Source organism: Desulfocicer niacini (assembly GCF_054657595.1).
Map to the genome: position 1 here is coordinate 1 of NZ_BAAHYK010000012.1, position 115,343 is coordinate 115,343.

Here is a 115,343-nt window from a genome sequence, read left to right on the forward strand (position 1 = left end):
CAATATCTACATGAAATCCAAACCCGTGTCAAACACTTTTTTAACATAAAAAAACTTTTTTTTACATCCTATTGAAATCAGAGCTTATTTTCATATTGTCTTTTATTATGAAAAGCTAGCCTTCAAGTTTTCCTCAACAGAGCCGCCCCCCCTGATGGGCAATAGGAACCGGACAATTGAGCTGTCTACAGTTCCGGTCCGGGCCCATTGCCCGTCGGGGGGGGGGGGGGGGGCGGTATAATGCCATTTGGCTCCGCGTCTACGACCCATTATTCGTTGTGTCCGCCAGGACATGCCCGTTATATAAAAATGCGAGACCAGAGCCCCCGGCGGGCCATGGGACCGGCCCATTCGGAGGCAAAGGCGATCAGCCCATTTGCCCTGCCGAGCGTTAAGAAGCACAGGCTGTTTGAGGACAAACTTGCCCGCAGTTCCTGCGCTTTAGATCGGCGCCGGCCCGTTTGGCCTGCTAAGGAGTGTGAAGAACAGGCGACTTGATTCCACCACTAACCGGGAAAAATTTATATGCCTTATTATTTTTATCTCACGCATTTCTGGCGCAGCAAATGATCGGCAAGCACCAGGGCCAGCATGGCCCGGCACACCGGGTTAATTCTGGGAATAGCAGAGATATCATGCCTGCCGGTGGTGGAAAGACTGACTTCGTTTCCCTGTTCATCCACGGTGTGCTGGGATTTGCCAATGGATGGAATGGGTTTTACATGAACCCTTGCCACGATATCCTCTCCATTGGAGATGCCAGCAAGAATGCCGCCACTGTTGTTGGACTCAAACCCTTCCAACGTAATGGGATCATTGTTCTCATAGCCCGTCATGGCGGCGGCACGGCATCCAGCCCCGATCTCCACGGCCTTTACCGCACCAATGCTCATCAAGGCCTTGGCAATATCGGCATCCAGTTTGTCAAATACCGGGTCCCCCAGCCCGGGGGGAACCTGGCGGGCAATGACTTCAACCACCCCCCCCAGGGAATCTCCCTGTTTTTTTATTTCTCCAATCCTGGCTTCCATTTTTTCAAAGGCCGCACTGTCCGGGCATTGCAGGCGATTGGCCACAGGATCCATGTCCATTTTTTCAATGCAGATGCCGCCCAGGGCCAGGGTGGTGGTGTCAATTTTTATCCCATGGGTATCCAGGAACGCCTGGGCCACGGCACCGGCTGCTACCCTGGCAGCTGTCTCCCTGGCTGAGGCCCTTCCCCCTCCCCGCCAGTCCCGAATGCCGTACTTTGCCTGGTAGGTGATATCCCCATGCCCCGGGCGAAAGGCCGCCGCATTTTTCTGGTAATCCCGAGATCTGGCATCCTGGTTTCGAATCATAATGCTGATGGGAGTTCCGGTGGTAACCCCCTCAAATGTACCGGAAAGAATCTCGGCAAGATCCGGCTCTTTTCGCTTGGTACTTGTGCTTCCCTGCCCCGGCTTTCTCTTATCCAGGGCCTTCTGGAGAATTGCCTCATTTAAGGCAATGCCCGGTGGACACCCCTGCACCACCACCCCCAGGCCCGGCCCGTGGGATTCCCCCCAGGTGGACACCTGAAATACTTTTCCAAAACTGCTTCCTGCCATGTTCCCCTCCTTATTTTATAACTGATCAAGAATATCCCAGAAGCCGGGAAAAGACTTGGCAACACAGCCCTGGTTTTCAATGGTAATTCCTTCCACCATCAAACCGATGATGGAAAAGGCCATGGCAATGCGATGATCATTAAAGGTTTCAATGATGGTCCCTTCCATGGTGGTATTCCCGGTCACAGACAACCAGTCGTCCCCCTGACGGGCGTCCACCCCCAGTTTTTTCAACTGAGAGACCACCGCAGAAATGCGATCACATTCCTTCTGACGCAGATGGGCAATATTATTGATTTTTGTGGTCCCACGGGCAAAACAGGCCACAACCGCAAGTGTGGGCACCACATCGGGAATGTCGGACATATCCACCGTCACCGCCGAAAGATCTTTACCAGAAACGGTGATGCCGTCGGCCTCGCAGAAGACAGTACACCCCATTTGTTTAAAAATATCCAAAAGCCGGATATCCCCCTGGAGGGAGGATTGATTGATGTGGGCCACCTTGATCTGTTGACCGGACACCGCCCCCATGGCCCAGAAATAACTGGCATTGGAAAGGTCCGGCTCCACTGAAAAATTTCCGGGAATATAGGTTTGGTTTCCGGGAACCTCATAGTGGGTATCATCCACCCGCTTTGCCTTCACATTAAATTTTGCCATGATATCCATGGTCAGATCAATGTAAGGAGCAGATACGGCCGGGGCCGGAAGGGTGATTAAAAGGCCTTGATCAAGCATCGCACCCATCATTAAAAGCGATGACAGATACTGACTGCTCTGGGAACAATCCAGGGTCACCCCCCCTCCTTTTCTGATGCCGCCCTGGATGCACACCGGAGGGGTGCCATCTCCTTTCCGGGAGCTGGCCTTCACACCTATCATCTGCAATGCAGTCAGCAGATCCCCCATGGGACGTTCCTGCATACGTTGATCTCCGGTGAGCACATAGGGAGTGCTGCCCAAGGCCGCCACACCGGCCAGAAGGCGCATGGAGGTGCCTGAATTCCCCAGATAGATGTCAGGCCCATGGGGGGTTGGCCTGCCCTTCACCCCCTGCACCGTTATGGTACCGTCATCGCCCACCGTCATGGCTGCCCCCATGTCAGAAAGGGCGCACCGGGTATGGGCCAGATCTTCACTTTCCAGTACATTTTTAACAATGGAGGTGCCATGGGCCAGGGCCGCACAGATCAACATGCGGTGGGAAATACTTTTTGAGCCCGGAATGGTCACGGTTCCAGGGGATATTTCTCTTTTCTTTATGGATTTCATTGGAGTTTCATCGCTTTTATTAGGGTGTTTTTCATTAAATTCAGGGGAGGTTCCTGTCCGGTGAACAGACGAAACTGATGGGCCCCCTGATGTATGAACATGGAAAAACCGTCAATGGTGGTGCAGCCCGCAGCCCTTGCGTCGGAAAGCAGACGGGTGTCAAGGGGATTATACACAATGTCCATCACCACCATGCCGTCATGGAGGACATTGGTTTTTACCGGGCTTGAATGGATATCCGGCACCATGCCACAGGGGGTGGTATTAATAATAATATCGGCATCTACTCCCGTAAAATTTTCCCAGGGCACAAAGGTGCCCTTTACATGATCACAAAGGCGTTGCCCCCGGTCTCTATTGCGGTTCACAATAAAGACACGCCCCTTTTCCCGGGCAATGCCAAAGGCCACGGCCCGGGCAGCCCCACCTGCACCCAATATGTAAACATTTTTGTTTCCGAGGGGGCATACCTGTTTTAAAGGGTCCACGGCACCGGCACAATCGGTGTTGTATCCCCAGAGCTGGCCGTTGCGATTTATAACGGTGTTCACCGCCCCGATCTCTGCTGCCATGTCATCCACCCCGTCAAGGCATTCAAGGATCTTTTCTTTAAAAGGAATGGTCACCGAAGCCCCCTTGATATTCAAGGCTCTCATGGCATCCATTCCCTGGCGGATATCCCCTAAGGCAAAAGCCATGTAAACTGCGTTGACCTTGCAATGGGCAAACCAGGTATTGTGCATAAGCGGTCCCATGGAATGGGACACGGGATTACCGAACACGGCATAAAGATCGGTGACGGTATTGGCGATCATCGCTGAATATCCTCCACAGCAGGCTTTCCTGCCGGATAAGAACCCAGTTCCTTTAAGTACAGACAATGGGGTTTCATCCGGGACAGGGTGTCCGCCACCCTTTTCTCCTGAATATGACCTTCAACGTCCATGAAAAAGTAATAACTCCAGTTCTGGTGCCGGGTGGGACGGGATTCCAATTTCACCATGTTCAGCCCGGCCAGTTTCACCGGCTCCAAGGCCATGAAAAGGGCCCCGGGCACATGGGAGGTGGCAAACATGATGGAGGTTTTATCTTTGCCCGTGGGTGCTTTTTTCTCTCGCCCGATGGACAAAAACCTCGTAATATTGCTGACATGGTCTTCAATGCGGGATGCCACCACTTTCAGGCCGTAAATATGGGCGGCCCTTCTGCTGGAAATGGCTGCTGCCAGGGGATTTTCCGCCACCAGTGCGGCAGCCCGGGAGGTACTGCTCACTTCCACGGTTTCAATATCCGGCATTTTTTTTCGAAGCCATCCCCGACACTGGGCCAGGGCCTGGGGGTGGGAATAGATGGTCTTGATGGCAGACATCTCCCCGGAAAGGGATAATAGATCATGGGAGATCCGTTCATAGTGCTCTGCCGTGATATACACATCGAACTCGGAAAAAAGATCCAGGGTGTGATTTACGGCTCCCTCAATGGAGTTCTCCACCGGCACCACCCCGTAATGACTGTTTTTCTTCTCAATTTCCAGAAAGATAGCCCGTATACTGCCCTGCTCAATGAATTTACCCGAATGGCTGAACAGATTCAGAGCCGCAATGTGGGTATAACTACCCACGGGTCCCAGAAAAGAGATCCGATTGGACTTCTGGATTTCCCGGGTGGCCGTCATGATCACATTGAACAGATAGCGCACCAGATCTTCGGTGGCAGGGCCGTCATTGATCCTGGCCAGACGTTGCAGAAGACGCTTTTCCCGTCCCTGGTCCAGCACCCCGGCCCCCTGCTGATCCTTGATCCTGCCAATTTCCTTTCCAATGCCCAGGCGCTGGTTTATCAGGCCCAGGATGTCAGCATCAATGACATCAATGCGGGCTCTCAACTCAGCCAGTTGCCGTTCAATCTCTTGTTTTTTGTCTTCCATGGGACCACTCCTTTCCAGAATAAAAAAGGGCTGCAGGAAACCTTTGTCCCTGAACCCTTTTCCATAAAAAAAGCCGCAGAGACCATCTGTTTAAGGTCTGCTGCGGCTCATTCTTGCTATTTTTATCTAACTCAATTTTCTTTTAAGCGCACCGCCTGCAGACCGGTTTTAAAATAAAACCAGAAATAAAAAAAATACCGACCTGCAAAAAAGTGAGTCATCATGGGTTATGATATTTATATGCTGGGCTTTTCTCTGTCAAGTTATTTTTTGGGGGCCTGATCCCATCGCCGTGGATTTGTTTCAGCATCAAGCGTCCCTCACAACTGGGGGACCAATGGGACAGAGCCAGTTTTTTTACAGGGCCTTAAAAACAAACTTGCGGATACGATTGCCTTCCCGTTCTTTTACGGTGGCGGTGTATTTCCCGATTTTAATACTTTCACCCACCTTGGGAATTCGGCCAAGTTTATCCAGAATAAATCCTGAAAAGGTGTCGTAGTCGCTGGATTCAGGGATGGACAGTTCCAGAGCCTTATTGATCTCATCTATTTCAGTTTTACCAAGAACAATCCACTTCTGACCGTTTAAAGTAACAATGTGGGGGTCCACACGATCGGTTTCATCACTAATCTCCCCCACAATTTCCTCCAGCACATCTTCCATGGTTACAATACCCGAAACACCGCCATGCTCATCCACCACAATGCCAATGTGAATCTTGATGCGCTTGAAAACATGCAAAAGGGAGTCAAGTTTTTTTGATGCCGGAATGAAATAGGCATCCCGGATGATCTCATGGATATCCAGGGTTCCCATGGGATTTTCACAGGTATCATGATAACTTGCAAAAAGATCCTTAACGTTCAACACACCAATGATGTTATCTATGTGCCCATCCATTACAGGAATACGGGTAAATCCGGATTTTAAAATGGTTTTAATGTCCAGGGGATCATTAATATCAATGACGTACATGTCTGCCCTGGGTGTCATGATCTCCGATGCACTGGTGTCATCAAATTCAAATATATTGGAAATAAATTCCTTTTCTTCCTCTTTTATCTCCCCTTCTTCTTCCACCACTTCCACCATGGTCATCAATTCATCTTCGGTGACGGCAGGGGCCCCATCAACACTTCGAAGCAGTTTGGGGATAAAATTTAGAACCAAAATCAGGGGATAAAAGGCCTTTGACATCCAGAACAAGGGAATAATAACCGCCCTTGACACAAAAATATTGTTCCGGGCCGCAAAGGATTTGGGAAAAATTTCTCCCACCACAAGGATAATCAAGGTCATGATTCCTGTGGATATACCAACTGCATTGGATTGAAAAGTATCCATGGCAAGGGCTGTAGCCAGGGAAGACGCGCCGATATTTACAAGATTATTACCAATGAGAATGGTGGATAAAAGCTTGTGGGAATCCTGTTTCATCCTGTAAATAATTTCATCAACCCGCTTGCCCTCTTTGGCAAGATGAAGTGCACGGATTTTACTTATGGAAAACAGGGCCGTTTCGGCGGATGAAAAAAAAGCTGAAAAAATGATGCACATCAACAAAAGTGTCAACTGGCTGGTCATACCATCCTGATTTATAATCGTTTTTTACCAGAAGCATCAAACTTTTAAGGTATGACGCCGCGCTTACCATCCACCGGGATGCTGGGCCTGTTAAGCTTTGCATTGTGCAATATCAACGGATACGTTCTTCCCGTCATAACACGAAATTAATCACTTAAGAATAAAGCAATATGCCATTTAATCAAGTATCTGACTTAAAAAAAGTTTAGTTCGATCATGCTGTGGATTATCAAAAAAGGCCTGGGGCGTATTACCTTCTACAATTTCACCATAATCCATGAACAGGACTCGATGGGCCACACTTCGGGCAAAACCCATTTCATGACTCACCACAATCATGGTCATGCCGTCATTGGCAAGACTGATCATGACATCCAGCACCTCTTTAACCATCTCTGGATCAAGGGCAGAGGTGGGTTCATCAAATAGCATGACATTGGGCTTCATGCAAAGGCTTCTGGCAATGGCCACCCGCTGCTGCTGCCCCCCGGAAAGCTGGCCTGGATATTTTTTTGCCTGCTCAGCAATGCGCACCTTTTCAAGATAATACATGGCTATATCTTCGGCTTCTTTTTTGGGGGTCTTTCTCACCCAGATGGGACCCAGGGTCAAATTATCCAGAATGGTCAAATGGGGAAAAAGATTAAAATGCTGGAAAACCATCCCCACTTCCGCCCGGATTTTTTCAATATTTTTCAGATCATTGGTCAGCTCAATGCCGTCCACCACAATTTTACCCTTCTGATGCTCTTCCAGGCGGTTGATGCACCGGATCAATGTGGATTTTCCGGAGCCAGAGGGGCCGCAGATGACAATACGCTCCTGTTTTTTTACCCGGAGCGAAATATTTTTAAGGACATGAAAATCCCCATACCACTTGTGCATATCGGTAATCTGTATGATATCGGAATTTTGATCAATTTCAGGCGTTTTTGTCTGGGTATCGTTCATGGGTTTTATCCAAATGTCTATGGTTATTATTTTCCAGAGCCAGTTCCTGGTTTGTTCTGGCCTTGCCCAGCGACGGTTCGGGGTCGGTTCAATGGTCCCTTCGAAGACGGTATCTTGCCATTTTCATTCTTCGCTGTGACAGGATGTTGTGCCATGTGAGCTGTATGCAGTTACAACTCTCGGTTGAGCTCCTGCTCCAGCCTGCGGCTGTAATTGGACATAAAAAAACAGCAGACAAAATAAATCAGGGCCACAAAAATATAGGCTTCGGCAGAAAACCCCATCCACTTTGGGTCAGACAGGGTGGACTGGGTGGTTTTCAAAAGATCATACAATGCAATGATCACCACAAGGGAGGTATCCTTGAAGGCCGAAATAAGAATACTCACAGAAGGTGGAATAACAATTTTCAGGGCCTGGGGCAAAATAATCAGACGCATGGTCTGAAAATAATTAAGTCCCAGGGCATCGGCGGCTTCGTACTGCCCCTTGTTCATCCCCTGGAGTCCGCCGCGCACCACCTCGGCAATGTAGGCAGCGGTGAACATGATAATGGCCACCTGGGCACGAAAAATGGCGTTGATGCTCACCCCTTCGGGTAAAAACAGGGGAAACACCACCGAAGACATGAACAAAAGGCTGATCAGAGGCACCCCGCGGATCAGCTCAATATAAACCACGCAAAGGGATTTGATCACCGGCATTCTGGACTGCCGTCCCAGGGCCAGTACAATGCCCACGGGATAGGCTAAAGCAAGACCAAACACCGACAACAGAAGGGTTAAGGGCAATCCGCCCCATTGGGAACTTTCCACGGATTTAAGCCCCGGCACCCCGCCTTTCATCAGTAACCCCATGATGACAAGGCCACAGATCCACAGATACATCAATGATTTCTTCCAACGCCTGCGATCCTGGCTGTAAAAAAGCAAAACCACCAGAATCACCATGGCCAGAAGGGGCCGCCACTGAAGATCATGGGGATAAAAACCGAAGATAATAAATCGCAGGTTGGCGGGAATCACCGACCAGCAGGCACCGTCAATGTTGCGACAGCCCTCGCTTGCCGTCATCCATACGCTGTCTAAAAAGGCCCACCTCACAAAGGGAGGAACACTGATCCACAGCAGGTAAAGTACCACAAGGGTCAGCAAAGAATTAAAGGGGCCGTTGAAAAGATTGCTTCGAACCCATCCGATGACGCCCACACTGGTGGCAGGGGGTCTCACCATGGGAATGTCCGGTTGCTGAGATTTGGATTCCATGATTTCTTTATCTTTCCACAAGTTTGATTTTCTTATTATACCAGTTCATGAACGCGGAGGTGGATAAACTGAAAATGAGGTACACCACCATGATCATGGCAACCCCTTCAATGGCCTGCCCCGTCTGATTAATGGTAGTACCGGCCACGGAAACAAAATCAGGATACCCGATGGCCACGGCCAGGGAACTGTTTTTGGTAAGATTAAGCATCTGGCTTGTCAAGGGCGGGATAATCACCCGCAGGGACTGGGGAAGAATCACCAGATTAAGGACCTGGCCGGGCTTGAGCCCAATGGACAAAGCCGCTTCGGTCTGCCCCTTGCTCACGGACTGAATACCGGCCCGGACCACCTCGGCCACAAAGGCCGCCGTGTAAAGCACAAGCCCCAGTAACAGGGCACTGAATTCCGGACTGACGCTGACCCCGCCCTTGAAGTTAAACCCAGAAAGCCGGGGAATATTCATTTCCATGGGGGTCCCGCCAAGAAACCAGACAAAAGCCGGCAACCCCAGAAGCACAAGAATGGAAACCTTGAACACAGGAAAAATTTGCCCCGTGGCTTCCTGTCTCTTTGTGGCCCATCTTTTAAGGAAAAAAACAATAATACCCGCCATGACAAATGCTGCGGCCATATAGCCAAGGGCAGGATGCCACTGGGGAATACCAAAAATCATGCCACGATTACACAGGAAAAAACCGGAAAAAGGATTGAAGGCCTGGCGGGGGGATGGCAGGATTTCATAGAAAAAAGCGTACCAGAAAAAAAGCTGCAACAGCACCGGTATATCTTGGAACACTTCAATATAAATGGCAGACAACCGGGAAACCAGCCAATTGGACGAAAGACGGGCCACTCCCAGAATCGTACCCAGTATCACGGTGAGCACAATACCGAAAAAAGACACAATAAGGGTGTTTAACACCCCCACAAGAAGAGCCTTGGCATAGGAGTCCGCTGCAGAATATGAGATCAGGGATTCGCCGATCTCAAAGGAGGCTTCCTTGTCAAAAAAGGCAAAACCGGTGGCAATTGATTGCCTCTCAAGATTGGCCAAGGTGTTACTGACAAGATAAAATGCCAGCAGAGCCACCCCCGCCATGACCACAAACTGATATAAAAGAGCCAGCTTTTCGGGATCACGAAAAAAGGATGTTTTTTCAGAAGAAACGTTGTCCATAGTGACCTTTTGTAAAAAACAATGTCTGGAAAAATAGCGACCAGGCGTATTCCATATCCCCGGCATATATATCATACAATTCCATGAGCTTATTTCAGGAGCAACCTGGGTATCAGGCCTTAGTTATTCGCGTTATGAGCCACAGCCTGTACAAAAGCCGCACCCACGGATAATGCCAATAACGCAGGCTTGGCACCATAGTTGATTAAGCCTGAAACCTGGAAAATGGGAATACCTCCATATCGATCTGTATTCCGGGCATGGGATCAGGTGTGAATACCTGACCCCATTGAATCCCATTTATTTAAACGGAGGAGAATACATCAACCCCCCATTGGTCCACAGGGCATTGAGGCCTCGTTCAATCATCAGTGGGGTATCTGTTCCCACATTTCTTTCAAATACTTCGCCGTAATTTCCCACTTGCTTTATGATATTATAGGCAAATTTTTCGTCCAGACCCAGGGATTTTCCATTACCCGGGGACACGCCCAGGAAACGTTTCACTTTGGGATCGGTACTCTTCAGGCTTTCATCCACATTCTTGGATGTAATACCAAGCTCTTCTGCGTTGATCATGGCTAGTACGGAGTAATTGACAATATCCTTCCACTGGTTGTCACCATGGCGAACAGCAGGGGCAAGGGGTTCTTTGGAAATGACTTCTGGCAGGATCATGTAATCACCGGGATTGGGAGCAACAGCCCGGGTGCCTGCAAGCTGGGAGGCATCAGAGGTGAGGCAGTCACATCTGCCGGCAAAAAAAGCCTTGGCAAGTTCTGCTGTGTTTTCAATAACCACAGGATTCATCTTCATGCCGTTGGCACGAAAAAAATCCGCCACATTCTGTTCAGTGGTAGTTCCAGGAAGGACACACACAGAGGCACCATCAAGTTCTTTGGCACTCTTTACTCCCAGTTTTTTATGAATAAGAAAGCCTTGGCCATCATAGAAATTGACCTGGCAGAAATCAAGCCCCAGGGCTGTATCCCTGCTAAGGGTCTGGGTACAGTTACGGGTAAGTACATCAATTTCGCCGGACTGAAGGGCAGTAAACCTTGTCTTGGCTGTGAGTGGGGTAAATTTCACCTTGGTGGCATCGCCGAATACAGCGGCGGCAACGGCCCTTGCCGTATCCACATCCAATCCCTTCCATTCGCCTTTTTCATCGGGCTTGCCGAATCCGAACAGATCTCCATTAACCCCTGCCTGGATATATCCCTTTGCCTTTACATCATCAAGGGTCCCTGCCAGAACCGCAGTGGATGATAAAAGGGCAAGGGCGAGCATGACGGTCAAACCGGTTTTCAAACATTTCATGGATGGTTCCTCCCTATGGGTTTTAAAGGCTTGGTCACAACATGGGCTACATAAGTGTGGATTCAGACTTGCAATATTGACGCTTTTGTTGAAATCTACCTTAAAACACAGATAGTTGTCAAAGCCACAATAACACAAGCCTGACCCCGTCGGCCCGTCAACGATGACGAGCAAGCCAAGTTATGACCAAACCCGGTTTTAAATTACGCCAATAATATATATTCAACAGCTATAAGTTCTCCAATCAACCCCATACAGGCTGTATTAAATATAAGTTCAAAGCAGCAAAGGCAGTATAAAAAATAAGAAGTTATAACTCACGAGCAACTTAACTTTCGGTTTGGATTAGTTCGTGAGGGAGGCTGACGTGTTTCATTGGGCTTTTTAGGAATAAGCAATTTTCCATAAACCCACATGGCTGTGAGCACCACCCACAACGAAAAATAAAACGCTTATTATGCCAACCTCTTAGATTAAGTTTCATATAAAAAGACATAAAGCCTGCTAAAAGCCTCAGCCTTCCATCAAAAAGCCAGTCCTCGTTCGCCAACATTTAAGTCCAGCAATTGAGCGAATGATATAGCAGACCCGCGATATCACAGACCTTATTTAAGCGAAATTCAAGGATGCTTGAAACAAAAAATGATGTTTTTATTTATGACAATTATCGGTGACCCTGTCAAGAGATTTGAATGAACAATCCGGGTCCTTATGTGGGTTCCATCAACTCAAAGGCAAGGGCTGCCACCCGCCGGGAAGCCCCTTTGCCTCCCAACAGAATGGGAATCATTTGAAGTTGCCTGTGCATGGACAACAGCAGGTTCCCCTCCAGCAGATGAAGTGCCATATCACTTATTTTCTCCGGGCTGGTATTGTCCTGGAGCAGTTCAGGCATGATTTCCTTGCCTGCAATTATATTGGCAAGCCCCGCATGACGAATCCGAACAAACAGACGGGCAAGGGCGTAGCTGATCCGGGACATTTTATAGACAATAATGGTGGGAACTGCGAAAAGCGCCGCCTCCAGTGTTACAGTTCCCGATGCAGCGATGATGAGATCTGCCTGGGTCAGTACCTGGGTGACATCTCCCGGGATTACCTGTAAATGATGGTGAGCACTGTGGCGCGTCAAAATCAGATCAAAATGCTTTTTATCCACAGCATCTGCCCGGGAAAGAAGAAATCGGACCCGGGGATTTCGGTGGATTATCTTCAATGAGGCCTTTAAAAGTGGCTCCAGTAGCATGTCAATCTCGCTGTTTCTGGAACCCGGTAAAAGACCAATGACAAAGTCCCCGTCCTTGGCACCGGGCACATTGGAGACCGCATAATCACGGCAGTCCAAAAGGGGGTGCCCCACAAAGGTATGGGGAATTTTCCACCTCCGGTATAGGGGAACCTCAAAGGGAAAAATCAGGGCCACATGATCCACATTTTTTTTTATTTTTTTCAGCCGGGACTGCTTCCAGGCCCATACCTTGGGAGATATATAATAAAGGACCATAATCCCCATGGCCTTTGCTACACCAGCCATTTTAAGATTAAAGCCGGGATAATCAATGAGGATAAGCAAATCCGGTGCCCATTGTTCCAAATGACGCTCCATGCCACGAAACACCCCGGCAATACTTCGCATCTTTAAAAGCACCTCGGTGACCCCCATGACTGAAAGATCACGGATGTGAAATCGCAGATCCATCCCTGCCCGGGCCATGGCATCCCCGCCGATGCCGGAAATACGAATATCCGGATGTTTTTTTTTCAAGGCCCCGACCACATTGGCCCCGTGCAGGTCCCCCGAGGGTTCTCCGGCAATGATCATTATTTTTCTGGCATTTTTCATGTGGCCTGAAATACAATTAATATTTTTTGGGAAAAATTTCCCGGTAACAAGGCGGTAAACTGCCCTGGATTTTCCTCATGATATCCCATCTATTTCGTCCATGGCCACAATGGAAATTCCCTTTTCATCGGCCAGACGAATCATCTCGGTGCGGTCAAAGGAAAGACTTTTCTGTGCCTCCAGCACCAGTACGTCCACGCCGGATTCCGCCATGGCCCGGATGGTTTCCACCCCCGATGCCGGCAGATCAAAGCGAAGATCCTGATGGGGCTTGGCAAGTTTTACAAGCACTGCCCCCCCGGAGCTTAAACTGCCCCCCCTCCTTATGGTGGCATCAGTGCCATCTGCTGCCTCCACGGCCAGAACGGTGCCATTGGACACCACCACACACTGACCTATGTCCATCTGCCCGATGCCCCTTGCCATTCGCCAACCGGTAACAATGTCTTTTCTGGCTGCCCGGCTCGGTTTTTTCCGGGTCCAGCAACCTTTGGGGGAAAGCAGATCCGGCAACAGAAAGGTAGAGGGACAAATGGTAATCCCTTCTTTTTCCAGAAGATCTGCAAATGTACTCAGTATACCGTCATCATGGGTATGTCCCATGGCTGCAATAAAGGCAAGGGCCTTGAAGTCGGGCCGGATATCGGTGAATATCCGTGTCTTTTTAATGGTACCCAGCATCACGGCCCGGGTCACCCCCTGTTTTCGAAAATATTTAAGAAGTTTTGTCACCTGCCCGAGGTGCAGCCATTGAATGGAAACCACCTCATCTGCAAGCTTGGCACAGGCTTCATTGACATAGGCTGCAGCGTGGACGTTTATTCCACTCTGCCTGGCCTTACGGGCAAACAGCAAAGGAAACTGCCCTCCCCCTGCAATGAGACCAATGGATTCCATTTATCGGGTAACGCCTCGGCTGGAACGTTCAATGAACTGAATAAAATTAACCACTTCCGGAATCTGTTCCACCTCGGCCCGGACCCGCTCCGAAGCCTGTTTCACCGTAAGACCAATGCGAAATACAATTCGATAGGCCTTTTTAAGGCTGAGCAGGGTCGATTTAGAAAAATCCTTGCGCTTGAGGCCCACATTGTTCAGGCCATGGAGGCTTGCCCGGTCCCCAGCGGCTATCACATAGGGGGGGATATCCTTTACCACCGCGGATTTCCCCCCAATATAGGCATGCTCACCAATTTTGACAAACTGATGAATGGCCACAAGCCCCCCCACGGTGACGTTATCCCCAAGTTCAATGTGCCCGGCCAGGGTTGCATTGTTGGCCAGAATCACCTGCTTTCCTGTTTTGCAGTCATGGGCAATGTGGGTATAGGCCATGAGATAATTTTCTTCACCCACCTCGGTGTAGCCTCCGCCAAAGGCCGTGCCCCGGTTGATGGTGACGAACTCTCTTATAATGGTACCTCTGCCTATTTTAAGATAGGTCTTTTCTCCATGATATTTAAGATCCTGGGGGGCTGCCCCGATGGAGGCATATTGAAAAATACGACAATTTGGCCCTACACTGACATACTCGTCAATGGTGGTGTATGGGCCAATTTCAGTGCCTGCACCAATGGTGACATTACCCTTGACAATGGCATAGGGACCAATGGTCACATTGGGACCGATTTCTGCTTCGGCATCAATGATGGCCGTGGGATGAATCATGGGATAACTCCGTTTCAATGCTGTTCTCAATGACTTTTATCTTTCGCTCCAGGGAGAGCAGCAGTTTTCTCATTTCAGGCAGTCGCGGCAGGATGCGTCCCACCTTTAACCACAGTTTATGGGGCATGTCCGGAACCCCGGAGACAACCTCCCCGGGGGGCACATCTTTAGTCACACCGGCACCCGGTCCCACAATGGCACCGTCACCGACCTTAAGATGCCCGGAAATACCGGCTTTACCAGCAATTATGACATTGGCTCCAATGGTGGTACTGCCGGCAATGCCCGCCTGGGCCACCATCAGGGTGTTGGGACCGATGGTGACATTGTGAGCAATGTGCACCTGGTTATCTGTTTTCACGCCGGAGCCAAGCCAGGTGCGCCCCATGGTGCCCCTGTCAATGGTATTACAGGCACCGATTTCCACATGGTCGTCAATCTGAACAAACCCGGCATGGACAATTTTTTCATGGGCATCGCCACTGGGGGTGAATCCGAACCCATCACTTCCGATGACGGTACCGGAATGCACAAGGACTCCGGAACCAATACGGGTTCGCTCCATGATGGTTACATTGGGTTTAATAACGGTGTCATCACCAATTACCACATGATCCCCAATGAAAACCCCCGGCATGATCCATACCCGATGGCCCAGGGTGACATGGTCCCCGATGAACACATGGGGGGAAACGATATTATCCTGTCCACAGGTAAAATCCATGCCCGTCACGGCCAGGGAGGAACAGCCGGGAGAGGGTCTTTTTTCCGGATGAAACCAGGACAGCACCTTGAAAAAAAACAATTTAGGGTGTTCACACACAAGAAAGGTGCCACCGGCATCTTCCAATACGGGCAGAGAAAGGCTTTCAGGAACCATAACTGCACCGGCACCGGAGGTTTTAAGCTGTTTCAGGCACCCGGCATCCACGGCAAAGGTTAAGTCCTTGGGGCCTGCCTGATCAAAGGGAGCCACCCCATGGATTTTCCGGCTGGCATCCCCTACAACAACTGCATTAAATTTTTGTGCGATGTCCGCAACTGATAACACCATCAGTTTGCCGCTGCCGCCGTTTTGTTATAGGCTTCTATCAGCTGGTCGGTGATGTCAATGGTATCTTTATAGTACATTACGCCCCCTTCATTGATTTCCAGGACAAGATCAAATCCTTCCTTTTTCCCAAGGGTTTGTGCCAGGGCCAGCACCTCGGTTTTGATTTTATTAAAATACCGGGCCTGCATCTGCTTGAACTCTTTAAGATAACCAGCCTTCATGGTCTTGTAATCATTGGCCTTGATGCGGAATTCCCGCTGTTTTTGTTCACTTTTCTCTTTGCCCATGACCAGTGCTTCCCGCTCCAGGGTTTTTTGCAGCTCCATGAGCTCCTCTTCCTGTTTTTTTACGGTTTCCTCCATTTCCTTGCCCTTCTGATTCATCTCCGCGCTTGCCATCTTTCCTTGACTTGAACTGGAAAGCACCTTCTGAAAATTAACCACTCCGAGCTTGAATCCTCCGGCGGCCAAGGTAACTCCCACGGTACACAGAAGAAAAACCACTGTCAGCAACATTGCCATACCTGTCTTTTTCATAACGTCCTCCACAGTTTATTCTATTAAATAGTCAAATCTAAAAATCAGGGTTGCACATCCCGCACTGGAATACAGCACAACCTCTTTTAAAAAGTGCCACCCATGGAAAATTCCCATCTTCCCCCGCTGTACTCCTTGCCATTTAAAATACTGCCGTATTCAATGCGGATGGGCCCCATGGGAGAATACCAGCGGATCCCCCCACCAAAACTGGTATAAAGATCATCCCACACGATATTCTCGCTCTTTTCATAGGCATCCCCGGCATCATAAAACACCACACCCACAAGCTTCATTTCTTCAATGATGGGGAAACTGACTTCGGCATTGAACTGGACAAATTTTTCACCACCCCGCTCTTCTGTCTGTCCTTCGGGAGTGGCGTTAATATCCTGCCAGTCATATCCCCGGACGGAATTGATGCCTCCCAGATAAAACCGCTCATAGTCAATTTCAATGTCATCACTGGAACGGTCATCCAGAAATCCGGCCCGTCCATGAAGAAAGCCTGTAAACTTCCAGAACAGAGGATAATACCAGCCGGTTTCCACAATGTATTTTGTAAAATCAATCTCGCCACCCAGCCAGTCCCCGGCATACTCCACCGAAGCGCTGTGCTCGGATCCCCGGGTGGGATTAAAGGCGCTGTTTCTGGAATCATAGCGAAGAGACGTGGTGATACTGCTGGTTACGTAGTTGCCAGCATCCACATCAGTGTAATCTTCTTCCACATTTTCAATGGTGAAATCCTCATATCCGTATTTAAATCCCAGCGAGGTGTAGTCAAAAATTTTATACCCGAAGCGCAAGGCTCCCCCCAGGCTGTCCTTGTCATAATAATCGTACTCTTTATCCCAGTTGTAGAGATCAATACCGGCGGACAGAGGAATATCAAACAGCCAGGGCTCTGTGAAACTGAAGGTATATTTGGTGGAGGAACCGGATACCTCCGCCTTCAATGAAGCAATCTGTCCCTTGCCCAGAAAATTTCGCTCGGACACGGAGATCATCCCGAACAGATTGTCCTCACTGCTGTATCCACCGCCAAAACTGAAGGCCCCGGTGGCTTTTTCCGTGATGTTCACATTTAGATCCATTTTGTCTTCGCTACTTCCCCGGGTGGGCTTGACTTCCACATTTTCAAAATAATCAATGCGCCTCAGGTTGGCAGTGGTTCTTTGAATCTTGGACAGGGAATAAAGTTCCTGCTCTTGGGCGGTGATCTGTCTGCGGATAACCTTGTCCCGGGTTTTGGTATTTCCGGTAATAAGAATCCGTTCAAAATAGACGGGCTTACCCTTCTGGATGCTAAACAAAATGTTAACCTTCTTTTTTTCAACATCCCTTGCCACCGACGGGGCCACATCGGCATTGGCAAACCCCTTATCAGCATAGCGGTCGGTGAGGGACAACATGTTACTTCTGAGAAGGTCCCTGGAATAAAGATCCCCTGTTTTAAAGGTCAGAGCCGCAAGCAAAGCCGATTCCGAGTCAATGAGATCACCTTTAAAGGCAATGTCGCCAATGTGGAACTGGTCTCCTTCCTGGATTTTAAATTTCACGGAAATACCCTTTTCATGAAATTCAACCTCCGGATCAGACACCCTGGCATCAATGAATCCGTTGTTTTTATAAAAGGCCTCAAGACGATATACATCCTGGGCCAGTTCATTGCGATCCAGATCTCCAGATGAGGTAATCCAGGACCAGAAGCCTTGCTCACTGGTTTTCATCTGTTTGAGAAGTTTTTTCCTGTCAAAAAAGGTATTTCCCTCCAGCACAAGGGTTTCAATGCGCAGCTTTTTGCCCTCTTTAATTGTGAAAACAATATCTGTCTGATTATTTTCAAGGCCTTTCATCTCATAGCTGATATCACAGTTGTGATAATTTTTATCCGTGTACAGGGTCTGAATGGCTGCCACATCGGCATTCAATTTGTAAATATTCAAGATAGAACCCGTGCTGGTGGATATCACATCAAACAGCTCCTGTTCTTCATATATGCGGTTGCCCTGAAACCTCACCTTTCGGACACTTGGTTTTTCAACAACAGAATAAATAATTTCAAGGCCGTTATCGTAATCCTGACGTTCAATGCGGACATCATCAAAATAGCCCATGCCGTAAATGGCCTTAAGATCCGTATTAAGACGCTCCGGGCTGTAAATATCCCCGACGGCGGTGTGCACCATTTTTATGATGGCATCTGCCTCAATACGGATATTGCCTTTGACACTTATTTTTTCAATGAGCTTTCGGTTAAAAACCTCACCTGATATTTGGGTACTCAACAAATTCACGGCGGAAAAGAGATTTTCCAGCCCTTGGGCCTCGGAAAAAAAAGACACCGGGGCGGTGCCGGCAATAACATCTTTAACCTTCACGTCCATGCTGATCTTCTGGCCGGCTATAAACACCGTTCCCCACAGCAGATAATCCACCCCCTGACGAAGCCCCATGGTCTGAAGGGTTGAATCGTCAACCATGGTTATATCTTCATGGGATTCCATGGATGTTACAAGGGCACCCTCAACCACGATATTTTCTGAAATCATTGATTCAATGCGGGAACCAAGCTGTCCGCTATCTTGTTCGGACAGCACCTTCAGGGGAAACATGCCAACGCTTTTTTTATCTGCGCCCATAGCATTTGCAGGCAACACAGCCACCACAGCAATCAATATTAACCCAACCACCGCTTTTTGTATCCATGTCTTCATGATATCACATCCATTTTTTAGGATTGGTTTCAACTTCCACCACCCCAGTCATCCGGTGGCGCCACAGGTTAAGACTTGTGTCATTTCTTTTTCAAATAAAAAAAACTACATGGCAGCAACCACCTGACACTTTTTAAGGGTCACCCGAGTGTCCATGATGGCCGCAAGTTCCGGGTTATGGGTCACCACCACAAGGGTCATGCCAAGTTCCCGATTCAGCTGCAAAAGCAACTCATGCACAGCCCTGCCGTTCTCCTTATCCAGATTTCCTGTGGGTTCATCTGCCAGAAGAAGGGGCGGGTTTAATACAAGTGCCCGGGCAATGGCCACCCTCTGCTGTTCCCCACCGGACAGATCCTCCACCCTGTGGGCCAGACGGTGGTCCAAACCCACCCGTGTGAGTATTTCCGCGGCACGGATGCCTGCCTTGTCAGGCGGCTGATGGTCTATAAGACAGGGAAGCATAACATTTTCCAGGGCAGTAAACCCCTGGAGCAGATGATGAAACTGAAAGACAAACCCGATGCTGCGGTTTCGAAACTGGGCAAGGGCCGTCTCTCCCAGTTTAAGGACCTCACTGCCGTTAAAACAGATACTGCCGCGATCCGGTCGATCCAGGGTGCCCAGAATATGAAGCAGGGTGGATTTTCCGATACCAGATGGCCCCACAACCGCCATGGTCTGCCCCCGGCCGATGGAAAAATCCACTTCCTCCAGGATATTAATGGTGGCATCTGCTGTCTTAAATCCCTTGCATATACCCTTTAAGGATACCAGTAGATTTCCTTCTTGTTCATCAGCCATATCTAAGGGCCTCCACCGGGTCCATAACCCCGGCTCTTCGGCAGGGATACAAGGTGGAAAGAAAACAAAGGGCCATGGATGCCGCGGCAATCATGAACACATCAAGATATTCCAGCTGTATTGGCAGGGTGGAAAAAGGATAGGCCGCCGGCAGGGTAATAAAATGATATTTTTTCAGAACCACGCAGATAACCACCCCGGAAAGGGTGCCAAGAAAAGTGCCGGTCATGCCCACAATCATTCCTTGAAAAATAAATATTTTTCGAATCATGGCAGGGGTGGCTCCCATGGCCTTTAAGATGGCAATATCCCTGGTCTTTTCCATGACCATCATGATCAAAGCACTGGTGATATTAAATGCCGCCACCAGGATAATAAGGGTCAGAATGATAAACATGGCGGTTTTTTCAAGCTTCAGGGCAGAAAAAAGGCTCTGGTTCATTTCCATCCAATCTTTGGCATAATAGGGGTAGCCAAGATCTTTCACAAGGACATCCTTGACATGGGACGCGGAGAAAATATCCTTCACCCACACCCCCATGGCTGAAATTCGGGATTTTGTTCCCAGAAGTTTGCGGGCTTCATCAATGTGAACCCAGGCAAGGGAACTGTCATACTCGTACATGCCGGAATCAAATACCCCGGTCACACTGAAGCGTTTCAGGGAGGGCATGTACCCCATGGGAGAAATCATCCCCCCCGGGGACATCAACACCAGGGTGTCCCCGGGGGACACGCCAACATTTTTTGCCAGTTCCCGGCCAAGCACAATGCCGGGCAACGCACCGCCCGGGGCACCGGCAACAAGTCGTTCCTCCATCTGTTCCCGGGTATAGCCCTTTATCAGACTGACCTGACCATGGGGATCAATGCCCCGGATCACAGCCCCGGAAAGGCCCACAGCGGTTTTAATCATGGCCTGGGTAAACACCATGGCCGATACCGCCGTCACGCCGTCAATATTCCTGATACGCTTTTCAAGGCCATCCATATCCTGGTAATTTCCCGAGGCATCCATCAGGAGAATGTGAGGCTCCACCCCCAGAATCCGATTGCGAAACTCCGTTTCCGCGCCACTCATGACGGCAATGACAATCACCAGGGCCATGACCCCAAGGGTAACTCCGGCAATGGACAGCAGGGTGATAAGAGAGATAAATCCCTCTTTTCTTTTTGCCTTCAGGTATCTGCCGGCTATGAAGGTTTCAAATGACATTATGGATCAGATGATCTTTTTCATGTGGGGAAACAAAATGACCTCACGGATGGATGGAGAATCGGTCAACAGCATCACCAACCGGTCAATGCCGATGCCCTGGCCCGCCGTGGGGGGCATACCGTACTCCAGGGCCTCAACGTAATCTGCGTCCATTATGTGGGCCTCACTGTCTCCGTCTTCTCTCTGGGCGACCTGGCCCAGGAAGCGTTCATACTGATCCACCGGATCATTGATCTCGGAAAAGCCGTTGGCAATTTCCCTGCCGGCAATGAACAGCTCAAATCGATCGGTGAGTTCGGGGTTGATCTCACTTTTCCGGGACAGGGGTGACACCTCCACCGGGTATCCAGTAATAAAGGTGGGTTGGATAAGTTTGGGTTCCACCAGGGTATCAAACAGCTTGGTCAGGATCTTGCCCGGACGTTCTTTCTTGGTGATCTTGATATTATTTTTTTCGGCATGGTCCAGCATGCCCTGGGGATCTTCCAAATTTAAAACGGCGGGATCAAGCCCCCCGATTTCCACCAGGGAATCCATCATGGAAATCCGTCTCCATTTTCCGCCAAAGCAAATGGTTTCTCCTTGGTAGGTTATGGTATCGGAACCGGTAACCTGTCTTGCAATGTGGCTGAACATCTCTTCGGTGAGATCCATCAGATCTTCATAATTGGCATAGGCCTGGTAGAATTCCACCATGGTGAACTCGGGATTGTGCCGGGTAGAAACCCCTTCATTGCGAAAATTTCTATTAATTTCAAATACTTTTTCAAACCCACCCACCACCAGGCGTTTCAGATACAGCTCCGGTGCGATGCGAAGGTAAAGCTCCATACCAAGGGCATTGTGCCATGTTTTAAAGGGGGTGGCTTCGGCACCACCGGGAAGGGGCTGCATCATGGGGGTTTCCACCTCCATGAAATCCCTGTCTTCAAAGAAACGACGCATGGTGCTCACGGTTTTACTTCTCTTTGTAAAAATTTCCCGGGCTTGGCTGTTCATGATCAGGTCGAGATACCGCTGGCGATATCGCTTTTCCGGATCTTTAATGCCATGAAATTTTTCGGGCAGGGGTCGCACGGATTTGGACAGCAGACGAAGGGTCTTGACAAGCAGGGTCCATTCCCCGGTGCGGGTCTGGAAAAGAACACCCGTCAGGCCCAAAAAATCACCGATATCGAGTTTTTTAAACAATGCATAGGTGTCATTACCCACCTTGTTTTTCTGCACATAGGCCTGGAGCTGTCCGGTTCGATCTTTAAACCGGATAAAGGCCGATTTCCCAAAACTGTTCACAGCCATCATCCGACCGGCCACGGCAAATTCCCGCCCGTCTTCCCCGAGGGTGTCCGGCGCGGTTTCGGCGATACCCTGAAGCACATTAATGGTGTCAGAGACCCTGAAATCATTGGGATATAAGTGTACACCGGCATCCGCCAGTTCCTGATTCTTGTCTTTTCTTGCCTTAAGCAGCGCGCTTGAGTCTTCCATGATTTATTATATTTCCCGCATTACATGCATAAATGGGTTAAGTGTCACTCAAGGGTCAAATTTTTCATATCCGCACAATCCAGAAAGGGGGGAGCAACATAAATCCACTTGACCATCAAGTGTGAAAAATCTTCATTAACTACTCCATTTTAAGGCACAGTGTCAAGATTTTGTTTATTGTCCGTCAGTTTGAAAATCAGGCTGAAACGGGTTCCCTCCCCGGGCACACTTGTCACATCCACCCTCCCCCCATGGGTTTCCATGATGCGGTGGGTGATGGCAAGCCCCAGACCGTTACCATGGCTTTTGGTGGTATAAAAAGGATCAAATACCATGGCCAGCACACGGGGTTCCATGCCGCACCCGGTATCGGTGATGTGAAGCTTCACCATCTTCTGAGCCGGTGCAGCCAGATGGATAGAAATGGTACCTGCCCCCTGAATGGCCTCTGCAGCATTTTTTAACAGGTTAAACAGCACCTGGCGAAGATGTCCGGCATCCATGTATATATGAACGGCACCGGTCACCTGCACATCAATAAGAATACGCCCCCGGCACAGTTCATCCTGTTCAAACAGGGCAACGGTGTCACGCACCGCAGTGTCCAGGCGGATCTGTTTTGAATCCATGCGATGGGGAGTGGCAAAGAGCAAAAAATCCGTCACCAATTTACTCAACCGGTCTGTCTCACGAAGCACGATCTGCATGAGCCGGTAATTGGGACTCCCCGGCGAAAGATCCTCTTTCAGCAGCTGAATGGAACCGGAAAGGGATGCCAGAGGATTTTTAATTTCATGGGCAATCCCGGCTGCCAGCTCACCGATGGCCGCCACCTTTTCCACCCGCTTTAAATGGCTTTCCATGAGGGCCAGTTCATGCCTGGCCCGCCGGGTCTGCACTGCCAGCATACCTGCCAGGAACGCCACGGCAAAACAGGCGGCCATGATAATCACCATGCGATAGATGATATGAGTCCAGGCATAGGCCGAGGCTAGATCTCCACTGGTACCCAGGGGAACCAGAACCCCATAATATTCCAGATCAATCATCAACCCGTACTGAACGCTGCTCAGTGCCGCCATCACCAGACTGCCCGTTCGGTGCAGGATCATGCTCACCCCGATGATCACCAGAAGATAAAGAAAGGTAAACACGCTGGAAAAACCACCAGTTAAAAACAAAATAATGGTCACCGTCACCGTGTCCAGAAACACCTGGCCATATACAAACCACTGGCTTGCCCCCCAGAAATTCAACAAAAGGGCGTAAATGGCGGAAAGCAGGAAAAGAACAAGGGCAATCCCCACCAGAAAAATAAAAGGGCGGGAGGTGAAGGGAATGGATTCACCGGCGCAGAAAAGCAGTGTGGCCCCGAAAAGCACCCCGGCAAAAACCATGCGAAAGGCAATGAGCCACCGGATACGTCCCTTCATCTCCCCGGGATCTGTGCGATGCATTTTCATGGATGCACTATCCGATGGCAGCGGCCATCTTAAAGATGGGAAGATACATGGCAATGACCAGTCCACCGATGACCACCCCAAGAAAAACCAACAGAAAAGGCTCTATCATATCCGTTAAATTACTCACCGCCTGGTCCACTTCCTCATCATAGAAATCAGCAATTTTCTCCAGCATGATATCAAGGGCCCCGGTGGATTCCCCCACGGAAATCATGGAGCAGACCATGGAGGGAAACACCCCGCTTTCCAGCAGAGGATCAGCCATGGAACGCCCCTCTGAGATGGCGGACCGGACATCAAGAACGGCAAACTCAACCGTTTTGTTACCCGCTGTCCGGGCCACAATTTCCAAGGCCTCCAGAATGGACACTCCGCTTGACATCATGGTTCCCATGGTCCGGGTAAATTTGGCCACCGCCACCTTGCGGATCAAAAGGCCGAAAACCGGCAATCTTAAAAACAGATCATCCATGATGATCCGCCCTTTTTTGGTGTTATAAATTTTTTTTATGCTAAACATGATTGCAAATCCCCCTCCCAAAATGTACCATATTTTCCCGATGACAAACTCACTTAAATTCACCACCATCATTGTGGGGGCCGGGAGAGAAGAACCAAAGCCTTCAAACATCTGGGCAAAAACAGGAATAACAAACACAAGAATAATACCCACCACCACAATGGCCACTGCCATGGTGATGGCCGGATAGGTCATGGCACCCTTTACCTGTTTTTTCAGTTTGGCCATTTTTTCCATGTAGGCCGATAATCTTCTCAGAATAATATCAAGAATACCACCGGCTTCACCGGCGGCAACCATATTTACATACAAATCATTAAACACATGGGAAAATTTACCAAGGGAATCGGCAAAAGTGTCCCCGCTTTCAACTGAGGTTTTAATCTCTTTCAATATTTTTTTAAAGGTGGGATTTTCCTGCTGGGTCTGAAGAATGTCAAGGCATTGAAGTAACGGAAGACCCGCATCAATCATGGTGGAAAATTGTCTTGAAAAAATAATGACGTCTTTTTCCGTAACAGTTGGCTGTAAGAAGGAAATATTTTCAAACAGGTCCTTGGGTTTTTTCTTGATGGATGTGGCGGTAATTTTTCTGCGCAGCAGATTTGCACGAACCTGTTCAACGGTTTCTGCCTCCATTTCACCCTTAACGGTCTTTTTTTTGGGATTCTTACCCTTCCAGAGATACAGCGTCATGCCTTATCATCCTCCTTATAAAATCCGTTGACTTCCAGACAGTCCAATGCAAGGTTCTCCTTGGTTTTCCCGACCACAAATGTTAATAAGCACCCAGCCGTGGAAATGAGCAATACATCCGAACCCGCATCAAAAGGAGCCGCCATCGCTTGAAAAAAGAAAAAAAAATTCAGCCGAAAACCATTATCACAAGTCACGTTAATGCGGATTTTGATGCCATTGCCAGCATGCTGGCCGCCCAAAAATTATATCCCGAGTCTGTGGTCATTTTTCCCGGCTCCCAGGAAAAAAGCCTCAGGGACTTTTTCATCAGCTCTGTGAGCTACCTTTTTAACATGGAAAGCCCGAAAAACATAGACTTTTCCAAGACCCGCACACTGGTGGTCGTGGATACGAGACAGCCCCATCGTATCCCCGCCGTGGCCGAACTTTTAAAAAGAAAAAACGTGGAAATTCACATCTATGACCATCATCCAGACAAAAAAGGAGATATCACGGGAAAGGTTACCCACGTACAGGCCACCGGCGCCACCGCCACCATTCTTGCACGGCTGATCCGGAAAAAAGCCATTGACATCTCCCCGGAGGAGGCCACGGTGATGGCCCTTGGAATATATGAGGACACCGGGTCTTTCACCTTTTCTGTCACCACCGAAGCAGATCTGCTGGCAGCTGCTTTTTTTCTCTCCTGCGGTGCCAATCTCAACACCATTGCCGATTTAACGGCCAAGGAAATCCGCACCGATCAGGTGGCCTGGCTCAACGAACTGCTCAATGAAAAAATTTCCCACACCATCAACGGGGTGGAAATTCATATCTCCACCATCTCTTCCCCTGGATATATTTCAGATATTGCCACCATTGTCCAGATGGTTATGAAAATTGACAATCTGGATGTCTTTTTTGCCATTGTACTCATGGAAACCAAGGTAAACATCATTGCCAGAAGCCGTATTCCGGAGGTGGATGTGGGGACAATCTTGTCCGCCATGGGCGGGGGAGGCCATGCCAGCGCAGCATCCGCCGCCATCACCGACAAAACCCTAGCCCAGGTGGAGCAGGAACTCATTGGAATTTTAAAAACCCATGTAACCCCCATCAGCATTGCCAGAGAACTGATGTCCACTCCGGCGCTCATCATCCGGGACACTATGTCCTGCCATGATGCCGGCATCATGATGACTCGATGCAATGTCAATGCCCTTCTGGTGTCATCGGATGATCCCCATCACATCACCGGATACATCACCCGGCAGATCATTGAGAAAACCGGTTACCATCAGCTGGGACACCTGCCCGCCAGCGAATACATGTCAACGGAAATTTCCACCATATCCCCCCGGGCAGGTCTCATGGAGATTGAAGCCCGCATCATGGATGGAAAACAGCGTCTTCTGCCCGTCGTGGAGAATGACAGGGTCATCGGGGTAATCACCCGCACCGATCTTTTAAACCATCTGGTTCGCCGCAGCAAGGATGAAAAAGCCTCCCGACATGGTCTTATCACCACCCAGCAGAATGCCAAACAGCGCAATGTATCCCATTTGATCAAAGAACGATTGACCCCTGCCATAGGCGATCTGCTCATGGAAATCGGCGCTGCCGGTGATGCCCTGGGTCTGAATCTTTTTGTGGTGGGGGGCTTTGTAAGGGATCTGCTGCTTTACCGCAAAAGTGAAGACATTGATGTGGTGGTGGAAGGAGACGGAATTGATTTTGCCCAAAAATTTATTGATAAAAAAGGCGGTCGATGCAATATCCACCGGGAGTTTGGAACGGCGGTGATGGTACTGCCCGACGGATTTAAAATCGATGTGGCATCGGCCCGCACGGAGTATTACAATGCCCCGGCGGCGCTGCCCACGGTGGAAATGAGTTCCATCAAACGGGATATGTTCAGAAGGGATTTCACCATCAATACCCTTGCCATACGGCTCAACAAGAACGCCTTTGGCACCCTCATTGATTTTTTCGGGGCCCAACGGGACCTTAAAGATAAAACCATCCGCACCATCCATAACATAAGCTTTGTCGAGGATCCCACCCGGGTATTCAGGGCCATCAAATTTGCCAACCGGTTTGACTTCACCATCGGAAAAATGACCCAAAACCTCATCCGCAACGCCGTGAAATTTGATTTCTTCAGAAAACTCAGCGGCCGACGGGTATTTTCCGAACTCCAGCAGATCCTTGAAGAAGACAACCCCATCCCGGCCATTGAAAGCCTTCGAGAGTATCATCTGGAAAAGGTAATTCACCCCTCCCTGATCCTTGATAATGCCGTCATTGAAAACCTGGGGGCCGTACAAAAGGTTATTGCCTGGCATGATCTTCTCTACCTTGATACCCCGTGCATGGGATGGGCCATTTATTTCATGGTGATGATCCGCAAGTGCCCCTATAAGGTGGTCCAGGACATCTGTTTACGGCTCAGGCTGTCGCCCTCCCAGATAAAACTGATTTTAAAGGATCGCCTCAAGGCCGAAGAACGGCTTTACATCCTGGAACATCGATTCCCCCCCAACCACAGTGGCCTGTATGCCATGGTACATATTTTCAGAGCCGAGCATCTGCTTTACATCATGGCCTGCACCCGCAGTGAACGGGTTAAAAAAGGGATCTCTCTTTACTATACCCAGCTTAAAGATATAAAACCTGAAATCCAGGGCCGGGATCTCATTGCCATGGGACTGAAACCAGGCCCGACATTTAATACCATCATCCAGTCGGTGCTGGATGAAAAACTCGATGGACGTCTGCCGGACAAGGAAGCAGAACTGGCATTTGTGAAAAAACACCACCTGCCCCCTCCCTTTGTCTCGGGACAAATCAGTTGATAAACGCCAGGGTTTCTGATAATCCGAATTAGATAACCGAAACACCACACAAAGTACATTATTTCCAAAGGAACGCTTATAAAATGCACACCATGAAAAATGCAGACCACCTCACAGGCATTACCACAACAGGCACCCCCCATCTGGGCAACTATGTAGGGGCCATTCGCCCCGCCATCGCGTCCAGCCGGGAAGAAAACAGGCAATGTTATTATTTTCTTGCCGATTATCATGCCATCATCAAATGTCAGGACCCGGAACGTATCCGCAAATCCGCCCTGGAAGTGGCCGCCACCTGGATCGCCCTGGGTCTGGACACCAAAACCTCCATTTTTTACCGCCAGACCGACATCCCGGAAATCCCGGAGCTGAGCTGGATCCTCACCTGCATGACCGCCAAGGGTCTTATGAACCGGGCCCATGCCTACAAGGCTGCTGTGGCAGACAACGAGACGGCTGGCAGAAAGGACCTGGACAAAGAGATCACCATGGGACTTTTCTGCTATCCCATTCTCATGGCCGCGGACATTCTCATGTTCAATGCCAGAAAGGTACCCGTGGGACGGGATCAGATCCAGCACCTGGAGATGACAAGGGACATTGCCGGCAGGTTCAATCATCAGTTTGGAGAGCACTTTATTCTGCCCGAAGCCGTGGTGGACGAAACCACAGCGGTGCTGGCTGGCCTTGATGGCCGCAAGATGAGCAAAAGCTACAACAACACCATCCCGCTTTTTGAATCGGAAAAAAAGCTAAGGAAGCTGGTCATGAAGATCAAGACCAACTCCCTTGCCCCGGAAGAGCCCAAAGATCCTGACACCTGCACACTGTTTGCCATTTACAAGGCCTTTGCCACCAAAGAGGAGACCGCTGCCATGGCCCAAAGATACCGCAACGGCATTGGCTGGGGCACCATGAAGCAGGAATTGTTTGAACATTTAAACGAAGTGCTCAAAACCCCCCGGGAGACCTATAGCGAACTTATAAAATCCCCCGGCGACATTGATGCCATATTAAAACAGGGTGCTCTCCGGGCCCGGGAATATGCCGCCCCCATGCTGGAACGGGTGAAAAAAGCCATCGGCATCCAGGCCCTGTAAGAGAAAGAATTCTTTTTTTAATATCTGACTCAACACTCTGTACGTCTCACTTCCCCGGGGAGGCCTGAAGCGCCCGTACCTCCTCCGGGGTAAGATGTCGCCAGGCCCCTTCGGTCAGGGAGCCCAGGGTCACAGTGCCCATCCTCAAACGCTTGAGGTGAGCCACCTCATTTCCGGTTTTACTCACCATGCGACGGATCTGCCGGTTAATCCCCTGTTTGAGCACAATCTTGAATCCATGGGAACCGGTTCGCCACACCCTTGCACTGCGGGTTTTTTTACCGTCCAACACAATGCCCCTGGCCATTTTTTCCAGGGCACCCCGGCTCACCGGCTGAACCGTTGTAACACTGTACTCTTTTTCATGGTTGTAAGACGGATGGGAAAGACGATTGTGAAGATCGCCATCATCGGTGAGCAGGATCAACCCGCAGGAGTCCTTGTCCAGTCGTCCCACGGGATAAATCCGCCGGGAAACATCCACCAGATCCACCACAACGGGTTCCCTTCCCTGGCGTACACAGGAAGAAATCACCCCCACGGGTTTATTCAGAGCGATGTAACACCATTTTTTTTCCGGGCTGAGCCCCACTTTTTTTCCGTCAACGGTGACCGCATCCATGGCTGGGTCCACCTGGGTTCCCGGCTGGGTAACCACCGATCCATTCACCCTCACCCGGCCCTGAGAAATGAATACCTCCCCCTGACGTCGGGAGCACACCCCTGCCCGGGATAAAAATTTCTGCAGTCTCATCATGAGCGATAATCGGCGTTGATCTTGACATAATCTTCGGAAAAATCACAGAACAGAAAAAAATCACTGAACTGCCCGAGATTCAGGTCCAGCACCATCTCAAGTTCATCATTTTTCATGACCTGGGCCGCCTGTTTCTCTGCCTCCACCCCCTGCCACACCCCTTTTTTAACCAAGGCCACATCTCCGAAGAAAAGGTCCATTTTATCGGGGTCCACCATGGCACCGGATCGGCCCGCTGCCGCGGTAATCCGTCCCCAATTGGGATCTTCGCCATAAAGGGCGGTTTTCACCAGGTTGGAATGGGCTATGGCTTCGGCGACCATAAAAGCATCCTCCAGAGATAAGGCCCCCCGTACATCAATACGGGCAAGTTTAGTGGCACCCTCACCATCCCGGACGATCATTTTAGAAAGAACCAGCATGACCTCATCCATGATTTTCTGAAACTCCAGGGCATCGTCGCTGTCTTCCAGGACCGCCCCGGACATGCCGTTGGCCATGGCAATGACCATGTCATTGGTGCTGGTGTCCCCATCCACGGAAATACGGTTAAAGGATTTTTCACATCCCTTTTGAAGGGTCGTCTTTAAAAGGGAGGAGGAAATATCCAGATCCGTGCACACAAAAGCCAGCATGGTGGCCATGTTGGGACGGATCATGCCGGAACCCTTGGCAAATCCGCACACGGTGAAGGTGCGCCCTTTGATGGAGCAGGTTTTATAGACCATCTTTCTGGCAAGGTCCGTGGTGAGAATTGCCTCGGCAAAATCATCGACTCCGTCCTTTTTCATGTCTTCAATGACAAGGGGAATGCCCGCCTTCATTTTTTCCATGGGCAGGGGAGCACCGATGACCCCGGTGGAAGCAACCATAACCAGGGTTTCCGGAATTTCCAGGGCTTTTGCAGCCAGGCGGGCGGTTTCCAGGGCATCTTTATATCCCTGTTCTCCGGTGAAACAATTGGCATTGCCCGAATTGACCACCACTGCCTGGCAAAGTCCTGCGGCCATGCGCTCCCGTCCCAGTATCACCGGTGCCGCCACCACCTTGTTGGTGGTAAAAAGGGCCGCTGCGGATGCGGGCCGTTCCGAATAAATAATACCGAGATCTTTTTTGCCGTTGGTCTTGATCCCGGCGGCAATGCCGTTGAATTGAAAGCCTTTCATTGTATTTTCATCCCTCTGTTTGACTTTTGCATATGGTGCATTATTGTAAAAAAATCCTTTACTCGATGATCAAGCCGGAACCTTAACATCGGCTTTTAACAGAAAAACAGCCATAAGGAAACATGGAAGTATGGATAACTTAAAGGTAAACTGCCCCCATTGCGACGGCAAACTGATCCTGAAACGCACCTGAACACGGGTGTACTTAAGCTGCAGGGTCTGCGGCAAAGATTATCCCCAGGAAAAGTATAAGGAACTCATGGACGATTATTTTGAGTTCGTGCTGGCCAATGTGCCGTGCAACCGACTGTAACCCTTTACCCGCATTGCCAGGTCTTTCATGTCATCCACCCGGAAAAATTTCAAAATCACCATTGAATATGACGGTACCCCTTACGCCGGATGGCAGGTCCAACCCCGGCAATTGACCGTCCAGGGAGAACTGCAGCGGCTTTTGTCCATTATCCTGAATCAGGATATTGGTATTACCGGATCAGGCCGCACCGATGCCGGGGTTCATGCCATGGGTCAGACAGCCAATTTCCATGCAAATACAACCATGGATGGCAGGGATATCAAACGGGGAATTAACCGCATGATGAAGGGCCCCATTGTCGTCCAAAACATTGAGCAGGTCCCCGATGATTTCCATGCCCGGTTCCACGCCATGGCCAAAACCTACCACTACCACATCCTGAACCGGCAAGACCCCTGTGCCGTGGGTAGAAATTTTTCATGGCACATATCCCGACCCCTGGACATCCATACCATGAATCGCTGTTGTGGTCTCATAACAGGTACCCACGATTTTAAGTCCTTTGAGGGAGCTGGCAGTCCCCGGGCCCACACCATTCGACAAATTTACAAGGCCGTGGTGGAACCCCTTGAACCCGGAAATACACATCGGTTGGTATTTAAAATAAAAGGAAATGGATTTTTAAGATTCATGGTGAGAAATATTATGGGCAGCCTGGTGGAGGCAGGGCTTCTGAAACTGACAGCCCAAGAATTCCAGACCATTCTTAAGGCCCGGGATCGACGCATTGCCCCGGCCACAGCCCCGGCAAAGGGGCTGTTCCTCATGAAGGTGGATTATCCTTTGGTTCCCGCATTTTCTGAATCACTCGGTTGTAATGATTAATCACATCCCGACGATAAAGAAGCCCCATAAACACCCCATGATCATCCTCCTTGACCACGGGCAGGGCATCAATGTTTTTCTGTGTCAATTTTAAAAGCACCGTATTTAAATCTTCAGAAGGGGTGGTGACAATAATATCGGACACCATGATATCTCTCATCACGACCAGATCTTCCAGATGAATGGTAAAAATCACCTCCCGGATATCGGTGCTGGAAAAGATGCCGCAAAACCGGTTATCCCGGTTCATCACCGGAAAATAATGCTGCTTGGTGGCGGAGAATATTTTTTTAAATTTTGAAAAGGGCATATCCTCACGCACATGGGACACATTTTTCACCAGGTGCATAAGATCTTCCACCTTCATGGTTTGGAGAATATCCATCATGAACTCCCCGGCATGGGCTGGCGAATCCACTCGGTTTTTCACCTGTTTTTCATAGATGGTCCAGCGCTGGGAGATGAGATAGCAGATGGAGCACACTAGAAGGCTTGGCAACAGCAGATGATAGGAATTGGTCATCTCACTGACAAAAATAATGGTGGAAATGGGGGTGTTTGACACCGCCGTAAAAAATCCGGCCATGCCCACAATGACAAAGGTACCGGGGGCAGTCACCACGCCAGGAATAAAAAGGTGAAACAATTTACCCACCACACCGCCCATGGCACCGCCAATGACAACAGAGGGACCGAACACCCCACCGCTACCCCCGGACCCGATGGAAAAGGAGGTGGTGAGAATCTTGCCCACGGCCAGGGCAAAAAGAATGGAGATGGAGAGTTCATTGAAAATGGCTTTTTGGGCATAGCCATACCCAAAGGCCAGGGTATAGGGAAGAAAAAAACCGATTATGCCGGTGATCAATCCGCCGATGGCCGGCTTGATATGATTGGGAATGGAAAATCGTCGAAACAGGTGGGTAACACCGTAAAAAACCTTGACATAAAACACTGCGGTAAACACCAAAACCAAGGCCAAAACCACATAAGGGCCCAACTCCAGGGGATTTTGAAATTTAAACCCCGGCGAGTCAAAAAGAGACCCCCAGCCAAAGACAAGGCAAAAGATGCAATAGGCCACCACCGACGAAATACCGGCGGGAATGATGACATCAGCTTCAAACTCCGGATCCCGGTACAGCACTTCAGCGGCAAACAATGCGCCTGCCAGTGGGGCACGGAAGATACTTCCCACCCCTGCCCCCACACCGGCAGCCATCATGATGCGACGCTCTCGGTCGGAGAGATGCATTTTAGTGGCCAGGAACGATCCGAATCCAGCACCAATCTGGGCAATGGGGCCTTCCCTGCCCCCGGAACCACCCGTGGTCAACGTAATGGCAGAGGTGATGGTCTTGATGATGGGCACCCGGCCACGGATATACCCCCCCTTCTGGTGATAGGCTTCAATGGCGGCATCGGTGCCGTGCCCCTCTGCTTCCGGGGCAAAGGTGTACACCAGAAAACCGCTGACAAGCCCCCCGGCAGCAGGGAGAAGCAAAAGTATCCAACGATTAAAGGGCGTATTCGTGTGGGCAAACAGATGGTGTTCTCCGGCCGGTGTACTCGGTCGATAACCGGCCATGAGATCCAGAAAATAGTGTACCCCGAGCTCACACAGGTAATGAAATAAAACAGAGCCCATTCCGGCAATGATTCCGATGAGAATAAACCGAAACAGCCACCGACCGGCATGGGCGATCTCTCCAGATGAGAACCACTGGGTCAATCGTGTCCGATACGTTCCTTTTTTAGTCATCATTTTATTTGTCTGAGACCTGGTGATCACGTTTTTGGGCCTGTTCACATACATTGGCCAGCCGTCATGATTGGCGGCCAATGGGGGCTGGCAGATGTTGTGACCAGGCCCCGTTTTTTCAAGGCATCATCATCACGTGAGATCTTTTATCCCTTTCAGTATGATGTCAAACAGCTCTTTTACCTCATTTTCTTCCATGGATGAAAATGCCACCCGGATATTCTGATGACCAATGGAGATAAGGCCTACTCCATAGGTATCAAGCAGATGCAACCGCAGAATTTCCGCATCCACATTTTTCAGGCGAATACACATGAAATACCCTGAATTAAATGGATACACATCCCAGTGATCCCGGTAAACCTCATCTGTAAGGACCTGTTTAATGGCCATGGCCCGTTTTTTCAGGATATTAAATTTTTCTTTTTTTTCGTCCTCATATCCCGGATGGTTCATCCCGTTTAAAATCAGGGATTGGCTCAGGTGGGACACATTGGAAATATTGCCCCGGACGCACCCGGCCGTTTTCTGCTCCATGGCCCCGTAAAGGGCTTCAAGTTGCTGGTCTGCACAAAAACCATAGGTGACGAATCCTGTTCTTAAACCCCAGACGTAGTCCTCTTTTGTGGCCCCGTCCAGCTTGATGGCGACAATGCGTTCATGGCTGCCTGCCAGAAGGGAAAAAACCGATTCCTTCATGGTTTCCGGTTCAAAGAAAAGACCAAAATAGGCATCGTCACAAGCCACCACCACATTGGTCCCCTTTTGGGCAATATCAAGTAATATAGCAACGATTTTTTCCGCTTCGGCAAGGGTGGGGGCATACCCGCTGGGGTTGTTGGGAAAATTAAGAACGGTAATCACCTTGTCTGCAGTGGCGGCCCGGGCGGTCATAGCAGCTTCAAAGGCATCAAGATCCAGGCCGGTGAGATCGGGATTAAAGGTGTTATAGGTGACCACCTGGGCTTGATTCCGGACACCAAAGGTCATATTGTAGTTCCCCCACATCATGTCCGGGAGAATAACAACGTCACCGGGATCAATCCACATATCGCCAAAAACACTCACAGCATGGGTAATCCCCGATGTCACCACCGGAAGACTTACGCTCTGTCCAGCAAGGGATGGATTTTTTTGAAAAAGTGACTGCTGCCATCGTTCACGAAGGGGGGCAAGTCCAAAGGAAGGGGCGTAGGGAAGATAATCATCCGGCGCCAGCCCTTTCACGGGGGTGGTAATGGCACCAAGGCCCATCACATGACCTTTTTCCTTTGCAATGCCGATGGTGGCATTGATTTTATGGGCCTTTTGTTTTGCCTCTGCACTCTGGGTCAAGATTCCCCTGGGAAAGAAAAGGGCTTTTCCCATGCAGGACAGCATATCATATATATATGGGTTTGATTGCCTGATAACAGTATTTAACTGTTCTGCCAGCACGTTCATGGTGTCACATCAATCCTGATTTTTTTAAAGTCCACGGTTAAGCAGCATACCAGACCAGCGACGGGAATGGTGGAAGGTAAAAAGCGCCATTGGACACGACAGCCTCTGTGAAATTTTCTGTACAGCTGCCATGGCCCAATGGTATCCAGCATCAAAACTATCTTCTTTTGGATGCCTTGATGGGGTTGATTTTCTGTTTCTTGGTTTCCACAACAGTTTTCACATGGGTGGCCATGTTGCAGTTTCCAAGTTTCCATTTCAGTGCAGGATCCGGCGCAGCCGTGCAAAATTTACCGGTTTCATACTCGGAAACCCGCTGGCAGCCTTCGCATTGTTCAATCACTGGTTTGCAGGCACCGCCAATATATTTACAGCCGTTTGCGGCCATGAAAACACACTCATCACCCTTTCTTACAGTATCACAAATCATTTTGTATTAACCCCGTATCATTATGGCAAAAAAAAATAATGGAAACCCAGCTTAGGTTTCCGCCCTGTAATTGCAAACTCAATATTTTTTGAGCAAATCACTATACCATAATTTAAAATTATGTCAACATATCGATTCATGACCTGTCCATGCGGTACTGCGCATTCCCGGGAACGGATTTGCAGCAGGCCCCAGGGGGGCATCAGAGGCAACAAGTCTTGATTTTTATGAATTAACATATTAATAATGTGGATCAGTATGTGGGCCTGCCCCATCCCCAGCATGGGCGAGATTGTGCTCAAGCCCGACAATCATGGTGGGGGCCCAATGTAATCCCCCTAAAAACAATGGATGCAAATGAAACAAAAAAAAAGCATGGCCACAGAACAGGCAGTGGCGGTTCTGCGCCTCGAAGCGGAAAGCATTTTAAACCTGACAAAAAAAATCGGTGCGGATTTTGACCGCATGGTGGAGGTGATCTGCAACACCTCGGGAAGGGTGATTATTTCCGGCATTGGAAAATCCGGGCTCATCGGCAGAAAGATCGTGGCCACTCTTTCAAGCACGGGTACCAACGCCATGTTTCTTCATCCCGTGGAGGCCATGCACGGAGATCTTGGCATGGTATCGCAAAAAGATGTGTTCATCGCCATATCCAATTCCGGGGAAACCGGGGAACTCAACCTTCTGCTTCCGTCCATCAAGGATATGGGGTGCACCATGATCGCCTTCACCGGCAATCCCCAATCCACCATGGCATCCTTCTGCAGCCTGGTGATTGACACCGGGGTGGAAAAAGAGGCCTGTCCCCTGGGGCTTGCACCCACCTGCAGCACCACGGCCCAGCTGGCCATGGGGGATGCTTTGGCGGTTGTATTGATTGACAAAAAACATTTTGGGAAAAATGACTTCAAACGTTCCCACCCCGGTGGTGCACTGGGAAAACGCCTCTCCTTTCCCGTGGGGGAAATCATGTACGCAAACTCCAAAATTCCCTGGGTATCACCGACAGATCCCCTTGTAAAGGCAGTGGAACAGATGGATCAGTTTCGCCTGGGGGCTGTTTTTGTGCTTGATAAAGAAAAAAAACTCACGGGGATCATCACAGACGGTGACATCCGTCATCTGGCGGCTTTACACCCCCAGGGATTTAACCATTTATCCGCAGGAGAGGTAATGACACGCTCTCCCCTTGTCATTGAAGCAGACGCCCCCCTTTACCAGGCCCTGAACATCATGGAAAAACGACAGATCACCATTTTACCGGTCACAGACACAAACTGTCAGGTGCTGGGAATTCTGCACCTGCACGATATCCTGGGCAAAGGCGCTTTTACCTTTTCCAACGGACACCTTCAGGGTTAAGGACCCTTTATTTTAAGGAAAAAAAAGGAAACGGACCATGCAGACAACGGATCTGATCACCGCCATTGACACATTGGGGGATGCGGCCATTGACTCCCCCCTTGCCAGCCGCAGCCAGGGAGGATACACCCAAAATTTTGTATCCGATCACCATCGGATATCCTACTCGGTGGACCCGGAGAAAATAACCGCACACCTGGAAAACCACGGCACCATCCCCAGTTTTGAAAAGGCAGGCCCCCGGAAAAAAATCTATTTTGATCCCAGCAAGCTCAAATGCGCCATCGTCACCTGCGGCGGTCTTTGCCCCGGTCTCAACGATATTATCCGATCGGTGTTTCTGGAACTCCACCACTGCTACGGAGTCCGGCACGTCTACGGCATGAAATACGGCCTCCAGGGTTTTATCCCCCAATACGGCCACGACACTGTCCCCCTGACACCAGCCTATGTTTCCCAGATAATGGACATGGGGGGAACGGTTCTGGGCTCATCCCGAGGCACCCAGGACATGGATGCCATACTGGACTGTCTGGAACGCATGAGTATCGGTATTCTTTTCATGGTGGGAGGGGATGGCACGCTCATGGCAGGCAAGAAAATTGCCGACAAGGTAAAGGAGCGAAACCTGAAAATCAGCGTCATTGTCATACCCAAAACCATTGACAATGATATTTTCCTGGTCTCCAAATCCTTTGGGTTTGACACCGCCGTGGACATTGCCACCTGCGCCATCAAGGGGGCCCACAACGAGGCGGCAGGTTACCCCTTCGGCATCGGCCTTATAAAACTCATGGGACGGCATTCGGGTTTTCTGGCCGCCACGGCGGCCCTGGCCCAGCAGGACGCCAATTTTGTGCTCATTCCGGAAATAGACATTGATCTTTACGGTGCATCGGGATTTTTATCGGCCCTGGAAAACAGGATCACCCAGCGAAAGCACGCCGTCATTGTGGTGGCCGAAGGGGCTGGACAGAAATTTTTCACGGACCAAGCCACCGAATATGATCCCTCAGGGAACATCAAACTCAAGGATATCGGCATCTTCATAAAAAATGAAATCACAAAGTGGTTTGATGAAAAACAAATTCCCATCACACTGAAGTACATTGACCCAAGCTACATGATCCGAAGCCTGCCCGCCAATTCCAATGACAGTGTCTACTGCGGATTTCTGGGCAGAAACGCCGTTCATGCGGGGATGGCAGGCAAAACAGGTCTTCTTATCAGCCACTGGAACAACCACTATGTGCACATCCCCATGGAGGCGTCAGCAGGCACAAGAAAACAGGTGGACCCCCATGGCAGGTTGTGGCAGTCTGTGCTGGAAGCTACGGGCCAGGGCTCCCTGGTAAACCCTTCAGCTTAGGGTGTGATTTCCACAAAGGCCCTATTTTTCACTGTCAGAAAAAAAAGCTCCTTGTGCAATTTTCCATCCCTGTCAAACAGGGTTTTTCCCGTGGCCCCCTCAAAAATCCGTGTGCCGGTGAGGGCGTCTTTAAGGGTTTCAGGCGAGGTCACGGCAGGATCCATGACGGTTTCCACCAGGATGGACAATGTGTCATGGGCAATGGCTTCAATAAATTGCGGGGACGTGTCGAACATGGCCATGAATTGCTCTTTAAACCGTCTTGCTTCCGGTCGACTACTGTCGGCAAAATAGCCGTCGGTGATAACGGCATTTCTCACATAATCTCCAGCCTGTTGAATCAATGACGTCTGATGCCAAATATTGGTTCCCAGAAGATGAGTGCCTGTGACATCATTATAAATCAGCTGGGGCAGGATCAATGCCAACCGTGACGGGCCGTCGGGGATAAAGATTGCGTCAAAGTTGACAATGGCTTCCGACTTGCCACCAGCGGCACTACTCTGTGTATCTTGGCTCTTGGCCCGTCGCAGGGCGGTCTGGAGACGGGGATCATCAAAACCGGCAACCCGTTTAATTTCCCGGGAAAAATCGGTTTGCCCCCCATCATAGGCCACAACCTTCTGAACCGTGCCCCCCATTTCCGTCACCCGCTGACAAAAAAGCTGCATCAAAGCCATGCCGTATTTATCCCGGGGATGAAGCACGGCAAACCGCCTTACCCCGAGATGCATCATGGCGTGGGACACCAAGGAATCTACCTGCATGGCAGGCGTAATAAAATTGGTAAAAACATACCCTCCTCTGCGGGACAACGCTTCTTTCTGGGTCATGGCAATCATGGGAATACCATGGGTCTGTGCCAGATCGACAACATTCACGGCAGTGACCATGGGACCAACAATGGCCATCACCTGGGCAGATATAAGTTCCTGCATGCGCAAACGGGCAACCTGCTCATCTGATTCGGTATCGCGCACCAACAGAACAATGCGATCCCCGTACCGGGGAATCAACCGGGCCAGGGCCACCTGAGCCCCCTTCAGCGCCCTTTGACCAAATACTGCATATTTTCCGGAAAGGGGCAGCAGGCACCCAATTTTAACCCCCGATTCTTTTTTAACAGAAAGAATTTCCATGAGCTGCCTTGCGTCCTCGGCTCGCCGCCCCCGGGGATATTGTTGGAGATAGGACTGTAAAGTTTCCCGGGAGCGATCCTTATCTCCCCGGGCTGCATACCGGTAACCCAGGGAATACAGCAGCATGGAAGGGGGGATGTTATGATCCGTTACACCCATGAGTTCCTGCAGCAGGGGCACATCGCATTTAAACAGTACCTGCTCCACAAGATCAAGGATCTGAACCATCTCATGGCCCGATGCCAGGGTCAGAGCCGTACCGTAAACATCCAGAGCCGCACGGTAGTTGCCCACCCCGGCCAGCTGTTTCCCCTTCTTTATCAGGGCCGACACCGTATATGTTTCAGCCGGGGCTTTATCTGGAGATTGTTTTTTCTCCTGCACAACGGGGGGTACGGGCCGGGGGGATATCGGCCCAGAAGTCACCTGTTTTTTGGCACACCCGCAGGCAAGCAGCACACCGGCAAGCATCAGCCACACAAACATTCCTGCACATCTCTTTCCAGCCATATCACCTTCCATTTATCACCCCATGGGTTTGTCGTAGTTTTGTTCCATAAATTGAGCCACAAGTTCAACGGCCTTTGCAACTTGATCCGGCTCAACCCAGACCATGTCTTTCTCATTTCTAAACCATGTGAACTGGCGTTTGGCATAGCGCCTGGTATCACGTTTAAGCAGAACAACCATCTCTTCATGGGTGGTCCGGCCATTGAGGTAATCGCATACATGGCGGTATCCAATGGACTGCATGGCTTTAATACCGCAGTGGTATCCCATCTGCCTGAGCCCTATCACCTCGTTTACCAACCCCATTTCCAGCATGAGATCCACCCGGTGATTAATCCTTTTGTACAGACGTTCCCGATCCATGGTCAATCCCAGTTTCAAAGCCTTGTATCTGCAGGGGGCAAACTGATGTTTTGTATGAAAATGGGAAAGGGGCTGTCCTGTACTCTCAAAAACCTCCAAAGCCCGCACCACCCGAAATCGGTCATTGGGGTGTATCCGGGCAGCAGCAATAGGGTCCACCACCATGAGCCGTTCATGGAGCACGGCTGATCCCATGTTTGCGGCATCCGCCTCCAGGCGGGCAATGATTTTTTCATCTGCGGTACGTCCTTGGAACAGACCGTGCAGAAGGGCTTTGATATAGAACCCCGTTCCCCCGGCCACAATGGGCAACCGATTTCGGGAGAGCGTGTCATCAATGGCAGCATCGGCCAAGGACACAAACCGGGCAGCATCAAAATTATCCAGGGGATCAGCAAAATCCACAAGGTGATGGATAGCCTGACGGCGTTCGTCCGCATCAGGCTTTGCCGTTCCAATATCAAAATGCCGGTAAATCTGCATGGAGTCCGCACCCACGATTTCCCCATTAAAAATGGTGGAAAGTGCGATGGCAAACCCGGTTTTACCAACCCCTGTGGGACCGCATATCACAATTATTTTTTTTTCCATCTGTATTTCATATCACCATGGAGATGATCTTTCAAAACAAAAAATTGGGATGGTCATAACATGGTACACCCAGGATTTGATCACAAAGTCGCCCACTTCGTTCTGAAATCAAAGCGCAGGCAATGGGGGGGGACAGGCAGCTGATCATTAAATGACTCATTCTTACGGGACGAACGGGTCATTTAGTCCCCCGATTCAGTTAAATCTTTCCACCCCCCCCCGGCAGATTTTCATGTTCTTCAAAAAAAAATATTTTTTTTTACACTTAAAAAACAAGTGCATATCCTTTATTTTACATGGGCTGCTCCTGCAATTTTAAAACAAACAACACACTGGTATTTCAATTGCACTGGCAAATGGAAAGCAAATATTGCTCACAACATATTTTGGGTGGGGTTAGACTTGCGCTATTGACACTTTTATTTAAATTTAGCTTATAACACAGATGGTTACAAAAACAACAATACCACACATCTGACCCCGTTACTCCAACAAATGCAACAAGAGCCCCATACTGTGATCAAGCCAGGAAAACACTTAATTTAATTCATTTTCTTTCTTGTAATTATATTGACAACCTTAATTTCAGCGTTTAAACTCAACAGGACTTCAACATTTCAAGCGCAAACTCATAAATAACAGTCCATGGTGGCAAAACGTCAGAACAAAGTCCACATTTGCTGTCATCAAAAAAACAAAATCAGGAGATTCAAAGCATGACCAACACGGCAATCGGTTCCGTAGCAGTTGTGGGAGGCGGCATATCCGGAATGCTTTCCGCCCTTGATCTTGCCAACTCAGGCTATTACGTCTATCTTGTGGAAAAGGGACCTTCCATAGGCGGGGCCATGGCCCAGCTGGACAAGACCTTTCCCACCAATGACTGTGCCATGTGAATTATCTCACCCACACTGGTCGAGGTCGGCCGGCACCTGAACATTGAGTTAGTCACATTATCACAGATTGAACACATCGCAGGAGCAGCCGGAGATTTCCAGCTGACCCTGAACCAAACACCCCGATACATAGACACCGCCAAGTGCACCGGTTGCGGAGAATGCGCCGATGCCTGCCCTGTCACCCTGCCAAGCCTGTTTGAACAGGGGCTGGGGAATCGCAAAGCCACTTGGCGCCCCTACGCCCAGGCGGTTCCCGGTGCATTTTCCATCACCAAAAAAGATCGTTCCCCCTGTACCAATGCCTGCCCCAATGAGGTGAACGCCCATGGATATGTGGCCCTGGTACGGGAGAAAAAATATAAAGAGGCCCTGGAGGTCATCACCCGGAATCTGCCCATGCCGGGTTCCATCGGGCGTATCTGCCCCCACCCCTGTGAGGATGCCTGCCGTCGGCAGGAGGTGGAAAGCCCCCTTTCCATCTGTTCTTTAAAGCGATTTGTTGCAGATCAAGTGGATGTAAATACCCTTGACCTCCCTGAGGTAACACCCCGGAAAGAAAGGGTGGCCATTGTGGGTGCAGGTCCATCCGGACTTACGGCTGCCTGGTTTCTGGCCAATGAAGGCGTTCAGGTTACCATTTTTGAAGCACTGCCCGCCGCAGGCGGCATGCTCAAGGTGGGTATCCCGGACTATCGTCTTCCCCCGGACATCCTTGAAAATGAAATAAACTTCATAACCCGCCGCCCCGGCGTTGAAATAAAATACAACACGGCCCTGGGAAAAGATTTCACTGTGGATTCCCTCATGGAAGAGGGGTATCAGTCGGTGTACCTAGCCATTGGATGCCACCAGGGCATGCAGCTGGGGATTCCCGGTGAAGACCTTGAGGGGGTTATTTCCGGTGTAAAATTATTAAAAGAGGTTGCCCTGGGAGAATTTGGCCGGCTCCATGGCCATGTAGCCATCATCGGTGGTGGGGACGTTGCCATTGATGCGGCCCGGACAGCCCTGCGGGTGGGTGCTGAAAAAGTCAGCATCCTTTATAGAAGAACCGAGGCGGAAATGCCGGCCCGGGACGAAGAAATTGAAGACGCCCTGGAAGAAGGGGTGGACATTCAATTTTTAACAGCCCCCCGGGCTGTGGTGGGTGAGAATGGAAAAACGGTCGGTATCACCTGTTTTAAAATGGAACTGGGCGAACCCGATGCCAGCGGCAGAAGACGGCCGGTACCCGTGGAAAACAGTGATTTCACCCTGGACGCCTCCTTTGTAATTCCCGCCATTGGCCAGCGCACCGACAGCGCCTGCCTTGACACCTCCACGGGGGTTGAGATCAATCGCTGGGCCAACATTGACACAGATGAGGTTTCCTTTGAAACCAGCCGCAGGGGCGTATTTGCAGGGGGAGATGCAAATACCGGTGCTTCCATTGCCATAAATGCGGTGGCCGCCGGAAAAGAAGCCGCCGTTTCCATGATTCGCTACCTCAATGGCGAAGACCTGAAACAGGGCCGCGAACCCATTGAATACGCTGGAAAAGATTACAATAAAATTCCAGACAACCTGAAACCCAGCCCCCGCCAGAAGATGGATCGCATTCCCCTTGCCCAGAGAACCCAAGGCTTCACCGAAGTGGAGCTGGGATTGACCGAAGCGGCTGCCATCACCGAGGCCCATCGCTGCCTTGACTGCATGGTGTGCTGCGAATGCTTAGAGTGTGTCAAGGCCTGCGGTGCCGGTGCACTGACCCTGGAAAGCCATCTCCAGAGACCGGCACAAAAACAAATTAACGTGGGGGCCATTGTGCTCTCCCCGGGATTTGAACCCTATGATCCCTCGGGACTGGATTATTACGGCTATGACAGATCTGCCAATGTAGTCACGGCCATGCAGTTTGAGCGGCTGCTGTCGGCATCTGGTCCCACCCAGGGCCATCTGGTAAGACCCTCTGACCATAAAGAGCCCAAAAAGATTGCCTGGCTCCAGTGCGTGGGTTCCAGGGACATGAACCGATGCGACAACCCCTATTGCTCTTCGGTGTGCTGCATGTACGCCATCAAAGAGGCGGTCATCGCCAGGGAACACGCCGGGGACGGTCTGGAATGCACCATTTTCAATATGGACATCCGAACCCACGGCAAGGGATTTGAGCGGTACTACGACCAGGCAAAAAGCCAGGGGGTACGCTTCCTTAAAAGCCGGATTCATTCAGTGGACACCCTACATGATTCCGACGAATTAAGCCTTCGCTACGTCAATGACGACGGCATGATACAGGCAGAGAAATTTGACATCGTGGTCCTTTCCGTGGGGCTTGAAACCGCCCCGGAAGTGGTCCAGATGGCAAAGATGCTCGACATTGATCTGACCCCAGGCAACTTCTCCAAAACATCAAGCTTTACTCCCGTGGCCACCAGTCGTGAAGGTATCTTTGTGTGCGGTGCCTTCCAGGGTCCCAAGGATATTCCCCAGTCCGTGGTGGATTCCAGTGCGGCGGCAGGGGCGGCAGGGGCTCTTCTGGCAGCCTCCCGCAACACCATGACCCAGGTGCCCGAGGTAATACCGGAAACCAATGTGGTGGGCGAGCGTCCCCGCATCGGTGTATTTGTGTGCAACTGCGGCTCTAATATTGCAGGCGTTGTGGATGTCAAAGCGGTCAGAGACTATGCCGCCACCCTGCCCTATGTCACCTATTGCACCGACAACCTTTACACCTGTTCCCAGGACACCCAGGACACCATGGCCCAGGTTATCCGGGAAGAGAAACTCAACAGAATCGTGGTGGCAGCCTGTACCCCCAAAACCCATGAACCCCTGTTCCAGGAAACCATGATCAGTGCGGGGCTCAACAAATACCTGTTTGAGATGACCAACATCCGAAACCAGAACTCCTGGGTACACAAGAACAGCCCTGCCCTGGCAACGGAAAAAGCCAAGGATCTCATCCGCATGTCCGTCACCCGGGTGGCCCTCATGGAACCGCTTAAAGAAGCCGAACTCACTGTTCACCAGACCGCCATGGTGGTGGGCGGTGGTATTTCCGGCATGACAGCGGCGAAAAATCTTGCCGACCAGGGATACGAGGTCCATCTCCTGGAAAAGGAAAGCACCCTGGGCGGCCAGGCCAACCATCTTTTCCAGACCTTCCAGGGAGAATCCATTGCAGATTCTCTGGAACAGATGACCCAGACCGTAAAGGAAAACCAGCGCATTCACCTTCACATGAATACGGAACTGAAAAACGTTTCCGGATTTGTGGGCAATTTTGTCTCCACACTGGGTACCGGCGAAGAACAGACGGAACTCAACCACGGTGTGGCAATCCTGGCCACGGGCGCCCATGAAAGCAAACCCGAAGAGTACCATTATGGACAGGACCCCAGAATTTTAACCAGCCTGGAGCTGGACAAAAAATTCAAGGAAAATGACCCGGCCCTTACCCGGGTGAATGCCGCCGCCTTCATTCAATGCGTGGGTTCAAGGGAACCCCATCGACCCTATTGTTCCCGGGTGTGCTGCACCCACTCCATTGACAGTGCACTGGAGCTGAAAAAACGCAATCCGGACATGGCCGTTTATATTCTTTACCGGGATATCAGAACCTACGGAGAGCGGGAATACCTCTACCAGAAGGCCAGAAAACAGGGAATTATCTTCATCCGGTACACCCTGGACACCAAACCGGTTGTGCGCCTTGATAACCAGGAAATTATTGTGTCGGTGATGGACCATGTGCTGCAACGCCCTCTGGAAATTCAGGTGGATATGTTAACCCTGGCATCGGCCATTGTACCCAACCGGGATGAAACCCTGGCCAACTTCTTCAAGGTGCCTCTGAATGAAGACGGGTTCTTTGTGGAAAAACATGCCAAACTGGGTCCGTCTGAATTTGCAACGGACGGGGTATTTCTGTGCGGCCTTGCCCACTATCCCAAACCCATTGATGAGGCCGTGGCCCATGGGCAGGCAGCCGCCTCCCGGGCCGTGACACTGCTGGCAAGGGAAACGGTGCACACCAGCGGCACCGTAGCCCAAGTGAACCCCATGAACTGCAGCTCCTGCGGTGTGTGTGTGTCCATCTGTCCCTATTCCGCACCTTCCTTTGTCCTTGAGGGACGCTTCAGTGGCAAGGCCGAGGTAAATCCAGTGCTTTGCAAGGGATGCGGATTGTGCGTGGCATCCTGCCGATCCGGTGCCCTGCACCTGAAGGGATTTGACAACAATCAGATATTTGCCCAGATTTTTTCCCTGGACGAAGCGGTTTAATAACGGCAACCGTGTCACCAACGAAGGTGTTCATAACCGCCCAGACACCCCAGGGCGGTTCAAAAAAAGGGGTCAAACCAGGGCATCATCGCCAGCGGCTGATCCCCTCACACCTTGTGAACACAGAAACGTTGAGACCTTGAAATTACGCATCACCCACAGGCGTGGCTGATGCGTAAAGGAGAACAGACCAATATGTCAGAAAAGAAAACAACCAAAATTGTGAGTTTCCTGTGTAACTGGTGCAGTTACGGCGCAGCGGATCTTGCCGGGGTAAGCCGCATGCAATACCCTGAAAACATAAGAATCATCCGCATTCCCTGCACCGGGCGCATGAGTCCTAAATTTATCCTGTCCGCCTTCCGGGAAGGGGCAGACGGTGTGTGGGTGTCCGGCTGACATCCCGGCGAATGCCATTACCTGGAAGGTAATTACTATGCACGTCGTAAGTTTGCCATGATGGCCAATCTGCTGGAACACATGGGTATGGAAAAAAATCGGGTTCAATTTTCATGGATATCCTCTGCCGAGGCCACGAAATTTGCCACTGTTGCCAGGGAAGTGGCCCAGTCCGTTGAAGCACTGGGCCCCAACACGAAACTTGTGAAAGGGTCTGATTAGGGAGAATTACATGGAAAGCTACACAGAACAGATCAGAGCGCTTGCCGTTGACCTGCTGAAATCAGGAAAGGTGGATGTGGTAATCGGTTACCGCCGGGGCACCGTCCCCATGGCCACGGTACCCTTTCTGGCACGAACACCCCAGCAGGCCCAGGAACTCGTATGGGACAGTCACTGCACCCTCAACTTGGCCAATTATCTCACCAATCGCCAGGAAAAAATCGGCATCGTTGCCAAGGGATGTGACAGCAGAAACATTGTCAATCACATCGTGGAAAACAAGATCAAAAGAGAGCAGCTTCACATCATCGGGGTGCCCTGCAAGGGAATGGTGAACCCCAAAGAACTCCAGGCACTGTTCAAGGATGAAATCATCTCCTGCAGTGAAGCCGGAGATACCCTGACCATTGCATCGGCCCACGCCGAGGTGAAAATTGAAAGGGAAGACCATCTCCGGGACAACTGTGCCCTTTGCACCCACAGGAATCCCGTTATTTATGATGATCTGGTGGGAGAAGCGGTAACAGAACCGGTGTTGGAAGACCCGTTTAAAGATGTCAATGCCATAGAAGCCATGGACACCGATACAAAATGGAACTATTTTGACGATCTGCTGAAGGGCTGCATCCGCTGTTATGCCTGCCGCAATGCCTGCCCATTGTGCTATTGCCCCACCTGTTTTGTGGATGAATCCAATCCCCAGTGGGTGGGCAAAGGGCAAAACGACACCGACATCAAAACCTTTCATCTTCTCCGGGCCTTTCACTGTGCCGGACGGTGCACCGACTGCGGTGCCTGCGAGGCGGCCTGCCCCATGGACATCCATGTCCGGGCCTTCACCCGGAAACTTGTCAAGGATTCCAAAGAGCTGTTCGGATGGGAAGCCGGGCTGGACATAAGCAAACGTCCACCCCTGGACACATTTGCCCCTGATGACCCCAACGATTTCATAAAATAACCACAAGGGGACCTTCATGAAAGTCATAAAAATAGATAAAAACCAATGGACCCAGGGCATGGACAACGCCCGGCAGAGTTACCAGCTCTTTGGTCCTGTTAAAATAAAAGAAAATTATTGCTTTGCCCCCCTTGGGGGAGATCAGCAGCCGGACATGACCGGTGTGGACACGGTGTTATCCCCCAAGTCAGCGCTGTTTCCCCAGACGGAAAAGCTGTTGACCACCACCCTTGATGCTTCAAAACAGAATCATCATATCATGGAACGCTTCAGTGCGGATTATTCCCCCCGGGCCGTCATCGGTATCCGCCCCTTTGATGCCCTTGCCATTGAACTGGTAAAGCTCAACTTTGACACCAAAGAGTATCGAGATCCCTACTGGTGCGATGCCCATGATGCCACCACCTTCATCGGCCTTGCCGTGAATACCCCTTCCCGGTTTGATTTCAGCACCTCCATGGGCTCCGGCCCCTTTGATGAAAAGGGACTGGATGTACTTCTGGTGGACACGGACACCGCATATCTTGCCAGAGTGATCACCGAAAAAGGACGTGCCTTCATGGCCTCTGCCGGGTTTGACCAGGAAGCAGCCCCCGGTGATATCCAGAAGATGGAAGAGCTAAAAAAGGCGGCAGAAGAGGCCATCACCACCCGGGTGGACACGGACAATCTCAGGGAAAAACCCCTGCTGGATCTCCACCAGGCCCCTTTCTGGGAGGATATCGCTTTCTCGTGCATTAACTGCGGCACCTGCACCTTTGTGTGCCCCACCTGCTGGTGTTTTGACATCCAGGATGAAACAAAGGGAAATAATTCTGTCCGATTCCGCAACTGGGACTCCTGCATGTCCCCGCTCTTTACCCTCCACGGCTCCGGGCACAACCCCCGGGGGGAGAAAACCCAGCGGGTGCGCCAGCGCTTCATGCATAAATTAAAATATTTCCTGGACAAGTACGACCAGGGAACCATGTGTGTGGGATGCGGCCGATGCGTCAAGGCCTGCCCGGTGAATATTGATATCCGGGAAGTATGCAATGTCATGAACGATTACGAGCCACAGAAATAGAGGAGGAAAAATGGATAATCCCTATATGCCCTACCCGGTTCGCATTGCTGACATTGAGGTTGCAACCGAGGACCGATCTTTAAAGACCTTTACCTTTACCTTTTTAAACCCCGAAGATGAAACCGCCTTTGACCATAAGGCCGGTCAGTTTGCCATGCTTTCCATCCCCGGCAAGGGTGAAATCCCCATTGGTATAGCCTCTTCTCCCACGGAAAAAGGCTTTGTAAAATTCACGGTATTTCGCACCGGTGTGGTGACAACGGCCCTGCACAACATGGCTGTGGGGGATATCATGGGCATCCGGGGCCCCATGGGCAACTGGTACCCCTGGGACACCCTGAAAGGGAAAAATGTGGTGATCATCGGCGGCGGGTTTGCCTTTACCACATTACGGGCGTCCATTGTCTACATGCTGGACCCGGCCAACCGGGCCAACTTTGGTAATATTGATGTGGTTTACGGTGCCCGCTCCCCTGGAATGCTCCTGTACCGGGATGAGCTGTTTGAATGGGAAAAAAGAGACGACATCAACATGCACATCACCGTTGACGGCTGTGATGATCCGGCCTGGGCCTATAATGTGGGCTTTGTCCCCACCATTGTAGAAAAGAAAGCCCCCCGGGCAGACAAAGATACTTTTGCCATTGTGTGCGGCCCCCCGATCATGATTAAATTCACCCAGCCTGCCCTGCAGTCCCTGGGATATGGAGAAAATCAGATCATCATGTCCCTGGAAAACCGCATGAAATGCGGCATCGGCATGTGCGGTCGGTGCAATATCGGTAAAGAGCTGGTATGCAAAGACGGTCCGGTTTTTACCCTTGCCGCCTTGAATCAGACTCCGAGGGAGTATTAACACTCATTCTAAAAGGCTTATTTACAACACCGTCATTTTTTTTAACAACTGCCTTCATCTATATATTGACAAGAGAAACCGACTGGGCTATTGTTGCAAAATGTAAATTCTAAAGATAAGACGGCAAGCTTACTTATAGAAATGAAATTATTCTTTTTACAGGAGGTAGTTTAATGGCAACCGTAGAGATGAACGGAACAACCTTTGAAGTAGATGAAGATGGATTCCTGCTTGATTACAAAAGCTTCACCAACGACTGGGTTGAGTATGTTAGACAGCAGGAAGGTATTGACGAACTCAATGACGAGCACTGGAAGGTTGTAAACGTTCTTCAGGACTACTATGAGAAAAATGGTATTGCCCCCATGGTACGGGTACTTTCCAAGCTGACCAAATACAAACTCAAACACATCTATGAACTGTTCCCCTCAGGACCTGGAAAGGGCGCATGCAAAATGGCCGGTCTTCCCAAACCCACAGGATGTGTATAGTTTCTGATCTATGATCATTTTCTGATCATCCCCAAAGGCTCTGCGTTTTCCATGCAGAGCCTTTTTTTGTATGGAACATCCCACAAACAAGCCCCCCACACAAGCAAATGGAGCCCCGCCGGCATGGATTCCACTGACAGAAAAATAATCAATCGGATACAGACCCATTTTCCCATTGACCCCAGACCCTACCGGGAAATAGGCCAGGAACTCAACCTCACGGAAGCCGAAGTGATCCATCGGGTGCAAACCCTTAAAAAGAATGGCATCATCCGGCGTATTGGTGGTAATTTCGGACCCTACAAACTGGGCTTTTTCAGCACACTTTGCGCAGCCAGCGTACCCGAAAACAAGGTAAACCTTTTTACCGAAACGGTGAACGCCTACACCGGCGTGACCCACAATTACATGCGGGATCACCACTATAATATCTGGTTCACCTTTATCGCACCCTCCGAGAAAATCATTGAACACAGTCTTGAAACCATTGCCCGGGATACCGGCGTAACAGACATTCTTAACCTGCCTGCCACGCATCTTTTTAAAATAAGCGCTAATTTCAAAGTCTGATCCCATCGTTAATTAAGCCTGAGACCTGGAAAATGAAAATGCGTCCACGGGGAACATGCTTTCTTTTGTTTTTTGTATTTTATTGTTCCACCCGGTTCTGCCGCAATTGCAGATAGGCATCTTTTAAGGCAATGTAGGGATCAAATGCGGCATCCTTTAAGGCCTCATAGTCTCCAATGCGAAGGGATGTATCATTGACAGTGTCCAGGGCAGTTACACCAAGGGAGGCTTCCGTGGGCTCAAGGTACCACGTGGGACTTAAAAAATAATCTCCCACCCTGCCGGTGAGATCCCGCAGGCTTGACGGCCCCAGAAGGGGCAACACCAGATAAAATCCCTGGCCCAATCCGTAGGTTCCCAGGGTCTGCCCCAGATCTTCTTTTGAATCTTTAAAACCGTGCTGGTCCTGGGCAATGCGGGAAAAGCCAAGGCTTCCCATGGTATTGATCATAAAAATACTGATTTCCTGACCCGCCGATGTAAATTTGCCCTGGAGCACATTGTTCACAAGGCGCACCGGGAAAAGAATATTATTAAAAAAATTATTAATACCCTGTCTGAAAACAAGGGGAGTAACCGCCCTGTAGCCCTTTGCCAAAGGTTTTAAACCCCAGAAGTACAGTTTATCATTAAACTGATACATGCCGTAATTAAACCAGTATAGGGGATCTGGCACCACCGGACCTTTGTTTTCTGATTCATATTCCGCAAACAGATCATCGGCTTCAAGCGGCGGGTTCTCCAATTTTTCTGCCATTGCCGGGGAGCTGAAAATCCCCATCCAAACCGCCAGAATTAACACAATTGAAATACCTGTCTGAACCAGGGCACCTCGGCGTTTATATACCCATAAAATCTGGTTATTTTTCATTTTCCACCTTTTCCCGGACTTCCCGGATAAGATCCTCCGGACTATCCATGAATCGTTCACGATACTGTTCGCGGTAATTCCCAAGCAGGCTTACGCCTTCTATTTTTACATCATAAATTTTCCACACGCCATTGGGGGGTTTGAGCATGCGATAATCCACCGGGGTAACGACCCCGTTATGGGATACCTCGGTGAAAATATCGGCCCGCTGCCGCCCAGATTTTGTGGGAGCAAGTAAATCTTCGTTTACATACCGTACAGAAAGATCCGAAAGCGCTTCCCCTTCAATTTTGGCAAAATAGGTCTCACCAATCAGTCGGGAAAAATAAGAAATAAATTCCTCCTGCTGGGCTGGGGAAAATCGTTGCCAGCTGCGTCCCAGAGCTCCCATGGCAAAGGAGTTGAAATCAAACAGCTCCCGGGCCTTGTCAAAAAGAAGATCATCACGCTGTTTGATATTGGATTCCCCTTTATATGCAGGGTTATTCAAAATAGACAAAACATCGTTGACGCCCTTTTCCAGCACCTGTCGAGGGCCATCTTCCAGTGCCCAGGAAGAAAAAGTCCACATGATACACACCACCATCACTGTCGTTTGAATATACTTTTTCATATCAGTCCTTTCGGGGTTGGTCGTAACTTCTATCTCTCTGCTAAGAAATTTTTATACGCTTACATGCATTTGATGCATCATTTCTCCGGGTCTTTGTTAAAAATATACTTACTCACCAAAGATTCAATATCAATGGCGGATTCCGTGTTAAAAAGGGTATCGCCATCCTCCAGGGTCATGGTGGAACCTCCGGGGGACAGATTGATATACTTATCTCCGATAATACCCGAAGTTTTCACCGAAGCAATGGCATCTTCGGCAAGGATGACATCTTTGTGAATCCCCATGACCACCCTGGCCAGAAGCTTTTTGGTGTCCAGATTAACAGATACCACCCGGCCGATTTCCACCCCTGCCATTTCAATGGTGGCACCGGTTTTAAGTCCTGCCACATTGCTGAAATAGGCATCTATGCGGTAGGTTTTACTGCCACCGATCTCAAGATCACCCAGAGTGACCAGCAGATAGCCGGAGCAGAGCACTCCGATGATGACAAAAACTCCCACATAAAACTCAACCCATCTCCTGTTTAGATTACCCACTGATTTTTTCCTTTCCCTCTATAAAGTTTATAACAGTGTCCAGGCGGGTTTTTAAAAATTCCCGTGTATTATCCTGAAGAATTATTTTTCCCTCATCCAGCATGGCCACCCGCTGGGCAATGTCAAAAATGTCGGGAATCTCATGACTGACCACCACCGCCGTAAATCCGAATTGAGCCTGGTATCCCTTGATCATGTCATGTACGCCCTGCTTTCTGACAGGATCAAGGCCCGTGGTGGGTTCATCAAAAAGCACCACCTCGGGATCGGTGATCAATGCCCTGGCAAAGGCCACCCGCTTTCTCATGCCGCCGGAAAGCTGGGCCGGATATTTTTCTTCAATGCCGGACAACTCCAGCTGTCCCATGCGGGTTATCACGCGTTGTCTAACCTCGGCCCTGGAAAGTTCCGATTTTTCAACAATGGGCAGGGCAATATTCTCAAACACCGTCATGGCATCAAAAAGGGCATTATCCTGGAACATGTAACTTACCCTTTTTTTAAATTTCCTGCGAGCGGAACGATCCATTGCAGTCATATCTTTGCCGTCATAAAATATCTTTCCCGAATCCTGGCTTTCCAGGCCGATGATGTGTTTAAGCAGCACGCTCTTACCACTGCCACTCTTGCCGATGACGGCGGTGATCTGTCCACGGAAAATCGAAAGATCAACCCCCTCCATAACCCGGGTGTCTCCAAAACGTTTCTTCACATCCACAAACTCAATCAGAGGTGTTGTCACAGACATATCTCCCCTTTTATATTCCCGGTTAAAGCAACAGCCAGGTAATGAGATAATCAAAAAAAAGAATCAAAACAGAAGATGTCACAACGGCACTGGTGGTGGAAGCGCTGACACCCTTGGCACCATATCCGCCACCGACCTGAAGGTGGGTAAAAAACCCCCGGGAACAGCACACAGTGGTCACCACCAGGGAGAACACCAGAGATTTCACAAATCCACCTGTTACATCAGCCATGACCACGCTTTCCGTGACCCGATAAACATAGATACCCGGATTTATTCCCAGCATCAGAGAACCCGTGATATATCCCCCGAAAATACCCAGCACATCAAACAGGGCCGTTAACAGTGGAAAACTGATGACGGCTGCGGCAATGCGGGGACTGAAAAGAAACCGAACCGGATCAATATCCATGGTTTCCAGCGCATCAATCTGCTGGGAAATTCTCATGACACCAAGCTCTGCCGCCATGGAAGAACCGGCCCGAGCCGTCACCATGATGGCGGTGAGTACGGGTCCAAGTTCCCGGATCAGGGTCAGGGCCACGGCGGAGCCAAGCATGCCTTCGGAGCCAAACTTCACCAGGGTATAATACCCCTGAAGCCCCAGTACCATGCCGGTGAAGATACCGGTAAGAATAATTACGCCCATGGATTTCATGCCGATGAACCAGGTGTGTTCGACCACCTTGAACACCTGCCAGGGAAGGGTAAATATATGAACAATACCCATGGTCATGAACAGACAGGTGCGACCGGTTCCCTCCACCAGTCCCATGGTACTCCTTCCCAGATATTCAATGTACTTTCTTATCATCTCAAACCTTTATTTCATATAATCCACATGACTGTAACCACCAACCGCAACGAAAATCGAAACTCCAATCATTGCAGTGTCTTAGACGGAGTTTCATATAAAAAAGGCCAACACATAATCACGCGATCAAATTGCCAAAGGTGACTGGCAATTCCATGACAAAATTTACACAGATCTACTATAACCATACATTGATAATATGTCCAAGGTTTTGGCATTTTTTTCATGACCTTTTGACGTCTTTCGTGGGTGTCCACCCCAGGCCAGGGAAATACGCCACAAAAAGACTTAAGGCGGTGAGATACCCCTTGACACTTCCATTATTTTGCAATACGTATTGTATAGAATAGCACGCAACATTAAAACTTTATACGGGTTTCATACCGGAACACTCCATATCTGACGACAGAACTCAGTTTCAGGTGCTTTCCAGTATTTTCACCCGAACATCAGAGGTCCCCCATGACACGTAAAATCACCCTTAGCATCCCGGACATGCTCCATGAAAAAATGGAAGAATGGCGAAAATCATTTAATCTTTCCAAGATGTTCCAGGACGCACTTTCCGATGCCATCCACAAAAAAGAAGCCTTCCAAAAAAGATTACAGGAGGATCATGACATGGTGGATATCATTGAACGACTGCGGTATGAAAAAATGCAGTCCGAAGGAAATTATTCTGAAAATGGGAGACTTGAGGGCATAGAATGGGCCAAGAATGCCCATTATGATGATCTGATGTACGTCCTTGATCTGACACCGGTGACGGGCATGATTTCTGACCCCCGCATGGAAATGTATTTTGCAGGTATCACCGGAAAAGATCCCTTGATGGACGTATCCCCCGAGGGAGTCAACAAACACGCCCGGCTCTTCATTGAAGGATGGCACAGGGGCGTTATTGAACTGTGGAATGAAATAAAGGAGAAAATCTGACCATGGCATCCGTATTCAATATTCTTGGCATTGATGTGGGATCGGTATCCGTATCCGTTGCGGCCATTGATTCTACTGGCACCCCCTTTCATAAGAATGCCATCACCCACAGAGGCGACATAACCGGGGCACTTGCAAAAGCCATTGCCCCCCTTGATCTCACAGACATTTCAGCCATTGCTGTCACCGCATCCACCCCCACCACCATTCAGCGGGATGCTGCCTATGACGAGCAGGTGGCCATCATCCGTACAGCAAAGGAGCGCCACGGCACCCCGGGGGCCATTCTAAATGTGGGGGGGGAAAAATTCAGCCTCAGCCTGTTTGATGATGCCGGTAATTACACCGGTTCCCGGAACAACACGGCCTGTGCCGCAGGGACAGGCAGTTTTCTGGATCAGCAATCCACCCGTTTGGGTCTTTCCGGTCCCGGAGAACTGAGTCGGGCCGCCTTTGAAAACAATCAGGAAATCCCTGACATTGCCACCCGGTGCGCCGTGTTTGCCAAGACCGACCTCATCCATGCCCAGCAGGAAGGATTTAGTGTGCCCCAGATCTGTGACGGGCTGTGCCGGGGGCTTGCCAGAAACATTACCAACACCCTTTTTACGGACAAGAAAATTCGGGAACCCATCCTTTTATGCGGCGGTGTTTCCCGGAATCTTTCGGTGAAAAAGCATCTGGAGAGCCTCATTGAAGCCCCACTGATCAGCGATGAGGATGCCCATCTGTATGGGGCCATGGGAGCAGCCCTGTGTCTGGCCGATGATATCCGCCAGGGGATTATGCCCTTGCCCGGGTCCCGCAGATATATCACCATGGACGATATCATGACCGCCCAACGCCAGAATCACGAAAAACATTTTTTCCCGGAACTGGATCTGCCCCTCTCCACCTACCCGGATTTCAGCAAGGGAACTCATTTTGTGGAAAACAATGTGGAGAACGACATCTACATGGAACCCGGCCACATGGACAGCTCCCATTGTTTTCTGGGTATGGATGTGGGGTCCACCAGCACCAAGGCCGTTATTATCACAGAAACCGGACAGGTGGTGGCCGGATTTTATACCCGCACCGCCTCTCGGCCGGTCCAGGCTGTGCAGGCCGTTTTCAAGTCCATCGATACCTTCATCACCACCCACCACCTGACCATTAATATTAAAGGATGCGGCACCACAGGATCCGGTCGAAAACTTTCCGGGGCCATCATGGGGGCTGACCTGGTGCTGGATGAAATCACGGCCCACTCCCGGGCTGCCTTTGAGCTGACCCCCACCGTTGACACCATCATTGAAATCGGGGGCCAGGACGCAAAATTCACCACCATGAAAAACGGGGTGGTCACCTCCTCGTTCATGAACACCGTGTGCGCCGCCGGTACCGGCAGTTTCATTGAAGAGCAGGCCTCCAAGCTTGGTTGTCCCCTTGCCGAGTACTCCCAAAGGGCCCAGTCGGTTCGCTCCCCCATTTCCAGCGATCGCTGCACGGTTTTCATGGAGCGGGACATGAACCATTTTCTGTCCGAAGGTTACACCGTGGATGAAGTCTTGGCATCAGCCCTGCATTCGGTGCGGGACAACTACATGACCAAGGTGGCCACCGAAGCCAGGATCGGCAGCACCATTCTTTTCCAGGGAGCCACGGCCAAAAACAAAGCCCTGGTGGCGGCCTTTGAACAGCGTCTTAAGAAACCCATCCATGTGTCTCCCTACTGCCACCTCACCGGTGCCCTGGGGGTGGCGCTTACCCTGAAAGACCAGGCTCCGGCCCGAACTACTTTCCGGGGATTTAACCTCTGGAGCCAGGAGCTTCCCGTCCGTCGGGAGACCTGTCAATTGTGCACCAACCACTGTAAACTGACCATTGTAACCATTGAAAACGACACCGTGGCCTTTGGGTTTCTGTGCGGCAGGGATTACAACACCGATCACTTTGTGGCCAAAAAAAATCATTTCCATCTATTACGTGCCCGTAAAAAAGGGGTCACCCTGCCCCATCCCACCCCTGTGAAATCAGACTTCACCGTGGGAATCCCGGCGGGCCTTCATCTTATGGAAGACCTTGATTTCTGGAAAACGTTTTTCAATTATCTGGGTGTTAAAACCATCACCAGTGAAAAAATGAAAGCACCGGTGACCCGGGGACGGGCCATTGCCACAGCGGAATTCTGCACCCCCATGGCGGCCATGCATGGTCATGTGGCAGATCTGCTTGAAAAGGCGGACTGGGTGTTTCTGCCCTATTACTTTGAAAACCGAAACGCGGACAAAAAAACAAGACGTCAATACTGCTACTACACCCAGTATATCCCTTCAGTCATTGCATCCCTGGCGGAAATTGACAACAGCCGTATTCTCTCTCCGGTGGTTAAATACCTGTACTCCGGGTTTAACACCAAAATGGAGATTTACCGGGCATTTAAAAAAATTCCCGGGGCAAATTTAAGTTTCTTTGACATCGCGTCGGCCCATGAAAAGGCGCTGGAATGGAAAAAAGGTGCCGCACAGCAGCTGCGGGCCATCATGACCCGTCAACAAAATCGCGCCACGGACATAGATGTTCTGCTTGTGGGCAGACCCTACACCATTTTATCAGAGGGGCTTAATGCCGGAATTCCCGATATCTTTGCCGGTATGAAGGTCAACGCCTTTTTCCAGGACATGCTGGATCTGGATCACCACCGTTTTGATGAAATTGCCCCTCTTTTACAGGAAATTCACTGGGAACATGCCGCCACCATCCTCAAGGCAACCCTGGTGGCAGCCCGGACAAAAAATCTGTTTCCGGTTTTCATAACCTCATTTAAATGCTCGCCTGATTCCTTTTGCGTGGGCTATTTCAAGAAGATCATGGAAGCCCACCAGAAACCCTACCTGGTACTGGAGCTGGATGAACATGACTCCAGTGTGGGATATGAAACCCGCATTGAAGCCGCGGTGCGGGCATTCAGAAACCACGCCGCAAACATGGATACACCCGCAAAAGTTTGCCTTTCCCACATCAATCCCCATCTGGAAACCGCCCTGACGGACAAAACCATTGTCTTGCCCAACTGGGACCCCATCATCGGCGAATTTCTGGCGGGGGTACTGCGGGGGGAAGGGTACCGGGCCATTCTCATGGAAGAAACAGATAATACCATTAAAAAAAGCCTGAAAACCAACACCGGGCAGTGTATCCCCTTGAATGCCATTGCCGCAGGCTATGCCCAGACCATACGAAATCATAACCTGGACCCGGCCCGCACCGTGTTGTGGATGAGTAAATCCGACATTGCCTGCAACATAAAGCTCTATCCCCACCACATAAAGACCCTGTTGACGGACATGGGGGAAGATCTGGAACAGGCAGGCGTATACAGAGGAGAACTGCTCTACAGTGAGATTTCCATAAAAGCCTCCCTTAACGCCTATTTTGCATATATGTTCGGCGGGTTGCTCAGAAGTCTGGGATGCAGCATCCGACCCTATGAATGCAATAAGGGGGAAACCGATGGTGTCATTGACCGTGCCGTGGCTGTCATAAGGCAATCCTTTGAAAAAAACACATCCAAGGAAGAGGCGCTGGCCAAAGCCCTTGACCCCTTTAAACACATTAAGACAAAGTTTGAACCCGGGCGGCCCAAGGTGGCCATTTTTGGTGATTTTTATGTAAGAGACAATGCGGTGATGAGTCAGGATCTCATTGGTTTCATAGAGGAAAATGGCGGAGAGGTGGTCACCACGCCCTATTACCGTTTTGCAAAGATGATTGCCGATCCCTATTTCAGAAAATGGTTCAAGGAAGGAAAATACTTAAGCCTCCTGACCAACAAAACCCTGCTCACGGCCATGGGGCTCATGGAAAAACGATATTACAAATATTTTGAACCCCTGCTAAAGGAGTCAAACCCGGCCTATGATGATCCCTTTGAAACGATCCTGGCCCGGTATGGGATTCTGCCGGAGCACACCGGGGAATCCATGGATAATATCTTAAAAGTTCATTACACCCTGAAGGCCCACCCGGACCTGGCTCTGTTTGTCCAAGCCACCCCATCCTTCTGCTGTCCTGGCCTTGTCACCGAAGCCATGGCTGCCACCATTGAAAAACAAAGCGGAATTCCCATGGTGAGCATCACCTATGACGGACTGGGGGGCAATCCCAACCGGGTCATCATCCCCTTTCTGCGCTATGCGGGCAGCACCGGGCATCCCCGGGACATGCAGAAATCCATTTAGCGACTGGTTTCAACATACCAGGTGATGCCGTTGGAAACAATGTGCAGGGCACCGTCCCGGTCGGTACGGTACAGGGGAATGTTTCGCTCCTGATATCGCTTTACCACCCGGGAATGGGGAAATTTGAAGCGGTTGTGCCATCCACAGGAGATCAGGGCCGCAGCTGGCTGCACCTGGTCCAGAAAAACGGCCGTACTTGAAGTATTGCTGCCATGGTGCGGTACCATGAGAAGGGTACTTTTCAAATCATGGCCCCGGGAGACCTCCAGCTGCTCCTCCCGCAGGGCCATGATATCAGCGGCAAAAAGCATGGAAAATCCCCGGAATCCCACACGCAACACAAGGGAATTGTTATTAAAACTTTTTTCTGATGCTTTTATATTTCCATGGCTGTCATTAAACCCGGGTAAGAATCTGAAGGTGATATCCAGGGCCGGTGCCAGATTCTCCCCTTCGGGGTCCACCTGGTGAACTCCAATTCCCCGGAAACGGGTCAGCGCCATAAGCCGTTCATATACGCGGTTATCCACCTGATCTGTATTTTTATACAGCACCTTCACCCTGAAATTTTCCAGAATATACACCAATCCGTTCATGTGGTCTGCATCCGGATGGGTGAGCACCACCCCATTCAGGGTCAGAATATGCTGTCTCCACAGAAAAGGAGCCACCAGATACCGCCCGGTGTCAAATATCTCATTGCTTGAAAACCCGCCCCCATCCACCAGAAAGCATGCCCCTCCGGGCAGACGGATCAGAGCGCTGTTGCCCTGCCCCACATCCAGCATGGTAATATCAAGGGTCTGTGTAAAATATCGTTTATGTACATCCACAGCCCCATGGACAAGAACAATTAAAACCGCTGTTATACCCATAAAAAGCCCCATTCTCGGCGCCTGGCTCTGGAACCACACATAAACGCCCCCCATAAAAAGATACCAGGCCACCACATAAAAAAGACCAGGGGTCACCGTTCTCACCCAGGCACCCGGCAGTTCACACACCCAGGCAAGAAAAAGAATGCACGGCATGGCCAGTTTACCTGCAAGGACAAGACAGGCACTGGAAACCGTGGGAACCAAGGGAAACGTCAGAAAAGCAACAAGCCCCAGGGGAAGAACCCCGAACCCCACAACGGGAATGGTGACAATGTTGGTGAACACTCCGGCGGGGCTTGCCATATTAAAATAGCGCATCACCAGGGGCTGGGTCCCGGCAATGGCCAGAAGGGAGACCAGAAAAAAGAGTGCCGCTTTGTTCACAAGCCCATTACCAGAACCTGGAAAACCCCGGTGCCGGGCAAGATCAAGGCCTGAAACGATGAAAACAACCGCTGCAAAAGAGAGCTGAAAGGAGATGGAGAAAAGCACAGCCGGATTCAACAGCAACATAACAATGGCCGCTGCGGCCAGGGCATTTAAGGTGATATTTTCCCGTTCCATAACAAGGGAAGCCATCACCACGGACACCATGACAAAGGCCCGCTGGGTGGCCGGGGAAAAACCCGATATCAGGGCATACCCCGCCAGGGGAACAAGGGTCATCAGGGCCGCACCCTTGCGGGCCAGGCCCCGGATCAAAAGCGGGGTAAAAAGGGAAAGAAATTTCTGAAACAGGAAAAAAAACAGGGTGGCCACAATGGAAAGATGGAGCCCTGAAATGGCCAGAATGTGTGAAGCCCCGGAGCGGGCAAACATATTTTGAAGGTCCAGTGGCAAATGCTGACGATTTCCCAGCACCAGGGCCTCCAGCAACGCCGCAGCACCGGCATCTTTGACCATGGCATGGATCTGTTGGGAAAAGGCATCTCGCAGGGAGGCCACCCCATGGATAAAGGCGGTCGACCATCCAGGGGGGTGGCAGGAGGGGGCAAGAAAAAGATCCTGTCCCCGGGAATAAAGAGAGGCCTGAAGGCCCTTTTGTTTCATGAACCGGACATAATCAAACCCCCCGGGGTTGGCAAAATTACGAAAGGCACGGATACGGCCCTGAACCAGCAGATGATCACCATATTGAAGGGGAAACCTTCCCTGTCTCACGGTGAGTCGGATACGCCCTGTGGCAGGCCGGGGATCATAACGGGTTCTTCCCACGGCGGTGGTTTCAAACACCAGGCGTTGAATGGATCCCTGTTCGGGGAACAGGGTAACCACCCTGCCCCATACCCAGAATTTACCCTTATTGCTGTGGGAGAGAATATTGGACGGGGAAAGGCTGGGAAACTCAACCGAGTGGATCAGCACCACTCCCATAAGAAAAAAAAAGCCCCCCCTGAACCAGGGGCAAGGGATGCGGTTAAGGCGCTTGAATAAAACCAGGCAGCCCACGGGAATGAGCAGGTAAATAAAACCATCGGCCCATGCTCCCCAAAGCGAACCCGCAAGAATGCCAAGGCATAACAGCAGACCCGGAACAACCAGGGGCGGGCAGTTCCATTTTTTAAATGTCATCCCATGGTAAGGCTCCCCGGCAGATCATACCCGTCGAATATCCGCCCCCAGGGCCGCAAGCTTTTTTTCTATGGCTTCATAGCCCCGGTCAATATGATACACCCGGTTAATGGTGGTTGTCCCCCTTGCCGCAAGACCTGCAATAACAAGGGATGCACTGGCCCTTAAATCCGAAGCCATCACCTGGGCACCGGACAGATACGCCACCCCCCGGACCATGGCATAGTTCCCCCCGGCCAGGGAAATGTCTGCCCCCATGCGCTGGAGTTCATTGACATGGATAAACCGATTTTCAAAAATGGTTTCGTGCACCACGCTGTTGCCCCGGGCCAGGGACATGAGCACCATGAACTGCGCCTGCATGTCCGTGGGAAACCCGGGATATGGCAGGGTTTTAATGTCGGCGCACCCGATGTTTTCCATCCCCTGTACCCGGACCCCGTGGGGGGTAATATCCACCGGGGTTCCGGTCTGTCTCAATTTGCTGATAATGCCGCCCATGTGTTCGGGCTCCGCCCCTTTTACCAGCACATCCCCCCGGGTGGCAGCGGCGGCCACCAGAAAGGTGCCCGCTTCAATGCGATCGGGGATCACTCGGACTCTGGCCGGGTTCAACTTTTCCACCCCATTGATCTTAATCACGGCGGTTCCGGCTCCCTGAACATCGGCACCCATGTCGTTCAATGCCTGGGCAAGGGCCATGATTTCGGGCTCCCTTGCGCTGTTTCTCAACAAGGTGGTGCCTTTGGCCAGAGTGGCGGCCATCATGAGGTTTTCCGTGCCGGTGACTGTGGGAATGTCAAAATAAATCTCAGCTCCCCGGAGTCGATCCGCCTTTGCAATGATATCGCCATGGTCTATTTCAATGGTGGCACCCATGGCTTTAAGCCCCTTCAGATGAAGATCCACGGGACGGGCACCAATGGCGCACCCCCCGGGTAAAGATACCCGGGCCTGGCCGAAGCGGGCCACAAGGGGGCCAAGCACCAAAATGGAGGCCCGCATTTTTCTGACCAAATCATATTCCGCCGCCACCTTGTGAACCCCGGAAGCGTCAATGGTCACGGAATGATCCTGAGATTCAACCCGGGCGCCGAGATCTTTTAAAAGCAGCTGAATACTCTGGATATCCATGAGATCGGGAATATTGGTAAATTCCATTTTCCCGGCCACCAGAAGGGCCGAAGCAAGAAGGGGCAGTGCGGCATTTTTGGCACCGCTAACAGTGACTTCCCCCTGGAGTTTTCGTCCGCCATTTATTTCTATTTTCTGCATATTTATTTACATCTCTTTCTGACGTTTTAACAACGCCGATGACTCCGGAGGGATAACATCTTGTCCCCCTGTTTTGAAGGCCAGGGAACAAACAAAAAAAGGATTTCGAAGGTGGGTCGAAATCCTTTAAAAAACTCAGCAATCCTGATGTCAAATCAAAACGATGGGAGGGGGATGAAAGAACCCCGGAAAGTTAAAAATCAGCCTTGCTGAAAAAATGGTACCTGGGACGAGAATTGAACTCGTACAGAGCTATGCTCCGAGGGATTTTAAGTCCCTTGCGTCTACCTATTCCGCCACCCAGGCAAAAAAACTGTTCCTTCATATAACATACCGGTTTTTTTTGCAAGTGCTAAATTCACCGAAAACAACTTGGATTCACAGGGCCTTACCCTCATTTCGGACAAATATTACGATCGGGCACATTCCCATTCTCCCGATTCGAGGCTTAATCAGAGAGGGGGCAGTTTTGCGTTATTGGTATTATCGTTATTTTTGGTATTTGCACAGGCTGTGCAAAGATAACGCCAATAACACAAGCCTGAGCCCGTTGGCCCCACCAACATGACAAACAAATCATATTGTAACAAAATCTAAGAAATGGGAATACGCCCTTGCCATTCGGCCTGCGGTTGAGGTCCTTACTATCCATGAAGGGGTAAACAATGGTGTTATCAGCCCCTGACTTCTCTTGTCATATTCTGGCGGGTCTGATAACATGCGCTGCCATGAAACATCTAACCCATAACAATGAAATCATACTGGCCTCCCAGTCCCCCCGGCGTAAATATCTGCTGGAACAGGCGGGCATCACTTTTTCGGTGGTCCCTTCCCACATTGATGAACAAAGGCAGTCAGGAGAAACGCCCCGGACCTACGTGGAAAGACTCTCCCGGGAAAAGGCCCTGGACATTGCAAAATATCATGACACCGCCTGGGTTATTGGTGCCGACACCATCGTGGTGGTGGACAATACCCTTCTTGAGAAACCATTGAACACAGAGCACGCCCGGCAGATGCTTGGGCAACTGAGCGGCAGAACCCACACGGTGTTCACCGGGGTTACCCTGTGCGGCCCCGGCGGTAAAAAAGTAATCACCTGCCACGTAACCACCGAAGTTGAATTTAAAACACTGACACCGGCGGAAATCAACTGGTATATCTCCACCACCGAACCCTTTGACAAGGCGGGCGCCTACGCCATCCAGGGCCTTGGCACCTTTCTGGTGAGGGGTATCCACGGCTCCTACACCAATGTGGTGGGCCTGCCCGTGTGCGAAGTCATTGAAATCTTGATTAAAGAAAATGTCATAAGGAGTTTTGATCAATAAATGCAATCCATTGAACAACGACTGGCCCACATCAGAAACGAAATCCGCGCAGCGGCCCTGGCCTGCGGCAGGAATCCTGAAACCATTGAGCTTGTGGCTGTGAGCAAACGAAAATCCAGCCACGCCGTGGCAGCAGCCATCAAGGCCGGGGTAACCCTTCTGGGGGAAAATTATATCCAGGAAGCGGTGGACAAGATTGACACCATTGGCCCCGGCCCTGCCACCTGGCATTTCATCGGCCATCTTCAGACCAACAAGGCAAGGTTTGCCGTGAAATACTTTGATCTCATCCACACCGTTGATTCTCTGAAGCTGGCCCGGGAAATAAACAAACAGGCCGAAAAAATAAACAAGCGCCAGGCTATTCTTCTGCAGGTCAACATCGCAGATGAAGCATCCAAATCCGGCACCACTGCATCCCAGGCCCTGGCCCTGGCCCGGGACATCGCAGGCCTTGAACATGTCCATCTCGCAGGTCTCATGGGCATGCCCCCCTTTTTTGATGACCCGGAGGGTGCCCGTCCTTACTTTAAGGCCATGGCAGCCCTTTTGGCCACCATCAGGGCGGAAAACATCCCCGGCATAGATTTAAAACATCTTTCCATGGGTATGAGCGGCGATTTTAAGGTGGCCATTGAAGAAGGTTCCACCATGGTGAGAATCGGTACCGCCATTTTCGGGAGCCGGGAATGAAGATTCTACTTCACATGTGCTGCGGTCCCTGCACCATTTTCCCCCTTAAGGTGCTCCGGGAAGAAGGCGTTGATGTCATGGGGTTCTTCTACCGGCACAACATTCATCCCTACACCGAATGTCTCCGGCGGGAGGAGACCTTGAAAAAATATGCCAACCAGGAACAGTTCCGGGTGATCTGCCAGGATACCTATGAATTGGAGGCCTTTATTCAGGCCGTGGCCTTCCGGGAGGCGGATAGATGCAGATTTTGCTATCATGATCGCCTCAGCGCGGCGGCCCGGGTGGCCCGCAAGGGTAAGTTTGACGCCTTTTCATCCACCCTGCTCTACAGCCGATTCCAGAACCATGAACGCATCAGAAAGACCGGTGAAGCCATTGGAAAAAAAATGGGAATTCCCTTTTTTTACCGAGATTTCAGGACGGGATGGAAGGAAGGCATTGAGACGTCCAAAACCCTTGGCATGTATCGCCAGCAGTACTGCGGGTGCATCTACAGTGAAAAAGAGCGGTATTATCACCCGCCGAGACAAAGCTGATAATTTGATGCTTCATTTTGACGTTACACTTTAAAGCGCAATGACACCATTTTAAGGGCAAATTTTCACAAAAGTGCAAACTACTTTCCGGGTCATATGAAGGAGGTCGAAAATTTAGGAAGGTTTGGGTTTTGCGCCCCCCAGGCGCTGAACCAATATGCGGTCCGTGGCATTAAGGCGGTTGGCCAGCACCGTGAAAAGATGTTTGGCCACTTCGGGATATTTTTCAATGACATCCATGAGTTTGTCACCGGGGAATCGTTTAATTATGGAGCGCCCCTTGGACAAAATGGATGCCGACCGGGCCTCTCCGGTAATGGCTGCCATCTCTCCGAAATATTCCCCGGGCTCGGAAATCTCGGCAATTTTTTTACCCCCCTTGACCACATAAACAGCTCCCCGGACCAACTTATAAAAATCGGTGTCGGTATTGCCTTCCCGGATGATGACATCCCGGTCTTCATAGGTTTCCACATCGGGATTCACCAGATAAGCAGGCAGGGCCTCCTTGGTAATGGTGGTCTTTTTGAGCACCTCTTCCAGGGAGGTCATCCCCTGGCGCACTTTTTCAAGGCCCGCATCCCGCAGAGTGGTCATCCCCTCCTGGATGGCCAGCTTTCGCAGTTGATCTTCGGGAACCGCCGCGTTGATGGCCTTGGATACCTCATCTCCCACCTCCATGAGTTCGTAAAGTCCCACTCGCCCCTTGTAACCGGTGCCGTTGCAGTGGGGACATCCCACGGGCCCCATGATGCTAAGCGTAGGGATTTCCGCCTTGGAAAATCCATGCATCTCAAGTTCCTGGGGGTCATGACCGGTGACCACCTGCTTGCACTCCGGACACAACCGCCTTGCCAGGCGCTGGGAAAGTACCATGGTCACCGAGGATGCCAGCATGTAAGAGGGAATGCCTATGTCAATTAGTCGGCCGATGGTGGAGGGGCAGTCATTGGTATGAAGGGTACTGAATACCAAATGTCCGGTCATGGCCGCCTTGATGGCAATTTCCGCCGTGCCGATGTCCCGGATCTCCCCCACCATGATAATATCAGGGTCCTGGCGTAAAAAGGATTTCAGGGCCGCCGCAAAGGTCATGCCCACGCTGTCCTTCACAGGCACCTGGTTGATGCCCCGGAAGTTGAATTCCACCGGATCTTCAGCTGTGAGAATTTTGGTATCTTCCTGGTTCAGACGGTTTAAAATGGAATACAGGGTGGTGGTTTTACCACTTCCGGTGGGACCGGTGACCAGAAGCAGTCCATAGGGCATGTTAATGCACCGGCGAATGGATTCAAAGGTGTCAGATTCAAACCCAAGTTTTGCAAGATCCACGTTCAGGGCGCTCTGGTCCAGAATTCGCATGACCACGCTTTCACCAAACAGGGTGGGCAGGGTGGATACCCGGAAATCAACGGCCTTATTTCTGCCAAGCCGAAGTTTAATACGCCCATCCTGGGGAATTCGCCGCTCGGCAATGTCGAGTTCCGACAGAATCTTCAATCGGGAGATAACGGCGTTTTTAATGGACAGGGGTAAATTCATGGCCTTGTACAAAGACCCATCCATGCGATATCTCACCTGCAGGGATTTTTCAAAGGGTTCAATGTGAATATCACTGACCCCGTCATTGATGGCTTTAATCAAAATACCGTTCACAAGCTTGATGATGGGGGCATCGGAGGCCATGAACTCATCGTAGTTCTGATCATCGGTGGGCTGAACCTCAAGTTCCTCGGCGGCTTCGGACACCAGGGAACCAAAATCCTCCACCGAAGTCACCGGTTCATCGTCGACCTCTTCCTCAAAATGGAGGAATTCCTTGTACACCTCTTCACTGATTTTATAAAAATCGCGGTAGGCCTCAATGATATCGTTTTCCGTTGAAACCATGACTTTAAGCGAGCGTCCCAGCATTTCCTGGAGAGCCTCCACGGCACTGGTATCCGTGGGCTCAGTCATGGTGATGGAAAAACTGTCTTCGGTGAAACTCAGAGGAAAGACCATATATTCCCGGGCTTTCTCAAAGGGGAGCATTTCCAGGGCCTTCTTGTTGGGCTTCATTTCACCAATGCGGACCACCTGGTAATTGTACATTCTGCCAAGGACATTAATTATGGTCTCAGGATCAATATGTCCCATGCGCAACAAAATACTGCTAAGCCGCCCCCCGCTTTTTTTCTGCTGATTCTGGGCTGCCTGGAACTGCAGGCTGGTTATCTGCCCTTCTTTGGAAAGGATCTCACCAATGCGAATCCTGCCAGCACCGGATTGGTCCTTGATGGTGGATTTCAGGCGGGTCCTTCCACTTGTTTTTTTTGACTGAATCGCGTTGACCATGGGCATTCATCCCTATTTTTTTTTATAATTTTCATACAGTTTTCTGCCCCCGCCATACACCAGCAGAACCCCGAGAAAATAAAAACAAAATCGAATGATGGAAACAGCATTGACAAAGGCTTCCATATCCTGGATACGTGGCATTACTTGGGGAATTCGATAAAACACACCAAGGCCTGCCATCACCAGCATGGCACCCCATATCATCTGTATATTTCGTTTATCCAACGGATATTACCTCCCATCAATTTGTGCAAGTTCTTCTTCAAACACCCGGCCCTTGTCGTCCAGTTCGTCCATGTCCTGTTCCAGCTGTGAAAAAAGGTCATCAATGTCTTTCTGGCAGTTTGCAATGCTGCGGGAAAGGGACTCAATGTGCTTTCCATCCTGATTTTCCGCTGCTGTCTGCATTTGTGCATGAAGGTCCGTCAACTGTGCCTCACGGGTTTCAATGGTCTGCTCTGTGATGGCAATGCGTTTTTCAAGCCCCCCCAGAGCTGTTGATCTTCTGGAAACAATCTCGGACCTGAGCTTGCGAAGCATTTTTTTGGACATCTGCCTGCCCCCATCCGATGGACCATCCGCTTCATTGTCTGTTTTTTCCGTCACAGCATTTTTTTCTTCTTCCCAGCCTTCTTTTTCCAGGAATTCCCGGTATGTCCCCTCAAAGATATCAATGTTATTATTTTTAAATACAATCAAACGGTTGGCCAGAGAATGAAGAAACATTTCGTTATGGGTTACCAGCACCACGGCACCGCTGAAATTATCAAGGGCCATGACCAGAGAATCACAGGTTTCCATGTCCAGATGGTTGGTGGGCTCATCCAGAAGCAGCAAATTCAGGGGCCTTGCCAGAAGCTTGCCCAGCATCACCCGGCTTTTTTCCCCGCCGGACAAGACCCCGATTTGTTTCAATGCATCATCGCCCTGGAACATCATGGCCCCGCAGATATTTCTGGCCTGTTGACGATCCAGATCTTCATGGGCATAGAGCATCTCCTCCTCCACCGTGGCACTGAGGTTTAAGGACTGTACATTGGTCTGCTCAAAATAACCCATCTCCACCCCGGGATTGTACTTCACCGTTCCGGCAACGGGTGTAAGCATCTGTGCAAACAGTTTCAGCAGGGTGGTTTTACCCCTGCCGTTTTTACCCACAATGGCAATGCGATCCCCGGGTTGCACCGTCAAGGTGAGGTTTTTTATCAAAGGAATCAATGGATCATAAAAAAAGGAAAGATTTTCCCCCATCAGGAGCTGTTTTCCGGCAAAGGGCTGGTCCCGGAAAGAAAAGGACAGAGACTCAATCTTTTTAAGACCGGCTTTGTTTTCCATGCGTGCCAGAGCTTTGATGCGGGACTGCACCATACCGGCTAGCCGGGCCTTGGCCCTAAAACGCGTGATAAAGAGTTCCATCTCTTTTTTACGTTTCTCTTCGTTCACCCGGGTTTTTTCATAGATCTCTTCATCCTGGGCGATCTGTTCATAGTATTTTTGCGTATTTCCCTGGATTTTTCGGATAACTCCCCGGTTAATACCGGCTATGTGGGTGACAACACCGTCCATGAACCCGCGGTCATGGGTTACCAGAAGAATTTCCCGGGGCCACACCTTTAAAAAAGAGGTCAGCCAACGAATGGAGGTGATGTCCAGATAGTTGGTGGGCTCATCAAGCACCAGAAGATCGGGATCTGACACCAGCACCCGGGCAAGGGTCAGACGAACCTGGAATCCCCCGGAAAAAGATCCCGGGTCCTTTTGCATGTCTTCATCGGAAAAGCCAAGTCCTGCCAGGATTTTCTCCGCCTTCCAACTGTGGTCTTTTTCATGGGGGGGCAGTCCCTCCATGCATTCTTTAAGAACGGTCTTACCGGTAAAGGCAATGTGCTGGGTGAGATACCCCAGTCGATAGTCACCCGGGATCTGGATCTGCCCGGCATCAGGGGTTTCTCCGTGGGTGAGCATCTTTAACAGCGTGGTCTTTCCGTGGCCGTTACGCCCCACCAGCCCCACTTTTTCTCCAGGGTTAATCTGCAGACCAGCGTTGTTGAACAACACCTGACCGCCAAAACTTTTGGATATGGATTCAATGCTTATCATAGCAAATGTATATATCACAAAACATGAAAACAACACCATAATTTTTATATACACAACTGCCGTTATTACCTGTCCAAACAAATATTAAGCTTGACTTGTCTCCCCCTTTTGTTGTTAAGCTTCAAATTTTGATCAAAACTTTTTAGATTTAGAATGCAGACAATAGACTTGACATAGGAGAGACATGAAAAAATATATTTATCAATTTGGTAATGGCACCGCAGAAGGAGATGCCTCACAGAAAAATCTTCTGGGGGGTAAGGGTGCAAATCTTGCTGAAATGGCACGATTAAACTTACCTGTACCCGCAGGATTTACCATTTCAACCCAATGCTGCACCGACTATTTCAACGCCGGAGAAAAACTGCCGGATTCTCTACACCAGGAACTCAAGGAGGCCATGGCCACCATGGAAGCGGCCATGGGCATGACCTTTGGAGATCCGGACAATCCCCTTCTGGTATCCAGCCGATCCGGAGCCCGAAGCTCCATGCCCGGCATGATGGAAACGGTGCTGAACGTGGGACTGTGCCCGGCCACCATTCCGGGGATGATCCGGCAGACGGGCAACGAATGGTTTGTCTACGACGCCTACCGGCGGCTGATCATGATGTATTCCGACGTGGTCATGGAAAAGGCCGAAGGCATGGAGCCCGCCGACGGTATGGGCATCCGCCTGCACTTGGAGATGCTTTTAAACGACCTTAAAAATGACCAGGCCTATGACACGGATACTGAAATCACCACCGATGAAATGAAGGCCCTTTGCAAAAAATTCAAAGAAAAAATCAAAGACAAGCTGGGCAAAGCCTTTCCCGATGATCCCATGGAGCAACTCATGGGCTCCATCTCTGCCGTCTTTAAAAGCTGGAACGGCAAACGGGCCGTCTCCTACCGTCGCATCGAACATATTCCGGACAGCTGGGGCACGGCGGTGAACATCCAGAGCATGGTATTTGGCAACATGGGGGACAAATCCGCCACCGGTGTGGCCTTCACCCGGGATCCGGCCACAGGAAGTAACAAATTTTACGGAGAATGGCTACCCAATGCCCAGGGAGAGGACGTCGTGGCCGGCATTCGCACCCCCAACCCCTTGAACAATGATACCCGTTCCGACCACAATGCACACCTGCACTCCCTGGAAGAGGCCATGCCGGACATCTACCGGCAATTGTGTGATATAAGAGAACGGCTGGAACACCATTACCAGGACATGCAAGACATTGAATTCACCATCCAGCAGGGCACCCTTTACATGCTCCAGTGCCGGGTGGGAAAACGCACCGGCACCGCAGCATTGAACATGGCCATGGACATGTTTGAAGAGGGCATGATCGATGAGCCCACCATGATCACACGGCTTTATCCCAGACAATTAGATGAAATGCTCCACCCCGTGGTGGATCCCGAAGCGGAGAAAACCGCACCGGTGGTGGTCCAGGGGCTTCCCGCAGGACCCGGGGGAGCTGTGGGACAGATTGTGTTTTCTTCGGAAGATGCCGTGCTGTGGCAGAAAAAAGGTAAAAAAGTTATCCTGGTCCGGGAAGAGACAAACCCCGAAGACATTGAAGGCATGCGGGCGGCCCGGGGTATCTTAACTGCCCGGGGGGGCATGACAAGCCATGCAGCCCTGGTGGCCAGGGGATGGGGAAAATGTTGCATTGTGGGTGCTGGAGGCGTACACATCGATTCTGCAAACCGTACCATGAAGGTGGGCATAAATACCTTTAAGGAGGGGGATGTGCTTACCCTGAACGGCAGCAGAGGGCTAGTATATAAAGGGGCCATCCCCATGAAGGATGCCACGGCCAACCCCAAATTCATAAAATTCATGGCAGCCGCGGACAGATACCGTAAACTGAAGGTGCGAACCAATGCGGAAACCCCGAAGGATGCGGCCCTGGCCCTGGAATTCGGTGCCGAAGGCATCGGCCTTTTCAGAACCGAGCACATGTTTTACGGACCCAATTCGGACAGACCTCTTTTTCTGCTTCGCAAAATGATCTTAAGTAAATCCCTGCATGAACGGGAAAGCGCCCTTGACGAACTGTTCCCCTTTATCAAAGAAGAGATAAAGGCCACCCTGCTTGTAATGGACGGCAAACCCGTAACCTTCCGGCTGCTGGATCCCCCCTTACATGAATTTGTACCCCAGAAAAGACAACAGCAGGAAGCCCTGGCCCGGGAGATAGGCATTGACCTTGAAGAACTCATCAAAAGAAGTGAAGAACTCATTGAGACCAACCCCATGATGGGGCACCGGGGGGTGCGGCTTGGCATCACTTTTCCGGAAATCAGTGTCATGCAGATCCGCGCCATCCTGGAAGCTGCCGCAGAACTGATCCAAGAGGGGAAAAAACCTGTTCCCGAGATCATGGTACCGGTGACATGCAACGAAAAAGAGCTGAGCTTCACAAAAAAACTGGCACTTGCCACCCAAAAACAGGTGCTGGAAAAATATAAACTGGATGCCATTGATCATCAATTCGGCACCATGATCGAGATTCCCCGGGCGGCCCTGATGTCCCACAAAATGGCCGAGCATGCCGAGTTTTTCTCCTTTGGCACCAACGACCTTACCCAAATGACCTTCGGGTTCAGCAGAGATGACATCGGGTCTTTCATGAACGACTACATAGACAACGCCATTCTGGATGCTGACCCCTTTGAAACCCTGGACCAGGAAGCGGTGGGCAGCCTCATTGAAATCTCCGTTGAAAAGGGACGATCCGTGCGGCCGGACATTAAACTTGGTATCTGCGGTGAGCACGGTGGTGATCCGGCTTCGGTGGAATTCTGTCACAGGGCCGGGCTTACCTATGTGAGCTGTTCACCATACCGGGTCCCCGTGGCCCGACTGGCGGCGGCCCAGGCGGCCATCAAGTGGGGATGATCCAGGCCTTTTTGACATCTGAAAATAAAAATTAAGAACACTGGGGCAGAATCTATTTCTGCCCCATGTTGCTGGCAAACCCAAATGGAACACTTTAAAAAAGGGTCAACCGGTGAATGAAAAACGCACAATATCAATTGCGATGAAGAAATTCCATGTCCTTGTCCTGGGAATTTTTGGTACCGATGACCAGAATCTCAATACGATGATCTTCCGCCTGACGGAAATAAAGCCTGCCGTTATAAGAAAACAACACCTCAAAGGAGGCGGCCTTGTGTTTTTTTCCGGCAAACACCTTTCGTTTTACCACCACATTATCCGGATTTTCATTGAGCTGGTGCACCACCTCTTCGGCCTTGATCTGGAGATCATCACTTAGATCCAGCAGTCCGGTCATGGCCCGACGATTCATGTCAATGTTTTTATAAAGCACGGCAAAACGCTTGGCTGTAAAATTAAGCCCTTTTTGTTTCTTCTGCCCGCCTTTTTTCTGCTCATACTTTTTAAGCTTGTCCTTCAAAAGTTCTATCTCGTAGGTTTTGTCCTTCTGCAGCTCCACATTTTCGGCAAGCCGGTTTTCCAGGGACACAATCTCGTCAAACATTTCTTCTTCGGTTATGCTGGCCCGTTTCTGGGCATCCTGATGGCTTTCCCTCAAATCCTTCATTTTCTGCAGCAGACGGGCACGCTCTTTCTTTAAAATAACAAGACTTTTTTTATGGGCTTTTTCATCCACCAGCAGTGCAGCAAATCGTTTCTTCTTTTCCCGATTTTCCTGTATGGATTTTCCCATGCCCCTGCGATAATAAATCCCGAAAATCCCCATGGCAATGCTCATATAAACTGCCAGAATAAGATTGGCACCCAAAGTGCCATGGTGCAATCGCGGATTAACCTTGACGGTGAGCCCCTGCTTTAAAATGGTATAGTTATGCCGGGCAATGCCAAGAAATACCTTGTCATTAATTATATCCATGCCCTCGGAGGTTATTTCCGGAAAAAAAGGATATAAGATATCCCCTTCATTGGCAAACACAAGGATATCCAGCTGGAGCCCGAATCGCTTTACCCACACATCGGATTGAAGAAAAAGGTTGATGTTTTTTTCAATGGATTCACTAACACCCATGGCACCGTTGATGAGCATCTGGGTGTCTTCACCTATGCAGTTCTCAATTTTCTGCTGGTACCATCCCACACAACTTCTCTCAATAAGGGAAATGGTGCCGGTATAAAACACCGGTGTCAATAAAATACACAAGGCAACAATTCTGATGGGAAAATATTTCATGTCAGCCGTTTATTCCCCTGATAACTTTCCGGCCAACTCCCTGCCGATACCATGATATTCAAACCCATGCTCCGCTACCTCCACAGGATCATACAGATTCCTGCCATCAAAAATAACCGGTTGGCGCATCACCTCTGTCATGGCCTGGAATGATGGTTGCCGAAAGGCCTTCCATTCCGTCACCAACACCAGTGCGTCCGTATCATTCAATGCATCATAGGATGTGTCAGACAAACGCAGGCTGTTGTCTTTAAAAAACGCTGCCGGAAATGCCAGGCGGGCCTGGTCCATGGCCACGGGATCATAGGCCTGTACCGTTGCACCAGCGGCCAGTAACTGATGAATGAGCACAATGGCTGGTGCTTCTCTCATGTCATCTGTGCCGGGCTTAAAGGCCAGCCCCCACACACAAAATTTTTTTCCTGTGAGATCATGCCCGAACCGGGCCTTGATTTTTTCCCCCAGCATTTCCTTCTGCAGGCTGTTTCTGTGGGCCACCGATGCCAGCACGTGGGGCTCAATGCCTGCATCCCGGCTGGTGCGGATCAAGGCCGTCACATCCTTGGGGAAACAAGAGCCCCCATAACCGCACCCGGGGTAAATAAAAGAATACCCGATGCGTTGGTCCGAGCCGATACCTCTGCGGACATTTTCCACATCCACCCCCAGCCGTTCGCACAGAGTGGCCATCTCATTCATGAACGATATCTTGGTGGCCAGCATGGAATTGGCTGCATATTTGGTCATTTCAGCATCCCGGACCTGCATGGTGATAAGCTTGTCCCGGTTTCGGGAAAAGGGTGCATAAAGGCGCTTCATGAGGGTGATGGCCCGGGGACTGTCACACCCGATGATGATACGATCCGGGCTTAAAAAATCACTTACTGCGGCCCCCTCTTTTAAAAATTCAGGGTTACTCACCACATCAAATTCAAGATCACTGCCCCGCAGGTCCAGGACTTTCTGAATTTCTTTTTTCACCTTGTCCGCAGTTCCCACGGGTACCGTTGATTTATCCACAATCACGCTGTATCTGTTAATCACCCGACCAATGTCTTCTGCCACCTGTAGTACATATTTCAAATCCGCAGAACCATCTTCGTCCGGGGGGGTGCCAACGGCAATAAAAAAAATATCGCAGTCCTTTGCCGCATCTTCAAGGGAGGTGGTAAATTCAAGCAGACCCTCTCTGTGATTTTCAATGACCAGGCTTTCCAGTCCCGGCTCGTAAATGGGTAATATACCTTTTTTAAGATTTTCAATCTTTTTTTCATCCACATCCACACAGGTGACGGTGCTGCCCATTTCGGAAAAACAGGCCCCGGTGACAAGGCCCACATATCCGGTGCCTACTATGGTTATATTCACTATGTATTCCTTATTTTTTATTTGAGAAAACGTTTAATGGGTACTGGGTGCGGGTTAATTGGTGCCGGGGTACTTGATGTACGTGCACCTTTTCGTTCAAACAGGCGGTCTCCATATATTTTCGGATCATCACGATTCTGTTTTATGACTTGTAACTTTTTACGCATAAACGCTTATAATTGCGCCACAATTAACCCCAATCGCTCTAATTTGTGAAGGCCTTTTTTTGGGGGCACATTCCCATTTTTTTACCCCTCGTATGTAGCAAGATTATCCATGTACCAAGCGGATGCCTCATCAAGTCCCCGGGTAACAGAAAACTGCGGGCAATAGCCCAGATATTTTTCTGCACTGGATATATCTGCCAGGGAATGGCGAACATCCCCGGCCCGGAAATCCCGAAAAACCGGGGTGGCACAAAGGGCCGTGGGAATTTTGATTCCCACCCGTTCCCGGATAAGGTCAAATAAGCCGTTCAAGGTAGTACGCTGACCAAAGGCAACATTATACACCCGGTTGACACCCTCGCCTTCAGGAGCCATGGCCGCCAGGATATTGGCCTGGACACAATTATCAATGTAGCAAAAATCCCGACTGGTCTCTCCGTCCCCGTTGATGTAAACGGTGCTGCCTTTGATCAAGGCGGAAAACCACAGGGGAATCACCGCAGCATAGGCCCCGTGGGGATCCTGTCTTCGACCGAACACATTAAAATAACGAAGTCCCACCGTGTCAAGCCCATAGGTACGTTTAAACACATCGGCATAGAGTTCATTAACGTATTTGGTGACCGCATAGGGTGACAAGGGCCTGCCAATGGTTTCCTCTTTTTTGGGAAGCCCTGGATGATCCCCATAGGTGGAACTGGACGCGGCATAGACAAAGCGTTTTACCCCGGCATCCCGGGCGGCCACCAGCATATTAAGATGGCCTGTGATGTTATTGGCATGGGTAAGTAAAGGGTCAGCCACCGATCGAGGCACCGAGCCAAGGGCCGCCTGGTGAAGCACCAGATCCTGTCCGGAACAGGCGGTGGCACAGGTACCCATCTCCCTTATGTCCCCTTCAATGAAGGAAAATCGCTGCCACTTGTCCGGGCCAACAGCGGTCTTTACCTGGTCCAGATTATGCTGAAATCCCGTGGAAAAATTATCAAGGCCGGTGACTTCCTGCCCCAACCCCAGCAGAGCTTCCACCAGGTTGGAACCGATAAAACCAGCGGCGCCGGTTACCAGCCATCGACGGGAGTTTTCCTTGAGCATCTGTTTTATTGCGTCATATTTCATCTGTATTATTGCCTTAATTTTATCATTCAATCAAATCAAACCGTTCATAACCCATCAGAATTTGGTCACAATATACTATCTTTTATGGGCCTGGGCTTTAAACCTCCGGGTGATCATCTCAATGATCTCCTCCGCACTGTTTTCAATGGGTTTATTGCTCACATCCACCATGGAGTACCCATGGGTGATGTAATGCCTGCGTGCATCATTAATTTCTCGTTCAATGTCCTCCCGGGAAACATAGGCATACATATCCCGGGTTCCCAGGGTCTCCTGTCGCATTCTCCGGTGGGCGATGAGTTGCTCCACATTAATGTTCAGGGCAATGATCCGCCGGCGGTCAATCTCTTTTAATATCCCGGGCATGGGGACCCCCACAACCAGTGGAACATTGGCGGTTTTCCAGCCAAGCACTGCAAGATACATGGACAGGGGCGTTTTACCAGCCCGGGAAAGCCCCACCAGTATAATTTCCGCCTTGTCAAGCTGTTCTGGATTCACCCCATCGTCGTGGGCCAGGGCAAATTCTATGGCCGATACCTGGTCCAGGTCCACTTTATGAATTTCCCTGTAAAGACCTGGTTTTTCAATGGGATCGCTGTCCAGGAAACTGCTGATACGCGACAGCACCGGCCCCATGAGATCAATGGTCACAACCCCCTTTTCCAGCCCTTTGCGGGTCATGTATTTTCTCAGTTCAGTGTTGACCATGGTGTGGACAATCATGCTTTCCGTATTGGTGGCCTTTTGCACCAGGTCATCCACCTGGGATCTGGAACGAATCTGGGGGGCCTTGACCACGGTGATATCGTTTTCCGGGAACTGAACTAGGGCACTCTGGGCAAGATGATAGGCATTGATCCCCTCACCACAGGAGGCAATGTATATCATGTGAAAATTCTCACAGGCAATTTTTCCCGTCAAAGTCATGCGTTTATCCTTTTAAAAAATTGAAAATTAAACTATCATATGCGATTATTCTCAATCTTTTATGATTGCGAAAATGAAACACCAGTAACCGCTTTATATACCAAGAAAAGAACTGTGTCAAAAAAATAAACTGACATGCGCATAACATCGGCCACTCATCAGAATTTGGTGGGCACACAGAATCAGACGGGAATCATGACCGCCTGTTTTCATTATATTGCATCCACCTGGCACGGGAAATTAAAACCACCAGCAAATTTAACTGGAACCGCACCCATCGGTACGCAGAATATAAGGATATTAACTCCATGAAGCAAAACAGCGCAGCTCACTACGCATTGAAACATACACAACAGACCCTGTCCCCGGAAATTGTGACGGCCCTTAAAGAAAAAGCCGTGGCAGGCCGCATCTCCTGTGCCGCCGTTCATGCCATTGCCACATCATTTAAGCTTTCCCCGTCGGTGGTGGGTGTCCAGGCGGACCTCCTTGAAATCCGGTTAACCCGGTGTATCCTGGGCCTGTTCGGCTATGAGCGGGAAAAACAGGGAACCCGGAAAAATCTTGATCAGCATGTCAGCATTTCTCCTCAATTAGAGGAGGCCATTGTTCAACAGGCAAAAGACAATCGTCTCAGCTGCCTTGAATGCTGGGATATTGCAAAAAATCTCAATATGAGAAGGTCCCATGTCTCTTCGGCATGTGAAAAAATGGGGATCAAAATTAAACCGTGTCAGCTGGGGGCTTTTTAGCCGGAAATGGGGATCACAAAATCTGCCCCCCGTATTTATTTTTACTGCGTTTCCGGCTCTTTTTTTTCTGCTTTCTGATTCTTGACCGTCGGATATCTTCGGCAGCGGGGGTTCCGGCCTGATGTTTTTCAACGGCATCCACCAGACGTCTCAATGCAAGAAAACGATTCAGAACCTGGGATCTGGCTTTTCCACACTTCACACTTATGCCCGTGGGAAGATGCCGCAAGAAAACAGCTGAGCTGGTTTTATTCACTTTCTGGCCCCCACGTCCGGAAGATTTAATGAACCGCTCCTCTATATCTTCTTTTCGAATTCCAAGATCAATAATTCTGGCATTGAGGGCATCTATTTTTTCCTGACCGGCTCCCATGGCTTTCTCCTGGAAAAAGGGGTGGAAACAGTGGGCTTCATCAACAACACCCGGGGGTGCTCATAGCATCCTATGGACATTTAACTCTAAGTACAAGTTTCTTCAGGAGGGATCAGGCTTGCGTTATGGGCATTATTCATTGTATTTTGGGTTCGCACGGACTTTGGTGAACAGTACTAATAACGCAAGCCTGACCCCGTCTTCCCACAATCGGCCAATAAAAACTTGAACATCGAGTTTAAATAATAACCTTTAAAGGAGTCAAAATCCATCACCATGACATATTCTGCCCCCCCGAAAAATGCTTCCGGGAAATATACCTGCAATGAATACAGACAGGAAATGATCCTGGCAGGCCTTCAACGAAGACTTGCCACAGCAGATCTAACCTCAGAGGAAAAGAAACAGTTGATCATGGAAATTGAGAAACTTGAAATTGCCATGGGGCTGTCCTGAGCTCATTGGACCGCCGATGGGGTGGGGTCAGCCCCATGTTATGCCCCCCCCCAGATGTTGAGAACAAGCCCACGCACAACCAATAAGGATCTGAACGTCCGGCACAACATATTCATTGGCCAGACATTGACTTCCATTGTAAAAGGGTTTATATTGGTGTCAGTTATTGATGCCGCAGGATCTGTTGATAATTTAATGACCGGCAGAGATAACAATGATCTTTTAAAATTTGGGGGCGTAAAGGCTTCGACGGAAATCACGAGGCTTTTGGTTGCATGCCGAGCGTTCTGCCAACTCGTAAAATAGGCGGAAAAAAAAGTAATCGCAGACGATTATAATTACGCTGTAGCTGCTTAAAGGCAGCTTCCGTTCAGTCGAGATCCCTCCCGCAGGTTTCGATAATGGACGTCGACTATGTGGGACCGCCGCATAAGGGTGTCTGGCCCTTGTCCGGTTAAACTTTTCAGACTATGCCGCAGGGTATCCCTCCTGAAGGAGACCCACCGGTTAAATTTAAAGATCAGGATAAGCATGTAGAAGCCACTGCTGACTATTTTCGGACGCGGGTTCAATTCCCGCCGCCTCCACCATATACTCTTCCCAAAGAGTCCCCAGAAGACTAAAACCCCTAATGACTACAAGTTGTTAGGGGTTTTTTAGTTCCTATACAGTCCCACAAAATCCCTTGACATCCGACGGTATATGGCGGTATTTATGACGGTATAATCCACATACCGCAAAAGAGGTACCGTCATGCCACTTACAGACACCGCCATCCGCAACGTAAAACCCCAAAAAAAACAACATAAAATTTCAGATGCCAACGGAATGTACCTGTTGGTCAACAAAACTGGAAAATATTTCCGAATGGATTACCGCTTCCAAGGTAAGAGGAAAACCATTGCGTTTGGAGTTTACCCAAATATCACGCTGAAGCAAGCTCGTCAACGATGCATTGATGCCCGATCACTCTTAGATCAAGGCATAGACCCAATGCAATATAAAAAAGAGGCAAAGCTGAATTTGGAAGATGGGTTAACAAACAGCTTCCAGAATGTGGGCATGGAGTGGTACCTCAAAAACAAACAAGCGTGGAAGCCCGGTCATGCAAGAACAATCCTGAGTCGCCTTGAGAATAATATATTCCCATGGCTCGGGAAAAAGCCTATCAAAGACATAACTGCCCCGGAACTATTAACCGCTCTTCGACGTGTGGAAGATCGAGGGGCCATAGAAACCGCTCACAGAATCAAACAAATTTGCGGCCAGGTATTCAGGTATGCCATTGCCACCGGCAGAACAGACCGGGACCCTTCGGCTGATTTGAAAGGAGCATTGGCACCAACGGTATCAAGCAATATGAGCGCCATAACATCCCCTGAAAAGGTGGGTGATCTTCTGCGAGCAATTGATGGATACACAGGCCAATTCGTGACCCGATGTGCTTTGAAGTTGGCCCCGCTGGTTTTTGTTCGTCCCGGGGAACTCCGCCACGCAGAGTGGTCAGAAATAAATTTTGATGCTTCAGAATGGAAAATTCCCGCCCACAAAATGAAAAAGAATAGAACTCACCTGATCCCATTGTCCAGCCAGGCAATCCAAATTCTAGAAGAAATCCAGCCGCTCACAGGCGATTTGAAATATGTTTTTCCTTCGGTTAGAAGTACCGGCAGACCCATGTCTGAAAATACCGTCCTTGCTGCTTTGCGTCGAATGGGTTTTACCAAAGAAGAAATGACAGGCCACGGATTCCGGGCCATGGCATCCACGCTACTCCATGAAAACGGTTTTCCATCCCATCTTATTGAAAATCAACTTGCTCATGTGGAAGGCAATAGTGTTAAGGCTGCTTACAACCACGCTGAATACATTAAAGAGCGCGGAGAGATGATGCAATGGTGGGCCAACTATTTGGATAAACTGAGAGGGAATATTAATGCATAAGAAGGCAGCAGCACGGAAAGCCGCAGCGGCGCATTCAACAAACGCATGGAAGGCGGTTAACGAATACGCAAATCTAACAGGGCAAATTCTTTTTGAAACTGATGGGCAAAATGTTGTTAACCATTTTAACAGAATACGAGAAGAGATGTTTAATCTCCTGGAACCATACAGGCACCCCGTCGGTGACAGTATCATTGAGTATGCAACATTCTACTCTCCAAGCCTTGAAGACATTGATTTTAACATGACTGGGTACCAGATACCACCATTCATAGATGAATTAAAAGAATGCGAGGTTGCCCCCAATATCCTGAAACAAATTCAAGACTACGTCAAAAAGACTGAACAAGACAAGATAAAACTGAATGATTATGAGAGGCGTTTAACATCCATTGAATCTGACCTTCAAGATGCACAGAACGCATGGGACAATGCGCCAAAGGATGAAAGGAAGACTCTGATTTGTGAAATATTGGGGTTTTCCACCGGCAAACGGAGTAGATCGTACAACGGGGTGAACATTTTCCATGAATATGTGTCCCTCATAAGAAAACAAGGCTTGTCTCGAAAAAAAGCTGTAGAAGAAATTATGAACAAATATGGTTTTACTTCCATTGAACGAACCAAAAGAAACCTTCAGAATTACAGATTAGAAATTTATCAAGATGTAGATAAAAAGGCCCCCAACTTTGCAAAAGATTTCCGAAAAATCATGAAGGGCGTTGTCCCATCATACAACAAAAACGATACTGATTTTTAACCCACCACAAATCCCCAAATTTTACAACTCCTCCCCTCCTTCATCAAATACACCCCAAAAAGAAACTTTTTATTGGCATATTTTTAAGTCCTCCACACCCCCTATAATCCCATCATGAACTCACGCGGAAAACCGCACAGGATAACCCTAAATATATAGGTGAGAATGATGGGAAAAAAATTTCTAAGATTGCCTGCCGTTAAGGCAAAAACCGGCCTTTCAAAATCCACAATCTATTTGATGATCCGCAAGGGAGCCTTTCCTGCACCTGTCAAACTGGGACCAAGAACGAGCGGATGGCTCGAAGCAGAAATTGAAGAATGGACAGAAGATAGAATCGCTGAACGCGATGAATCATGGGCTTAGAAAAGTAGGATGCCCGCGCCGGGACAGGGCAACGGGCAACGGGCAACGGGCAACGGGCAACGGGCAAGGAGAGGATAATTGAAAGATAGCAATTTTCCCATTAAAAATCAAGATGTTTCGTCAATTCAAGTGGTATCTGGAAACGGAGCGTACCACAGCGAAAGCCACACAGCGAAAAATCCAGCACCTTATCTACGGTTTGCTCTGGATGTGCTGAACAGCATGGTTAAAAATCCGTTGGACGTTCCGAAGTCAGAAGCCCCATGGATTATTCCCAGCAGCACCGGCGGAGAACTTGCTCGTAACCACGATTTTCAGCGTCAGCACGGCAAATTTCATGCTTTGGTGGCCGATCTGGATCATGTGGGACCCCTAACCAGTCTGGGGATATCCACCGCTATATCAGCCATTTTCCCACCAGGAACGGCACATTACATATATTCGACAAAATCAGCCACCCCAGAAAACAATAAATCCAGAATTATTGTCCCCTTATCAGTCCCTATTCCTGGGCGCGACTATTCGATGTACGCCCAAATATTCAACGATAAATTACAGGCTGCAGGGATCGAGCCCGACAGGGCAACGGAACGACCTGGGCAACTCTTCTACCTGCCGAACCGGGGGGCCTTCTATGATTGCCACATCCAATAGTGAGACAAAGCCCTTTGATTATATCGAATGGGCGCAGGAGATCAGCCAGGAGCGACAGAAGCGCTATGAACTTGAAATGGAGATCAGGCGCAGGGCAGAACAGGCACGGCAACGAGTGCAGGAGCGCATTAACACCGGACAGCATGACCCGATAACAGCAACCCGGGAAGCCTACCCGGTAGAAACTGCCCTTTCCATGTTCGGATATGTTCAGAAGGGCCACAACAAATGGTTGTCACCGAATAGCGAAAGCGGAACGCCAGGGGTTACCGTCCAGAATGGCAAGTGGCTATCCCACCATGACAGTGATTCCCAGATAGGCCAGCCAGCACCAAACGGGGGTACCTGGGGGGATTCCTTTGATTTGATTGTTCATTATCAATATGGCGGTGATTTTGATGCAGCGGTACGGGCGATGGGCGAACAGTACACGATACAAGACCCGGTGAAGGGTGATGTCGTCACCATTAATAAGTTCAATCAACGGCAGTACATGCGCCAGCAGGAGACGACAATTAACCAGCAGCCCACGACCCCGGAACCCCGAAGGCTTATGATATCGTTCACAAGCTGTTTTGATATCTGCCAAGAACCGATGAGACAGGAATTCATTATTGATGGTCTCATAGCAGAAGGTGACCAAGTTATTATTACCGGTGACGGCGGTATAGGCAAAAGCACCATTGCCTTTCATATCGCTCATTTTCTGGCAATGTCGAGAGATCTTATTTTTGATCAATTTGCAGTCCCAAAACCCCGAACATCCTTATTCTTGAATTCTGAAAACTCAAAGATTCAGATCAATTCCAGGCTAAACAATATGGTGGGCAATAATCCAGAAGCAAGGGATGCCCTGAAACGTCTGTATGCACCGATTATTCACGGGGACGTACTGACATGTGGAAAATCCTTTGATGATCCTAAGTTCCGGCAATGGGTTGTTGATCTGGTTCATAGCATCGAGGATTACCAGGGAAGCAAGCTTGACCTGATATGGATTGACCCCCTGATATCTTTTATCTCATGTGATGAAAATGCAGCTGCAGAGATGCGGAAAAATCTTGATGGCATCACCGAGGTTTCGCAGATGTGCAAGGTCACCCCCATTGTAATTCATCATAATAAAAAAGATGGCGGCGGATATCGGGGAAGTTCTGCTATTCGGGACTGGACCCGGAACCTTATAGAATTGAATCGTACCTTTGTTGCTCAAACGAGATTGATCGGTGATGGACTATCCAGACAGGCTAAAATCCCCTGCATCCATGTCAGACATGAGAAGTGCAACAACTTTCAAATGTTTGAATCCTTCACTCTCCGAATGATGCCGGACCAGACTTTCAAACCCATAGAGGAAAATCTCACCCCGGAAAGAGCGGAACAGGGGGTAATGGTCAAACAGGCTTTAACCGATCTGGGAGGTATGGCCACCAGCACAAACGAACTATCAAAGGTCTATCAAGAGCTTGCCGGCATCGGTCATACTGCAGCAAAAAAACATATTCGGGCAGCAGTTGACCATAAATTCATTGACCGCTTTTCAATGCTTGAGAAGGGAAAACAGGTTTATAAATATTCGTTGCCAGATGTATCAAATAGGGTGGTCACATGAGGTGGTCACCCTTGAGGTGGTCGCTGGTGGTCACTTGGTGGTCACCCTTTGCAAGTGACCATCAAAAACATAATGATAACAGTTGTTTAAAAAATCAAGGAGGTGGTCACCCTGCAGGGTACCAAGTGACCACCTTTAGAGCCAGTAAAGGCGGGGTGGTCTCATGGTCACCCCCCTTTATAGTGTTAGGTGACCACCCCTTAGGTGGGTGGTTCACACACCTTAACCGAGCTGATGAATTTGGAGTGAATTACAACATTCAGCAAGGTTAAAAAATCACAGAAATTTTATGGAGAAGAAAAGACAATGACAAGCGAACAGATCAAAAAGGCAATCACAGAAATTACCGGCGAAAATTGCGAACTTTGCGGCAACCCCCTGAAGGTTTATGTCAGCCATCGGGAACAGGACGGCATGATCCCATTACATATGACCGTTCGGGTATCATGTCCCTTCTGTGAATCCGAGGTGGATCAGCTTTCCGGGATTGATGAGCTGGAGGATTACGACGGTGACCACCTTGAAGATGGGGGAACCCTTCATGGATACCCCGCTATAACTGAAGTACAGGAGGGTTAAAAAATGACAACATTTGAACTTTTGGCAGTCATGACGGCAAGCGGATTGATTTGGTGGGTAGGTGACTGGATTATCCGGCATTGGGAATAATGAGAAACCCGGCAAAGGTTGGGCCGATGCCGGGCCAAATCGAATGGCCTTCCATAAAGGGCTGCAACCCTGGAAGGCATTTCAGACAATTCAAAGTTAACAAGGATTTTATTAAATGGCAACAGTAACAGCCAGACAGCATTTTACAACCAGCAGATCAATGAAATACTTCACAGCAGCAGAGCTTGTAAAACAGATGGGCACCACCAGGGATAAGTGGGGCATCACCCTTGTGAAAGAACTCATTGATAACGCCCTGGATGGAGCAGAAAGCGCCGGTGTGAATCCAGATATCACGGTCACCATTGATGAGGACAGCCTTTCTGTAATGGACAACGGGCCGGGTATCCCTGCCCATGTTATCGAGAAATCCATTGATTATGGTGTCAAAGTATCAAACAAGTTCTGTTATGTTTCTCCCAGTCGTGGGCAGCAGGGAAACGCCCTGATGTGTGTTTATGCCTGCCCCTTTGTCGTCAACGGTGACTATGCAGATGTTGAAATCCACAGCAACGGGACCCGGTACGATATCCATGTTTCTCTCAATCGGATAGCACAAAGCCCTGAGATAACAACCACGATTTCAGAATCCGAATTTATAGAAAAAGGGACTTTTATAAAAATCCATGGTTTCAATTTAGCATGCTCAACTGAATATATAAAACCGCGTATTTCTACAAAACTTAATTGTCTGGATTTAATGAAACGGTTTTCATGTTGCAACCCCCATGCAAACTTGACTTTGAGCTTCGACGGTGAAACCCGCATTTATCCGAGGGCTGGCAAGCAAACCAAGTGGACAAGTGACATGTCTTTGGTTTGCCGCTGGTACAACCCAGACAAGTTTATCAGTCTGGTTTCAAGTTCAATTAATGAAAATCCAAAAATGAAAGTAAACGATTTCTTGAAGCAGTTTGAAGGACTTAAGGCACCACCGAAACAAAAATTGATTTGTGATTCCATCGGGATCAATAGCCGTGATGGGATTGTCCAGTTTAAGCGCGACAATGACATTGACAGCGCCATGGTGACACGTCTTCTATGTTCCATGAAGGAAAACACCAGGGAGATACAACCCGTCAAATTGGGCTATTTAAACGCGGATCATGTCAAAACGCTTTGGGCGCAACATGAGCACCAGCTTTTTGAACACCGAAATTCAAAAGGCACCACGGCTACCGGGATGCCCTATACCCTGGATGTTTTCTTTCAAGTGGCTGAAGGTCTTTCATATCGAGCGCCGGAAATCTGCCTTAACCATTCTGTTTTGATTGATGGCGGTATTAATGGAATGGAATCTTTTTTGAATAGTATCCATATAGAATTTCTAAACGATGTTGCATTGTTCATTCACATTGCATGCCCTTCTTTTGACTTCCTGGGGAATGGAAAAAATAAAATCAATCTGCATGATGACATTTTTAATGACCTGAAGTCACGCATTGCAATAATCAGTAAAGAGTGGACAAAGGCTCAAAAGAAGAAGCGCCGGGATCAAAAGGCAACTCTCAACAAGCGTAAGAAAATCGTAAACAAAAAGAGATTCATGAGTCAACGAGATGCAGCTTTCAAGGTTATGAAAGATGCCTATATGAAAGCCAGTTCCGGGAACACATTACCCGCACAATGCAGACAGGTACTTTATGCAGCCAGGCGGGAAGTTTTGATGTTGGCCGGGATTGATAAACTTGGTGATGGATATTTCAGAACATTGGTTCGTGAGTTTCAGGCTGAAAATCCAGAGCTGACAAAAGATTGGGATATTGTTTTTGATGCCAGGGGCAACATGATTGAACCCTTCACAGAAAAACGGGTGCCCCTGGGGACAATAGCCGTCAGAAATTATATCAGCTCGTTTGATGATATCCACATATCAGCAGGTGGTGAGGTTACAGGCCCAAATATTTCAATGCCCGTGGTTTCAATCAATGGCCACAAAGGACGGTACAAATACGCCCTGTATATTGAGAAAGAGGGGTTTGAATCCCTTATACATGCGGCAAAGATTCAGGAGCGGTATGGAATAGCATACTTGAGCACTAAGGGCATGAGTTCTGAAGCTGCCAGGGTGTTAATTGAAAGACTGTCAGATGAAGGGGTAACGACATTTGCCTTACATGACTTTGACCATGCAGGTTTTAATATTGCCCGAATACTGAGTGAAGACACCGATATGTATAAATTCAAGAGTGATGTGGATGTGATTGATATCGGTCTCCGGCTGGAGGATATCAAAGGGCTTGAACGTGAGGTGGTGACATACCAGGAACAAGACCCACGGGACAGCATCATAAAAGCCGGGGCCACAGATGAAGAAGCAGATATCTTGGTTCAGGGAAAAGACCCGGATAAATGGGACAAAGAAAAACAAAAAATTGTTCCTGGAAAATGGCATGGTGAGCGGGTGGAATTAAACGCCATGACATCGGGGCAATTTGTTGAATTGATCGAGTCAAAGCTTGAAGCCCATGGAGTGAAGAAGGTTATTCCAGATGATAACATCCTTCGTGATACCTACCGCAAGACCCAAGCAGCCAGGTTAAAAAAGAAGGCCCTGGACAAGATCATGGAAAAGTACATGCCGGAAATCAGAAAAGAATTATCCCAATATGAAGCGCCGGCAATTGATGTCCCTGGAAATTTGCGGGAGATGATCCGGGAAAAGATCACCGGGAATACTAAGCCATGGGAAAAGGCATTGATGGAACTTTGAAAGAAGGACCCGACCAGGACGGCAATCCGGGCCGGGCCAACATCGAACAGTGCCTTCCATATGGGCGGCAACCCTGGAAGGCATAGGGAAGGAAAATGATAATGCAATTTGAAATCAAAAACAATCTGAAAATCACGGGCCTGGAACCTGGAATACGGGATCAGATTAAACGCCAGCTCACCATGAATAACCCCCAATATACCGATGCGGAACGGGCCGGACGCTACACGGGAAGCATCGACAGATACCTGTATTTTTATCGGGAATGGTCCGGGGGCCTGGAAGTGCCGCGAGGTTTTGCTGCAAGGGCTTACCGGATCTGCCAAGGCCACGGGCATGATATCAGCATCATTGATAACCGGGTGGAAGTGCCTGTTTCCTTCCAATTCCATGGGACATTGAAACCATTCCAGCAGGTGGCCGTGGATGCCATGCTTGCCCATGAGCATGGTGTTCTTGAATCCGGGACCGGATCAGGGAAAACGGTCATGGCGTTGAATATCATTTCAGCCAGGGGGCAGCGCTCCCTTGTGATAGTCCATACCAAAGAACTCCTGAATCAATGGATTGACCGAATAGAAACTTTCCTGGGAATCCCAGCATGTGAAGTGGGTGTTATCGGTGCTGGCAAGTTCTCCCTGGGGGATCGAGTCACCGTCGGCATGGTGCAGACATTGTGCAAGCGTGTTGATGATATCCGGGGACAGTTCGGCATGGTGGTTGTTGATGAATGCCACAGGGCACCGTCAAAGACCTTCACAGATGTGGTAAGTTCCCTGGATGCAAAGTATCTCCTGGGATTGTCAGCCACTGCATACCGCCGGGATGGATTGGGCCGGGTCATATTTCTTTACCTGGGGGACCGCCGCCACCAGGTGGATAAGGCCGAACTCCTGGACAATGGGGCTTTGTGTCAGGCCAAAGTGATATGGCATCAAACAGACTTTGACACCTGCCTTAACCCATCGGAAGAGTACAGCAAGGTTTTATCTGAATTGACACAAGATCCCCATCGGAACCGACAGATATGCAGCGACGTTGCCGGGGACCCCTGCCAGGGCATCAAGCTTGTTTTGTCCGACCGGAAAGACCACTGCCAGGCATTGTCCGATATCCTGAAAGTGGAGCATGGTCTTGAAGCCGTGGTCTTGACGGGGGGCTTGTCAAAAAAGGAGCGTGAAGCCGTCTCCCAGCAGATAACGGACAGCTCGGTTAAAATCCTGATATGCACCGGGCAATTAATCGGTGAGGGTTACGACCTGCCAGCATTGGAAAGTCTTTTCCTGGGAACCCCTATCAAATTCAGTGGCCGTCTTATCCAGTACGTAGGCCGGGTGCTCCGTCCGTCTCCTGGGAAAGATGGGGCAGTCATCCATGATTACTATGATCACCTTGTGGGTGTCCTGGAGCATGGGGCCAGGGTGCGGAGTGGAGTTTATGAGAAAGAGGGCATCAAAGCAGCATGACAAAAAAAGTGGGCACCGCAGTTACAGCCCCTAAAAAATTGTAAAAGTTAACAGGAGTAGGAAATGATATATAATAAAAAGCCACAACAGCCAAGGCAAACACTCCAGCAAAAAGAACTTGGGCAAACCCCAGAGCAAGAACAGCAAGCCAGGTTCGAACAAAAAACGATGTACACTAATAATCCTTATTACGGATCAGATGTGGTGCCACAGTCACAGCAACAGCCGACGCAAACGCCAATTGACAATTCAGCACCGCCACAGCCCCCTGCACATGTGATGTCTGATCCGTTCCCACCGCCGCTGCAAAGAAGTTTTCTGAGTGACTGGTGGAGTATGACGAAGCGTTTAGACCCAGACCGCTACAACCGCACATTTAAACTTTTCGGAAAGCTGAACAGATCAAACCTTGTGGGAGAGCTGCCAGAACGCATTGGTCAAATGTCCAGAGTTCGGTAATATCGCCGTAGTATGACAAGCATTGCTGAAAAGATGGGGACGAGGTTTCAGGATGAATAACATGAAAAAATTGTTCAGAAAAAAACATACGAGGTGTTGCATCGGGCAGAACAGAACCGGTTATGTTCAGATAATTGTGAACAGAGAACCGGAGAGCGGGATCTCTTCCTTGATATCCAGGCAGCCAGCTTGAAGGTAAAAGCCCATGAACATTGAAGCAGCACAAATAAATCTTAAATCAAGATTGAATCCGGGCCTTGTGGTGGATAGTCGGAAAGACAACCCTTCTGAATTGGCGGAGCTGAGCAACTTTGTTTTTCTCCTGGATGCAGCAGGGCTAAGTGTATGCTCGGATCACATCTTTTATGACAGCGGATGCTCAATGTGCACCTGGGAGTATAAACCCATGCCAGCACTGATAAAGTATTTGATCGGGTGTCAGGTGGATGAGCTGGCCATGATCAGCATATCACAGTTTGAGGATAGCCATGGTTTGACTATTTATGGTGCACCGATGATATGACAAGAACCCGACCGCAGAAAACCACACCATATGGTGCAAGGAATGTTTGGTGTCCACATTATGTTCAATGCCTGGATAAATGCCTTGCTGATGGATCAGCCGGTTTCTCCTGCCGGGGCTGTTCCCTGGAGCATGATCATTCTGGGGTGCCGAAGGATGCCACCGACTTGAAAGAGGATTCCCGGTGTTGCATAGCATTGGTGATTAGCGTGTTCAAACGAATCAATGCTCAAGAGGCGTTGGGCCGGGTGCTGGTATGAATTTTTGGAGTCCATACGCATCGGGTAGAATGTAGAGTTTTTGGAGTCCATATACCTCTGGGATCATTTGCCGACTTTTTAGCCTCTGTGTGGGTGTCAGTGATTCCGGTTAAAAAATGCACGGCTCCTTTCCGGGATCTTTCACACCACGGTTGGCCAAGGCTTGATATTTCCGCAGCCACAGGTCTTAAAACCGAGTCATAATTGAGCGCTCCGGCGTTGTAGCCTATTACATATAACCTGCTGGGGGCAAAATGGGTTATAGGTGCCTGGGCTGGTGTTATACCTGTTTTTGGGGCTTCCATGAGAACCTGGAAAAACCTGTAGTCCAGACTACAAGAAACACCCTTTTGTCTGGGGCCATAAATACAAACCCCATGAGAACCTCACAAAACCCTACATTTGAGAAAGGATATCAAATCATGAAATACACCCATGAACAACTCATGCAACAAGAATTTTGAGGAGCAAGAACCAGGGCCGGGACGCCCTGCAAAAGAAAAGACCTTTATGAAAATGGCCGTTGCCGTCTGCATGGTGGGTGGAGTACCGGACCAAAAACAAAAGAAGGAAAGGCCAAGTCTGCATTGAATGGTTTCAAGAAAAAAACACGAACCCCATGAGGGGTTAACAAATGTTAACGTTAGACTGATGTTTTTTTGAGTGTTACATTTAGATATAATTATTGACATAGTTTTTTGATGGGAGTATGAGATTAAAAACTATCAAATGTAAGTCATCAATAAAACCATTAACATACAATGTTAATTTTTTACTTGAATAATTTATCATATGGACATATATTTTAAGTCAAAGAGACTACAAAAAATCTGTAGCAAACGCGCTGAAACCATCAAAAAATTGGGGGCAAAATGTGGCAAGAAGCTCCAGCAACGTATGATGGAACTTTCTGCGGCAGAAACTTTGACGGACATTACCAGATTACCCCCAGCTCGCTGCCATGAGTTAACCGGGAATCGTAAAGGACAACTTTCCGTGGATCTTGAGCATCCATACCGATTACTGTTTATTCCTGCTCATAATCCGATTCCAGAGTTGAAAGACGGAGGCCTGGACTGGTCTTCCGTCAGCGAGGTCGAAATCATCGGCATTGATGATACGCATTAAAAAAGAGAATAAGGAAATGGTAAAAGTAACCCAAAAATATACTTTTGAACCGGACTATGCCGTCCCACCTGGCGATACATTGCGTGAAACCATGGAGGCGCTATGTATGACACAAAAAGAACTTGCTCTCCGCACTGGGCTTACTGTGCAATCTTTAAACCGAATTTTCAAAGGAGACCAACCAATCTCTTATGAAACAGCCAATCGTCTTGAATTGGCAGTAGGTGTTCCCGCTGCAATGTGGAATAATCTGGAGGCACAATACCGTGAGCAATTGGCCAAAATCCATGAACGTGAAAGGCTGGAGGCCGATCTTGAATGGTTGAAAGAAATCCCTGTAACCGAGCTGGTCAAGAGGCAGGTCTTAACCAAAACAACTGATAAGGTTGAGCGATTAAGAGCCGTGCTGGCTTTTTATGGCGTCAGCAGCGTGGAGAGTTGGCATGCCATATGGGATGAGCCTAAAGTTGCAGCACGACGTTCAAAATGTTTTGAAAGTTGTCCAGGCCCTACTTCTGCCTGGATTAGACAAGGAGAGATTGCTGCTAACGCTATTCAATGTGCCGAATTTTCTAAGACAAAATTTAAAGCAGCAATTCAAGAAATTAGAAGTCTCACCGTTGTTAAGCCAGAAATTTTTATAAAAAAGATGCGGACATTCTGCGCAGAAGCGGGTGTTGCACTTGTTTTGGTTCAAGAAATGAAAAAAGCCCCTTGGTACGGAGCGACAAAATGGCTTTCACCTAGCAAGGCTATGATTTTACTTAACCTACGAGGTAAAGCGGAAGACCTACTCTGGTTCGCATTTTTTCACGAAGCGGCTCATGTCATCCATGATAACAAGAAAGATCTTTTGATTAATAATGGTAAGCCCTGCCAAGATGATAGTAGGGAAATACGTGCTAACGAATATGCCGCTGACTTTTTGATTCCCCATAAATTCAACAACCGGATTCAAGCCATCACTTCAAAAAGAGAAATTATAGTCATTGCTAAAGAGCTCAATATTTCACCAGGAATAATAGTGGGCAGATACCAACATCTTACTAAAAAATGGCATCTTTTTAATGAGTTGAAGAGGAAATTTATATGGACGAATTCTAACTAAATTAAAGCTTTATCCATTTCTTATATAGGTGTTTATTTTTAGGGATATTGCTGTCAATTCCATCCCATTTTTTGGTAACCCTTTGCCTATTGGCGTAGGCCTTCTATTCAGCTCTCATACAAATTCTTGCCCCCCCCTGCCCGATCAATCCAAACCACCCCCTGCAAAGTCCAAGAAAACACGCCCTTCATGAGAACCTTATAAAACCTGAGATTGATTTTTAATTGGCAAAGGTCATATAGTTCTTTTTATCGTGTTACATTTTAATATAATCGTTGACATGATTTTTTGATGGGAGTATGGGATGAAGGGGTAAATACTTTATTATAATTGGATTTTTATCACTACATTTTTACTATCCGACGAATCATTTTTTCATTAGGAATACATTTTCACAGGACTCATGACTATAAAATTTAGGAGAATAAAACAAAAATGGCACAGACAATTTCCGTTTTTAACAATAAAGGTGGCGTTGGAAAAACTTCCATAATATGGAATTTAGCAGTATCTCTATCTGATAAAGGGAAGGATGTTTTATTGATTGATTTCGATCCACAGTGTAATTTATCGATAGCATGTATTGGAAATGAAGAATTTTCTCAGCTTTTAAAATCATCTGACGAATTCCCATTTGGGCAGACAGTGAAAGCTTTTGCTCTTCCCTATATTCTGCAAAATAAGATAGGTGAACTTTATACTTTTAAGCCTAAAACTCAAGCTAAAAATGGAACCCTTGACGTTGTTCCTGGTGATTTCTGGTTGAACACTTTTTCCGATATTCTTAACGTCGGTACGGATGTTTCTAGTGGTGCCGGTTTATATAGATTTATTTTGCCTGAGTTAATATCTCAGGAAGCACAGAAGATAAATGATATTGTGTATGACTACGTTTTAATCGATCTTCCGCCATCTTTTAACACCCTGGTTCGTTCAGCACTATACTGTTCCGATTATTTCTTAGTCCCCTGTACCCCAGACTTATTTTCAGCTTATTGCGTTGGTTTGATTGGGGAAATGTTACCTTCTTTTATTCGAGATTGGGAACAAGGAAAAGAACGGTATCTTGAAGGGAATCCAAGAGATACTGTTATAACTCAAAAAGGTATGCCCAAATTTGGAGGTTGGATATTCAATGGTTTTGATACCAGAAAAAGAAATGGTATAAAGCACGAAGTAGGAGCAGATGCGGCACACCATAGATCCATAAGTGCAGCAATCAAAGATCAAATGATAGCTCAACTGAAAGCGATAAAACCTTATGCTGCAGTTCCAGACTTTACAGAAACTGAACCGATTGCAAAAATTGAAGATCTTAATGTTATGGCTCCAGATAGTATAATTCAAAATGTCCCTATTCGATATTTATCACAATATCGGCCCACAAACGAACTGAGAGGCCGGGGGCAATGGGCTCAAAATCAAATTGATTTGATGAATGAGATGGCTGACGAGTATTATAATTTAGCTCAGTATATTATTGATAACTTTTGATCTTTAACTTTGCGGCTTTTTCATTTATTGTATTGTGAAGTTAATAAAAAATTCCCCTTGACACAAACCCACCACCAGTTTATGAATAATCATCTCTGCAAAATCAGGGATACGGTTTAGCCGCCGGAACACTACGGGCGCAAATAGGCGTCTGCATTTTACATGTGAACGCTTTTTTTGTTCCATGCGTCCTATATTGGGCAGCATGGGGGACACCTTCGGGTGTGCTGGATTCCGTAGTCCAGTCGGCTAACCCCCATGCTGCCCTTTTTGTTTTTAGCCGAATGAAAAGGGTTTAACTCAACACTACGGAGGCCCTACCATGGAACCAGAACACCGCATCAATCCCCCCCACAGAATTTCTTATCAGTACCGAACTTCACAAATCATTGAACAGCTGGACCACATCTTTTCCAGGTGCACCGGCAAATCTGCCGACAGCGCCAGAGAACTATTCAGCATGGTTAAGGACGAACTGAGCGCTTTGTCATGGAGATCAGACCTTCAAGTCAAGGCTCTGAGAGATCAGCTTGCAGACACACGCCGGATGATGCAGGAGGGCAGCCTGTAATGAAAAGAGAAATCACCCCCTATTCATACACGCCTTACACAATTCCATTGACCCGTTGCACCCTGCCGAACGGAACCACCGAATACCGAAACACCACCACCGGGAACCCCGTTGAAGTGGATCAAGAAGACCTCTTTGATCTGATTTCTTACTCCCATGAACAGATTTTCACTTTGGTTGAAATGCTGCCGGAAGATATCTATTCCCGGTACGCCTACATTTTCAAAGGTTTGATTCAGAACATATCGGCAACCTTGGCAGAAACACGGCATTTTGTTCAAGAGGCCGGTGTGCAGATTGATGTAACCACCCTTTGCAAGAACCATTTCCTTTGTCGGGAGGGCGCCGTTGTGGATGCCGTAGTGAAGGGGGTGAACCATGCAGGTTGAAAACAAGAAGACCGTCACCACTGACGAATTAAACTCCAGCTCTGACCCATTGCAGTTTGCCTGTCACGCCCTTGGAAAACTTGAATTCCTTGCCGAGACCATAAACTCCTTGTGTGATTACGGCGAGGATGATGTATTTAGGGGTTTTGACTCCTTTGCTATCATATCCATGGGTGAAATCATTGCCGATGCAACACAAGAATTGTGGGCTATTACCAATGCAGCGATAACCCGTATAGATACCCTGGAAGCACAATTACGGGTTTGTAGGGCCGTAGCATCCACCAGCCAGGTTAATGGTGACCAGGTGGCGAACCATGCTGAATAATCCAGAGTTCACAAGGAAGCAGTTGGAGCGGGAATCAAACCCATTGGGGCTTTGTACTTTTTCCCTGGGCAAGCTGAAGCTGGTGGCAAGTGTCATGCAAGTTGAGTCATGCCCGGCAGATCATGAGCCTTTTGAGTATTATGACCGTCACAGTATCTCTGCTCTTGCCGATGTCACGACCACCGCCATTGACATGATAAGGTTGTTGGCTGAGTTCACCGGCAAGCAGATTGATGGATTGACCAGGGAACGGGAGGCATTGAGGAAGGAGCTTGAAGTTTACCGGAATCAAGCCTAATATCTCTGTCCGGACAAAGAATAAATCATTGACCACTCTTCCATTCCGGGGGAGTGGTTTTTATGTTTCACGGGCATTGGTGCGCAAGGTAGTGCGCAATCAAGTGCGCAGTGCGCACAACATTGTTGCGGGGGGGTGCAAGGTTCGCAGCAGTCTGAACAGGCAAACCTTGAATTTTTCGGGATGCCTGTAAATAAAGGTGCGCAGGGTTTGCGTGGTGGTTTAGTGCGAGACGAAGTGCGAGGACTGGGCCTGTTCGGGTAGGGGGGGGCATGAATCTATTCACAGGTGTAGTCACAGGCTGTGACGAGTTTTCTGGGGGGATATGAACAGTCATTCAGGCATGAATGGAACTGTGAAAAAAAGTTTAGTTTCCGGTTTGGTTTCCAGTGGAAACCAGTCTGAAATGGATTTAGTTACAAGTTTAGTTACAGGCTGTAACCAGGTTTCCCGGGGGCGGTGTTCCCAGCAATTCGAGCATGAATGAAAAACTGACGACAGGTTTGACGACAGGTTGTCGTCAGGGTGGTGAGGGGGGAGGAATAATTTAGTCACAGGCTGAGACTGCCTTAAATAGAATCTGACCACAGGTTTGGCCACAAGCTGTGGTCGGTCTGATAGGGGGGATAATAACCTGACTACAGGCTTACCTACAAGCTGTAGTCAGTCTGAATGGATTTAATTTCAGGCATGTCCGCAGCAATGTCCGCACTGTCGCTTATGCGGACTGAATGAGTTTAGGTTCAGGTTTAGGTTCAAGCTGAAACCAACATGAATAAAAACTGGTTGCAGATCCAGTTGCAAGCTGAGACCAACATGGAGGGGGGGGGATGATCAAGAAAATAGCTTCAGGGGGCCAGACTGGAGTGGACAGAGGCCAATGTGGTTGACTCTGAGGGAACCGTGATCTTTTCATAAAGCTCTCCGGGGGATCAGCTTTGACCCGGCGCTTGTGTAAAAAACATGGCAAACCATTCTTGTATGTTGACCTGGGGAAAGAGCTGGCCCCGGTGGGAACGGTTAACAGGTGGATTGTGAATCATGATATTCAGGTGTTGAATGTGGCAAGGCCCAGGAAAAGTAAGCACCCCGGTATCCATGATCAGGTTGTGGGGATCATGAAGGATGTGTTGGTGGCCATGGGACGGGCCGGTACCGGGCAGGATGATAATGTGATCCGGGAATCCGTGGTTCCTTTTCTCCTTGCCGGGTAATTTGTTTTTGAATGGACAATATGAAGGGATCAGATTTTGATATCAGGGCCACCGAATCCACCGAGACATAAAGGCAATGCCCATCTTTCCCGCGACCATGGCAATCATGGCCATTGATGAACGTTTCAGACTCAACCCCCACCATACCAAAATCATCCACCAGAACCACAATCCCTTTGTCGATTATGCCGGGGACTGTCACCTTATCAGTTATGGATAATTTATCTATTTTTACACCCCCATATGAAAAATAAACGATTCAAAAAAACCTTTTTCATATCTTATAGCACATATCCCCACAAATCCTATGTAAAAAATATGTAAATATTTATCTTTGTGCTGCCGGGTCAGCCTTACTTTTTGGACTCCATACGCAAGGGGTCTTTAATCCACCGACACCTTTGTCACCGCCAGGATAAAGGACAAGCCGAAACGTCCACCCCTGGGAACAGTTACCTATGTAGGACTGTCCCAAAACGGGATGGTGGGCAGTCATCCAAAATGGATGAATCATACAAGTGTCACACCACAGGGGCAGTCGGTCAAAATGGCCGAGTCCTACAAAGGTATCACTGATAGCTGGAAGATTGCGGGCATCGAGGGGGGATCTGAAACGCCCCCCCCTTTCAACCACCCCAAAAAAGGGGCCGTCTCAATCGCTGTCAGGATAGTATGGGGCGGTACTTGCCTTGAGCTGGTGTCACTGCATACCCTTTAACTCCTGCCTTTCCCCTGGATCACCTCACCGTCACCGGGGGGTACCTTTCATCTCTGGAGCACTGGAATAAAATTAACCGGCTGGTTACTTCAGATATTATTTAACTGTAAATTTTGGGGGCAAAAGTCTTGAGCTGGTGCTTGCCTGGGGATCACCCAAAACCCGACCACCAAAACCCCACGGGGAAAAGCACCCCACCGGGGGCTGAATCATCCAGATGGGTTAAAGCCTCCTTTCCCTGCCGGGTGATGCCTGAACAATCGGACCATAGATCATTGTCACCCTGGGCAACCTGGACCCGGCAACCCCTTCCTGAAGAAACCCCACATCTATAAACACGGGCATGGGTCCCCTTAATCGGTCTGTCATTGGATAAAGATTTATCCATGGCATCAATGAGGGGAACCTGAACGGCCAGGTTAAATTCATGGCCGGGTGGTGGATGTGGAGAATGTGGACTTTGTGTGGAGAATGTCCACGGGCTGAAACCCCTTTAAACATGGGGCTTGTGGAGGATGTGGAGAATGTGGAGAATTCTTTCTAAAGAAATTTGAAAAATTGAAGGTTACTCACACCGTCAGATCATCGGGAATGCCTGATAAAACACTTCCATGGGATCATTGGCCGGGTGGACGAACGTCCGGGAAACAGAATCGTGGGGGATGGTGCCGGGCAGAATGGAGGGGTAGACTGAGAAAAGGATCTTTCTCCCCTGCCCGGTCTGATGGTGAATAAATATTTTAGTTTAATTTTTGAAAAAATTTTATGATTTTTTATATAGTTTCCACCCTTAAATGGAATTCTTACATATAAAAAAATGACGGTATTTATGACGGTATTTTATTAAAACATAAAAAGTAACATGTTGATTTTAAATTGAATTTTGATTCTATATGATGGACGCCGCCTCCACCATTTCCCGCCGTATTCATATCTTCGACCCTATGAGATAAATGGGATACATTTTTATCCTTATTGGAGAAATCAATAAAATCCGATACCATCTCTGGCGCATAGAAGAATAGAAAGGCAAATACCAACATTAAAACCATTGCAATAAGCATTAAAAAGCGCTTAATTTTACCCCATTTAGAAACTTTAAGCGAAGCCGTTTCCTCCGGCGTTAAGGATTCACCCTCTGTTTCAAGCGATATTTCAGGATCTTCGGAAATATCAACGGACTCTCCAGAAGTATTCTCACAAATTCCAGCAACATCCTCAGGCGTTCCAGATATATGGGCTTTGACATCTTCCTCTGGTTGACCATCAATCCCCAGATCTTCAATGACTTCATCCCCATTCTCATCCACAAATACAGGTGTTATTTCTTCCACATCCGCCGCAACAGGTGTAGGAAGGGCCTCTTTTTCTTCCTTTGATTTCAATGGATCAGGTAATGGGGCACTTGTTTCAACTGTGGATGATTTTTCATCATCTTTTTCAGGGGGGTGTTCATCAAGGAGCGGGACCTTTTCAGCTACCAATGGAACCAACTGTAATTCTGCCACACATTCTGAAACGATATCTCCATCAATAATGTTTTTTTCCTGAACAAATCCAGTCAAAAGAGAGAGATCACAGAGGATATTGATCAAACGAGGGTTACCGTCTGAGTAACGATATATCGTGCTCAGGGCATCTTCATCGAACAAAGATGCCGTTGTCCCGGCAATTTTCAAACGATGCTGAACATATTTCTCCAGATCCACTTCATCTAGTGAAGTAATACGACAGCTGAAAGTAAGCTTCTGCTTCAAAGATCGATTTGGATGCTGGGAGACAATCTGCCTGAATTCATCCTGTCCCACAAAAAAAATATTTATTAATTTGGCATCTTGCCTTTCAATATTGGAGAGCATACAAATCTCTTCCAGGAGATCATTGCTCAGTCTCTGGGCTTCATCAATAATGAGCAATACCCGTTTTTTTGCCCCATATGCATTATTAAGAAACCGGGTAAACTTAATAATGAACTCTCCCTTGGATTTAAAGGTATGATCCAAACCAAAAAGAAAGGCTATGTGATTGAGTAAATCCAACAATGAAAGGCCAGGATCGCTGAGAACGCCGAAAAGAACCGTATCATTCAGACGATTAACGAAAGAATTTATCAAAGTGGTCTTTCCGCACCCCACATCCCCCGTCAAAAGCAGAAAACTCTTATTCTCATAGATGGCGTATTTAAAGGCCGCCAAAGCCTCCCTGTGGGTTTCCCCCAGCCATAAAAATCTGGGATCCGATGTGATTTGAAAAGGACTGCGCTTCAATCCATAATACGAAAGATACATAACAGACACCCATTCAATGAATCTTCAGAAGTTTTTAAAAAAAATATAATCTTTTATACATAGCCAAAGTGTATGAATTTCACAAGCAGTATTTTAAAAGGCCCCAAAGTATCAGCATAAAGAAAAATACTATTTCAGAGAAACGCCCCCGGAATACTTGCAATTTTCAAACTTTTATCATAAACCATTAATTTGATCCCATATCTTGAGCCATCGGTTTTGATCTTAACTTTGAACCGTTTGAACGGAAAGGAACCTACTTTGCCCGATCTCAATTGCCAGCATCTTCTTGATCTATTGCTTGATGTAATATTGGATGTCATGAAAAGCAAAAGTGGATCTATAATGCTCACCGATGGAAGTTCGCCAAACTTGACCATTCAAACGGCAAGAGGACTGAAAAAAGAAATTATCGAAACCACCCGGGTTCGTCTTGGAACCGGTGTGGCAGGCAAGGTAGCCACCGATGGATTACCCCTTTATATCAAAGGAATTCATAAAGATCGCAGAACACTTGTCAATCCGGAAGACCTTACCAGAAAAGAGATTGATAACTCCTTTATTATTCCCCTTAAACTGGGCCATGGTGCCATTGGAACAATCAACGTTAACGCCATGGAGCTGTCAGAACCGGAACTGGCTGAAAAGCAGCAACTGGTACAAAATATTATTACGCAATTTTACAAACACCTCCTCAATACCGAAATAAAACCGTCCCACCACTCTCCACCATCCCAGCTTTACATGATGAACATTTTCCGGGAATACAACACGCTTCGGGAATTGAAAATTGTCTTTGACTACATTTTTCAGATCATCACGGATGTGAGTGGCATTCAAAAAAAAGGGGTGTTTTTCCTGAAAAACAAAGAATCGAAGTATTTTGAACTGGTATTGGGATATGGATTTGACCCTGGTAACTACCGAAACCTCTATGACGAGGTAATGCCTTCCATACAGGCAAAGGTATCAGACTCTCCCCATTTCATGGAAATATACAACAAAGCAGATTTGTCTCTTGTCCAAACGTCCTCTTTGATCAGAGAAGAATTTATCGTGGTTTTTCCCATGATCTCCACCGGAGAAAAAAAAGCCAGTCATGGCCAGCTGCTGCTATTCAATAACGAGAAACCAATCATTGAAAAGACACAGGAGATACTGCTGAAAAATATCTGCAGCCGGGCCGGTGAAACCATCCGCACCTCACATGCAAGCCAAAGTTTCCAGGAATTAACCTATACCGACAATCTTACCGGCACATATAATTATGGGCTGTGGTGGAAACGCCTGAACGAAGAATTCACCCGTATTAAGCGGGAAAAAAGGGGAATCATTGCCCTGCTGCTTCTGGATGTGGACCGCTTCAACAGCATTAATTTAAGCCATGGATATTATGTCGGAGATCAGATGCTTCGCTTCATCGCAGATAAGATAACAGCCAATGTCCGTTCCAATGATATTGTGGGCAGAATCGGCGGAGAAAAATTTGGAGTTATTTTGCTTCAGGCATCCAAGTCTTCTACATTAATGATTGCCAACAGAATTCTTGGTGCCGTGGAAAACATTTCCGATGAAATGCGCCTGAACCTGGATACTCCCATCACCCTGAGCGGCGGGATTTCTGGCTTTCCCCTGGACGCAGACACCCCGGAAACCCTCATGGAAAAATCCCAGACTGCCCTTGTTTCCGCTAAAATAATGGGTGGTAACAGAATCAAACTTTTTGAACATATGGAGGAATAATCCATTTTTTTTTCAACCCGCACCCCCTTTGGAACACTTAGCATCATGCTGGTGGACCTAATAATCATTTACGTTGGTTTCGGGATTATCTCCCCCCTGTTATCTTACAGTTGTCTATTATCCTGTAAGCCTCCCAGCCTTAATCCGGGAAGCATGGGAGGAAACATTGCCATAGCTGTGTTTATGGGGATAACCATAATCGCCCTTTTAAACCATAACCTCTATATGCCCACGGAATTCATCTATCTGTCAGATCTGCTGAAAAAAATCGTTCCGGCCTTTTTTTTCACACTTTTTGCCATGGCAACCTTATTTTTATTTTCACATAATATTTTATTAAACAATGGCCAACTGCTCATTTCTCTTGTTTTTATTTTTACAATAATCGGCATCTTTCGGGTCTTTATCTTTTATTGTCTATCCCACAATCGTGAAAAAATTCTAATTTTGGGTATTACCTCCCAGGCAACGGAAATAATAAAGGAAGCCCGGAAAAAAAAATTCGTAGGATTTGAGGTGGTTGGTTTTGCCACCACCCTTTCTTCCCAGGTGGGACAAAACATCCAGAATGTTCCGGTTCTGGATACCATGAACAACCTTGAATCCATTTTGTCGGACCATGCAATTGACACCATTGTGGTTACCCTGAGAAATCGACGTGGGAAACTGCCGGTTCGGGAACTTCTGCAATGCAAATTCCAAAATATACGGGTCATTGAAGGGACCCAGTTCTATGAAACCGCCCAGAGGAAACTCCTCATTGATGATTTTTTCAAACCCAGTTGGTTTATCTTTGAACAGGGTTTTTACCGAACCTCTCTACACCTTGCTTTTAAACGAATCCTGGGGCTGATCATCTCTTTGTTTTTGTTGATTGCACTTTCACCGATCCTGCTAATAACAGGCCTGCTGATAAAACTGGAATCCGCCGGGCCGGTATTTTACTTCCAGGAAAGAATCGGCAGGAACGGCAAAAAATTCAGTCTGATCAAGTTTCGATCCATGACAGCCATGGCGGAAAAAGATTCCGGTCCAATATTTGCATCCAGAAATGATATGCGAATCACCCGCATGGGAGGCATCATCCGAAAAATTCGCTTGGATGAAGTGCCCCAATTCATTAATATTTTCAGGGGGGACATGGACCTTGTGGGGCCACGACCGGAAAGAGAGGTGTTTGTCAGGGAGCTTGAAAAAAAACTTCCCTATTATCATTTGCGCCATGCCATCAGGCCCGGACTGACCGGATGGGCCCAGGTAAATTATCCCTATGGAGAAAATTTTGAAGACAGCAAGGAAAAACTCAATTATGATCTTTACTATGTTAAACACCTTTCCTGGCACCTGGATCTTCATATTTTTCTGCTGACCATCCGCGAGGTGCTTTTCGGCAAAGGCATATGAACACAAAAACTCGGTCATAACATGACCAACTTATCACAATTGGTGGGCCAAAAGAGTCCGTTCAGCATAAAAAAGAGGTAAAGGGAGAATTCCCATTTTTCCGGTCTGGTCACAATACGGTTTATTTGTTATAGTTAGCAAGCCTGATCCCACGCTGGTTGAACATTGAACCGGGAGAATGTGAATCCCCCCGGAGTAAAAAAGCAATAGGGCATGGATATAGTCTTTGACATAATATCTGCTTAAGTACCAGGAGAACCGCCATGAACATATCTAAACAGCCTGCTTTTGGCAGGGATCGCCGCAGGCACAAGAGAGTGGAATTAAAACAGGGTGCCTATGCCGCCATCAGTCCGAACTCATTTAAGATAGGCCAGATAAAAAATATCAGCCGGGGGGGGCTCTTATTCAGCTATATTGACACACAAATCACACCGGAAAATCCGGTGGAAAATCATCTTTTTCTGAGCAGCACAAACGCTCATGTCAGCAAACTTCCCTTCAGAACCATCAGCGATCGCCCCGTGAAACCCAATGGAAAAAACAACAATGCTCCCATGAGGGAAAGAGGCATTGAATTTGGAACATTGACCTTGACACAGATGATGATACTTGACAACTACATTATTACCAACCGACAATGATTGTAAAAGCGCTCCATTCCCCTGGACGGCAATATTCCGATAATCAATGCTATGGTGGTGGTAGTAAGCCAAGTTCAGTTATTTTTGTCAGCATGGTTTTGTAACTGATTTTTAAAATTTTTGAGGCCTTCATCCGATTCCACCCCGTCTGTTCAAGCACATAAGAAATAACCTCTTTTTCCACCCGCTGAACAACAATTTTACGAATATCTTTCAAAGAGATTTCTTCATTGCCGGTATCTGTCCCGTTAAAAATTTCCGAGAGAACAAACGGAAAAGGGGCAGGACGTACAGAATCGGATACAGCTGAAATTTCAATTTTTTCCGGCGTGGGCAATGCCTTTTTTTCCTGCACTACATCCCCCGGGGTTATGCCATGGCTTAGCTCATCAATTACCTGGGGCCAATCGTTAATCACACATTGCTTTTTAATTGCATTCTGCAGCTGACGAATATTTCCAGGCCAGTGGAAACCACACAGCACCGACATCACTTCATCATCGGGGGGCAAAATTTTCCTGTTGGAAAACTGCTTGATATAGCGATTCATGAAATGCGTCACCAGGGGGGGGATGTCTTCAGGCCTTTCCCTTAAAGGCGGTACATGGATCTTAATGATATTGAGGCGATAGAAGAGGTCTTCACGAAATTTTTTTAAAGCGATCTGAACCTCCAAATCAAAATTTGTGGCTGCAATCACCCAGGCATTTGAAAGCACTTCCCTGTCGGCTCCCAGGGGTGAAAACCTGCCACCTTGAAGTACATGGAGAATCTTGGACTGGAGCCCCAGAGGCATGTCACCTATTTCATCCAGAAACAAAACACCTTCATGGGCGATCTGAAATTTACCTCTCCGATTTTTCTGGGCACCGGTAAAGGCACCCTTTGCATGACCAAACAGCTCACTTTCCAGAAGATTTTCCGGTAAGGCTGCACAGTTTACCTGCACAAAGGCCTTACCCCTCCGGGGAGATAATTGATGAAGTCTTCGTGCCACCACCTCTTTTCCCACACCTGTTTCTCCCGTAATCAGGATACTCAGACAGGTGTCTGCCACCCGCTTAATATACTCCCGGATCTGAACAATTTGCCTGCTGACTCCCACAAGTGGTTCTAACATGACCGTTTTTCACCGATGCAGATCAAAATCTCCCCCATTTCAAAGGAGTTCTGATTTCGTCTTTTCACAGATATGCCGCCTTTTTTGTTTGACATTTTCGCCCATGCCATACTATTGATAGTTTGTTTTGTATATTCAGAAAACAATCTCAGAATTTCACGTCTTTTGAATTATAGATACATAGTATAAAATAGATTTAATTTCAAGCTGTTATTCACCCCCAGCGGAGGATGTATGTACTTCAAGACAAAGGCGCTTCTCCCGGTTATTATGTGTTTGTTCATCCTGGCAGGATGCCAGGGAGAACAGGAAAAAATTGAATCCCACCTCAAAAACGGGATGAATTATTTTTCCGAAAAACAATACCAGAAAGCGCGTATTGAATTTCTAAATATTACGCAATTGGACCCGGAAAACGCCACGGCATGGTATCAACTGGGAGAAACCATGATTCGACTCGGCAATGCAAAAGAAGCCTTTCAGGCCTATGCCAGAGCAGAAACATTGGATCCAGACAATACAGATATCCTTTTAAAAACAGCCAGCTTTCTACTCCTGTCAAATCAGATAGAACAAGCTGAAAAAAAAATAGACAAAGTAATCCTACTGAATCCTGAAAATACAAAAGGATTGTTTCTCAAAGCACAGATACTTATCCGAAAAAATGAAATAGCCCAGGCTGAAGCCATTCTTCACAAAATCCTTGGATTGACACCAGACAATTACAGCGCATACCGCAAACTGGCCAACATTAAGGTATCACAAAAAAATTACGGCGAAGCCGAAGCACTGCTTCTTAAATCCATATCCATGGATGAAACCAATCTCTCCTCACGGATGGATATAATTCGTTTTTATGTGAACCGAAAAGCCTTCCTGAAAGCAGAGCAACAACTTGTCAAAGCCTGCGAAACCAACCCTGAAAATCCGAACCCCCAAATTATGCTTGGCAATTTCTATCTTCGCATGCAAAAGGAATCCTTGGCCGAAAAAGCATATCTCAAGGCCATGGAACTGGCACCTAAAACCATCAAACCCTTTATTGCTGCAGCCAGCTTTTATGATATCACAGGAAAGGATGACCGTGCCCTGGAAATGTACACCCGGGCCGTGGCCATTCAACCGGAAAATCTTTCTCTACAAAACACCCTGGCAAAATTTCATTTCAAAAATAAACGACTCACCCAGGCCGAAGAAATTGTCTCCGGCATACTTGAATTAAGACCCAACTTTTTTGCAGCTCTGCTACTTAAAGCTGAAATTAAAATCCATGAAAAAGCCCCTGATGAGGCTTTATCCCTTTTGAACCGCCTTGAAAAAGAAAAACCGGAGACAGCCAGGGTTCACTTCTTGAAAGGGATCTGTTTTATGGAACTTGGAAAAACCAGAGACGCCATTATCGCGCTGTCAACATCTCTGGATTTCAATCCTCAAAATCTCAAGGCAAGGGAATATCTGGCAAGACTATACTATAAAGACAACGCCTTTGATCTTGCCCGTCACCAAGCCCTGGAAATTTTAAAAGTGATGCCTGACAATTATCCGGCAACGGAAATTCTTGCCAATTGCGATATGGAAGCAGGACAAAGAGATAAGGCACTTGAAGGTTTCACGAAACTCATCAAAATATCACCTGAAAACCCAACGGGATATCATCTTACAGGACTATATTACTCCTATGAAAAAAAATATGATGAGGCAGCATCTTATCTCTCCCGGGCACTGGCCATGGACAGCACCAGCATGGACACCTTAACGCTTCTTGTGAGAAATGCCATCAAGCAAAAGAAAAATGATCATGCCCACAGCCTGATCCAGAAACAAATGGAAATTGCCAGCCAATCCCCCCGAATGATGGCCACGCTTTACAGCCTCAAGGCTGAAGTCTTTCTTGCTGAAAATCAAGAAGAGATGGCATTGAAAGCCTATGAGACCTCTCTAAAAAATGATTCCGACTATCTGAAACCCTATTTTTCCATGGCCCGCATCTACGTAAAGACCAACAATATCAAAAAAGCCATTGAGCAGTACACAGCTGTGCTAGACAAAAATCCCGACATCATTGTGCCCCACATGCTTCTGGGGATTCTTTATGATGCAGATGCTCAGTTCAAACTTGCAGAGGAAAATTACCGAAAAGCCCTTGCGATAAATCCTCGATATGCGCCGGCGGCCAACAATCTTGCCTACCTTCTGGTTTTAAGAAGCAATGATTTTGATCAGGCCCTCCAATGGGCCAGAGTGGCCAGGGAAATTCTTCCAGAAGATCCTGCCGTCATGGATACCCTGGGCCTGGTTTATTTTAAGAAAGGCCTTATGGACAGTGCCATTGGTGAATTTCGTGACAGTCTTAAACGCAACCCGGATAATCCCACAGTTTTATTTCATCTGGGCGAAGCCTATCTCAGCAGAGGAGATGAACAGGATGCACTGGATGCCTTTAAAAAGGCCCTGAGCCTGAACAAAAATTTTAAAATGGCTGCCCAAGCAAAGGTCTTTATACAGCAAATTGAAGGATAAAAAATCCTGGGGATTGGTCACAGCTCCTGCAAATACTGTGTAAATCCAATCCCTTCAGAATCACTTTTCAACTATTTTTTTTAAAAGAAAGATAATTTCCTTATTTTGAGCCTCCATGAGATCATATTTTTCCAGGATTCGATCGTATTTATCGCTTAAACTATTATTCTGCTCACGAATCAAATCCAGCATGCGCACGGTATATTCACTTCCCAGGGCAATCTGCTCAAACAAATAATCTGAGCCCACCGAACTGTTGGGGGCCGGCACCATGGAATTATATTTTTCACTGAACTGATCTGTGATATCCGATGCGCGTACACCATGCCCGCCAACATACAATAATACCATCCCCGTTGTCAGCAAGACAGACAACGCCTTCACTCCCCACGGTCTTGATATCTGCATACTACCCTCCCTTTCCCGGTTCAGATATGAACTTCCAATCACTGTATTTTTTCTTATTTTTGAAATTGGAAAATGCTGGAGAAAAGTTATCCTGCTTCAGGGGTTTTTCGATACTTCTGCTAAAAACCCCCTTGATTCCACCCCGGCCGTCCAGCACCAATCCCCATTGACCATCAGACGTCATGGGATCAAAATAAAGCCGTCTAAGATGCCGCAGAGTCCTCCCGGTCCTAGGATCGTTCAAAAGCACCTTAAGGCTGTGGGGAAAAGGCGGATTTCCCCCGGAACCATGCCTGTAATAAGACGAAATGGCATTTTGAATCTGCAGCCCATTGAACAAAAGCGTCTCTTCCCTTTCCCGTTGCATGATGGTACGCCAGTATTTCTGAACACCCATGAGAGAAATGGATGTAATCACAATCAACGCCAGAGCCGCCGGATAGGTAAATCCCCTGTGGGAAAAAAGCTGAAATCGTCTTTTACGCAAAAAATCACCATTCATTATATGGCTCTCCGTCAAGACTTATCCGGTCACTGCCGCTGTGAATATTCCAGATACCGGTCACAGTATCCCCAGTGGGGGCAATGAGCACCCACGAGTCCCGGCTGCCGGTAAAAGGGTCCTTTGGGACATCCATGATATAGCGTTCCGCCACCAGATCCTCCAGGGCATCGGGATATTTGCCATGATCACTGTAGTATTGATCAATAACATCCCTCATGACAAAAAGGGTGTGCCGAAGGGATGCTTCCCGGGCTTTTATGATGGATTTCTGAAAACTTGGAGCAGCTATGGTGGCAAGGATACCGATTATTGCCATAACCGTCAGCAGTTCAATCAGTGTAAAGCCCCGTCTATTCATCTTATCCCTCCCAGCATCTGACATTACCATTCCCGATACAGAGAACCATCCAGGGCTGTCTTGTCGCTCTGGGAGTAGATATCATAGACATCCTGTCCTCCCCAAATTCTGGAATCCGGTGCATCGGCATAAGACCGAAGGCCCCACTCCCCCGATTCCGTCATGGGATCAGGTGGTATGCGCCGTAAGAATTTTTTTTTAACCTTACTTGCCTGGTTCAGCTCCACACCTTCCACAAGCATTTCCAGGGTTTCAGGGTAACCGGAACTGCCTGCCCCAAGGGCAACAATATTATCATCAACCATTTGTTTGTATTCATCAATGGCTGTTCTGATCAGTCTCAGATCTTTTCTCAACTCCAGTTCCCTGGTTCTTTTATAAATCACCTGGGACAGCGGAATAATTCCCGTGGAGAGAATAGAAATGATGGTGAGGGTGGCCATCAGTTCAATCAGGGTAACCCCCAGAATACTACGAAAAAGTCCCCTGGTTATTCGGTCAGTATGAGCAGTGTTATTATGCATTATGAAATTATCCCCGGATTCTCATTCCCCGTACACATAAGCCCTATCCACCGCAAAAACATCTCCGGCAAAAACATCTTTGGATCGCATTTCAAGTGCCGCCTGCTCTGCCTCCATAAAGCTGGAAAATTCCCCGGCAAACACCCGATAATATATCCCCTTTCCCGGTATATTTGCCTTTTTAACAAAGGTTGAATACTGCTGTTCTTCCAGGGCAAGAGCTCGGGATTTTGCTTCAACTTCTGTTTCAAAAGCATTGACCTGGACGGTAAAAGAAGGATCATGGGGCAGAAAGGTTCCCTCTTTAATAGCCTTGGAAAAATCGTTATCCGGGGAATCATTATACACAATGTTATCCCCATCCCCCTGACCAAATGGCGGGGTGGTGGAAGATGTTTTTTCACTTCCAGACCAGAAACCGATCACCTCTTTTTCCGGCAAATCCTGGCTTCGTATCACCACTGGGGTAATGGTCATGAGAATATCTGTTTCCACATTCTCATTGTACCGATTGGAAAACAGTCTACCCATGGCCGGGATATCCCCCAACAGAGGGACTTTTTTCACCGTCCCCCGATCTTCATCCTGGATCAAGCCTCCCATAATCACCGTATCTCCATCATTCATGGTCAGAATCGTACTGGTGGATTTGGTCCGGATGGCATACTGGGGATCATCCGTCCCGCCCACATTGCTGCCAAGGGAACTGATCTCCAGGGCTAAATTCAGGTTGACCTGATTATTCATGGTGATCACCGGTTCTGCATTAAATTTGATTCCCACATCTTGGTATTGAAAATCATAGGTAATGGAGCCATCAGTCTGAACCTTACGGTTGGATCTCAGCGGAATCCTCTCTCCTATGAGTATGGCGGCTTTACCGTGGTTTCTCACACGAATCTGTGGTTTGGCAAGAATGCGGGTATCGGCGTCCTGCTTGAGAAGATTCAAAGTGGCAGTGGGCAGCGACAGATACAGCTCTTTGCTTGTAATATTTCCGATGTCATCCAAAGAACCCAGCCCGGCAAAGCCAAAACTGGAGTCTTCATAATAGTTAATCCCCGCACTTTTCTCGCTCACACCCAAGGTGATGCTGTCTGAAAAAGACAATCCCAGATTTTTCTCCTTGGATCGACTCACCTCAATGATTTCAACATTTAGAACCACTTCAGAGGGGGCCAGATCATTGGCCTGGATAATCTTCCAGGCCATGTCAACATCTGTTTTTTTCCCCCTCAAGGTGATGGCATTCAGGGTCTCATTGGCCACAATGTCCTTTGTTTTAAAAATCTTTGAAATTATGGCAACCGCATCTTTGGATGTGAGGTGGGACAGGTAAAAGGTCTTCACAAACAGATCCTCATAGTCCTTGGCCTTGGCAAGGGTATCCGGATAGATCAACAGAGTATTCGCATTAATGGTTCTGGCCCTGAGATCACTGGTCTGTAAAAGCACCGCTATAAATTTGTCAATCTTTATATCTGTCATGAAAAGCGTTACCGGGCTTTCCTTTACATCCTTATCAAAGATAAAATTAATTCCGGAAATTTTTGACAGAATTTCAAACACATTCATCAAAGGGGTTTTTTTGAACTTAAGAGAAATGGGAGCATCTTGTTTAAGATCCAGGTGATAGTTAGAGAAGACAAGGTCTTCTTTTTTATACCGCAACAGTGCATTTTTTGCCCGTTGATTAGCAGGATCCAGTTCAACGGCTTTCTTATATGAATCCAGAGCCTTGGAAAAGGCGCCTTGTTTAACCAGGGCCTCTGCCTTTTCCATGTGGTACACAGATGCTTTCATTTTTTTAACCCTGGAAATCAGCTCCACCGCACGGGTATTGGCAGGGTAAAAGGCGATGGCCATCTGCAGCTCGGCGATGGCCTCCTTCAGGAATCTCTTTTTAATCAATGTCTCCGCTGTCTGCAGATGAGCCGTGGATGCTTCCTGCTTTGAACGATTTATTTTAAAAAGCAGTTCAGGGTCATCTGGGCGGTTTTTCAGGGCTTGAGTGTACCAGGCCACCCGAGAATCAAGATCCATGCCTTCCGGTGCCTGGTAAATATCTTTTCCTGAAGAATGTGTGGCAACACATCCCTGGGCCGCCATAACCAGCCACGACACCATCAGTGCCGCAAGTAAGTCTTTTAAAATTTTATTCCTGTTTATCATTGAATTCCCTCATATCAAGATGTATGGTCTCATTTATATCAAGGGCTTTGATTGTAATGGAATTCTCCTCAATGGCCTTTATGAGATATTTTCCATTTATGCGATCTCCGATCTTGGCAACCAGCACCTGATTCCCCCGTGATAAAAATACCGCTTTTTCATTTCCTCGCTGAAATCCCCCCAGAAAGGTAAATGACAAAAGATAATCCACGGTTTTTTGAAGTAGATCGGGAGTCGATGCTGCCGGCTTCACGGGGGGCGTTTTACCGGATGCGCCGGAAATGCCATGTGCTGTTTTATCTGAAGAAGTTGTCTGCGGTTTTTCCCTAAGATGAAGGGCAAACACATCGTTGACAAGCTCCCCTGAACAAACAGGTTGATTAAAGAATTGATCAAAAATGCGGTTACTGTATGCCTGTGTTTTTGCCACCCCACCTGTTTTCTTTTCAGGGGAAAAAATGAGATCTCCGGCAATGGGCTTACTGCCTGTATAGGTTAACCTGTCCACCCGGGGCTGAACATAGGGATGCATGATACGATACCCCACCGATGCAAGCAACACCAACAGTGTAAGGCTAAACATCATTTTCCGTTTACGGTCATCCATCCAGATTCCCCTTGAAAAAAAGATCAATCACCAGGGACAGGGTCACTCCGGACTCTCCGGCCGCAGATCGGGTAAGGGTAATATCGTCAAGCACAATAATTTCCGGGAAATTTTGCAGATCGGCAAGGAATCGTTTAAACTGCGGATAGGCACCGGACACGGTGATAACGGTTCCATAGCGGTTCAGGCCAAGTGGTTCAGATACGGTTCCCGGTTGAAATACCATTTTGCCGGTCATGGACAGACCGCTTTTTTGTAGGCTTTCGGCAATCCGACCCGCATATTCCGGCAATAAAAAAATATGGGGAACCCTTGTATCGATAACCCTGTCCATGTCCGCCTTGATCGCTTCCCATTTTTTCTCATCAGGTCCGTAATCCGAAGTTACCCGTTTTATATCAATACGCTGTGAAGCCAGGGTATGTTCCAGGGCTTTAATCCGTCTTTCCTGGCGACTGAGCACCGTCATCCAGAAAACCCCATTGCACAAGATCAGCATCATGGCTATAAATATGATTTTTTTACCGTTGGAGATCATTGCGTTTCCAATGTGCTATGATTTCAAAAGAAAATTCTTTCCCACCGATAACCGATCCCCTGTTAAAATCAATGGTGAACCGACTGGAGCGTTTAAGGGCGTTAAGAAAAACTGCCACACTGCCTGCATCGGGAGATTCTCCCTTTAGAAGCAGTAAGGATGCGCCTTTGGAAAGTGACAATTCATTGATGACAATATTTTTTGGAATTGCCGTCTCAATGACATCAAGAAGTTGAGATAAAGGAAACATATCCTTTTCCAGGATACGTGTAAGGGACTGAAAATCCGACTTCAACCTTTCAAGCTGTTGGGGGGTGTATGGTTTTGGAATCGTCCCATGCGATCTTTTTTCAGGGGGCTGTTTCTTTTGTTCAATCTGATTTTCAAGGTTATTAATATATGATCTGTTTGAAAAAAAAGCACCCGTGTTCAGCAAAGTCAGCATCCCGGCAAACAAAAGCAAACATATCATTGCCGGCCCCATCAGGCGGGTTACAAGCGTCTGCCGTGCCTGGAAATTAAGTTCGACGGGTTTCATGCGCTCTCATTTCTCCCTTTACAAATCAGTTCTAAACAAACGCCGCAGTAGCGGTTGCGGTAAACAGGGATGCCTCATCCGTATCAAAGAACTGCGCTCCTAGGTCAATAAAATCCAACGGATTCAAGATCGTCACGTGGCCAATCCCCTTTTCCCGAAGCAAGACTTCCAAATTTTTAACCTTAACGCCATGTAAATCCACAAAAACACGGGAAAACAGAATGCCGGGGCAGTTCATGAAGCAATGATCCAGCATCAGGGAAACATCTCGACCATGACGATCCATCCCCCCATGCAAAAAGCCTTTTCTGAATGTTTTAAAAAAAAGAGGGACGCCTTCAGTGAACCCTGCCAAGGTGACAACCCATTTTGACAATGCCAAATAGAGGCAACTGCCCGTCACCGGCAGGGCCGAGACATAAAGATTAAACCGATTCATAACCGCGGGGGAAAAGCCCATGGGAACAGCACCTATACTCTGAATTTCTTTTCGATACTGGGCAAGCACCAATTGGGACATCATGGCCACCAGCAGAACCTGACCTCTCCTGGCATCCCGCCCCATGGACGTCCAGGAAATTGCCATATCTTGGGCTGGAAACGCCAGCTTCCGAGTAACCGACCATCTAACAAGTGCGTCTATCTCTGGAATCTCCTCTGGCAATTCCTGAAAACAATGAATCGTCAACTTTACCGTTTCATGGGGAAGGCAGATACCCAGCCGACCGCCTTTAAAGCGGCACAAGTTCAACCCTTTTTTAACGTTTTTTTTAAACGCCTCCGGATCAAGAATATTCTGTGTTTTAAAAGAAATTTTAAGGACGTCTTCGGGCATGGGTGAGGTAACGCCTTTCTCCAGACAATATCCGCTGTTCTTCCGGGAGAAAAGCCCCGCCCTGAAGCCCCCATCAAAAATCTCCATGCCTATAGCGGTTTTTTTACTTTTAAACAGCTTCATACGTCAAGCACCTGTTCTATGAAAGTAACCCGGTTGGCTTCCACCAGTGTAGTCTCTCCCTGCCACACCTCGTTTAATGCGGCGGAACGTAAAAAAACAACCCCTTTTTTAAGGGCATGCCGGGCAAGGGTCGAAGTGGATACTTTTTTGACAATCATCTCTCTCATGTCACCATCCAGTTCAACATGTTCAATTATGGCCTTTCTACCATTGTAACCGGTACCATTACACAACTCACATCCAACGGCGCTATAATAGGTTTTATGGCGGTGCTTATCCGGGTTCAACCCGGATTCCACAAGCGCTTCCGGAGAAATCTTTTGTGGTTGTTTGCAGATGCACAGACATCGAATCAATCGCTGTGCCACAATGCAGTTCACTGCAGAGACAAGATTGTACGGCTCTATGCCCATATGGACAAACCGATTGATCACCTCAAAGGAACTGTTTGCATGAACCGTGGTAAACACCTGATGTCCGGTCAAGGCCGACTGCAGGGCAATTTGTGCGGTTTCAGCATCCCTGATTTCCCCCACCAAAACTTTGTCAGGATCATGGCGAAGGATGGACCGCAAGCCCTTGGAAAAGGTGAGGCCTTTTTTCTGGTTCACCGGAATCTGAACAATACCTGGCAACTGATATTCCACGGGGTCTTCAATGGTGATTATTTTGGTATCCTTTGAATTTGCTTCTGACAATGCTCGGTAAAG

The 115,343-nt window shown here is 48.6% G+C and carries 98 protein-coding genes, 1 tRNA gene, 1 other RNA gene and 1 pseudogene (1 of these 101 running past the window's edge); 46 read left to right on the forward strand and 55 right to left on the reverse strand.

The features are described 5' to 3' along the window. Window positions 1-539 precede the first annotated feature (539 nt). From aroC to ACYQ2M_RS08105, 20 genes are all read right to left on the reverse strand, one after another. Window positions 540-1,589 carry a chorismate synthase gene (aroC, locus tag ACYQ2M_RS08010; protein WP_459915810.1) on the reverse strand — a complete coding sequence of 350 codons (1,050 nt, stop codon included), beginning with the start codon at window positions 1,587-1,589 and terminating at the stop codon, window positions 540-542. 15 nt (window positions 1,590-1,604) lie between these two features. Then, window positions 1,605-2,864 (reverse strand): 3-phosphoshikimate 1-carboxyvinyltransferase, encoded by a 1,260-nt coding sequence (gene aroA / locus ACYQ2M_RS08015; RefSeq protein ID WP_459915811.1) that lies wholly within the window; start codon window positions 2,862-2,864, stop codon window positions 1,605-1,607. Further along, a complete protein-coding gene (aroE, locus tag ACYQ2M_RS08020) occupies window positions 2,861-3,679 on the reverse strand; it encodes a shikimate dehydrogenase (protein ID WP_459915812.1) in 819 nt (272 codons plus the stop codon). The genes aroA and aroE overlap by 4 nt, the downstream gene beginning before the upstream one ends. Next, window positions 3,676-4,791: a prephenate dehydratase gene (gene pheA / locus ACYQ2M_RS08025; protein ID WP_459915813.1), complete on the reverse strand. Its 1,116-nt coding sequence runs from the start codon at window positions 4,789-4,791 to the stop codon at window positions 3,676-3,678. The genes aroE and pheA overlap by 4 nt, the downstream gene beginning before the upstream one ends. Before the next feature lie 357 nt (window positions 4,792-5,148). Continuing rightward, entirely contained in the window at window positions 5,149-6,378 is a 1,230-nt protein-coding gene (locus ACYQ2M_RS08030; RefSeq protein ID WP_459915814.1) for a hemolysin family protein, read from the reverse strand. 177 nt (window positions 6,379-6,555) lie between these two features. After that, complete coding sequence (locus ACYQ2M_RS08035; RefSeq protein ID WP_459915815.1) at window positions 6,556-7,329, reverse strand: amino acid ABC transporter ATP-binding protein; 774 nt, start codon at window positions 7,327-7,329, stop codon at window positions 6,556-6,558. Between the two features lie 170 nt (window positions 7,330-7,499). Beyond that, window positions 7,500-8,594, reverse strand: a complete 1,095-nt coding sequence (locus ACYQ2M_RS08040) for an amino acid ABC transporter permease (RefSeq protein ID WP_459915816.1) — start codon at window positions 8,592-8,594, stop codon at window positions 7,500-7,502. 7 nt (window positions 8,595-8,601) lie between these two features. After that, complete coding sequence (locus ACYQ2M_RS08045) at window positions 8,602-9,774, reverse strand: amino acid ABC transporter permease (protein ID WP_459915817.1); 1,173 nt, start codon at window positions 9,772-9,774, stop codon at window positions 8,602-8,604. Window positions 9,775-10,074: 300 nt separating this feature from the next. Then, window positions 10,075-11,094 carry an amino acid ABC transporter substrate-binding protein gene (locus tag ACYQ2M_RS08050; protein WP_459915818.1) on the reverse strand — a complete coding sequence of 340 codons (1,020 nt, stop codon included), beginning with the start codon at window positions 11,092-11,094 and terminating at the stop codon, window positions 10,075-10,077. Between the two features lie 709 nt (window positions 11,095-11,803). After that, window positions 11,804-12,937, reverse strand: coding sequence for a lipid-A-disaccharide synthase (gene lpxB / locus ACYQ2M_RS08055; RefSeq protein WP_459915819.1), 1,134 nt, complete (start codon window positions 12,935-12,937; stop codon window positions 11,804-11,806). A gap of 75 nt (window positions 12,938-13,012) precedes the next feature. Further along, complete coding sequence (locus ACYQ2M_RS08060) at window positions 13,013-13,834, reverse strand: LpxI family protein (protein ID WP_459915820.1); 822 nt, start codon at window positions 13,832-13,834, stop codon at window positions 13,013-13,015. Beyond that, window positions 13,835-14,605: an acyl-ACP--UDP-N-acetylglucosamine O-acyltransferase gene (gene lpxA, locus ACYQ2M_RS08065; RefSeq protein ID WP_459915821.1), complete on the reverse strand. Its 771-nt coding sequence runs from the start codon at window positions 14,603-14,605 to the stop codon at window positions 13,835-13,837. Continuing rightward, window positions 14,580-15,659, reverse strand: coding sequence for a UDP-3-O-(3-hydroxymyristoyl)glucosamine N-acyltransferase (gene lpxD / locus ACYQ2M_RS08070; protein WP_459915822.1), 1,080 nt, complete (start codon window positions 15,657-15,659; stop codon window positions 14,580-14,582). The genes lpxA and lpxD overlap by 26 nt, the downstream gene beginning before the upstream one ends. Beyond that, complete coding sequence (locus ACYQ2M_RS08075; protein ID WP_459915823.1) at window positions 15,659-16,195, reverse strand: OmpH/Skp family outer membrane protein; 537 nt, start codon at window positions 16,193-16,195, stop codon at window positions 15,659-15,661. Before ACYQ2M_RS08075 ends, lpxD begins: the two co-directional genes overlap by 1 nt. 86 nt (window positions 16,196-16,281) lie before the next feature. Further along, window positions 16,282-18,915: an outer membrane protein assembly factor BamA gene (bamA, locus tag ACYQ2M_RS08080; RefSeq protein ID WP_459915824.1), complete on the reverse strand. Its 2,634-nt coding sequence runs from the start codon at window positions 18,913-18,915 to the stop codon at window positions 16,282-16,284. A 105-nt stretch (window positions 18,916-19,020) separates the two neighbouring features. Continuing rightward, entirely contained in the window at window positions 19,021-19,719 is a 699-nt protein-coding gene (locus ACYQ2M_RS08085) for an ABC transporter ATP-binding protein (protein WP_459915825.1), read from the reverse strand. Next, entirely contained in the window at window positions 19,712-20,935 is a 1,224-nt protein-coding gene (locus ACYQ2M_RS08090) for a lipoprotein-releasing ABC transporter permease subunit (RefSeq protein WP_459915826.1), read from the reverse strand. Before ACYQ2M_RS08090 ends, ACYQ2M_RS08085 begins: the two co-directional genes overlap by 8 nt. Window positions 20,936-20,941: 6 nt before the next feature. After that, window positions 20,942-22,426 (reverse strand): lysine--tRNA ligase, encoded by a 1,485-nt coding sequence (gene lysS, locus ACYQ2M_RS08095; protein WP_459915827.1) that lies wholly within the window; start codon window positions 22,424-22,426, stop codon window positions 20,942-20,944. 149 nt (window positions 22,427-22,575) lie between these two features. After that, the gene (locus ACYQ2M_RS08100) at window positions 22,576-23,889 is read right to left on the reverse strand and encodes an ATP-binding protein (RefSeq protein ID WP_459915828.1); all 1,314 of its coding nucleotides are present in this window, start codon (window positions 23,887-23,889) and stop codon (window positions 22,576-22,578) included. 7 nt (window positions 23,890-23,896) lie between these two features. Continuing rightward, complete coding sequence (locus tag ACYQ2M_RS08105) at window positions 23,897-25,105, reverse strand: type II secretion system F family protein (RefSeq protein WP_459915829.1); 1,209 nt, start codon at window positions 25,103-25,105, stop codon at window positions 23,897-23,899. A 149-nt stretch (window positions 25,106-25,254) separates the two neighbouring features. Between ACYQ2M_RS08105 and ACYQ2M_RS08110 the strand changes: the two genes are divergently transcribed. Further along, a complete protein-coding gene (locus ACYQ2M_RS08110; RefSeq protein WP_459915830.1) occupies window positions 25,255-27,942 on the forward strand; it encodes a CBS domain-containing protein in 2,688 nt (895 codons plus the stop codon). Between the two features lie 83 nt (window positions 27,943-28,025). Further along, window positions 28,026-29,042: a tryptophan--tRNA ligase gene (locus tag ACYQ2M_RS08115; RefSeq protein ID WP_459915831.1), complete on the forward strand. Its 1,017-nt coding sequence runs from the start codon at window positions 28,026-28,028 to the stop codon at window positions 29,040-29,042. A gap of 46 nt (window positions 29,043-29,088) precedes the next feature. Here the strand turns inward: ACYQ2M_RS08115 and ACYQ2M_RS08120 are convergent, their stop codons facing one another. Further along, window positions 29,089-29,799, reverse strand: coding sequence for a pseudouridine synthase (locus tag ACYQ2M_RS08120; RefSeq protein ID WP_459915832.1), 711 nt, complete (start codon window positions 29,797-29,799; stop codon window positions 29,089-29,091). Beyond that, window positions 29,796-30,965: a bifunctional glutamate N-acetyltransferase/amino-acid acetyltransferase ArgJ gene (gene argJ, locus ACYQ2M_RS08125; protein ID WP_459915833.1), complete on the reverse strand. Its 1,170-nt coding sequence runs from the start codon at window positions 30,963-30,965 to the stop codon at window positions 29,796-29,798. The genes ACYQ2M_RS08120 and argJ overlap by 4 nt, the downstream gene beginning before the upstream one ends. Window positions 30,966-31,164: 199 nt before the next feature. Between argJ and ACYQ2M_RS08130 the strand changes: the two genes are divergently transcribed. Both ACYQ2M_RS08130 and truA read left to right on the forward strand, forming a co-directional pair. Continuing rightward, on the forward strand, window positions 31,165-31,278 hold the full coding sequence (locus ACYQ2M_RS08130; protein ID WP_459915834.1) for a dual CXXC motif small (seleno)protein: 114 nt from the start codon (window positions 31,165-31,167) through the stop codon (window positions 31,276-31,278). A gap of 27 nt (window positions 31,279-31,305) precedes the next feature. Continuing rightward, the gene (gene truA / locus ACYQ2M_RS08135) at window positions 31,306-32,106 is read left to right on the forward strand and encodes a tRNA pseudouridine(38-40) synthase TruA (RefSeq protein WP_459915835.1); all 801 of its coding nucleotides are present in this window, start codon (window positions 31,306-31,308) and stop codon (window positions 32,104-32,106) included. Here truA and ACYQ2M_RS08140 read toward each other — a convergent pair. The 3 genes from ACYQ2M_RS08140 to ACYQ2M_RS08150 form a co-directional block, all read right to left on the reverse strand. Beyond that, window positions 32,045-33,868 (reverse strand): chloride channel protein, encoded by a 1,824-nt coding sequence (locus ACYQ2M_RS08140; protein WP_459915922.1) that lies wholly within the window; start codon window positions 33,866-33,868, stop codon window positions 32,045-32,047. The genes truA and ACYQ2M_RS08140 overlap by 62 nt on opposite strands. Window positions 33,869-34,000: 132 nt before the next feature. Next, entirely contained in the window at window positions 34,001-35,311 is a 1,311-nt protein-coding gene (locus ACYQ2M_RS08145; RefSeq protein WP_459915836.1) for an aminotransferase class I/II-fold pyridoxal phosphate-dependent enzyme, read from the reverse strand. Between the two features lie 157 nt (window positions 35,312-35,468). Further along, entirely contained in the window at window positions 35,469-35,741 is a 273-nt protein-coding gene (locus ACYQ2M_RS08150; RefSeq protein ID WP_459915837.1) for a PxxKW family cysteine-rich protein, read from the reverse strand. A 357-nt stretch (window positions 35,742-36,098) separates the two neighbouring features. Between ACYQ2M_RS08150 and ACYQ2M_RS08155 the strand changes: the two genes are divergently transcribed. Then, window positions 36,099-37,106 (forward strand): KpsF/GutQ family sugar-phosphate isomerase, encoded by a 1,008-nt coding sequence (locus tag ACYQ2M_RS08155; RefSeq protein ID WP_459915838.1) that lies wholly within the window; start codon window positions 36,099-36,101, stop codon window positions 37,104-37,106. A 37-nt stretch (window positions 37,107-37,143) separates the two neighbouring features. Next, a complete protein-coding gene (locus ACYQ2M_RS08160) occupies window positions 37,144-38,475 on the forward strand; it encodes an ATP-dependent 6-phosphofructokinase (RefSeq protein ID WP_459915839.1) in 1,332 nt (443 codons plus the stop codon). Here ACYQ2M_RS08160 and ACYQ2M_RS08165 read toward each other — a convergent pair. Both ACYQ2M_RS08165 and miaA read right to left on the reverse strand, forming a co-directional pair. Continuing rightward, a complete protein-coding gene (locus ACYQ2M_RS08165; RefSeq protein WP_459915840.1) occupies window positions 38,472-40,124 on the reverse strand; it encodes a penicillin-binding protein activator in 1,653 nt (550 codons plus the stop codon). The genes ACYQ2M_RS08160 and ACYQ2M_RS08165 overlap by 4 nt on opposite strands. 15 nt (window positions 40,125-40,139) lie before the next feature. Further along, window positions 40,140-41,078 (reverse strand): tRNA (adenosine(37)-N6)-dimethylallyltransferase MiaA, encoded by a 939-nt coding sequence (gene miaA / locus ACYQ2M_RS08170; RefSeq protein WP_459915841.1) that lies wholly within the window; start codon window positions 41,076-41,078, stop codon window positions 40,140-40,142. Between the two features lie 716 nt (window positions 41,079-41,794). On the opposite strand from miaA, the gene ACYQ2M_RS08175 reads away from it, so the two are divergent. The 7 genes from ACYQ2M_RS08175 to ahbA all read left to right on the forward strand — a co-directional run bounded on the left by ACYQ2M_RS08175 (window position 41,795) and on the right by ahbA (window position 50,805). Further along, window positions 41,795-46,243: an FAD-dependent oxidoreductase gene (locus ACYQ2M_RS08175; RefSeq protein WP_459915842.1), complete on the forward strand. Its 4,449-nt coding sequence runs from the start codon at window positions 41,795-41,797 to the stop codon at window positions 46,241-46,243. Window positions 46,244-46,438: 195 nt separating this feature from the next. Further along, window positions 46,439-46,864, forward strand: a complete 426-nt coding sequence (locus ACYQ2M_RS08180) for a hydrogenase iron-sulfur subunit (RefSeq protein ID WP_459915843.1) — start codon at window positions 46,439-46,441, stop codon at window positions 46,862-46,864. A 10-nt stretch (window positions 46,865-46,874) separates the two neighbouring features. Next, window positions 46,875-47,822: a 4Fe-4S ferredoxin gene (locus tag ACYQ2M_RS08185; protein WP_459915844.1), complete on the forward strand. Its 948-nt coding sequence runs from the start codon at window positions 46,875-46,877 to the stop codon at window positions 47,820-47,822. Window positions 47,823-47,838: 16 nt separating this feature from the next. Next, complete coding sequence (locus ACYQ2M_RS08190) at window positions 47,839-48,888, forward strand: 4Fe-4S dicluster domain-containing protein (protein WP_459915845.1); 1,050 nt, start codon at window positions 47,839-47,841, stop codon at window positions 48,886-48,888. Between the two features lie 10 nt (window positions 48,889-48,898). Further along, a complete protein-coding gene (locus ACYQ2M_RS08195; RefSeq protein ID WP_459915846.1) occupies window positions 48,899-49,744 on the forward strand; it encodes an FAD/NAD(P)-binding protein in 846 nt (281 codons plus the stop codon). A gap of 173 nt (window positions 49,745-49,917) precedes the next feature. Beyond that, window positions 49,918-50,235: a TusE/DsrC/DsvC family sulfur relay protein gene (locus ACYQ2M_RS08200; RefSeq protein WP_459915847.1), complete on the forward strand. Its 318-nt coding sequence runs from the start codon at window positions 49,918-49,920 to the stop codon at window positions 50,233-50,235. Window positions 50,236-50,358: 123 nt separating this feature from the next. Next, entirely contained in the window at window positions 50,359-50,805 is a 447-nt protein-coding gene (ahbA, locus tag ACYQ2M_RS08205) for a siroheme decarboxylase subunit alpha (RefSeq protein WP_459915848.1), read from the forward strand. A 79-nt stretch (window positions 50,806-50,884) separates the two neighbouring features. On the opposite strand, the gene ACYQ2M_RS08210 is transcribed toward ahbA, so the two are convergent. From ACYQ2M_RS08210 to ACYQ2M_RS08230, 5 genes are all read right to left on the reverse strand, one after another. Next, complete coding sequence (locus ACYQ2M_RS08210) at window positions 50,885-51,676, reverse strand: MlaA family lipoprotein (RefSeq protein WP_459915849.1); 792 nt, start codon at window positions 51,674-51,676, stop codon at window positions 50,885-50,887. Next, entirely contained in the window at window positions 51,666-52,289 is a 624-nt protein-coding gene (locus ACYQ2M_RS08215; protein WP_459915850.1) for a Tgt2/MlaC family protein, read from the reverse strand. Before ACYQ2M_RS08215 ends, ACYQ2M_RS08210 begins: the two co-directional genes overlap by 11 nt. Before the next feature lie 77 nt (window positions 52,290-52,366). Beyond that, complete coding sequence (mlaD, locus tag ACYQ2M_RS08220) at window positions 52,367-52,831, reverse strand: outer membrane lipid asymmetry maintenance protein MlaD (protein ID WP_459915851.1); 465 nt, start codon at window positions 52,829-52,831, stop codon at window positions 52,367-52,369. Next, the gene (locus ACYQ2M_RS08225) at window positions 52,824-53,579 is read right to left on the reverse strand and encodes an ABC transporter ATP-binding protein (protein ID WP_459915852.1); all 756 of its coding nucleotides are present in this window, start codon (window positions 53,577-53,579) and stop codon (window positions 52,824-52,826) included. Before ACYQ2M_RS08225 ends, mlaD begins: the two co-directional genes overlap by 8 nt. Before the next feature lie 22 nt (window positions 53,580-53,601). Continuing rightward, window positions 53,602-54,393 carry an MlaE family ABC transporter permease gene (locus tag ACYQ2M_RS08230; RefSeq protein WP_459915853.1) on the reverse strand — a complete coding sequence of 264 codons (792 nt, stop codon included), beginning with the start codon at window positions 54,391-54,393 and terminating at the stop codon, window positions 53,602-53,604. Window positions 54,394-54,855: 462 nt separating this feature from the next. On the opposite strand from ACYQ2M_RS08230, the gene ACYQ2M_RS08235 reads away from it, so the two are divergent. Then, window positions 54,856-55,329 carry a hypothetical protein gene (locus ACYQ2M_RS08235; protein ID WP_459915854.1) on the forward strand — a complete coding sequence of 158 codons (474 nt, stop codon included), beginning with the start codon at window positions 54,856-54,858 and terminating at the stop codon, window positions 55,327-55,329. 2 nt (window positions 55,330-55,331) lie between these two features. Then, complete coding sequence (locus ACYQ2M_RS08240) at window positions 55,332-59,552, forward strand: acyl-CoA dehydratase activase (protein WP_459915855.1); 4,221 nt, start codon at window positions 55,332-55,334, stop codon at window positions 59,550-59,552. On the opposite strand, the gene ACYQ2M_RS08245 is transcribed toward ACYQ2M_RS08240, so the two are convergent. The 3 genes from ACYQ2M_RS08245 to ACYQ2M_RS08255 all read right to left on the reverse strand — a co-directional run bounded on the left by ACYQ2M_RS08245 (window position 59,549) and on the right by ACYQ2M_RS08255 (window position 63,583). After that, window positions 59,549-62,002 carry a DNA internalization-related competence protein ComEC/Rec2 gene (locus ACYQ2M_RS08245; protein WP_459915856.1) on the reverse strand — a complete coding sequence of 818 codons (2,454 nt, stop codon included), beginning with the start codon at window positions 62,000-62,002 and terminating at the stop codon, window positions 59,549-59,551. The genes ACYQ2M_RS08240 and ACYQ2M_RS08245 overlap by 4 nt on opposite strands. 24 nt (window positions 62,003-62,026) lie before the next feature. Continuing rightward, entirely contained in the window at window positions 62,027-63,277 is a 1,251-nt protein-coding gene (gene murA / locus ACYQ2M_RS08250) for a UDP-N-acetylglucosamine 1-carboxyvinyltransferase (RefSeq protein WP_459915857.1), read from the reverse strand. Window positions 63,278-63,495: 218 nt separating this feature from the next. After that, window positions 63,496-63,583, reverse strand: a tRNA-Leu gene (locus tag ACYQ2M_RS08255). A gap of 359 nt (window positions 63,584-63,942) precedes the next feature. On the opposite strand from ACYQ2M_RS08255, the gene ACYQ2M_RS08260 reads away from it, so the two are divergent. Genes ACYQ2M_RS08260 through ACYQ2M_RS08270 form a run of 3 tightly spaced genes read left to right on the forward strand, consistent with a single transcriptional unit; the run spans window position 63,943 to window position 65,840 of the window. After that, entirely contained in the window at window positions 63,943-64,608 is a 666-nt protein-coding gene (locus ACYQ2M_RS08260) for a Maf family protein (protein WP_459915858.1), read from the forward strand. Next, complete coding sequence (locus ACYQ2M_RS08265) at window positions 64,609-65,301, forward strand: YggS family pyridoxal phosphate-dependent enzyme (protein ID WP_459915859.1); 693 nt, start codon at window positions 64,609-64,611, stop codon at window positions 65,299-65,301. Then, window positions 65,298-65,840, forward strand: a complete 543-nt coding sequence (locus ACYQ2M_RS08270; RefSeq protein ID WP_459915860.1) for an epoxyqueuosine reductase QueH — start codon at window positions 65,298-65,300, stop codon at window positions 65,838-65,840. The genes ACYQ2M_RS08265 and ACYQ2M_RS08270 overlap by 4 nt, the downstream gene beginning before the upstream one ends. A 114-nt stretch (window positions 65,841-65,954) precedes the next feature. Here ACYQ2M_RS08270 and pilB read toward each other — a convergent pair whose 3' ends face one another. The 3 genes from pilB to ACYQ2M_RS08285 are packed head-to-tail and all read right to left on the reverse strand — an operon-like array spanning window position 65,955 to window position 70,280. Then, window positions 65,955-68,177 carry a type IV-A pilus assembly ATPase PilB gene (pilB, locus tag ACYQ2M_RS08275; RefSeq protein WP_459915861.1) on the reverse strand — a complete coding sequence of 741 codons (2,223 nt, stop codon included), beginning with the start codon at window positions 68,175-68,177 and terminating at the stop codon, window positions 65,955-65,957. A 12-nt stretch (window positions 68,178-68,189) separates the two neighbouring features. Continuing rightward, complete coding sequence (locus tag ACYQ2M_RS08280; protein ID WP_459915862.1) at window positions 68,190-68,405, reverse strand: hypothetical protein; 216 nt, start codon at window positions 68,403-68,405, stop codon at window positions 68,190-68,192. Window positions 68,406-68,411: 6 nt separating this feature from the next. After that, on the reverse strand, window positions 68,412-70,280 hold the full coding sequence (locus ACYQ2M_RS08285; RefSeq protein ID WP_459915863.1) for an ATP-binding cassette domain-containing protein: 1,869 nt from the start codon (window positions 70,278-70,280) through the stop codon (window positions 68,412-68,414). Between the two features lie 184 nt (window positions 70,281-70,464). Here ACYQ2M_RS08285 and ppdK point away from each other — a divergent pair, with 184 nt between their 5' ends. Then, window positions 70,465-73,176, forward strand: a complete 2,712-nt coding sequence (ppdK, locus tag ACYQ2M_RS08290; RefSeq protein WP_459915864.1) for a pyruvate, phosphate dikinase — start codon at window positions 70,465-70,467, stop codon at window positions 73,174-73,176. A gap of 133 nt (window positions 73,177-73,309) precedes the next feature. Here the strand turns inward: ppdK and ACYQ2M_RS08295 are convergent, their stop codons facing one another. From ACYQ2M_RS08295 to ACYQ2M_RS08310, 4 genes are all read right to left on the reverse strand, one after another. Beyond that, complete coding sequence (locus tag ACYQ2M_RS08295) at window positions 73,310-74,467, reverse strand: hypothetical protein (RefSeq protein ID WP_459915865.1); 1,158 nt, start codon at window positions 74,465-74,467, stop codon at window positions 73,310-73,312. 9 nt (window positions 74,468-74,476) lie between these two features. Further along, window positions 74,477-75,835: a UDP-glucose dehydrogenase family protein gene (locus ACYQ2M_RS08300; RefSeq protein ID WP_459915866.1), complete on the reverse strand. Its 1,359-nt coding sequence runs from the start codon at window positions 75,833-75,835 to the stop codon at window positions 74,477-74,479. A gap of 248 nt (window positions 75,836-76,083) precedes the next feature. Further along, window positions 76,084-77,121: an SDR family oxidoreductase gene (locus tag ACYQ2M_RS08305; protein WP_459915867.1), complete on the reverse strand. Its 1,038-nt coding sequence runs from the start codon at window positions 77,119-77,121 to the stop codon at window positions 76,084-76,086. Between the two features lie 75 nt (window positions 77,122-77,196). Beyond that, complete coding sequence (locus ACYQ2M_RS08310; protein WP_459915868.1) at window positions 77,197-78,051, reverse strand: pyruvate, water dikinase regulatory protein; 855 nt, start codon at window positions 78,049-78,051, stop codon at window positions 77,197-77,199. A gap of 308 nt (window positions 78,052-78,359) precedes the next feature. On the opposite strand from ACYQ2M_RS08310, the gene ACYQ2M_RS08315 reads away from it, so the two are divergent. Beyond that, window positions 78,360-78,803: a hypothetical protein gene (locus tag ACYQ2M_RS08315; protein ID WP_459915869.1), complete on the forward strand. Its 444-nt coding sequence runs from the start codon at window positions 78,360-78,362 to the stop codon at window positions 78,801-78,803. Window positions 78,804-78,816: 13 nt separating this feature from the next. Here the strand turns inward: ACYQ2M_RS08315 and ACYQ2M_RS08320 are convergent, their stop codons facing one another. Next, window positions 78,817-79,176 carry a peptide chain release factor family protein gene (locus ACYQ2M_RS08320; RefSeq protein ID WP_459915870.1) on the reverse strand — a complete coding sequence of 120 codons (360 nt, stop codon included), beginning with the start codon at window positions 79,174-79,176 and terminating at the stop codon, window positions 78,817-78,819. A 276-nt stretch (window positions 79,177-79,452) separates the two neighbouring features. Between ACYQ2M_RS08320 and ACYQ2M_RS08325 the strand changes: the two genes are divergently transcribed. The 22 genes and pseudogenes from ACYQ2M_RS08325 (at window position 79,453) to ACYQ2M_RS08430 (ending at window position 97,808) form a co-directional block, all read left to right on the forward strand. Further along, the gene (locus ACYQ2M_RS08325) at window positions 79,453-79,632 is read left to right on the forward strand and encodes a hypothetical protein (protein ID WP_459915871.1); all 180 of its coding nucleotides are present in this window, start codon (window positions 79,453-79,455) and stop codon (window positions 79,630-79,632) included. A 231-nt stretch (window positions 79,633-79,863) separates the two neighbouring features. Beyond that, window positions 79,864-80,222, forward strand: a transfer-messenger RNA (tmRNA) gene (ssrA, locus tag ACYQ2M_RS08330). Window positions 80,223-80,385: 163 nt separating this feature from the next. Further along, a complete protein-coding gene (locus ACYQ2M_RS08335; RefSeq protein WP_459915872.1) occupies window positions 80,386-81,576 on the forward strand; it encodes a tyrosine-type recombinase/integrase in 1,191 nt (396 codons plus the stop codon). Next, window positions 81,569-82,336 (forward strand): hypothetical protein, encoded by a 768-nt coding sequence (locus ACYQ2M_RS08340; RefSeq protein WP_459915873.1) that lies wholly within the window; start codon window positions 81,569-81,571, stop codon window positions 82,334-82,336. The genes ACYQ2M_RS08335 and ACYQ2M_RS08340 overlap by 8 nt, the downstream gene beginning before the upstream one ends. A gap of 165 nt (window positions 82,337-82,501) precedes the next feature. Further along, entirely contained in the window at window positions 82,502-82,702 is a 201-nt protein-coding gene (locus ACYQ2M_RS08345) for a helix-turn-helix transcriptional regulator (RefSeq protein WP_459915874.1), read from the forward strand. A 78-nt stretch (window positions 82,703-82,780) separates the two neighbouring features. Then, on the forward strand, window positions 82,781-83,356 hold the full coding sequence (locus ACYQ2M_RS08350; protein WP_459915875.1) for a hypothetical protein: 576 nt from the start codon (window positions 82,781-82,783) through the stop codon (window positions 83,354-83,356). Next, window positions 83,337-84,968: an AAA family ATPase gene (locus ACYQ2M_RS08355; RefSeq protein WP_459915876.1), complete on the forward strand. Its 1,632-nt coding sequence runs from the start codon at window positions 83,337-83,339 to the stop codon at window positions 84,966-84,968. Before ACYQ2M_RS08350 ends, ACYQ2M_RS08355 begins: the two co-directional genes overlap by 20 nt. A 306-nt stretch (window positions 84,969-85,274) precedes the next feature. Next, window positions 85,275-85,547 carry a hypothetical protein gene (locus ACYQ2M_RS08360; RefSeq protein WP_459915877.1) on the forward strand — a complete coding sequence of 91 codons (273 nt, stop codon included), beginning with the start codon at window positions 85,275-85,277 and terminating at the stop codon, window positions 85,545-85,547. A gap of 205 nt (window positions 85,548-85,752) precedes the next feature. After that, window positions 85,753-88,350: an ATP-binding protein gene (locus tag ACYQ2M_RS08365; protein WP_459915878.1), complete on the forward strand. Its 2,598-nt coding sequence runs from the start codon at window positions 85,753-85,755 to the stop codon at window positions 88,348-88,350. A gap of 101 nt (window positions 88,351-88,451) precedes the next feature. Further along, entirely contained in the window at window positions 88,452-89,816 is a 1,365-nt protein-coding gene (locus ACYQ2M_RS08370) for a DEAD/DEAH box helicase (protein ID WP_459915879.1), read from the forward strand. A 63-nt stretch (window positions 89,817-89,879) separates the two neighbouring features. After that, window positions 89,880-90,275, forward strand: a complete 396-nt coding sequence (locus tag ACYQ2M_RS08375) for a hypothetical protein (RefSeq protein WP_459915880.1) — start codon at window positions 89,880-89,882, stop codon at window positions 90,273-90,275. Window positions 90,276-90,480: 205 nt separating this feature from the next. Beyond that, window positions 90,481-90,798 carry a hypothetical protein gene (locus tag ACYQ2M_RS08380; RefSeq protein WP_459915881.1) on the forward strand — a complete coding sequence of 106 codons (318 nt, stop codon included), beginning with the start codon at window positions 90,481-90,483 and terminating at the stop codon, window positions 90,796-90,798. Between the two features lie 736 nt (window positions 90,799-91,534). Beyond that, window positions 91,535-91,681: pseudogene (locus ACYQ2M_RS08385) on the forward strand (HGGxSTG domain-containing protein); the annotation flags it as partial. Window positions 91,682-91,850: 169 nt separating this feature from the next. After that, window positions 91,851-92,186, forward strand: coding sequence for a type II toxin-antitoxin system RelE/ParE family toxin (locus tag ACYQ2M_RS08390; protein WP_459915882.1), 336 nt, complete (start codon window positions 91,851-91,853; stop codon window positions 92,184-92,186). Between the two features lie 16 nt (window positions 92,187-92,202). After that, window positions 92,203-93,294 (forward strand): helix-turn-helix domain-containing protein, encoded by a 1,092-nt coding sequence (locus tag ACYQ2M_RS08395; RefSeq protein WP_459915883.1) that lies wholly within the window; start codon window positions 92,203-92,205, stop codon window positions 93,292-93,294. A gap of 435 nt (window positions 93,295-93,729) precedes the next feature. Then, window positions 93,730-94,788: a ParA family protein gene (locus ACYQ2M_RS08400; RefSeq protein WP_459915884.1), complete on the forward strand. Its 1,059-nt coding sequence runs from the start codon at window positions 93,730-93,732 to the stop codon at window positions 94,786-94,788. Window positions 94,789-95,110: 322 nt separating this feature from the next. Then, complete coding sequence (locus tag ACYQ2M_RS08405) at window positions 95,111-95,359, forward strand: hypothetical protein (RefSeq protein ID WP_459915885.1); 249 nt, start codon at window positions 95,111-95,113, stop codon at window positions 95,357-95,359. Next, window positions 95,359-95,748, forward strand: a complete 390-nt coding sequence (locus ACYQ2M_RS08410) for a hypothetical protein (protein ID WP_459915886.1) — start codon at window positions 95,359-95,361, stop codon at window positions 95,746-95,748. Before ACYQ2M_RS08405 ends, ACYQ2M_RS08410 begins: the two co-directional genes overlap by 1 nt. Then, on the forward strand, window positions 95,738-96,076 hold the full coding sequence (locus tag ACYQ2M_RS08415; protein WP_459915887.1) for a hypothetical protein: 339 nt from the start codon (window positions 95,738-95,740) through the stop codon (window positions 96,074-96,076). Before ACYQ2M_RS08410 ends, ACYQ2M_RS08415 begins: the two co-directional genes overlap by 11 nt. Continuing rightward, a complete protein-coding gene (locus ACYQ2M_RS08420; protein ID WP_459915888.1) occupies window positions 96,066-96,374 on the forward strand; it encodes a hypothetical protein in 309 nt (102 codons plus the stop codon). The genes ACYQ2M_RS08415 and ACYQ2M_RS08420 overlap by 11 nt, the downstream gene beginning before the upstream one ends. A gap of 950 nt (window positions 96,375-97,324) precedes the next feature. Continuing rightward, window positions 97,325-97,588 (forward strand): YpsA SLOG family protein, encoded by a 264-nt coding sequence (locus ACYQ2M_RS08425; RefSeq protein WP_459915923.1) that lies wholly within the window; start codon window positions 97,325-97,327, stop codon window positions 97,586-97,588. A gap of 76 nt (window positions 97,589-97,664) precedes the next feature. Continuing rightward, window positions 97,665-97,808: a hypothetical protein gene (locus ACYQ2M_RS08430; protein ID WP_459915889.1), complete on the forward strand. Its 144-nt coding sequence runs from the start codon at window positions 97,665-97,667 to the stop codon at window positions 97,806-97,808. 1,325 nt (window positions 97,809-99,133) lie between these two features. On the opposite strand, the gene ACYQ2M_RS08435 is transcribed toward ACYQ2M_RS08430, so the two are convergent. Continuing rightward, window positions 99,134-100,594 carry an ExeA family protein gene (locus ACYQ2M_RS08435; RefSeq protein ID WP_459915890.1) on the reverse strand — a complete coding sequence of 487 codons (1,461 nt, stop codon included), beginning with the start codon at window positions 100,592-100,594 and terminating at the stop codon, window positions 99,134-99,136. A gap of 321 nt (window positions 100,595-100,915) precedes the next feature. Between ACYQ2M_RS08435 and ACYQ2M_RS08440 the strand changes: the two genes are divergently transcribed. The 3 genes from ACYQ2M_RS08440 to ACYQ2M_RS08450 all read left to right on the forward strand — a co-directional run bounded on the left by ACYQ2M_RS08440 (window position 100,916) and on the right by ACYQ2M_RS08450 (window position 104,385). Further along, window positions 100,916-102,337, forward strand: a complete 1,422-nt coding sequence (locus ACYQ2M_RS08440) for a sensor domain-containing diguanylate cyclase (protein ID WP_459915891.1) — start codon at window positions 100,916-100,918, stop codon at window positions 102,335-102,337. Between the two features lie 45 nt (window positions 102,338-102,382). Then, a complete protein-coding gene (locus tag ACYQ2M_RS08445) occupies window positions 102,383-103,741 on the forward strand; it encodes a TIGR03013 family XrtA/PEP-CTERM system glycosyltransferase (protein ID WP_459915892.1) in 1,359 nt (452 codons plus the stop codon). Window positions 103,742-104,004: 263 nt separating this feature from the next. Continuing rightward, a complete protein-coding gene (locus ACYQ2M_RS08450) occupies window positions 104,005-104,385 on the forward strand; it encodes a PilZ domain-containing protein (RefSeq protein ID WP_459915893.1) in 381 nt (126 codons plus the stop codon). Between the two features lie 49 nt (window positions 104,386-104,434). Here the strand turns inward: ACYQ2M_RS08450 and ACYQ2M_RS08455 are convergent, their stop codons facing one another. Further along, a complete protein-coding gene (locus ACYQ2M_RS08455; RefSeq protein ID WP_459915894.1) occupies window positions 104,435-105,505 on the reverse strand; it encodes a sigma-54 interaction domain-containing protein in 1,071 nt (356 codons plus the stop codon). A 234-nt stretch (window positions 105,506-105,739) separates the two neighbouring features. Here ACYQ2M_RS08455 and ACYQ2M_RS08460 point away from each other — a divergent pair, with 234 nt between their 5' ends. Continuing rightward, on the forward strand, window positions 105,740-108,025 hold the full coding sequence (locus ACYQ2M_RS08460; RefSeq protein ID WP_459915895.1) for a tetratricopeptide repeat protein: 2,286 nt from the start codon (window positions 105,740-105,742) through the stop codon (window positions 108,023-108,025). 60 nt (window positions 108,026-108,085) lie between these two features. On the opposite strand, the gene ACYQ2M_RS08465 is transcribed toward ACYQ2M_RS08460, so the two are convergent. The 10 genes in view from ACYQ2M_RS08465 to ACYQ2M_RS08510 are tightly spaced (at most 31 nt apart) and all read right to left on the reverse strand, a layout consistent with a single transcriptional unit that may run on beyond the window. After that, window positions 108,086-108,433, reverse strand: coding sequence for a hypothetical protein (locus tag ACYQ2M_RS08465; protein WP_459915896.1), 348 nt, complete (start codon window positions 108,431-108,433; stop codon window positions 108,086-108,088). Window position 108,434: 1 nt separating this feature from the next. Further along, a complete protein-coding gene (locus ACYQ2M_RS08470) occupies window positions 108,435-108,935 on the reverse strand; it encodes a type II secretion system protein (RefSeq protein WP_459915897.1) in 501 nt (166 codons plus the stop codon). Then, window positions 108,925-109,296, reverse strand: coding sequence for a type IV pilin protein (locus ACYQ2M_RS08475; RefSeq protein ID WP_459915898.1), 372 nt, complete (start codon window positions 109,294-109,296; stop codon window positions 108,925-108,927). Before ACYQ2M_RS08475 ends, ACYQ2M_RS08470 begins: the two co-directional genes overlap by 11 nt. A 23-nt stretch (window positions 109,297-109,319) precedes the next feature. Next, on the reverse strand, window positions 109,320-109,820 hold the full coding sequence (locus ACYQ2M_RS08480; RefSeq protein ID WP_459915899.1) for a type II secretion system protein: 501 nt from the start codon (window positions 109,818-109,820) through the stop codon (window positions 109,320-109,322). Between the two features lie 21 nt (window positions 109,821-109,841). Continuing rightward, window positions 109,842-111,992 carry an SPOR domain-containing protein gene (locus ACYQ2M_RS08485; RefSeq protein ID WP_459915900.1) on the reverse strand — a complete coding sequence of 717 codons (2,151 nt, stop codon included), beginning with the start codon at window positions 111,990-111,992 and terminating at the stop codon, window positions 109,842-109,844. Further along, on the reverse strand, window positions 111,976-112,599 hold the full coding sequence (locus ACYQ2M_RS08490; protein ID WP_459915901.1) for a hypothetical protein: 624 nt from the start codon (window positions 112,597-112,599) through the stop codon (window positions 111,976-111,978). The genes ACYQ2M_RS08485 and ACYQ2M_RS08490 overlap by 17 nt, the downstream gene beginning before the upstream one ends. Then, complete coding sequence (gene pilO, locus ACYQ2M_RS08495; protein WP_459915902.1) at window positions 112,592-113,137, reverse strand: type 4a pilus biogenesis protein PilO; 546 nt, start codon at window positions 113,135-113,137, stop codon at window positions 112,592-112,594. Before pilO ends, ACYQ2M_RS08490 begins: the two co-directional genes overlap by 8 nt. After that, a complete protein-coding gene (locus ACYQ2M_RS08500) occupies window positions 113,121-113,675 on the reverse strand; it encodes a hypothetical protein (protein WP_459915903.1) in 555 nt (184 codons plus the stop codon). Before ACYQ2M_RS08500 ends, pilO begins: the two co-directional genes overlap by 17 nt. A 31-nt stretch (window positions 113,676-113,706) precedes the next feature. Then, window positions 113,707-114,633, reverse strand: a complete 927-nt coding sequence (locus ACYQ2M_RS08505; protein ID WP_459915904.1) for a hypothetical protein — start codon at window positions 114,631-114,633, stop codon at window positions 113,707-113,709. Then, on the reverse strand, window positions 114,630-115,343 hold the 3' end of the coding sequence (locus ACYQ2M_RS08510; protein WP_459915905.1) for a GspE/PulE family protein. The gene runs 1,023 nt beyond the window's last position; the window shows 714 of its 1,737 coding nt (coding positions 1,024-1,737); the start codon falls outside the window, past its right edge; the stop codon is at window positions 114,630-114,632. Before ACYQ2M_RS08510 ends, ACYQ2M_RS08505 begins: the two co-directional genes overlap by 4 nt.

Excerpts from the sequence above, each read along its gene's own strand:
- ACYQ2M_RS08375 (WP_459915880.1), top strand. The coding sequence starts at position 89,880 with ATGATATATAATAAAAAGCCACAACAGCCAAGGCAAACACTCCAGCAA.
- truA (WP_459915835.1), top strand. The coding sequence starts at position 31,306 with ATGTCATCCACCCGGAAAAATTTCAAAATCACCATTGAATATGACGGT.
- ACYQ2M_RS08345 (WP_459915874.1), top strand. The coding sequence starts at position 82,502 with ATGATGGGAAAAAAATTTCTAAGATTGCCTGCCGTTAAGGCAAAAACC.
- ACYQ2M_RS08085 (WP_459915825.1), bottom strand. The coding sequence starts at position 19,719 with ATGGCTGATGAACAAGAAGGAAATCTACTGGTATCCTTAAAGGGTATA.
- ACYQ2M_RS08050 (WP_459915818.1), bottom strand. The coding sequence starts at position 11,094 with ATGAAATGTTTGAAAACCGGTTTGACCGTCATGCTCGCCCTTGCCCTT.
- pheA (WP_459915813.1), bottom strand. The coding sequence starts at position 4,791 with ATGGAAGACAAAAAACAAGAGATTGAACGGCAACTGGCTGAGTTGAGA.
- ACYQ2M_RS08150 (WP_459915837.1), bottom strand. The coding sequence starts at position 35,741 with ATGATTTGTGATACTGTAAGAAAGGGTGATGAGTGTGTTTTCATGGCC.
- ACYQ2M_RS08105 (WP_459915829.1), bottom strand. The coding sequence starts at position 25,105 with ATGACGCTGTATCTCTGGAAGGGTAAGAATCCCAAAAAAAAGACCGTT.
- ACYQ2M_RS08030 (WP_459915814.1), bottom strand. The coding sequence starts at position 6,378 with ATGACCAGCCAGTTGACACTTTTGTTGATGTGCATCATTTTTTCAGCT.
- ACYQ2M_RS08310 (WP_459915868.1), bottom strand. The coding sequence starts at position 78,051 with ATGACTTTGACGGGAAAAATTGCCTGTGAGAATTTTCACATGATATAC.
- ACYQ2M_RS08445 (WP_459915892.1), top strand. The coding sequence starts at position 102,383 with ATGCTGGTGGACCTAATAATCATTTACGTTGGTTTCGGGATTATCTCC.
- ACYQ2M_RS08400 (WP_459915884.1), top strand. The coding sequence starts at position 93,730 with ATGGCACAGACAATTTCCGTTTTTAACAATAAAGGTGGCGTTGGAAAA.
- ACYQ2M_RS08270 (WP_459915860.1), top strand. The coding sequence starts at position 65,298 with ATGAAGATTCTACTTCACATGTGCTGCGGTCCCTGCACCATTTTCCCC.
- ACYQ2M_RS08365 (WP_459915878.1), top strand. The coding sequence starts at position 85,753 with ATGGCAACAGTAACAGCCAGACAGCATTTTACAACCAGCAGATCAATG.
- ACYQ2M_RS08060 (WP_459915820.1), bottom strand. The coding sequence starts at position 13,834 with ATGGAATCCATTGGTCTCATTGCAGGGGGAGGGCAGTTTCCTTTGCTG.
- lysS (WP_459915827.1), bottom strand. The coding sequence starts at position 22,426 with ATGGAAGACTCAAGCGCGCTGCTTAAGGCAAGAAAAGACAAGAATCAG.
- aroA (WP_459915811.1), bottom strand. The coding sequence starts at position 2,864 with ATGAAATCCATAAAGAAAAGAGAAATATCCCCTGGAACCGTGACCATT.
- bamA (WP_459915824.1), bottom strand. The coding sequence starts at position 18,915 with ATGAAGACATGGATACAAAAAGCGGTGGTTGGGTTAATATTGATTGCT.
- ACYQ2M_RS08295 (WP_459915865.1), bottom strand. The coding sequence starts at position 74,467 with ATGAAATATTTTCCCATCAGAATTGTTGCCTTGTGTATTTTATTGACA.
- ACYQ2M_RS08260 (WP_459915858.1), top strand. The coding sequence starts at position 63,943 with ATGGTGTTATCAGCCCCTGACTTCTCTTGTCATATTCTGGCGGGTCTG.
- lpxA (WP_459915821.1), bottom strand. The coding sequence starts at position 14,605 with ATGATTCATCCCACGGCCATCATTGATGCCGAAGCAGAAATCGGTCCC.
- ACYQ2M_RS08460 (WP_459915895.1), top strand. The coding sequence starts at position 105,740 with ATGTACTTCAAGACAAAGGCGCTTCTCCCGGTTATTATGTGTTTGTTC.
- ACYQ2M_RS08360 (WP_459915877.1), top strand. The coding sequence starts at position 85,275 with ATGACAAGCGAACAGATCAAAAAGGCAATCACAGAAATTACCGGCGAA.
- ACYQ2M_RS08490 (WP_459915901.1), bottom strand. The coding sequence starts at position 112,599 with ATGGATGACCGTAAACGGAAAATGATGTTTAGCCTTACACTGTTGGTG.
- ACYQ2M_RS08315 (WP_459915869.1), top strand. The coding sequence starts at position 78,360 with ATGAAGCAAAACAGCGCAGCTCACTACGCATTGAAACATACACAACAG.
- ACYQ2M_RS08155 (WP_459915838.1), top strand. The coding sequence starts at position 36,099 with ATGAAACAAAAAAAAAGCATGGCCACAGAACAGGCAGTGGCGGTTCTG.
- ACYQ2M_RS08120 (WP_459915832.1), bottom strand. The coding sequence starts at position 29,799 with ATGATGAGACTGCAGAAATTTTTATCCCGGGCAGGGGTGTGCTCCCGA.
- ACYQ2M_RS08115 (WP_459915831.1), top strand. The coding sequence starts at position 28,026 with ATGCACACCATGAAAAATGCAGACCACCTCACAGGCATTACCACAACA.
- ACYQ2M_RS08240 (WP_459915855.1), top strand. The coding sequence starts at position 55,332 with ATGGCATCCGTATTCAATATTCTTGGCATTGATGTGGGATCGGTATCC.
- aroC (WP_459915810.1), bottom strand. The coding sequence starts at position 1,589 with ATGGCAGGAAGCAGTTTTGGAAAAGTATTTCAGGTGTCCACCTGGGGG.
- ACYQ2M_RS08190 (WP_459915845.1), top strand. The coding sequence starts at position 47,839 with ATGAAAGTCATAAAAATAGATAAAAACCAATGGACCCAGGGCATGGAC.
- ACYQ2M_RS08410 (WP_459915886.1), top strand. The coding sequence starts at position 95,359 with ATGAAAAGAGAAATCACCCCCTATTCATACACGCCTTACACAATTCCA.
- ACYQ2M_RS08340 (WP_459915873.1), top strand. The coding sequence starts at position 81,569 with ATGCATAAGAAGGCAGCAGCACGGAAAGCCGCAGCGGCGCATTCAACA.
- ACYQ2M_RS08370 (WP_459915879.1), top strand. The coding sequence starts at position 88,452 with ATGCAATTTGAAATCAAAAACAATCTGAAAATCACGGGCCTGGAACCT.
- ACYQ2M_RS08265 (WP_459915859.1), top strand. The coding sequence starts at position 64,609 with ATGCAATCCATTGAACAACGACTGGCCCACATCAGAAACGAAATCCGC.
- ACYQ2M_RS08035 (WP_459915815.1), bottom strand. The coding sequence starts at position 7,329 with ATGAACGATACCCAGACAAAAACGCCTGAAATTGATCAAAATTCCGAT.
- ACYQ2M_RS08235 (WP_459915854.1), top strand. The coding sequence starts at position 54,856 with ATGACACGTAAAATCACCCTTAGCATCCCGGACATGCTCCATGAAAAA.
- lpxB (WP_459915819.1), bottom strand. The coding sequence starts at position 12,937 with ATGAAAAATGCCAGAAAAATAATGATCATTGCCGGAGAACCCTCGGGG.
- ACYQ2M_RS08505 (WP_459915904.1), bottom strand. The coding sequence starts at position 114,633 with ATGAAGCTGTTTAAAAGTAAAAAAACCGCTATAGGCATGGAGATTTTT.
- ahbA (WP_459915848.1), top strand. The coding sequence starts at position 50,359 with ATGGATTCCACTGACAGAAAAATAATCAATCGGATACAGACCCATTTT.
- ACYQ2M_RS08355 (WP_459915876.1), top strand. The coding sequence starts at position 83,337 with ATGATTGCCACATCCAATAGTGAGACAAAGCCCTTTGATTATATCGAA.
- aroE (WP_459915812.1), bottom strand. The coding sequence starts at position 3,679 with ATGATCGCCAATACCGTCACCGATCTTTATGCCGTGTTCGGTAATCCC.
- ACYQ2M_RS08040 (WP_459915816.1), bottom strand. The coding sequence starts at position 8,594 with ATGGAATCCAAATCTCAGCAACCGGACATTCCCATGGTGAGACCCCCT.
- ACYQ2M_RS08285 (WP_459915863.1), bottom strand. The coding sequence starts at position 70,280 with ATGATAAGCATTGAATCCATATCCAAAAGTTTTGGCGGTCAGGTGTTG.
- ACYQ2M_RS08215 (WP_459915850.1), bottom strand. The coding sequence starts at position 52,289 with ATGAAAAAGTATATTCAAACGACAGTGATGGTGGTGTGTATCATGTGG.
- ACYQ2M_RS08500 (WP_459915903.1), bottom strand. The coding sequence starts at position 113,675 with ATGAAACCCGTCGAACTTAATTTCCAGGCACGGCAGACGCTTGTAACC.
- ACYQ2M_RS08405 (WP_459915885.1), top strand. The coding sequence starts at position 95,111 with ATGGAACCAGAACACCGCATCAATCCCCCCCACAGAATTTCTTATCAG.
- ACYQ2M_RS08480 (WP_459915899.1), bottom strand. The coding sequence starts at position 109,820 with ATGCATAATAACACTGCTCATACTGACCGAATAACCAGGGGACTTTTT.
- ACYQ2M_RS08225 (WP_459915852.1), bottom strand. The coding sequence starts at position 53,579 with ATGTCTGTGACAACACCTCTGATTGAGTTTGTGGATGTGAAGAAACGT.
- ACYQ2M_RS08090 (WP_459915826.1), bottom strand. The coding sequence starts at position 20,935 with ATGTCATTTGAAACCTTCATAGCCGGCAGATACCTGAAGGCAAAAAGA.
- ACYQ2M_RS08485 (WP_459915900.1), bottom strand. The coding sequence starts at position 111,992 with ATGATAAACAGGAATAAAATTTTAAAAGACTTACTTGCGGCACTGATG.
- ACYQ2M_RS08210 (WP_459915849.1), bottom strand. The coding sequence starts at position 51,676 with ATGAAAAATAACCAGATTTTATGGGTATATAAACGCCGAGGTGCCCTG.
- ACYQ2M_RS08415 (WP_459915887.1), top strand. The coding sequence starts at position 95,738 with ATGCAGGTTGAAAACAAGAAGACCGTCACCACTGACGAATTAAACTCC.
- ACYQ2M_RS08470 (WP_459915897.1), bottom strand. The coding sequence starts at position 108,935 with ATGAATGGTGATTTTTTGCGTAAAAGACGATTTCAGCTTTTTTCCCAC.
- ACYQ2M_RS08450 (WP_459915893.1), top strand. The coding sequence starts at position 104,005 with ATGAACATATCTAAACAGCCTGCTTTTGGCAGGGATCGCCGCAGGCAC.
- ACYQ2M_RS08430 (WP_459915889.1), top strand. The coding sequence starts at position 97,665 with ATGCCCATCTTTCCCGCGACCATGGCAATCATGGCCATTGATGAACGT.
- ACYQ2M_RS08245 (WP_459915856.1), bottom strand. The coding sequence starts at position 62,002 with ATGACATTTAAAAAATGGAACTGCCCGCCCCTGGTTGTTCCGGGTCTG.
- argJ (WP_459915833.1), bottom strand. The coding sequence starts at position 30,965 with ATGAAAGGCTTTCAATTCAACGGCATTGCCGCCGGGATCAAGACCAAC.
- ACYQ2M_RS08380 (WP_459915881.1), top strand. The coding sequence starts at position 90,481 with ATGAACATTGAAGCAGCACAAATAAATCTTAAATCAAGATTGAATCCG.
- pilO (WP_459915902.1), bottom strand. The coding sequence starts at position 113,137 with ATGATCTCCAACGGTAAAAAAATCATATTTATAGCCATGATGCTGATC.
- ACYQ2M_RS08305 (WP_459915867.1), bottom strand. The coding sequence starts at position 77,121 with ATGAAATATGACGCAATAAAACAGATGCTCAAGGAAAACTCCCGTCGA.
- ACYQ2M_RS08185 (WP_459915844.1), top strand. The coding sequence starts at position 46,875 with ATGGAAAGCTACACAGAACAGATCAGAGCGCTTGCCGTTGACCTGCTG.
- ACYQ2M_RS08475 (WP_459915898.1), bottom strand. The coding sequence starts at position 109,296 with ATGAATAGACGGGGCTTTACACTGATTGAACTGCTGACGGTTATGGCA.
- ACYQ2M_RS08230 (WP_459915853.1), bottom strand. The coding sequence starts at position 54,393 with ATGATAAGAAAGTACATTGAATATCTGGGAAGGAGTACCATGGGACTG.
- lpxD (WP_459915822.1), bottom strand. The coding sequence starts at position 15,659 with ATGGTGTTATCAGTTGCGGACATCGCACAAAAATTTAATGCAGTTGTT.
- ACYQ2M_RS08200 (WP_459915847.1), top strand. The coding sequence starts at position 49,918 with ATGGCAACCGTAGAGATGAACGGAACAACCTTTGAAGTAGATGAAGAT.
- ACYQ2M_RS08140 (WP_459915922.1), bottom strand. The coding sequence starts at position 33,868 with ATGACTAAAAAAGGAACGTATCGGACACGATTGACCCAGTGGTTCTCA.
- ACYQ2M_RS08100 (WP_459915828.1), bottom strand. The coding sequence starts at position 23,889 with ATGAAAATGCATCGCACAGATCCCGGGGAGATGAAGGGACGTATCCGG.
- ppdK (WP_459915864.1), top strand. The coding sequence starts at position 70,465 with ATGAAAAAATATATTTATCAATTTGGTAATGGCACCGCAGAAGGAGAT.
- ACYQ2M_RS08145 (WP_459915836.1), bottom strand. The coding sequence starts at position 35,311 with ATGAACGTGCTGGCAGAACAGTTAAATACTGTTATCAGGCAATCAAAC.
- ACYQ2M_RS08390 (WP_459915882.1), top strand. The coding sequence starts at position 91,851 with ATGGACATATATTTTAAGTCAAAGAGACTACAAAAAATCTGTAGCAAA.
- ACYQ2M_RS08075 (WP_459915823.1), bottom strand. The coding sequence starts at position 16,195 with ATGAAAAAGACAGGTATGGCAATGTTGCTGACAGTGGTTTTTCTTCTG.
- murA (WP_459915857.1), bottom strand. The coding sequence starts at position 63,277 with ATGCAGAAAATAGAAATAAATGGCGGACGAAAACTCCAGGGGGAAGTC.
- ACYQ2M_RS08395 (WP_459915883.1), top strand. The coding sequence starts at position 92,203 with ATGGTAAAAGTAACCCAAAAATATACTTTTGAACCGGACTATGCCGTC.
- ACYQ2M_RS08420 (WP_459915888.1), top strand. The coding sequence starts at position 96,066 with ATGCTGAATAATCCAGAGTTCACAAGGAAGCAGTTGGAGCGGGAATCA.
- ACYQ2M_RS08440 (WP_459915891.1), top strand. The coding sequence starts at position 100,916 with ATGAAAAGCAAAAGTGGATCTATAATGCTCACCGATGGAAGTTCGCCA.
- pilB (WP_459915861.1), bottom strand. The coding sequence starts at position 68,177 with ATGGTCAACGCGATTCAGTCAAAAAAAACAAGTGGAAGGACCCGCCTG.
- ACYQ2M_RS08045 (WP_459915817.1), bottom strand. The coding sequence starts at position 9,774 with ATGGACAACGTTTCTTCTGAAAAAACATCCTTTTTTCGTGATCCCGAA.
- ACYQ2M_RS08335 (WP_459915872.1), top strand. The coding sequence starts at position 80,386 with ATGCCACTTACAGACACCGCCATCCGCAACGTAAAACCCCAAAAAAAA.
- ACYQ2M_RS08165 (WP_459915840.1), bottom strand. The coding sequence starts at position 40,124 with ATGGCTGGAAAGAGATGTGCAGGAATGTTTGTGTGGCTGATGCTTGCC.
- ACYQ2M_RS08435 (WP_459915890.1), bottom strand. The coding sequence starts at position 100,594 with ATGTATCTTTCGTATTATGGATTGAAGCGCAGTCCTTTTCAAATCACA.
- ACYQ2M_RS08195 (WP_459915846.1), top strand. The coding sequence starts at position 48,899 with ATGGATAATCCCTATATGCCCTACCCGGTTCGCATTGCTGACATTGAG.
- miaA (WP_459915841.1), bottom strand. The coding sequence starts at position 41,078 with ATGGAAAAAAAAATAATTGTGATATGCGGTCCCACAGGGGTTGGTAAA.
- ACYQ2M_RS08160 (WP_459915839.1), top strand. The coding sequence starts at position 37,144 with ATGCAGACAACGGATCTGATCACCGCCATTGACACATTGGGGGATGCG.
- ACYQ2M_RS08320 (WP_459915870.1), bottom strand. The coding sequence starts at position 79,176 with ATGGGAGCCGGTCAGGAAAAAATAGATGCCCTCAATGCCAGAATTATT.
- ACYQ2M_RS08325 (WP_459915871.1), top strand. The coding sequence starts at position 79,453 with ATGACATATTCTGCCCCCCCGAAAAATGCTTCCGGGAAATATACCTGC.
- ACYQ2M_RS08465 (WP_459915896.1), bottom strand. The coding sequence starts at position 108,433 with ATGCAGATATCAAGACCGTGGGGAGTGAAGGCGTTGTCTGTCTTGCTG.
- ACYQ2M_RS08455 (WP_459915894.1), bottom strand. The coding sequence starts at position 105,505 with ATGTTAGAACCACTTGTGGGAGTCAGCAGGCAAATTGTTCAGATCCGG.